The organism is Xanthomonas sp. MUS 060 (genome assembly GCF_000963215.1).
In the GTDB taxonomy this organism is placed as follows: Bacteria; Pseudomonadota; Gammaproteobacteria; order Xanthomonadales; family Xanthomonadaceae; genus Xanthomonas_A.
Genome location: NZ_JZIM01000001.1, coordinates 515,099 through 630,441, shown reverse-complemented (window position 1 = coordinate 630,441; position 115,343 = coordinate 515,099). Strand labels below are relative to the sequence as shown.

At 61.7% G+C, this 115,343-nt stretch carries 90 protein-coding genes and 12 pseudogenes (2 of these 102 running past the window's edge); 90 read left to right on the top strand and 12 right to left on the bottom strand.

All coding sequences use genetic code 11. The annotated features are described in order from the left end of the window. A protein-coding gene (locus tag XANALMUS060_RS21755) for an ROK family protein (RefSeq protein ID WP_235430307.1) crosses the window boundary here: on the top strand, window positions 1-117 show its final stretch. 1,794 nt of this gene lie to the left of the window's left edge; the window shows 117 of its 1,911 coding nt (coding positions 1,795-1,911); its start codon lies beyond the left edge, outside the window; it ends in the stop codon at window positions 115-117. A gap of 78 nt (window positions 118-195) precedes the next feature. Here XANALMUS060_RS21755 and XANALMUS060_RS02830 read toward each other — a convergent pair whose 3' ends face one another. From XANALMUS060_RS02830 to XANALMUS060_RS02820, 3 genes and pseudogenes are all read right to left on the bottom strand, one after another. After that, on the bottom strand, window positions 196-2,241 hold the full coding sequence (locus XANALMUS060_RS02830) for an NADPH-dependent 2,4-dienoyl-CoA reductase (protein WP_045737016.1): 2,046 nt from the start codon (window positions 2,239-2,241) through the stop codon (window positions 196-198). A 180-nt stretch (window positions 2,242-2,421) separates the two neighbouring features. Continuing rightward, complete coding sequence (locus tag XANALMUS060_RS02825) at window positions 2,422-3,447, bottom strand: zinc-binding alcohol dehydrogenase family protein (RefSeq protein ID WP_045737015.1); 1,026 nt, start codon at window positions 3,445-3,447, stop codon at window positions 2,422-2,424. 88 nt (window positions 3,448-3,535) lie between these two features. Further along, window positions 3,536-4,555, bottom strand: a pseudogene (locus XANALMUS060_RS02820) (zinc-binding alcohol dehydrogenase family protein); the annotation flags it as partial. Between the two features lie 651 nt (window positions 4,556-5,206). Between XANALMUS060_RS02820 and XANALMUS060_RS02815 the strand changes: the two are divergent. The 3 genes from XANALMUS060_RS02815 to XANALMUS060_RS02805 all read left to right on the top strand — a co-directional run bounded on the left by XANALMUS060_RS02815 (window position 5,207) and on the right by XANALMUS060_RS02805 (window position 7,942). Next, window positions 5,207-6,307, top strand: a complete 1,101-nt coding sequence (locus XANALMUS060_RS02815; protein ID WP_045737014.1) for an OmpA family protein — start codon at window positions 5,207-5,209, stop codon at window positions 6,305-6,307. Between the two features lie 267 nt (window positions 6,308-6,574). Beyond that, on the top strand, window positions 6,575-7,081 hold the full coding sequence (locus XANALMUS060_RS02810) for a hypothetical protein (RefSeq protein WP_045726919.1): 507 nt from the start codon (window positions 6,575-6,577) through the stop codon (window positions 7,079-7,081). A 111-nt stretch (window positions 7,082-7,192) separates the two neighbouring features. Beyond that, entirely contained in the window at window positions 7,193-7,942 is a 750-nt protein-coding gene (locus XANALMUS060_RS02805; RefSeq protein WP_045726920.1) for a pseudouridine synthase, read from the top strand. Between the two features lie 213 nt (window positions 7,943-8,155). Here the strand turns inward: XANALMUS060_RS02805 and kbl are convergent, their stop codons facing one another. Continuing rightward, entirely contained in the window at window positions 8,156-9,358 is a 1,203-nt protein-coding gene (gene kbl, locus XANALMUS060_RS02800; RefSeq protein WP_045737013.1) for a glycine C-acetyltransferase, read from the bottom strand. Between the two features lie 316 nt (window positions 9,359-9,674). Here kbl and XANALMUS060_RS02795 point away from each other — a divergent pair, with 316 nt between their 5' ends. The 4 genes from XANALMUS060_RS02795 to XANALMUS060_RS02785 all read left to right on the top strand — a co-directional run bounded on the left by XANALMUS060_RS02795 (window position 9,675) and on the right by XANALMUS060_RS02785 (window position 16,329). Then, the gene (locus XANALMUS060_RS02795; RefSeq protein WP_235430305.1) at window positions 9,675-12,509 is read left to right on the top strand and encodes an RHS repeat domain-containing protein; all 2,835 of its coding nucleotides are present in this window, start codon (window positions 9,675-9,677) and stop codon (window positions 12,507-12,509) included. Continuing rightward, window positions 12,506-15,331 (top strand): Ig-like domain-containing protein, encoded by a 2,826-nt coding sequence (locus XANALMUS060_RS18185; RefSeq protein ID WP_161795371.1) that lies wholly within the window; start codon window positions 12,506-12,508, stop codon window positions 15,329-15,331. The genes XANALMUS060_RS02795 and XANALMUS060_RS18185 overlap by 4 nt, the downstream gene beginning before the upstream one ends. A gap of 8 nt (window positions 15,332-15,339) precedes the next feature. Next, a complete protein-coding gene (locus XANALMUS060_RS19535; RefSeq protein WP_152640368.1) occupies window positions 15,340-15,666 on the top strand; it encodes a hypothetical protein in 327 nt (108 codons plus the stop codon). Window positions 15,667-16,080: 414 nt separating this feature from the next. Further along, a complete protein-coding gene (locus XANALMUS060_RS02785; RefSeq protein ID WP_045737011.1) occupies window positions 16,081-16,329 on the top strand; it encodes an RHS repeat domain-containing protein in 249 nt (82 codons plus the stop codon). Window positions 16,330-16,379: 50 nt separating this feature from the next. On the opposite strand, the gene XANALMUS060_RS02780 is transcribed toward XANALMUS060_RS02785, so the two are convergent. Then, window positions 16,380-17,503, bottom strand: a protein-coding gene (locus tag XANALMUS060_RS02780; RefSeq protein ID WP_152640366.1) for an IS3 family transposase whose coding sequence is annotated in 2 segments (ribosomal slippage) — window positions 16,380-17,239 and window positions 17,239-17,503 — 1,125 coding nt in all. Because the reading frame shifts where the segments join, the coding sequence is not laid out codon by codon here. 77 nt (window positions 17,504-17,580) lie between these two features. On the opposite strand from XANALMUS060_RS02780, the pseudogene XANALMUS060_RS02770 reads away from it, so the two are divergent. From XANALMUS060_RS02770 to XANALMUS060_RS02405, 80 genes and pseudogenes are all read left to right on the top strand, one after another. Next, window positions 17,581-18,081, top strand: a pseudogene (locus XANALMUS060_RS02770) (flagellar basal body P-ring protein FlgI); the annotation flags it as partial. Window position 18,082: 1 nt separating this feature from the next. Further along, complete coding sequence (locus XANALMUS060_RS02765) at window positions 18,083-19,273, top strand: glucosaminidase domain-containing protein (RefSeq protein ID WP_045737009.1); 1,191 nt, start codon at window positions 18,083-18,085, stop codon at window positions 19,271-19,273. Between the two features lie 11 nt (window positions 19,274-19,284). Beyond that, on the top strand, window positions 19,285-21,159 hold the full coding sequence (gene flgK, locus XANALMUS060_RS02760; protein WP_045737008.1) for a flagellar hook-associated protein FlgK: 1,875 nt from the start codon (window positions 19,285-19,287) through the stop codon (window positions 21,157-21,159). Next, window positions 21,156-22,361 carry a flagellar hook-associated protein FlgL gene (gene flgL, locus XANALMUS060_RS02755; RefSeq protein WP_045737007.1) on the top strand — a complete coding sequence of 402 codons (1,206 nt, stop codon included), beginning with the start codon at window positions 21,156-21,158 and terminating at the stop codon, window positions 22,359-22,361. The genes flgK and flgL overlap by 4 nt, the downstream gene beginning before the upstream one ends. An 807-nt stretch (window positions 22,362-23,168) precedes the next feature. Continuing rightward, window positions 23,169-24,353, top strand: coding sequence for a flagellin (locus XANALMUS060_RS02750; RefSeq protein ID WP_045737006.1), 1,185 nt, complete (start codon window positions 23,169-23,171; stop codon window positions 24,351-24,353). A gap of 218 nt (window positions 24,354-24,571) precedes the next feature. Next, a complete protein-coding gene (gene fliD, locus XANALMUS060_RS02745) occupies window positions 24,572-25,909 on the top strand; it encodes a flagellar filament capping protein FliD (RefSeq protein WP_082064815.1) in 1,338 nt (445 codons plus the stop codon). A gap of 154 nt (window positions 25,910-26,063) precedes the next feature. Next, complete coding sequence (fliS, locus tag XANALMUS060_RS02740) at window positions 26,064-26,483, top strand: flagellar export chaperone FliS (protein ID WP_045737004.1); 420 nt, start codon at window positions 26,064-26,066, stop codon at window positions 26,481-26,483. Next, window positions 26,480-26,788 carry a hypothetical protein gene (locus XANALMUS060_RS02735; protein ID WP_045737003.1) on the top strand — a complete coding sequence of 103 codons (309 nt, stop codon included), beginning with the start codon at window positions 26,480-26,482 and terminating at the stop codon, window positions 26,786-26,788. Before fliS ends, XANALMUS060_RS02735 begins: the two co-directional genes overlap by 4 nt. Beyond that, on the top strand, window positions 26,785-27,363 hold the full coding sequence (locus XANALMUS060_RS02730) for a PilZ domain-containing protein (protein WP_045737002.1): 579 nt from the start codon (window positions 26,785-26,787) through the stop codon (window positions 27,361-27,363). Before XANALMUS060_RS02735 ends, XANALMUS060_RS02730 begins: the two co-directional genes overlap by 4 nt. A gap of 91 nt (window positions 27,364-27,454) precedes the next feature. Continuing rightward, window positions 27,455-28,087, top strand: a complete 633-nt coding sequence (locus XANALMUS060_RS02725; RefSeq protein WP_045727445.1) for a response regulator transcription factor — start codon at window positions 27,455-27,457, stop codon at window positions 28,085-28,087. 270 nt (window positions 28,088-28,357) lie between these two features. Further along, on the top strand, window positions 28,358-29,758 hold the full coding sequence (rpoN, locus tag XANALMUS060_RS02720) for an RNA polymerase factor sigma-54 (protein WP_045737001.1): 1,401 nt from the start codon (window positions 28,358-28,360) through the stop codon (window positions 29,756-29,758). A gap of 14 nt (window positions 29,759-29,772) precedes the next feature. Beyond that, entirely contained in the window at window positions 29,773-30,156 is a 384-nt protein-coding gene (locus XANALMUS060_RS02715; protein ID WP_045727444.1) for a response regulator transcription factor, read from the top strand. Next, entirely contained in the window at window positions 30,153-31,640 is a 1,488-nt protein-coding gene (locus XANALMUS060_RS02710; RefSeq protein ID WP_045727443.1) for a sigma-54 dependent transcriptional regulator, read from the top strand. Before XANALMUS060_RS02715 ends, XANALMUS060_RS02710 begins: the two co-directional genes overlap by 4 nt. 267 nt (window positions 31,641-31,907) lie before the next feature. Then, window positions 31,908-33,080: a DegT/DnrJ/EryC1/StrS family aminotransferase gene (locus tag XANALMUS060_RS02705; protein ID WP_045727442.1), complete on the top strand. Its 1,173-nt coding sequence runs from the start codon at window positions 31,908-31,910 to the stop codon at window positions 33,078-33,080. Next, window positions 33,077-33,301 carry an acyl carrier protein gene (locus tag XANALMUS060_RS02700; RefSeq protein ID WP_045737000.1) on the top strand — a complete coding sequence of 75 codons (225 nt, stop codon included), beginning with the start codon at window positions 33,077-33,079 and terminating at the stop codon, window positions 33,299-33,301. The genes XANALMUS060_RS02705 and XANALMUS060_RS02700 overlap by 4 nt, the downstream gene beginning before the upstream one ends. Before the next feature lie 3 nt (window positions 33,302-33,304). Further along, a complete protein-coding gene (locus XANALMUS060_RS02695; RefSeq protein WP_045736999.1) occupies window positions 33,305-34,345 on the top strand; it encodes a ketoacyl-ACP synthase III in 1,041 nt (346 codons plus the stop codon). 2 nt (window positions 34,346-34,347) lie between these two features. Continuing rightward, complete coding sequence (locus tag XANALMUS060_RS02690) at window positions 34,348-35,109, top strand: SDR family oxidoreductase (protein ID WP_045736998.1); 762 nt, start codon at window positions 34,348-34,350, stop codon at window positions 35,107-35,109. Window positions 35,110-35,123: 14 nt separating this feature from the next. Then, window positions 35,124-35,885, top strand: a complete 762-nt coding sequence (locus tag XANALMUS060_RS02685) for an SDR family oxidoreductase (protein ID WP_045737109.1) — start codon at window positions 35,124-35,126, stop codon at window positions 35,883-35,885. Continuing rightward, window positions 35,882-36,529: a NeuD/PglB/VioB family sugar acetyltransferase gene (locus XANALMUS060_RS02680; RefSeq protein ID WP_045736997.1), complete on the top strand. Its 648-nt coding sequence runs from the start codon at window positions 35,882-35,884 to the stop codon at window positions 36,527-36,529. The genes XANALMUS060_RS02685 and XANALMUS060_RS02680 overlap by 4 nt, the downstream gene beginning before the upstream one ends. Before the next feature lie 24 nt (window positions 36,530-36,553). Continuing rightward, window positions 36,554-37,693, top strand: coding sequence for an aromatic ring-hydroxylating dioxygenase subunit alpha (locus tag XANALMUS060_RS02675; protein WP_045736996.1), 1,140 nt, complete (start codon window positions 36,554-36,556; stop codon window positions 37,691-37,693). Further along, a complete protein-coding gene (locus XANALMUS060_RS02670) occupies window positions 37,690-38,307 on the top strand; it encodes an acetyltransferase (protein WP_045736995.1) in 618 nt (205 codons plus the stop codon). The genes XANALMUS060_RS02675 and XANALMUS060_RS02670 overlap by 4 nt, the downstream gene beginning before the upstream one ends. Before the next feature lie 29 nt (window positions 38,308-38,336). After that, complete coding sequence (locus XANALMUS060_RS18180) at window positions 38,337-38,837, top strand: hypothetical protein (RefSeq protein WP_200893992.1); 501 nt, start codon at window positions 38,337-38,339, stop codon at window positions 38,835-38,837. A 358-nt stretch (window positions 38,838-39,195) separates the two neighbouring features. Then, window positions 39,196-40,329: an FkbM family methyltransferase gene (locus XANALMUS060_RS02665; protein ID WP_045736994.1), complete on the top strand. Its 1,134-nt coding sequence runs from the start codon at window positions 39,196-39,198 to the stop codon at window positions 40,327-40,329. 258 nt (window positions 40,330-40,587) lie between these two features. Beyond that, complete coding sequence (locus XANALMUS060_RS02660) at window positions 40,588-44,082, top strand: glycosyltransferase (RefSeq protein WP_200893999.1); 3,495 nt, start codon at window positions 40,588-40,590, stop codon at window positions 44,080-44,082. Between the two features lie 241 nt (window positions 44,083-44,323). Continuing rightward, window positions 44,324-44,686 carry a flagellar hook-basal body complex protein FliE gene (gene fliE / locus XANALMUS060_RS02655; protein ID WP_045736992.1) on the top strand — a complete coding sequence of 121 codons (363 nt, stop codon included), beginning with the start codon at window positions 44,324-44,326 and terminating at the stop codon, window positions 44,684-44,686. 11 nt (window positions 44,687-44,697) lie between these two features. Beyond that, window positions 44,698-46,413, top strand: coding sequence for a flagellar basal-body MS-ring/collar protein FliF (gene fliF, locus XANALMUS060_RS02650; RefSeq protein WP_045736991.1), 1,716 nt, complete (start codon window positions 44,698-44,700; stop codon window positions 46,411-46,413). 10 nt (window positions 46,414-46,423) lie between these two features. Beyond that, window positions 46,424-47,413: a flagellar motor switch protein FliG gene (gene fliG, locus XANALMUS060_RS02645; RefSeq protein WP_045736990.1), complete on the top strand. Its 990-nt coding sequence runs from the start codon at window positions 46,424-46,426 to the stop codon at window positions 47,411-47,413. Further along, window positions 47,410-48,027 (top strand): FliH/SctL family protein, encoded by a 618-nt coding sequence (locus XANALMUS060_RS02640; RefSeq protein WP_045736989.1) that lies wholly within the window; start codon window positions 47,410-47,412, stop codon window positions 48,025-48,027. Before fliG ends, XANALMUS060_RS02640 begins: the two co-directional genes overlap by 4 nt. Then, entirely contained in the window at window positions 48,024-49,400 is a 1,377-nt protein-coding gene (locus XANALMUS060_RS02635) for a FliI/YscN family ATPase (RefSeq protein WP_045736988.1), read from the top strand. The genes XANALMUS060_RS02640 and XANALMUS060_RS02635 overlap by 4 nt, the downstream gene beginning before the upstream one ends. Before the next feature lie 3 nt (window positions 49,401-49,403). Beyond that, window positions 49,404-49,871, top strand: coding sequence for a flagellar export protein FliJ (gene fliJ / locus XANALMUS060_RS02630; protein WP_045736987.1), 468 nt, complete (start codon window positions 49,404-49,406; stop codon window positions 49,869-49,871). Further along, complete coding sequence (locus XANALMUS060_RS17425) at window positions 49,868-51,262, top strand: flagellar hook-length control protein FliK (RefSeq protein ID WP_052688080.1); 1,395 nt, start codon at window positions 49,868-49,870, stop codon at window positions 51,260-51,262. The genes fliJ and XANALMUS060_RS17425 overlap by 4 nt, the downstream gene beginning before the upstream one ends. Before the next feature lie 190 nt (window positions 51,263-51,452). Beyond that, complete coding sequence (locus tag XANALMUS060_RS02620; protein WP_045736986.1) at window positions 51,453-51,974, top strand: flagellar basal body-associated FliL family protein; 522 nt, start codon at window positions 51,453-51,455, stop codon at window positions 51,972-51,974. Window positions 51,975-51,983: 9 nt separating this feature from the next. Beyond that, window positions 51,984-52,997, top strand: coding sequence for a flagellar motor switch protein FliM (gene fliM / locus XANALMUS060_RS02615; RefSeq protein WP_152640365.1), 1,014 nt, complete (start codon window positions 51,984-51,986; stop codon window positions 52,995-52,997). Further along, window positions 52,994-53,332: a flagellar motor switch protein FliN gene (gene fliN, locus XANALMUS060_RS02610; protein WP_045727425.1), complete on the top strand. Its 339-nt coding sequence runs from the start codon at window positions 52,994-52,996 to the stop codon at window positions 53,330-53,332. The genes fliM and fliN overlap by 4 nt, the downstream gene beginning before the upstream one ends. Then, the gene (gene fliO / locus XANALMUS060_RS02605) at window positions 53,329-53,745 is read left to right on the top strand and encodes a flagellar biosynthetic protein FliO (RefSeq protein WP_045736984.1); all 417 of its coding nucleotides are present in this window, start codon (window positions 53,329-53,331) and stop codon (window positions 53,743-53,745) included. Before fliN ends, fliO begins: the two co-directional genes overlap by 4 nt. Window positions 53,746-53,747: 2 nt before the next feature. Continuing rightward, window positions 53,748-54,563: a flagellar type III secretion system pore protein FliP gene (fliP, locus tag XANALMUS060_RS02600; protein WP_045736983.1), complete on the top strand. Its 816-nt coding sequence runs from the start codon at window positions 53,748-53,750 to the stop codon at window positions 54,561-54,563. Between the two features lie 4 nt (window positions 54,564-54,567). After that, window positions 54,568-54,837 carry a flagellar biosynthetic protein FliQ gene (locus tag XANALMUS060_RS02595; RefSeq protein WP_045727422.1) on the top strand — a complete coding sequence of 90 codons (270 nt, stop codon included), beginning with the start codon at window positions 54,568-54,570 and terminating at the stop codon, window positions 54,835-54,837. 13 nt (window positions 54,838-54,850) lie between these two features. Then, entirely contained in the window at window positions 54,851-55,642 is a 792-nt protein-coding gene (gene fliR / locus XANALMUS060_RS02590) for a flagellar biosynthetic protein FliR (RefSeq protein ID WP_045736982.1), read from the top strand. 211 nt (window positions 55,643-55,853) lie between these two features. Next, the gene (locus XANALMUS060_RS02585; RefSeq protein WP_045736981.1) at window positions 55,854-58,736 is read left to right on the top strand and encodes a ligand-binding sensor domain-containing diguanylate cyclase; all 2,883 of its coding nucleotides are present in this window, start codon (window positions 55,854-55,856) and stop codon (window positions 58,734-58,736) included. 99 nt (window positions 58,737-58,835) lie between these two features. Further along, a complete protein-coding gene (gene flhB / locus XANALMUS060_RS02580; protein WP_045736980.1) occupies window positions 58,836-59,966 on the top strand; it encodes a flagellar biosynthesis protein FlhB in 1,131 nt (376 codons plus the stop codon). A gap of 17 nt (window positions 59,967-59,983) precedes the next feature. Then, complete coding sequence (flhA, locus tag XANALMUS060_RS02575; RefSeq protein WP_200893998.1) at window positions 59,984-62,047, top strand: flagellar biosynthesis protein FlhA; 2,064 nt, start codon at window positions 59,984-59,986, stop codon at window positions 62,045-62,047. A 168-nt stretch (window positions 62,048-62,215) separates the two neighbouring features. Continuing rightward, a pseudogene (flhF, locus tag XANALMUS060_RS02570) lies at window positions 62,216-63,771 on the top strand (flagellar biosynthesis protein FlhF). Continuing rightward, window positions 63,758-64,642, top strand: a complete 885-nt coding sequence (locus XANALMUS060_RS02565; protein WP_045736978.1) for a P-loop NTPase — start codon at window positions 63,758-63,760, stop codon at window positions 64,640-64,642. Before flhF ends, XANALMUS060_RS02565 begins: the two are co-directional and overlap by 14 nt. Further along, window positions 64,639-65,388, top strand: a complete 750-nt coding sequence (locus XANALMUS060_RS02560; RefSeq protein WP_012915890.1) for an RNA polymerase sigma factor FliA — start codon at window positions 64,639-64,641, stop codon at window positions 65,386-65,388. Before XANALMUS060_RS02565 ends, XANALMUS060_RS02560 begins: the two co-directional genes overlap by 4 nt. An 18-nt stretch (window positions 65,389-65,406) precedes the next feature. Beyond that, window positions 65,407-65,799, top strand: a complete 393-nt coding sequence (gene cheY, locus XANALMUS060_RS02555) for a chemotaxis response regulator CheY (RefSeq protein WP_045729011.1) — start codon at window positions 65,407-65,409, stop codon at window positions 65,797-65,799. Beyond that, entirely contained in the window at window positions 65,799-66,407 is a 609-nt protein-coding gene (locus XANALMUS060_RS02550; RefSeq protein WP_045736977.1) for a protein phosphatase CheZ, read from the top strand. The genes cheY and XANALMUS060_RS02550 overlap by 1 nt, the downstream gene beginning before the upstream one ends. A 4-nt stretch (window positions 66,408-66,411) precedes the next feature. Continuing rightward, window positions 66,412-68,166, top strand: a complete 1,755-nt coding sequence (locus XANALMUS060_RS02545) for a chemotaxis protein CheA (RefSeq protein ID WP_045736976.1) — start codon at window positions 66,412-66,414, stop codon at window positions 68,164-68,166. A 222-nt stretch (window positions 68,167-68,388) separates the two neighbouring features. Continuing rightward, a complete protein-coding gene (locus XANALMUS060_RS02540) occupies window positions 68,389-69,129 on the top strand; it encodes a flagellar motor protein (protein WP_045736975.1) in 741 nt (246 codons plus the stop codon). A gap of 7 nt (window positions 69,130-69,136) precedes the next feature. Beyond that, on the top strand, window positions 69,137-70,081 hold the full coding sequence (motD, locus tag XANALMUS060_RS02535) for a flagellar motor protein MotD (RefSeq protein ID WP_045736974.1): 945 nt from the start codon (window positions 69,137-69,139) through the stop codon (window positions 70,079-70,081). Then, window positions 70,081-70,863 carry a ParA family protein gene (locus XANALMUS060_RS02530; protein ID WP_045736973.1) on the top strand — a complete coding sequence of 261 codons (783 nt, stop codon included), beginning with the start codon at window positions 70,081-70,083 and terminating at the stop codon, window positions 70,861-70,863. The genes motD and XANALMUS060_RS02530 overlap by 1 nt, the downstream gene beginning before the upstream one ends. After that, complete coding sequence (locus XANALMUS060_RS02525; protein WP_045736972.1) at window positions 70,860-71,966, top strand: chemotaxis protein CheW; 1,107 nt, start codon at window positions 70,860-70,862, stop codon at window positions 71,964-71,966. The genes XANALMUS060_RS02530 and XANALMUS060_RS02525 overlap by 4 nt, the downstream gene beginning before the upstream one ends. A gap of 109 nt (window positions 71,967-72,075) precedes the next feature. Next, window positions 72,076-72,384: an STAS domain-containing protein gene (locus XANALMUS060_RS02520; protein ID WP_045727408.1), complete on the top strand. Its 309-nt coding sequence runs from the start codon at window positions 72,076-72,078 to the stop codon at window positions 72,382-72,384. Continuing rightward, window positions 72,381-72,746, top strand: a complete 366-nt coding sequence (locus XANALMUS060_RS02515) for a response regulator (protein WP_012915881.1) — start codon at window positions 72,381-72,383, stop codon at window positions 72,744-72,746. Before XANALMUS060_RS02520 ends, XANALMUS060_RS02515 begins: the two co-directional genes overlap by 4 nt. A gap of 30 nt (window positions 72,747-72,776) precedes the next feature. After that, a complete protein-coding gene (locus XANALMUS060_RS02510) occupies window positions 72,777-74,777 on the top strand; it encodes a chemotaxis protein CheA (RefSeq protein ID WP_045736971.1) in 2,001 nt (666 codons plus the stop codon). Window positions 74,778-75,313: 536 nt separating this feature from the next. Continuing rightward, window positions 75,314-75,853 (top strand): MCP four helix bundle domain-containing protein, encoded by a 540-nt coding sequence (locus XANALMUS060_RS21750; protein WP_235430323.1) that lies wholly within the window; start codon window positions 75,314-75,316, stop codon window positions 75,851-75,853. A gap of 2 nt (window positions 75,854-75,855) precedes the next feature. Next, a complete protein-coding gene (locus XANALMUS060_RS21745) occupies window positions 75,856-76,449 on the top strand; it encodes an MCP four helix bundle domain-containing protein (protein ID WP_235430321.1) in 594 nt (197 codons plus the stop codon). Beyond that, window positions 76,391-76,522, top strand: a pseudogene (locus XANALMUS060_RS22970) (HAMP domain-containing protein); the annotation flags it as partial. The gene XANALMUS060_RS21745 and the pseudogene XANALMUS060_RS22970, both read left to right, overlap by 59 nt. Before the next feature lie 270 nt (window positions 76,523-76,792). Beyond that, window positions 76,793-77,473 (top strand): annotated as a pseudogene (locus XANALMUS060_RS22965) (hypothetical protein); the annotation flags it as partial. A gap of 5 nt (window positions 77,474-77,478) precedes the next feature. Beyond that, window positions 77,479-77,749 (top strand): annotated as a pseudogene (locus tag XANALMUS060_RS22960) (methyl-accepting chemotaxis protein); the annotation flags it as partial. A 64-nt stretch (window positions 77,750-77,813) separates the two neighbouring features. Then, window positions 77,814-78,749 (top strand): annotated as a pseudogene (locus XANALMUS060_RS22955) (methyl-accepting chemotaxis protein); the annotation flags it as partial. A 167-nt stretch (window positions 78,750-78,916) separates the two neighbouring features. Then, window positions 78,917-79,003: pseudogene (locus XANALMUS060_RS19515) on the top strand (methyl-accepting chemotaxis serine transducer); the annotation flags it as partial. Window positions 79,004-79,182: 179 nt separating this feature from the next. Beyond that, a complete protein-coding gene (locus tag XANALMUS060_RS19510) occupies window positions 79,183-79,386 on the top strand; it encodes a hypothetical protein (RefSeq protein WP_152640363.1) in 204 nt (67 codons plus the stop codon). 185 nt (window positions 79,387-79,571) lie between these two features. After that, on the top strand, window positions 79,572-81,803 hold the full coding sequence (locus XANALMUS060_RS02485; protein ID WP_045736968.1) for a methyl-accepting chemotaxis protein: 2,232 nt from the start codon (window positions 79,572-79,574) through the stop codon (window positions 81,801-81,803). 455 nt (window positions 81,804-82,258) lie between these two features. Then, window positions 82,259-84,487, top strand: coding sequence for a methyl-accepting chemotaxis protein (locus tag XANALMUS060_RS02480; protein WP_045736967.1), 2,229 nt, complete (start codon window positions 82,259-82,261; stop codon window positions 84,485-84,487). A gap of 272 nt (window positions 84,488-84,759) precedes the next feature. Next, window positions 84,760-85,524, top strand: coding sequence for a transporter (locus tag XANALMUS060_RS02475; protein ID WP_045736966.1), 765 nt, complete (start codon window positions 84,760-84,762; stop codon window positions 85,522-85,524). Between the two features lie 389 nt (window positions 85,525-85,913). Beyond that, window positions 85,914-86,966 carry an MCP four helix bundle domain-containing protein gene (locus XANALMUS060_RS21730; RefSeq protein WP_052688075.1) on the top strand — a complete coding sequence of 351 codons (1,053 nt, stop codon included), beginning with the start codon at window positions 85,914-85,916 and terminating at the stop codon, window positions 86,964-86,966. Next, on the top strand, window positions 86,890-87,162 hold the full coding sequence (locus XANALMUS060_RS20925) for a methyl-accepting chemotaxis protein (RefSeq protein ID WP_162484717.1): 273 nt from the start codon (window positions 86,890-86,892) through the stop codon (window positions 87,160-87,162). Before XANALMUS060_RS21730 ends, XANALMUS060_RS20925 begins: the two co-directional genes overlap by 77 nt. A 34-nt stretch (window positions 87,163-87,196) precedes the next feature. After that, a pseudogene (locus XANALMUS060_RS02465) lies at window positions 87,197-89,238 on the top strand (methyl-accepting chemotaxis protein); the annotation flags it as partial. Between the two features lie 165 nt (window positions 89,239-89,403). Then, complete coding sequence (locus XANALMUS060_RS21110; protein ID WP_200894000.1) at window positions 89,404-89,619, top strand: hypothetical protein; 216 nt, start codon at window positions 89,404-89,406, stop codon at window positions 89,617-89,619. A gap of 308 nt (window positions 89,620-89,927) precedes the next feature. Next, window positions 89,928-90,284, top strand: coding sequence for a hypothetical protein (locus XANALMUS060_RS21725; protein ID WP_045736965.1), 357 nt, complete (start codon window positions 89,928-89,930; stop codon window positions 90,282-90,284). 541 nt (window positions 90,285-90,825) lie between these two features. Continuing rightward, the gene (locus XANALMUS060_RS02450) at window positions 90,826-93,609 is read left to right on the top strand and encodes a methyl-accepting chemotaxis protein (protein WP_045736963.1); all 2,784 of its coding nucleotides are present in this window, start codon (window positions 90,826-90,828) and stop codon (window positions 93,607-93,609) included. A gap of 447 nt (window positions 93,610-94,056) precedes the next feature. Beyond that, a complete protein-coding gene (locus XANALMUS060_RS02445) occupies window positions 94,057-94,851 on the top strand; it encodes a flagellar brake protein (RefSeq protein WP_045736962.1) in 795 nt (264 codons plus the stop codon). A 108-nt stretch (window positions 94,852-94,959) separates the two neighbouring features. Further along, a complete protein-coding gene (locus XANALMUS060_RS02440) occupies window positions 94,960-95,454 on the top strand; it encodes a chemotaxis protein CheW (RefSeq protein WP_045727403.1) in 495 nt (164 codons plus the stop codon). Between the two features lie 179 nt (window positions 95,455-95,633). Beyond that, window positions 95,634-96,014, top strand: a complete 381-nt coding sequence (locus tag XANALMUS060_RS02435) for a hypothetical protein (protein ID WP_045727402.1) — start codon at window positions 95,634-95,636, stop codon at window positions 96,012-96,014. A 100-nt stretch (window positions 96,015-96,114) separates the two neighbouring features. Next, window positions 96,115-98,475 carry a methyl-accepting chemotaxis protein gene (locus XANALMUS060_RS02430; protein WP_045736961.1) on the top strand — a complete coding sequence of 787 codons (2,361 nt, stop codon included), beginning with the start codon at window positions 96,115-96,117 and terminating at the stop codon, window positions 98,473-98,475. A 363-nt stretch (window positions 98,476-98,838) separates the two neighbouring features. Then, window positions 98,839-99,705 carry a CheR family methyltransferase gene (locus tag XANALMUS060_RS02425; RefSeq protein WP_045727400.1) on the top strand — a complete coding sequence of 289 codons (867 nt, stop codon included), beginning with the start codon at window positions 98,839-98,841 and terminating at the stop codon, window positions 99,703-99,705. Then, window positions 99,702-100,304 carry a chemoreceptor glutamine deamidase CheD gene (gene cheD, locus XANALMUS060_RS02420; RefSeq protein WP_045736960.1) on the top strand — a complete coding sequence of 201 codons (603 nt, stop codon included), beginning with the start codon at window positions 99,702-99,704 and terminating at the stop codon, window positions 100,302-100,304. Before XANALMUS060_RS02425 ends, cheD begins: the two co-directional genes overlap by 4 nt. Further along, the gene (locus XANALMUS060_RS02415; protein ID WP_045736959.1) at window positions 100,301-101,377 is read left to right on the top strand and encodes a chemotaxis response regulator protein-glutamate methylesterase; all 1,077 of its coding nucleotides are present in this window, start codon (window positions 100,301-100,303) and stop codon (window positions 101,375-101,377) included. The genes cheD and XANALMUS060_RS02415 overlap by 4 nt, the downstream gene beginning before the upstream one ends. Window positions 101,378-101,381: 4 nt before the next feature. Then, window positions 101,382-104,031 (top strand): annotated as a pseudogene (locus XANALMUS060_RS02410) (EAL domain-containing protein). A 32-nt stretch (window positions 104,032-104,063) separates the two neighbouring features. Then, window positions 104,064-104,810: pseudogene (locus tag XANALMUS060_RS02405) on the top strand (EAL domain-containing protein); the annotation flags it as partial. Between the two features lie 157 nt (window positions 104,811-104,967). Here the strand turns inward: XANALMUS060_RS02405 and XANALMUS060_RS02400 are convergent. The 4 genes from XANALMUS060_RS02400 to XANALMUS060_RS02385 are packed head-to-tail and all read right to left on the bottom strand — an operon-like array spanning window position 104,968 to window position 109,233. Then, on the bottom strand, window positions 104,968-108,015 hold the full coding sequence (locus tag XANALMUS060_RS02400) for a bifunctional aconitate hydratase 2/2-methylisocitrate dehydratase (protein WP_235430304.1): 3,048 nt from the start codon (window positions 108,013-108,015) through the stop codon (window positions 104,968-104,970). After that, entirely contained in the window at window positions 107,981-108,526 is a 546-nt protein-coding gene (locus tag XANALMUS060_RS18155) for a hypothetical protein (RefSeq protein WP_082064803.1), read from the bottom strand. The genes XANALMUS060_RS02400 and XANALMUS060_RS18155 overlap by 35 nt, the downstream gene beginning before the upstream one ends. Window positions 108,527-108,571: 45 nt before the next feature. Next, the gene (locus tag XANALMUS060_RS02390; RefSeq protein WP_045736957.1) at window positions 108,572-108,979 is read right to left on the bottom strand and encodes a type II toxin-antitoxin system VapC family toxin; all 408 of its coding nucleotides are present in this window, start codon (window positions 108,977-108,979) and stop codon (window positions 108,572-108,574) included. After that, entirely contained in the window at window positions 108,976-109,233 is a 258-nt protein-coding gene (locus tag XANALMUS060_RS02385) for an AbrB/MazE/SpoVT family DNA-binding domain-containing protein (protein WP_045727395.1), read from the bottom strand. The genes XANALMUS060_RS02390 and XANALMUS060_RS02385 overlap by 4 nt, the downstream gene beginning before the upstream one ends. 150 nt (window positions 109,234-109,383) lie before the next feature. Between XANALMUS060_RS02385 and acnA the strand changes: the two genes are divergently transcribed. After that, a complete protein-coding gene (gene acnA / locus XANALMUS060_RS02380; protein ID WP_045736956.1) occupies window positions 109,384-112,143 on the top strand; it encodes an aconitate hydratase AcnA in 2,760 nt (919 codons plus the stop codon). Window positions 112,144-112,342: 199 nt separating this feature from the next. After that, window positions 112,343-113,590 (top strand): annotated as a pseudogene (locus XANALMUS060_RS02375) (aconitase family protein); the annotation flags it as partial. Between the two features lie 249 nt (window positions 113,591-113,839). On the opposite strand, the gene XANALMUS060_RS02370 reads toward XANALMUS060_RS02375, so the two are convergent. The 3 genes from XANALMUS060_RS02370 to XANALMUS060_RS18150 form a co-directional block, all read right to left on the bottom strand. Then, window positions 113,840-114,972, bottom strand: a protein-coding gene (locus XANALMUS060_RS02370; protein ID WP_152640362.1) for an IS3 family transposase whose coding sequence is annotated in 2 segments (ribosomal slippage) — window positions 113,840-114,717 and window positions 114,717-114,972 — 1,134 coding nt in all. Because the reading frame shifts where the segments join, the coding sequence is not laid out codon by codon here. Window positions 114,973-115,032: 60 nt separating this feature from the next. Continuing rightward, entirely contained in the window at window positions 115,033-115,170 is a 138-nt protein-coding gene (locus XANALMUS060_RS20455) for a hypothetical protein (RefSeq protein WP_161795370.1), read from the bottom strand. A 156-nt stretch (window positions 115,171-115,326) separates the two neighbouring features. Then, on the bottom strand, window positions 115,327-115,343 hold the 3' end of the coding sequence (locus XANALMUS060_RS18150) for a thioesterase domain-containing protein (protein WP_255352345.1). It continues 574 nt past the right edge of the window; the window shows 17 of its 591 coding nt (coding positions 575-591); its start codon lies off the right edge, out of view; it ends in the stop codon at window positions 115,327-115,329.

The following is a 115,343-nucleotide window of genomic DNA, read 5'->3' as shown; positions in this document are numbered from 1 at the left end:
CCCAATCGACATGGCCTGGCGCCACCGCTGCCGCAGGTGTGCATTGCGCGCACGGTCGGCGATGCGGTCACGCTCGGTGCGGCGCTTATGCCGCTGCAGCGCGCCTTTTTCGTCTGAGTCGCTTTCGTCTGAGTCGCTGGCCCGGCGCGCCGTGCATTGGCGTGTGGCCGCCATCGCCCGACACAGCGCCGATTGCTACAGGCGCGCCGCCAACCAACTGCCTTGGGCGATGGCACGTTTGGCGTCCAGCTCCGTTGCAAGGTCGGCGCCGCCGATCAGGTGCGGAGTGCATCCGGCGGCTAGCAGCGCTGTCTGCAGCTCACGCCGTGGTTCCTGGCCGGCGCAGACCACGACGGTGCCGACCTTCAGTAACTGCTCGATGTTGTTCACCCGGATCCGCAGGCCGGTGTCGTCCATGCCCAGATACTCGACCCCACCGAGCATGGTCACGCCCTTGGCCTTCAGTGCGGCGCGATGGATCCAGCCAGTGGTCTTGCCTAGCCGCGCACCGGGACGGCCCGGGCTGCGTTGCAACAGCCAGACGCTGCGCACCGGCGGTTCCGGGCTCGGCTTGCACAGTGCGCCGCGTCCCTCGAACTGCGGATCCACGCCCCATTCGGCCATCCAGCGCGCCGGGTCCAGTGCAGTCGATGCACCGGCATGTACGAGGAATGTGCCGACATCGAAACCGATGCCGCCGGCCCCGATGATCGCGACCTTGTCTGCCACCTGCACCTGTCCCCGCAGCACATCCAGATAGCTGACCACATGGGGGTGGTCGGCGCCGGGGAAATCCACCTTGCGCGGCACGATACCGGTGGCCAGCACGACTTCGTTGAAGCCGGCCAGCCGCGCTGCATCGGCGGCGGTGTGCAGACGCAGTTCGACCCCGGTGGTGTCCAGCCTATGGCGAAAGTAGCGCAGGGTCTCGTGGAATTCTTCCTTGCCGGGGATCCGCTTGGCCAGGTTGAACTGGCCGCCGATCTCGGCGGCGCTGTCGAACAGGGTGACGTGGTGTCCGCGTTCGGCGGCCACGGTGGCGCAGGCCAGGCCGGCCGGGCCTGCACCGACCACGGCGATGCGCTTGGGTGTGCGGGCCGGCACGTAGTTCAGTTCGGTTTCGGCGGCTGCACGCGGATTGACCAGGCAACTGGCGGTCTTGTTCTCGAACACGTGGTCCAGGCAAGCCTGGTTGCAGGCGATGCAGGTGTTGATCGCCTGCGCCTGACCGCGTTGGGCCTTGTTGACCCATTCCGGGTCGGCCAGCAGCGGCCGCGCCAGCGAGACCATGTCGGCGCCGCCGCTGGCGAGGATGCGTTCGGCCACGTCGGGCATATTGATACGGTTGGTCGCGATCAGCGGCACGCGCAGGTGCGGCTTGAGCTTGGCGGTGGCCGCGGCGAAGGCGGCGCGCGGTACCGAGGTGGAGATGGTCGGTATGCGTGCCTCGTGCCAGCCAATACCGGAGTTGATCAGGGTCGCGCCGGCCGCCTCGATGGCCTGGGCTTGCGTCACGATCTCCTGCCAATCGCTGCCGTTCTCGACCAGGTCCACCAGCGAGAGTCGATAGATGATGATGAAGTCCGGCCCGCAGGCGGCGCGGATGCGGCGCACGATGTCCACCGCGAAGCGCATGCGCCGGGCCGCGTCGCCGCCCCAGGCATCGTGGCGGCGGTTGCCGCGCGGTGCGAGGAATGTGTTGATCAGATAGCCTTCCGAGCCCATCACTTCGACGCCGTCGTAGCCGGCTTCGCGCGCCAGCCGCGCCGCGTGCGCATAGGCGTGGATCTGGCGCTCGACCCCGCGCTCGGACAGGGCACGCGGGGTGAATGGCGTGATCGGCGCCTTCAGTCGCGATGGTGCTACCGACAGCGGGTGATAGGCATAGCGCCCGGCATGCAGCAATTGCAGGCAGATCTTGGCCCCGTGCGCATGCACCGCAGCCGTCACCTGTCGATGCGGACGCACCTCCCAGGACCAGGACAGCTTGCTGCCAAAGGGCTTCAGCCAGCCAACGATGTTCGGTGCGAAACCGCCGGTGACGATCAGCCCGACACCGCCAGCGGCGCGTTCGGCGAAGTAGGCGGCCAGCTTCGGGAAGTCGCGGGCCCGATCCTCCAGCCCAGTGTGCATGGAACCCATCAGCACCCGGTTACGCAACTGCGTGAAGCCCAGATCGAGCGGGGCGAACAGATGCGGATAGGTGGCGGGGGAGGCGGGATGACCGGAGGTCGATGACATGGCGGAGATACGCTTGCGTATGGCCGGCAGGTTGCCTCGAAATCCCCGCTGCGGCAAGTGGGCGAGAGACGGATGGAGCGGCGGCGCTGTGTCTGCCGTCAGTCCCTATGCGTAGAGTCAGATCATCGGCCGCAATGGTTCTCTGCCGTGGCCAATGCCGCACCTACCGGGTTGCCGTGTTCACTCCCAGCCGGCCAGCGCCAACTTGCCGATGGTGCTCCCCGATTCCAAACGCCGATGTGCTTGACGCAGGTTGGTCGCGTTGATCGGGGTCAGGGTTTCGGTCAGCGTGGTGCGCAACGCACCGGCATCGACCAGGCTGGCCGTGCGCGCCAGAATGCGGTGTTGTTCGATCATGTCCGCCGTGCGAAAGCGTGGGCGCGCGAACATCATTTCCCAATGGATGCCGATGCACTTGGCTTTGTACGGATCGCCGATGTGCAGCGGTCCAGTCGGCTCGACGATCAGCCCGACGTGGCCCTGTGGCGCGATTAGCTCGCCCAACGCCTGCCAATAGCGGTCGGTGTCGGCCAGGTTCAGCGCCGCGTCCACTTGCTCGATGCCCAGCTCCTGCAACTGCGGTGCAAGCGGTTGGCGATGGTCGATCACGTGGTGCGCACCCAGTTGCAGGCACCAATCGCGGGTTTGGGCGCGCGAGGCGGTGGCGATCACATTGAAGCAGGCGTGCCGCGCCAATTGGATCGCGATCGAGCCGACTCCACCAGCGCCGCCGATCACGAGCAGGCATAGGCCGCGATTGCGCGCGTCGTCGAAGTCGAACGGCATGCGTTGGAACAGCAGTTCCCAGACGGTCAGCGTGGTCAGCGGCAGTGCCGCAGCCTGGGCGAAATCCAGCGTGGTCGGTTTGCGCGCGACGATGCGCGCATCGACCAACTGATATTGCGCATTGCTGCCGGCGCGGGTGATGTCGCCAGCGTAGTACACCTCGTCGCCGGGTTCGAAGCCCTCGGCATGTGGGCCGACCGATTCGACCACACCAGCGGCATCGTAGCCCAGCACCTTGGGCTGGGTTTCCAGCAATGGTTTAGGTGCGCGCACCTTGGTGTCCACCGGATTGACCGACACCGCCTCCACCCGGACCAGCAGGTCGAAGCCGGTAGGCGCGGCTGGCATGGGCAGGTCCATGTCTTGCAGTGACTGCGGATCGTCAATCGGCAGGTATCGGGTGAGGGCGACCGCTTTCATTGAAGACTCCTGGGTATTGGGAGAAGGGGGCGATGCCATGGTTCGGGCAGTGGCCGCAGGCAGCAGATTGCGCGCAACGACGCCACTCCCAGCCGGCCAGCGCCAACTTGCCGATGGTGCTCCCCGATTCCAAACGCCGATGTGCTTGACGCAGGTTGGTCGCGTTGATCGGGGTCAGGGTTTCGGTCAGCGTGGTGCGCAACGCACCGGCATCGACCAGGCTGGCCGTGCGCGCCAGAATGCGGTGTTGTTCGATCATGTCCGCCGTGCGAAAGCGTGGGCGCGCGAACATCATTTCCCAATGGATGCCGATGCACTTGGCTTTGTACGGATCGCCGATGTGCAGCGGTCCAGTCGGCTCGACGATCAGCCCGACGTGGCCCTGTGGCGCGATTAGCTCGCCCAACGCCTGCCAATAGCGGTCGGTGTCGGCCAGGTTCAGCGCCGCGTCCACTTGCTCGATGCCCAGCTCCTGCAACTGCGGTGCAAGCGGTTGGCGATGGTCGATCACGTGGTGCGCACCCAGTTGCAGGCACCAATCGCGGGTTTGGGCGCGCGAGGCGGTGGCGATCACATTGAAGCAGGCGTGCCGCGCCAATTGGATCGCGATCGAGCCGACTCCACCAGCGCCGCCGATCACGAGCAGGCATAGGCCGCGATTGCGCGCGTCGTCGAAGTCGAACGGCATGCGTTGGAACAGCAGTTCCCAGACGGTCAGCGTGGTCAGCGGCAGTGCCGCAGCCTGGGCGAAATCCAGCGTGGTCGGTTTGCGCGCGACGATGCGCGCATCGACCAACTGATATTGCGCATTGCTGCCGGCGCGGGTGATGTCGCCAGCGTAGTACACCTCGTCGCCGGGTTCGAAGCCCTCGGCATGTGGGCCGACCGATTCGACCACACCAGCGGCATCGTAGCCCAGCACCTTGGGCTGGGTTTCCAGCAATGGTTTAGGTGCGCGCACCTTGGTGTCCACCGGATTGACCGACACCGCCTCCACCCGGACCAGCAGGTCGAAGCCGGTAGGCGCGGCTGGCATGGGCAGGTCCATGTCTTGCAGTGACTGCGGATCGTCAATCGGCAGGTATCGGGTGAGGGCGACCGCTTTCATTGAAGACTCCTGGGTATTGGGAGAAGGGGGCGATGCCATGGTTCGGGCAGTGGCCGCAGGCAGCAGATTGCGCGCAACGACGCCAGCTTAGGAGACCGACGTCACCACGGGTACGGGGCTGGTCGTCTTTGATCGCTGCATGTGGGCGGGTTGAGCTGCCGACTGACTGTTGGAGATTTTGCCGCAACTATTAAGCCGTGCTCGGCGCCCACGATCAGTTCGCCAACGGGCGTGACACCGGCTTCTCGCGATCATCCCATTGCATGCAAAGGGCTGCCCGCCTGGCGATCAGTAGGGTTGACGGCCCTATTGTCGCTTCCGTCGAAGACAGAACTGGCCAAGCAGCGGCTGTGTCTTGATCCAGAATGGGATATCCATCGTTGTGCGGACCGCTGTCTACCAAGGCAAACGCAAATGTGAAAGTTGCGTTGCATGATTTCATCAAGCTGTATAGGGTGTAGTCGGTGCCATGCGGCAAGCAGTCAGTGGCGTCGGCTTCCACATGTTACGTGCTTGTTAACGCTCTCTTCACCATGCCAAGCATAAGGTGCGCGGCGATGGCATGCGGAAACGGCCGTCTGGATGTGATGAGACATCTGTACTTAACCATGCCTCTATCGTTTTAACTCCCCGAAACAAGGAGCTGTATTAATGAACAAGAAAATTCTCACCGCCGCGTTGTTGGGCGGTCTGGCCGTCGCCCAGGCAGCATCCGCTCAGGAATTCGACGACCGCTGGTACCTGACCGGTGCGGCTGGTTTCAATTTCCAGGACGAACATCGCCATACCAATGATGCCCCGTTCGTCACCCTTGGTCTGGGCAAGTTCATCAACCCGAACTGGTCGCTGGACGGTGAACTGAACTATCAGAACCCGAACTTCAAGGCCAACGAAGACCTGAACTGGAGCCAGTACGGCGTCTCCGTCGACCTGCGTCGCCACTTCATCCAGGAAGGCCGTGGTTGGAACCCGTACGTGCTGTTCGGCGCGGGCTACCAGCGCGCTGAAGAATCGTTCGATACCGGCGGTCCCATCTCCCCCGGCAAGCGCAAGGACGGCAACTTTGCCGCCAAGGTCGGCGCCGGCCTGCAGACCACCTTCGACAAGCACATTGCGGTGCGCGCCGAAGTGGCCTACCGCGCTGACTTCGACGACAAGAGCGTCGCGGCTCCGTCCCGTAACTGGTTCGGCGACACGCTGGCCTCGGTTGGCGTGGTGATCCCGCTTGGGCCTGCCCCGTCCGCCCCGGTCCCGCCGCCGCCGCCGCCGCCGGTCGCTCCGAGCTGCGCGGATAAGGATGACGACGGTGACGGCGTCAACAACTGCGACGACAAGTGCCCTGACTCCAAGCCGGGTCAGACCGTTGGTCCGGACGGTTGCCCGGTGCCGGTGTCGATCGACCTGAAGGGTGTCAACTTCGACTTCAACAAGTCGACTCTGCGTCCGGATGCTATCGCGATCCTGAGCGAGGCCACTGAGATCCTGAAGCGTTACCCCGACCTGAAGGTCGAGGTTGCCGGTCACACCGACTCCATCGGTAGCGACAAGTACAACCAGAAGCTGTCCGAGCGTCGCGCCCGCGTCGTGTACGACTACCTGGTGAAGAACGGCGTTGACGCTTCGCGTCTGATCGGACCGATTGGCTACGGCAAGACCCGCCCGATCGCGCCGAACACCAACCCGGATGGTTCGGACAATCCGGAAGGTCGCGCCAAGAACCGTCGTACCGAGCTGAACGTCCAGAACAACTGATCGGACGCTTCACGTCTCAAGCAAAGCCCGGCCTCGCGCCGGGCTTTGTGTTTGTGTGTGGTCGCCGGATCGAAGAGGTCGCCTCTGCGCTATTGGTGCGCAGACAAACAATACGTCTGCTACCGGACCGTTGTGATCTGGATCTCTTGCGCGTTGCATTTTTTCATCCTTCCCAATTATTTAGCCGATGTAGTGCCGGTATTGATTGAAACTCTGCCGTGGCCTGCCTACACTCGTTGCGTCGTCTCGCCCGAGTGGAAAAAACCGATGCTGCGTATCGTGATGGCTAGTCTGATTGGTCTGGCCCTGGTTCCTGTTGCCCATGCCGCGCCGGATTGCTCCGGCGATCTCCTGCCCAAGCCGCTGGCGTTACCGGCCACGGTTGCAGCGCCGGTGGCCACCGAGTTGTTCAGCCGCGATGTGCAGCTGGGGATGCCCAGCGGGGTGCTGACGCAGTCCTACAGCAGCGATCAGTCGCTGGATCGGGTGCTGCTGCGCCTGCGTGCGGAGAGCTGTCAGAGCGTGGCGAAAGCGATTCCTCCCGGTGGTGCGGTCAATCCGAATGATCCGTCGGCCTACAAGCCGAAGACGGCGTTCGACAACACGCCGTGGCGCTTCGACATGAGTCAGAACGGAAAACGTATGACCGCCGATGAATTCGATGCGTGGATGAAGGCGCGTGGCGTGCATGTGATCAAGGCCCGTCCGGCCGCCGCCCCGGCCGCTGCGGCTGCTGCGCCGGTACCGGTACCAGCACCGGTCGAGGCCAAGTAAGCCCGGCGCGGGTTCGTCTGCGGTCCGGTCGCTGCCCGCGCCCATCCGATGGTGCGAGAGTTGAAACCGCCGCGTTCAAGCCGGTCGCGGGCGCTGACGTCGACGGCGGCGATGCCTCCCGTTGTGGTGGCTGGGCCACGGCATGGTCTAGCGCGCACGCTGTCCAAGTTGGGGCTGTGCTCGCGGACCGAGGCGGTGCGTTGGATTGCCGCCGGTCGCGTTGCGGTCGATGGGCGGGTTGTCACCGACCCTGAATTCCCGATCTTGCGTGGCCGGCATCGCCTTGCCTTGGATGGTGCGCCGCTATCGGCGAGCGAACGCTTGTACCTGATGCTCAACAAGCCGCGTGGGCTTGTGACCACCGCGCAAGACGAGCGTGGCCGCGAGACCGTCTACCGCTGTTTCGATGGTGCCGGCTTGCCATGGCTAGCGCCGGTCGGTCGTCTGGACAAGGCCAGCGAAGGCTTATTGCTCTTCACCAACGATCCGCAATGGGCGGCGCGCGTCACCGATCCGGGAAGTGGTCCGGACAAGACCTACCACGTGCAGGTGGATGTACTGCCGGATGCGGCACTGTTGCAGCGCATGTGTGCGGGCGTTGTCGCCGATGGCGAAGTGCTACGTGCCAAGCAGGTGCGTCTGCTGCGCCAGGGCGAGCGCCACGCCTGGCTGGAGGTGGTGCTGGACGAAGGGCGTAACCGGCAGATCCGGCGCCTGCTCGCCGCCCTGGGTGTGGACGTCGTGCGTCTGGTGCGGGTGGCGATCGGCACGCTGGCGCTGGGCGAACTGAGCAAGGGTGCATGGCGCACACTCAGTGCGGCCGAAGTCAGCGCGTTGGCAGTGACGGACGTGAGCGCGTAAGCCACGCGCTGAATCGCATGGCCAGGAGATCGCCGAAATCGGGGTGCAGCCTGGTCGGGCGATTGAGTCGGGCGAGGTAGGCTCTACACATCGTCGCTTGCCTGCGCAGCGTGTACCCCTTAGCCATCATCCATGCGGTTCTCTGCCGAGGTGTCGCCAGAATCTCTGGCGTGCGTGGCGAGCAAGTACGCTTGGCGTGGCACATGAGGCATGTCAGGTGCCAATGACGTTCAACTCGCGACCGATCCGAGTGAACGCATCGATTGCCTGATCCAGGTGCGCGCGGGTATGCGCGGCGCTGATCTGAGTGCGGATGCGCGCCTGCCCCTTGGGAACGACAGGGAAGAAGAAACCGATTGCGTAGATGCCTTCTTCCAGCAGGCGCTCGGCAAAGCGCTGTGCCAGCGGCGCGTCGTACAGCATCACCGGGCAGATCGGGTGAGTGCCGGGCTTGATGTCGAAACCGGCGGCGGCCATGCGCGCACGGAAGTAGGCGGTGTTCTCGACCAGACGTTCGCGCAGATCGTCGGCTGCGTCCAGCATTTCGAATGCTTTGATGCCGGCAGCCACCACGTGCGGCGGTAGTGAATTGGAGAACAGGTATGGCCGCGAGCGTTGGCGCAAGAGTTCGATCACCTCGGCTCGGCCGGTCGTGAACCCGCCGAGCGCCCCGCCCATGGCCTTGCCCAGAGTGCCGGTGAACAGGTCGATCCTGTCCAGCACGCCCTTGACCTCGGCCGAGCCGCGGCCACTGGATCCGAGGAAGCCGGTTGCGTGGCACTCGTCGATATGTACCAGCGCGTTGTACTGTTTGGCGAGTGCGGTGATCTCGTCCAACGGGGCGATGAAGCCGTCCATCGAGAACACCCCGTCGCTGGTGATCAGCTTGGTCTTGCAGCCGGCTGCATCGGCGGCTTGCAATTGCGCTTCCAGCTCGGCCATGTCGCAGTTGGCGTAGCGGAAGCGTTTTGCCTTGCACAGGCGCACGCCATCGATAATCGAAGCATGGTTGAGCGCGTCGGAGATGATCGCGTCGTGTTCGCCCAGCAGCGGTTCGAACAGGCCGCCGTTGGCGTCGAAGCAGGCGGCGTAGAGGATCGTATCCTCGGTGCCGAAGAACGCGGCGATCTGCGCCTCCAGCCGCTTATGCAGATCCTGGGTGCCGCAGATGAAGCGCACCGAGGCCATGCCGAAGCCGTGGGTGTCCAGCGCGTCCTTGGCGGCAGCGATCAGTGCGGGATGATCGGCTAGGCCCAGATAGTTGTTGGCGCAGAAATTCAGCACGCGGCGGCCGTCGGCCAGCGCAATCTCGGCCGCTTGCGGGCCGACGATGATGCGTTCTGACTTGAACAGCCCCTGCGCGCGGATCGCGTCCAGTTCGTCGGCGTAGTGCTGGGTGAGACGGGAGTCGGTCATGACGGGCACGCACGGCGGAAGATCCGCCGATTTTACCGTGGCGATGCTTTCAAGGAGAGGGTGTCGGGCTGACGACGTGTGGTCCCGACGTGACCCACCCCCGGAAAACGTCGGTCGAGAGCAGCGCGTTTATTTAGATTGACTGACACAGCGTCGCAACTCACTTTTTGGTGTGTGCGGACAGCGCGCCGTAACGGCATTAGAGGTTGCATGAGGATTCTGAGCACTGACCGCGCCCGTCCGGCGACGACGCAGTCGTTTTGTTGGCTACTTTAATTCGTTCGTGAGCCACGCTCGGTGATGCTGCAGGCACCTCTTGCTTGCGTTAGAAAATTGTGCAAGCCTGTCACTCGCAGGACGCCGCAATATCAGACTGCATTACAAAATCGACAGGGAGCTGGTTGATATGGAAGATTCATATGGCAGTCGTGCGGCGTGCAGTGCGCGCGTGGCACTTTTGGCAGGCGTGGCCTGTTGCGCGCTTGCTGATGTGGGCCAGGCGCAGAACGCCATCGAGCCCTATGTGGAGTACGCGAAGCTCGTCAGGGCGACGGAGCAGACTGCTCCGCTGGACGGAGGATTGGCGGGCGATAGCGTCAGTCTGTTCGACGGTCAGACCTCGTTTCGTAACGTCGATATCCAGCTCAAGGGCAATGATGCATTGCCGGTCGAACTGGCGCGCCGGCTCATCATCAAACCCAGGCCGCTGGGTGACTTTTCCAAGGAGTACGCTGGCCTCGGCAACTGGGACATCGACGTGCCTTACATCAGCGGTACGTTTGATGTGGCCTACAAATGGAATACGGATTCGCTCAATCGGCCGAAAGCACGTTGCTCGGCGGTGTTCTATCCAACTGTTCGTTCCGGACTGAATCTCCACGACGTCTGGCACGGCAATACCGTGCATCTGCCAGGCCGCGGCGATCACGAAATGCTGGTGCTCGATGATTCGCCGTTGGCTCCCTCCGACGGGCAGTCGCATCTATGGACCACATCGGCGCTGGACGCATTCGCCTGCAAGGGTTCGACGGCGAACGGGTATGCGGGCGAAGGTTTCGTCATGACCACCGCGGCTGGAATCAAATACACCTTCGATGTCGCCATAGAACGTAGTGCCGGCGCAATCGAAAAGGGTGACGCTCGCTTCCCGCGCATCACGGTCTACTTGCTGGCCAGCCGGATCGAGGATCGATTCGGCAACTACGTGAATTACAGCTACAACGGTAACGGTCATCCGCTTTCTATCGTGGCGAGCGATGGGCGCGCGATTTCGCTGACCTACGCTGGCGAACTCCTGACCAGTGCGTCGGTCAACGGCAGAACCTGGACATACCAATACAACGACAATGCCGAACTCGTCACCGTGCTGCAGCCGGATCAGTCGCGCTGGCAGTACCGCTACGGAGGTGATCGACTCGTTACGTATCCAGCGTGGGATGCCGCCATCGGACCCAATTGCGGTGGGCCGGACGTGGCAGACGGGCAGTACTCGGTCACAGTGACACACCCATCATCTGCGATAGCGACTTTTTCGTTCGTCCATGCACGGCACTATCGTAGCGGCGTGCGTCTCAGTAATTGCCAGCCGCTCCCACCGGGTCCAGAAGGGGACGTCAATTATCAGCTCCTGCTCTCCAATTTCCACGACGTTTTCAGTCTTGCTTCTAAAACCATCAGTGGTCCAGGCATCGCACAAGCGATGACCTGGAAGTACGGCTACGCACAAATATATTATCCGCTTTGGGGGACGCGGCAGCCGGTGGCGGGTATCTGCCCGGCCGATACCTGCCCAAGGTCGAAGACGGTTTCGGTCCTGCAACCAGACGGCCATTATGAAACCTACGAATTTGGTGTGCTTTGGGGGCTCAATGAGGGCCGTCTGCTTGCGGTGAGGACACTTGCCGCCGACGGAAAGACTGTCCTGCGCGAGGAGCGCAGCGACTTCCTCGGAGAGGATGAGGTGGCGGGGCATGCGTTTCCTAGCAAGTACGGCACCATGTTGGGGGGCGACGAACCCTCTGCTGCATATGTTCGGCCGCTGGTTCGGAAAACCATCGTGCAGGATGGCGTGTCCTTCGTGTGGCGTGTCGCTACCGGGTGCGGTAGCGGTCCTTATTGCCTGGATCGATTCGCACGTTCCACCCGGGTGGAACGGAGCAGCTCGCTGGGCTACAGCAGGAGCGAAGACACCGCGTATTACGATCAGACCAACACCTGGGTTCTGGGCAAGACGGCGTCGGTCACGCAGACAGCGCCGCGCCGCGTTTCGATCTACAGCGCGTCCTACAGCACAAACGCCTTGCCTTCGGAGGAATACGTTTTCGGTGCGTTGAAGCACACCCTGCTCTGGAATCCGGACGGTAACTTGGCGTCGTTCACCGATGCCAACGGTGCCACGACGCGTTTGTCGAATTGGAAGCGCGGTGTGCCGCAACGGATCCAGCATCCTGCGACCGCCGACGAACCGGACGGCACACTGGAAACGGCCAGCGTCGACGACAACGGTTGGATCCGCGCATCGACCGATGCCAACGGCGGCACCAGTACGTTTGACTACGACGCGATGGGGCGGATGACCCTACGGACCTATCAGGACACCGATAGCGTCGCGTGGAACACCACCAGTCAGATTCTGGAGCAAGTGACGAACGATGAATTCGGCATTGCCGCTGGACACTGGCGACAGACCGTCAGCACCGGCAATCGCCGCATGCAGACCTATCTGGATGCAATGTGGCGACCATTATTGACGCTTGAGTACGATGCGTCTGATCAAGCAAGCACACAACGCTTCCAACGTTCCGGCTACGACACCGCCGGCAGAACGGTGTTCACCTCCTATCCGTCTGGCGCCAGCGATGCGACCAGCGGAACATGGACCGAGTACGACGCACTCGGCCGTCCGCTCTCGGTTTCGCAGGATTCGGAACTGGGCCTATTGGTGACGCGCACCGTGTATCTGGATGGGTTCAAACGGCAGACCACCGACCCCAAGGGCCGGCAGCAGACGACCGAATGGTTCCAGGCCTATGATGCCCCCAGCTATGACCTGCCGGTGCGTGTCGACCAGCCGGAAGGCGTCTCCACCAGCATCGCTAGAGACGAGTTTGGCAAGCCCAGCGAAATCAATCGTGGAGGGCCTGCGCGATGAGTCAGCTATTTCGAAGCATTGCCTGCATACGCGTGTGCGTTGGAGCTGGCCGTTGGCTTGGGATATTGCTGGGGCTAGTAGTAGCTCCAGCCTCGGCGCAAACCTATATCAGCATGGAGTCGCCGGAGAACAACAAAAGTTATACCGCACCGGCATCGGTTACTGTCGTTGCCGAAGCGCTGGACATCGTCCCCGTCGGCGACGTCACCCTGTACCAGAACGGCGCAGTGATCGCGCGCAGTTCCGGTACTGGGCAGATTTCCAAGACCGTCTCCAATCTTGGGCCAGGGGATTATCAATTCCGTGCCAGCGCTGTCCGCAGCGACAAGCGCACCACACAGACGACACCGGTGCGGACTATTCATGTCGTGGCTCCCGGCAACCTACCTCCTACCGTACAACTGCGTCAGCCGACTGGTGCCCCCTTCATCGGTCCGGCGACCGTCGGGCTGAGCGCAGATGCCAGTGACCCCGACGGTACCGTGGTGCGCGTGGAGTACTTCGTCAACGGCCAATCGGTGGGCGCCTCGGCCTCGTCGCCGTATGCGGTGACGTGGGGCAACGTTGCGGCAGGGACGTACAGCGTGACCGCCGTGGCGACCGACAACAACGGCAAGACCGGCAATTCGTCGGCGATGTCGCTCTCCATCGCGCAATCGGTCATCCACGGCTGGATCGACGGACCCGTGGGGCGCGGTGACGGCAGCTATGTGGTCGGTGGCTGGGCATGCTCAAGCGGCTGGCAGCAGCCAATCGACGTGCATATGTACGTCGGAGGCCCCGCTGGAACCGGCACGTTTGCCGGCGCGATCACCGCCAATCTGGCGAGCGAGCCTGCGGTTGCCTCGGTCTGCCAAACGAGCGGGACGGCCTATCGCTTTTTCATTCCCATCAGCGATGCGGTCAGGGCCTCGCACCCTGACCAGCCGATCTATATTCATGGCCTCTCGCCGGTCGGTGGTCCGAACGATTTGCTGGGCAACTCGGGTAAGTTCACGGTCCCGCGGATGCCGCCGCCGCTGTCGCAGTCACGCCGCTACGTGTACGACGCGCAGCAACGCTTATGCAAGACCATCGAGCCTGAAACGGGGGCGACCGTGCTGGGCTACGACGATGCCGGTCAGGTCATCTGGTCGGCCGCGGGGTTGAACTTGCCCGACGCCACCACCTGCGATCGCGATGTGGCCTACAGCAGTGGGCGTCGCGTGGATCGCAGCTACGACGCACAGGGGCGGCTGAAGCAGCTACGGTTTCCCGACCGCAACGGCGACCAGGACTGGCAGTACGCGGCGGATGGTCTTCCGGTGCAGGTGGCGACCCTCAACAACGCCGGCGCTAACCAGGTGGTCAATCGCTACACCTACAACAAGCGGCGTTTGTTGACCGGCGAGTCGATCGAACAGTCCGGCTGGTACAACTGGGCAGTGGGATACGGCTACGACGCCAATGGACAGCTTGCCAGCCAGACTTATCCGAGCGGGTTGAGCGTGACCTATGCGCCCAATGCCCTGGGGCAAGCGACGGCGGTGCGCGATACCGCGGGCGTCACCTACGCCAGTGGATTGCACTACGCGCCGAACGGTGCGCTGCAGCAATTCGTCTATGGCAACGGCGTGCTGCACACGCTGGAGTTGAACGCGCGGCAGATGCCGCTGCGTGTGCGCGATGCCAATGTCAGCGCCTACGAATATCGGTACGACGAAGTCGGCAATGTCACCGCGATCTACGACCAGCAACAAGGCGACAACTTCAACCGCACAATGAGCTACGACGGGTTGAACCGCTTGACGGCGGCGACCTCGCCCAGCTTCGGCGGTGGACAGACCTACCGTTATACCTACGATGGGCTGGACAACATGACCTCGGCCAAGCTGGCCGGTGTCCGCCAGCACAACTACTGGTACGACGCCAACCAGCGGTTGACCAATGTACTGGACGACAGCGGCGCGACGATCATCGGGCTCACCTACGACCTGCAAGGTAACCTGCAGCAGAAGAACACCCAGGTCTATGCGTTCGACTACGGCAACCGGTTGCGCGAGGTGCAGGGCCAGGAGAACTACCGCTACGACGCGCAGGGCCTGCGGGTGAACGCACTGGACGGGTCAGGCACCAGGTTGAACGCGTTCTACGACAAGGCCGGGCAGTTGTTGCACGAGGAGCGTCGGGGTCGTGGGGTGGCGGAGTACGTGTACCTTGCCGGCAGCCTGCTGGCCACGCGCCTCGACGGCGTGGTGACCTATCAGCACACCGACGCGCTGGGCAGTCCAGTGGCGACGACCGATGGGGCCGGGCAGGTGGTGGACCGCACCCAGTACGAACCGTATGGCGCGGCGATCGGCAAGAGCGTGGACGGAATCGGGTATACCGGGCATGTGATGGATGCCGGCACGGGGCTGGTGTACATGCAGCAGCGGTATTACGATCCGGTCATTCCGCGGTTCTTGTCGGTTGATCCGGTGACTGCGGATTCGGTGAGCGGGGCGAATTTCAATCGATATTGGTACGCCTCCAACAACCCTTACCGGTTCACCGATCCGGATGGGCGCTGCACCGGCTCAAGAATTACAAATACTGACAACACTTGCGCTTCAACGGGGGAGTTCACAACGCAGGCGAAATCAGCACAATCAGTAGGAGTTCGCTCTGTCTCATCAATTTTTTCCCATTCCTCTGTTTCGTCTCCAGATGCGGCAGCACCTCCAGTTCCAAGTCAGATGCCTGGGCAGACCACGGCCGCCGCGCGTCGGTTTCTACGGTCGTCCGTAGGTGGAGCGGTGGGAAGAGAGGCTGTTCGTAGGAATCAGAAAATATCAACCTGATTCAGATATTGCCTGAATCTGGATTTCAGCCTTCATTTTCAGCAGGGTATGACGCATCACAGGGCGGAAACTATGTTTCTTATAGTCTTGATGTATCAGGTTATAAGAAAAACTTAGGAAACCCTGCGGAGTTGAGAGGCGTGGGGCTGGATACCTTGCTTGCTCATGAGATTGGACATACGCCTATAGGCGCAGCGGCTTTGGGATATGAAAATCGTCCATTCGACTCATCAAAGGCCGGAGAAATTAATGTAGTAAGATACCTTGAAAATCCCTATCGACACGAAATAGGGTTACCGATGCGAGAGAGTTACAGCGGCATCCCTATTCCTTGAGGAAGCTTGGTCATGGTTAGATCAATATTAATGATGCTTGCTTTGGGCTCCTGTCAATCAGAAAAATTGATGCCTTCTAGTGCGTTCGTTTCTAATTTTGATATTGTCTTGAATAGCGGGCCGGGAGGCCGATTTCCATCGGGGGGCTGCATGAAGTTAGCGGTGCGCCTTGATGATCATGGATTTCCCAATCAGGTGATTGTTATTCGATCGTCTCTGCAATATTCGATTGATCGGGCTGTATTGAAGGAGCTGCATGCTTATCACTTTGACGCGACAGGGCTGGCAACAGGAAAGGAGTGGCAAGTATTTTTCAGTTGGTCTGAGGATGGTCGGAGAACAAGATTATCTAACAAGTGTGAAAATTTTTAATAATTGCTTATTCGAAAAATTGGGTTAGATGGGACTGCGTGCGTGGCCGCGACCCAGGTGGTCAATCGCTACACCTACAACAAGCGGCGTTTGCTGACCGGGGAGTCGATCGAACAGTCCGGCTGGTACAACTGGGCAGTGGGATACGGCTACGACGCCAATGGACAGCTTGCCAGCCAGACCTATCCGAGCGGGTTGAGCGTGACCTATGCGCCCAATGCCCTGGGGCAAGCGTCGGCGGTGCGCGATACCGCGGGCGTCACCTACGCCAGTGTGACCTGCCCCCACTAAACCGTACCAGTTGAAGCTGTAAAGTCCGTCATCCTGACCTCCTCCCCGCGTTAGGCCCTCGCAGAACTGGAAAATTCGGCTTTGGGTGGGGAAGTGAATTGGGCGGCAAACTCGGCCGGCGGGACGTCGCCGATCGAGGAATGCGTCCGGAAATGATTGTAATCGACCCTCCAGTTTTCGATCTTCTGGCGGGCGTCATCGAGCGACAGGAACCAATGCGTGTTGAGGCACTCATCCCGGAAGCTGCCATTAAACGACTCGATGAACGGGTTGTCGGTCGGTTTTCCGGGCCGGGAATAATCCATGACCACGCCGTTGTCGTAGGCCCAGCGGTCCATCACCATCGAAATAAACTCGCTCCCATTGTCGGTCTGGATGCGCTGCGGCAGATCGCGTTGGTGACGCAAGCGTTCCATCACAGCCACCACGTCTTCGCCTTTGAGGTTCTGATTCACTTCGATGACCAAGCTCTCCTTGGTGAAGTTGTCCACGACAGTCAGGGCCCGGAAGCGGCGCCCGTCGAACAAGGCGTCAGCAACAAAGTCCATGCTCCAAACCTGATTGGGGCCGGTCAGCACCGTGCGTTCCAGGCGATGTGCCGCAGCCTTGCGTCTGCGTGGACGTTTGCGCCGCAGGTTAAGGCCAGCTTGGCAGTACAGCCGATACACACGCTTGTGGTTGGCTGTCCAGCCTTCCCGGCGCAAAAGAACGAAAATCCGCCAGAAACCATAGCGGACCCGGACGGCCGCAATCTCTTCGATCCGTCGAAGCAGTGGCGCATCATCATTATCCCGAGGCTGGTAATACCAAGCCGATCGACTCTGCTTGACGACCGCGCAGGCTCGACGAACCCCAACGCGATACCGGTCGACCAGATGGCCCACGAGCGTCTTGCGCTGCGTGGGCCTCAAAGCTTTTTTGACAGCACGTCCTGCAACATCACCTTGTCCAGGCTCAGATCGGCCACTAGCTGCTTGAGCTTGCGGTTCTCTTCCTCAAGCTGGCGTAGCCGGCGCAGTTCGGCCACGCCGAGCCCGCCAAACTTCTTGCGCCACGCATAGAACGTGGCCTGGCTAATGCCCATCTTGCGGCAGATCTCCTCGACCGTCGTGCCAGTCTCGGCCTGTCTCAGGGCGAACGCGATCTGCTCTTCGGTGAACTTTGACTTCTTCATGGCGACGGGCCTCCTTAGGCCTAAGTGTCGCCGAATTTTCTGGTTCTGGCCGGCCCAAATTATAGGGGGGAGGTCAGCGGATGGTCGCGGCGCTGGAAAATACCTTCGGCCCCGGCAGCGCACACGCGGTGGACGGCTCCACCGTGGCAGTACGCTCGCCCACCGATCAAAGCGCAAGGATCGGCCTGCTGGCGCGGATCGAAAACGTGGAGCTATCGCCCGGTTCGGCGCCGGCCAAGGTCGTCGTCAACGCGCGCACAGGCACCGTGGTGATCGGCTCTCAAGTACGGGTCAGCCCGGCGGCGATCTCGCACGGCTCGCTGACCGTCACCATTAGCGAAGGCACGGAAGTCAGCCAACCAAACGCGCTGAGCAATGGCCAGACCGTGGCGGTACCGAAGTCGACCATCACCGCAACCAACGAAGGCAGCCGCATGTTCAAGTTCGAGGGCGGCACCTCGCTTGATCAAATCGTGCGCGCAGTCAACGAAGTCGGCGCCGCGCCAGGCGATTTAATTGCAATTCTTGAAGCGCTCAAGCAGGCCGGTGCCCTGAGTGCGGAGCTGGAGGTGATCTGACATGCGCATTTCGGCCTCTCCCCTCGACCTGCACGCGAGCACCCAGAACGATCCCGCCAAGATCGACAAGGTGTCGCGCCAGCTGGAAGGACAGTTTGCGAACATGCTGGTCAAGAGCATGCGCGACGCCAGTTTCGGCGATTCCCTGTTTCCGGGCGAGAACCAGACCTTTCGCGACATGTACGACAAGCAGTTGGCGAAAGGCTTGACCGACGGTAAAGGGCTGGGCCTGTCTGCACTGATCGCCAAACAACTCGGTGGCGGCCAACCTAGCGCAGCGCCGGCCACCAATACCGCGCTCGGCGCGGCCAAAGCGGCAAAGGCTTATTCGCTGGTATCGGACCAGGGCAGCCGCGCCATTCCCCTCGCCGCAGCGGCCGATGGGGCTGAAAGCGCTCCGTTGAGCGGCATGGAGGTGGCGGGAACACCACGGCACCAGGTCGAACAAGTGCTGGACATGATCGCCGGTCGCACCAGCAACGCCCAGCAGCAGTCGCCCGGCGTCAACCAGCTCGATGGCAGTGCCGGCCTGTCCTGGGATAGCACCGATGATCGCTGGTCGAACGTCCAGAAGCCTGCCGATAGCGCCACCGTGATCGATCCAAGCGCCGCCGCCGCGGCCAACGCAGCGGCGGCAAGCCTCGGCGAGCGCACGCCGGAAGGTTTCGTCGCCAAAATCTGGAACCATGCGCAAAAAGCCGCGCACGAGCTGGGAGTGGATGCGCGGGCACTGGTCGCGCAGGCTGCACTGGAAACCGGTTGGGGTCGCCATGGCATGGCGCACAACAACAGCCCCAGTTCGAACAACATGTTCGGGATCAAAGCCACCGGCTGGAGTGGAGACCGCATCACCGCCAAGACTCACGAGTATGTCGACGGGGTCAAGCAGTCGCAGACCGCGGACTTCCGCGCCTATGCGTCCCCGGCAGACAGCTTCGCCGACTACGTGCAAATGTTGAAGACCAACCCGCGCTACCAACAGGCGTTGAAGGCTGGCACCGACATCCGTGGTTTCGCACAGGGCCTGCAACGCGCCGGTTATGCCACCGATCCGTCCTACGCGTCCAAGATCGCCGCCATCGCAGCAGGGCCGATCATCGGCCGCGCTGTCGCGGCGATCGGCAACGCGGCAGCCAACGGCATTGGCATGATCGCCAGCAGTGTCGATCCCTCCAGCATCATGCGACGCTGAGGTAGCCATCCATGTCCGTCATGTCCACCGGTACCGGCGCCCTGCTCGCTTTCCAGCGCGCACTGCAAACCGTCAGTCACAATGTCGCCAACGCCAATACCGATGGCTATAGCCGGCAACGCACCAGCTTTGCCACCAACGTGCCGAATCAGTTCGGCAATTACTACGTCGGCAATGGCACCCATATCAGCGATATCTCGCGCGTTGCCGACCAGTTGGCGATCTCGCGCCTGTTCGACAGTACCGGCGAGGCAGCCCGGCTGAAGCAGTTGTCGGACATGTCCAGTCGCGTCGATAGCGTGTTTTCCGACAAGGCCACCGGCATCGCCGGGCCGTTGTCGAACTTCTTCGACGCCACCAGCAGTTTGTCCTCCAGCGCCCCCACCACCGCCAACCGGCAGAGTCTGCTGGACAGTGGCAATGCGCTGGTCACCCGGTTCAAGCAACTCAACGGCCAGATCGACTCGCTCAACAACGAAGTCAACGGTGGGTTGGTGTCGGGTACCACCGAAGCCAACAACCTGGCCACCGAGATCGCCAAGATCAACGGCCAGATCGGCAGCAATGCCACCGATGCCCCACCGGATCTGCTGGATCACCGCGATCAGTTAATCAGCCAACTGGTCAGCTATACCGGCGGCAGTGTGGTCCAGCAAGACGGCGGGGCGATGAACGTCTACACCGCTGGCGGCCAGGCGATGGTGGTCGGGACCACCGCGTCGGTCCTGGTCACGACACAGGATCCCTACCAACCGCAGCGGCTGCAGATCGCGCTGAAGACGCCAGGCGGCTCGACCCCGCTGAGCAGCCAGGCGCTCGGCGGACAGATCGGTGGCTACCTGGAATTCCGCAGTTCGGTGCTGGATCCGACCACGGCCGAGTTGGGCCGCATCGCCACCGGTCTGGCCAGCAGTTACAACCAGCAGCACAAAGCCGGCATGGACCTATACGGCCAGATGGGCGGCAATTTCTTCAACCTGCCACCACCGACCGTCAACGGCAACAGCGCCAACACCGGCAATGCGGCGTTCACCACCAACGTCAGCGATGTGAGCAAGCTCGACGGGCAGAATCTACTGCTCACCTATAACGGCAGTACTTGGAGCGCCAGCCGCGCCGATACGGGGGCCAGTGTCGCCATGACCGGCAGCGGCACGGGCGCCGATCCGTTCATGGTGAATGGCGTGTCCCTGCAGGTCTCAGGTACCGCCGCAGCCGGGGACAAATTCCTGGTGCAGCCCACCGCCAGCGTCATCAACAACTTGTCCGTCGCCATCACCGATCCGTCGCGGATCGCGGCGGCCACGCCGATCAAGGCCACGGTCAGCTTGAACAACCAGGGAACCGGTATCGTCAGCAAGGTGCAGGCGGTGGATGCAACCAACGCCAACCTGTTGACACCGTCCAACATCGCGTTCGTCGATGCCACCCATTACACCATCGATGGGACCGGGCCATTTGCCTATACCGCCGGGCAGACCATCAGCGCCAACGGCTGGAGCCTGACGCTGGACGGCAAACCCTCCCCAGGCGACAGCTTCGCGGTCAGCTCCACTGGCCCAGGCTCCAGCGACAACGGCAACGCCCAATTGCTCTCGCACTTGGACAACGCCAAGGCGTTCAATAGCGGCACCATCACCCTCAACGGCGCGGTTGCAGGACTGAGCACCACCATCGGTTCGGCAGCACGTCAGGCGCAATATTCATCCGATGCGCAGAATGTGATCCAGAGTAATGCGAAGGATGCACGCGATTCGCTTTCCGGAGTCAATCTCGACGAGGAAGCGGCCAACATGCTCCAGCTGCAACAGGCCTATGAAGCGGCCTCGCATATCATTTCCACTGCGGACACGATGTTTCAATCTATTTTGAGTGCGATCCGATGAGTACGCGCATCTCCAGCGGCATGATCTTCAACCAGTCGCTCAACACCATGATCGACAAACAGGCCAAGATCGCGCACCTGCAGACGCAGTTGTCCACCGGACAGCGCCTGGTCACCGCCGCCGACGACCCGGTCGCCTTTGGCACCGCGGTCACCATGGATCGCGCGGACGCCGCGCTGGCCCAGTTCGGCCAGAACGCCAACATCGTGCAGAACCGACTCAACCTGCAGGAGAACACGCTATCTCAGGCCGGGAGCCTGATGGCGCGAGTCAACGATCTGACCGTGCAGGCCAACAGCGGCGCCCTGAACACCTCCGACCGCAAGGCGATCGCCTCGGAACTCAAGACACTGCACGACAGCCTGCTCAGCCTGTCCAACAGCACCGATGGATCCGGTCGCTACCTGTTCGGTGGCACAGCAGACGGCAATCCACCGTTTTCCATGGTGAACGGTCAGGCTGTCTACAATGGCAATCAAACCCAGCGCACCGTGGAAGTGGCGCCGGACACCAAGGTCAGCGACACCCTGCCCGGCAGCGAGATCTTCATGCGCATCCGTACCGGCGACGGCACCGTCGATGCGCACGCCGCCGCCAACAACACCGGTACCGGGCTGCTGCTGGACTTCAGTCGCGACGGCAGTAGTCCAGGCTGGAACGGGAGCAGCTATAGCGTCGTATTCACCGACCCCACCACCTACCAGGTGAAAGACAGCAGCGGTACCGTGATCAATAGCGGCACCTATACAGCCGGCGAAACCCTCAACTTTGCCGGCCTGAACATGCACCTGGACGGCGCACCCGCCGCTGGCGACAGTTTCCAGATCGGCGCATCGACCAACAAAGATGTGTTTTCCACCATCGATGACCTGGTCAACACGCTGAACACCGATCCGGTCACAGCGTCCGGCAAGGCAGCGTTGCAGAACGCACTGCAATCGTCGATGCGCGACATCAGTCAGGTTACCTCGAAGATGAGCGATGCACGCGCTTCTGGCGGCGCACAGCTGGCGGCAATCGACAATGCGGGCGATCTACGCTCTGCCAACGATGTCTCGTTGAAAACCTCACTGTCCTCGGTACGCGACCTGGACTACGCCGACGCCATCTCCAAGTACCAGTTGGAACAATCGGCGCTGAAAGCGGCGCAGACCATCTTCACCCAGATGCAGTCGATGTCGCTGTTCAGTATGATCCGCTGAAGCACGCCCATCATCCTGGTATTACACACATCCTCGCCAACGGCTCGGCAAGGGTGACGTTAACAGAGGATGGGACAAACACGCGGCAGCAACGCCATTGGACATCGATCCAGCGTTCCAAGCCGAGATCGTCTCGCAGGGCGTAGCGACGTGCCATGGCAGGATGAGGCGAAAAGGGGCAGGCAACAAGCATCGCCTATCCGAGCAATTGATGGCAGGCCCTAGGCAATGATGGCCGTTTAACGGCCAGGGCAATTCAAGCACCATTCATGGTCAATCTCGACGCCCATGCAGTTGCGCTATAGGGCTTGTCCCAATCGAGCGGATCAGCCTCGATATACTGGCCCTGCGGAAGCAGGCCAGGCCGACCACTAAAAATAGCCGCAGACACGCGGCGTGACGCACATCACTTGACTGCAGTTCTGTGCCGACAACCCGTCTACATTTTTTGACAATGCTCAAAATCACTTTTCAGGCGATTTAACTCACGCACGGAAAAGGACCAACGCCGTCGCAATCCATCCCCGCCTTTAATCGTTATAAAAAGATCGTCATTGCAAACGGCGTCACAAACAAGCCGTTCCGATCCCTAAAGTTTGCCAAAGCGCTGCCGAAACAAGCTCTTCGCCGCGTGCCTGCATTGCTGCTACATCATGGATCACGATATTTTCCGCAGCAAATCGCTAAAGCTTGTCGTCACGCAGCCGTTATTTATCTCAGCAGCGGCAACGGCCAATTGATGGCCCCCCTGCGGAGGCTCCAGGCACCGTTGGGTTGCCGGATAAATCGCTTAGAGGAGATATCAAAATGGCACAAGTAATCAACACCAATATTATGTCGCTGAACGCTCAGCGCAACCTCAACACCAACAGCGCCAACCTGGCGACGACGATTCAACAGCTGTCGACGAGTAAGAGAATCAACAGCTCCAAAGACGACGCCGCCGGTCAGAAGATCGTCGAGGGTTTCACCACCCAGATCCGCGGCCTGGACGTTGCCACGCGTAACGCCAACGACGCCATCTCGCTGTCGCAGACGGCCGAAGGTGCGATGGCCGAAATCGGCAACAATCTGCAGCGTATCCGTGAACTGGCGGTGCAGTCGTCCAACGCCACCAACTCTACCAGCGACCGTCAGGCGCTCAATGCGGAAGTCACTCAGCTGACCTCTGAAATCGACCGCGTCGCCAACCAGACCGACTTCAACGGCACCAAGCTGCTGAATGGCTCGTTCACCGGCGCCCTGTTCCAGGTCGGCGCCAACGCCGGTCAGACCATCGGTATCAGCTCGATCGTTGACGCCAACATCAATGTGCTGGGCAAGACCGGCTTCGCAGCCACCCAGACCGGTTCGGCCGCACTCGCCTCGGGCACAGCGACCGCCAGCGGCAGCTTCTCTGGCATGGTGGTCAACGGCATCGCCATCGATGCGGTCAACGTGGCCTCTGGCGACGCAGGTTCTGATGTGTCCACCAAGATCGTCGCCGCGATCAACAACAAGATGGACCAGACCGGCGTCTACGCCTCGGTCAACACCAGCGGCCAGCTACAGCTGGACTCGATCAAGGGTGGCCAGGACTTCACCTTCACCGCTGGCAGCGCTACTGGCGCAACCGGCATCACGTTCAGCAACGCCGGCATCGCAGCTTCCGCTACTGCAGCTGCAGGCACCACGAGCGTCGTGCAGAATCTGGACATCACCAGCTTCCAAGGTGCGCAGAAGGCCCTGAGCATCGTCGACAACGCGCTGAACGCAGTCAACTCCTCGCGCGCCGACATGGGTGCGATCCAGAACCGCTTTACCTCCACCATCGCCAACCTGAGCTCGACTTCGGAAAACCTGTCTGCATCGCGCAGCCGCATCCAGGACACCGACTACGCTAAGGCAACCGCCGATCTGACCCGCGAGCAGATTCTGCAGCAGGCCGGTACCGCGATGCTGGCGCAGGCCAAGTCGGCTCCGCAGAGCGTGCTGAGCTTGCTGCAAGGCTAAGCATAGGCATAGCGGATCACATCAAGCCCACCCGCAAGGGTGGGCTTTTTGTTATCCATGTATAGCTAGGCACAGGATTTGCCTTCAAACCCTGGCATCACAATTTGTAGACAATAGACTCAAGCATCGAGGCCGACTGCCGATAGTTCTCCCAAGCGCTGGACATTCCTGTGCCAGTCACCGTAAGGAAGGCCACCATGGCTGCTACTTCTTCAATCATGTCGTCCATCGGCTCTGGCCTGGATATCCCGACCTTCGTCGCCAATCTGGTCGCCCAGGAACGCGCCCCACAGGAAGATCGGATCAACAAAGACGGCACCGCCTCGACCGCCCAACTCTCGGCACTGGGGACAATCAAGGGAGCGATGTCCAATCTGCAGACCGCGATCAACTCCGTCTCCTCCAGCGCCGACACAGGTGCGTTCAGCGCCACTGTGGCCGATGGTGCCGGATATACCGCCAGCGTCACCTCAAACAGCACTGCGGGCAATTACAACGTGGAAGTGGTCAGCTTGGCGCAAGCGCAAAAGCTAACTTCTGCTGCATATGCCAGCACTACGGCGGTCGGTAACGGCACATTGACGATCGCCTACGGCACTAGCTCGCTCAATGTCACCATCGCCCCAGGCAGCACACTCAGCGATATCGCCGCAGCGATCAATAAGGCAGCCGGAGGCAACGGTGTGACCGCAAGCGTGGTCAACGCGGACGATGGCAACCATCTTGTCCTCAATGCGGTGAATACCGGCACGAAGGGTGCATTGACCGTCACCGCATCCGGTGGCGACGGCGGCCTGGCCGCATTCGCCTATCCAAGTAATAGCAGCACTGGCGGCAGTAGCAGCACCAGCGGCATGACCCAAAATACCGCCGCAACCGATGCGGTCGTGCGTGTGGACGGTTTCACACGCACCTCTAGCAGTAATTCCATCGCCGATCTAGCGCCTGGCGTCGTCCTGAACCTGACCAAGGCCACGCCGGGCAGCACATTCAAACTCAGCATCGCCAACGACAACAGTAAGCTGAAAGCTAACCTGACCGCCCTCGTCAGTGCCTACAACGCAACCAATACCGTACTGAACTCCTCCAGCGACTACAATGCAACCACCAAGACAGCGTCCCCGCTGACCGGCGACGCGATGGTGCGCGGTCTGCAGCAATCATTACGCAAACAGGTCAGCGATAATATCGTCAACCTCAGCGCGTTAGGTGTCAGCATCGACAAGGACGGCGTGATGAGCTTCGACAGCGGCAAGTTCGACAACGCAATGGCCAGTAATCCTGCTTCGGCCAAGGGTATGCTAGGTGCTAATGGCAGCTTCACTACAGGGATGAACACCCTACTCAACGGCAATCTGGACGGTACCAACGGAACACTGACCCAGCGCACCAACGCGCTCAACAAGCACATCAGTAACCTGACCGATCAACTCAGCGACCTGGACAAACGCATGTCGACACTGACCGACCAGTACAACGCCAGATTCAGCGCAATGAATACGCTCGTTGCACAAATGCAGAGCGTGATGGATGGTCTTTCCAAGCAATTTGGATAATGAAAACAGCGTCAAAACAACTCAAGTCCAAGCGTGTTTCAGCCGATATATTTTAGTATCGACAGTCATTCCGGACTGGCAGCACGCAACCACTGCAGGATTTTTCCTCCACTGGTGGTAGTGCAATGAAATAAAGCACTTGAGAGGTTTTCACATGTATGGTTCAAATCGCCAATGCGCCGAGCAGTACCGCAAGATGAGCATCTCCACCAGCATTACCGATGCGAACCCGCACAAACTAGTGGCGATGTTGTTCGATGGTGTCTGTCAGCGTATCCGCCAAGCGCAGGCATCCATGGCCCAGGGCGACCAAGCGCGCAAGGGCAAGGCAATCGGCCAAGCCTGCGATATCGTTAGTCATCTCAACGGCTCGCTCGATCACGAAGCCGGTGGTGAGATCGCCAACAACCTCTCGGCCCTGTACGACTACGTGATGCGCCAACTAACCGCAGCTAATCTTCACAACGACGAAAGCGCGCTGATCGAATCGCTGGAATTGCTCAGCGAGATCCGCGCAGCTTGGAACGCCATTCCCACGCAGCAACGGGAAGTGGCCACGGCCGCCGTGGCATGAGCACTCCAACCATCAGTTTCGACTCGCTGCATGCCCAACTGACCCAGTTGCAGCAGGTACTGAAGACAGACGAACATGCTCTTGCCGAGCGCATCATCACCGATCACGCCCAGCAACTGCAGCAATATCTGCAACAAGACGGTGCCGATATCTCGCGTGAAACATTGCAGAAGCTGCTGCAAAAGCAACAAGCGCTGACCACGCAAATGCTTCAGTTGCGCGACGAGGCCGCCGTTTGGTTGCGCGCCAATCGCTATTTCAACAATGCCACCCGCGTATATGCGCAAGCTGGATTACTGAGATGAACGGCGCGTCAGACGGCACCTTGCAGCATCGTGCCGAGACCGAGCTGTTCCACGACACGCTGAGCTGCGAACTGACACTGCCTGCCGACTTTGTGCCTGGTCACGGCATTGGCCGCCTGAGCGCAGCCGAAACACTGCTGAGAGGACTCGCCCAGGTCGAGGATCTACGTGCCGAAGATGGTAGCGACGAGCGCGGCGATGCCTCCCTGCACTTACAACGCATGGACGCCAAGCTCGACCTGATGCTGGTACTGCTAGGACGGCTGGCCCGGCAACACGAAGACATACTGCCATTGCGCCCAGTGCGCTGGTCACGGCGCGGCATCCGGCTGGAATTGAGCAAGCACTCTGGCGCCCTCCCCGCGGCGGCAGGCCTACTACGGCTACAACCCTCCGACTGGCTGCCCGATCACCTGGAACTGCCGGTGCGGGTTCTTGACGAAGCCAATGACGCGGGCCGCTTCCATCTCTGGCTACAATTCGAGACACAACCGCCAAGCATGGAAGAAGCGATGGAACGTCATCTGTTTCGCCTGCACCGCCGACAGATCGCCAGCAGCAGGCGCGCCCGCTGAGCACACATCCCCCTGTCCCGTGTCCAAGGCGAGGTTGGCGGCAGCCGCCGACTGGGCTAATGTGCGATTCTGAAAAGAAGGATCTTGCACCGTGCGAGTCATCATTGTCGACGATCACACCCTTGTACGCGCCGGCCTTAGCCGGTTGCTACAGACGTTTGCGGACGTCGATGTGGTCGCCGAGGCCAGCAATGCCCAGCAGGCGCTGGACCTGACCGTCCTGCATCGCCCCGATCTGGTGCTGATGGATCTCTCCCTGCCCGGACGTAGCGGACTGGATGCGCTCACCGATGTCTTGCAAAGCGCACCCAAAACCCGCGTGGTGATGATGTCCATGCACGATGACCCGGTGCATGTGCGCGATGCGCTGGACCGTGGCGCCACCGGCTTCGTCGTCAAGGATGCCGCGCCATTGGAGTTGGAGCTGGCGCTACGCGCGGCCAGTGCGAACCAGATGTTCTTGAGCCCGCAGATCTCCTCCAAAATGATCGCGCCGATGCTCGGGCGCGAACGCCCCGTCGGCATTGCCGCGCTTTCGCCACGGCAACGCGAGATATTGCGTCAGATCGGCCGCGGTCAAAGCAACAAAGAAATCGCATCGGACCTGGGCATCAGCGTCAAGACCGTGGAAACCCATCGCGCCCGGATGATGGAATCGCTAGGCTGCAGGCGTGCCAACGACTTGGTGTTGCTGGCCGCACGCCACCAGAACGAGCTGATCTGAACGATCGTGACGTCATTCCATCACCTTGCGTTGGCATGACGTTTGCCTGTACCGAACGAACAGACAAAACCAAGTCGCAGCTCTCCGCCCAGCTTGTCCTGACACCGTCGACAGTCCGACGTTCCTGACATGCCCGTCAGGATTTTCCCTACAGACCGTCAGGAATTTGACTACCCAGCTCAGAAACCCCCTGATTCTGTTACCGTCGGGCGGCAAGCACTATGCATTCCACAGGCGCTGAAGGTTTTGCGTCGAACCGAGGAAGTTCGCATGAAGCCGACCGTTTCCGCCCAACTGGGCCAACAACTGCATCTAACACCGCAACTCTTGCAGTCGATCCGACTGCTGCAGCTCGATGGTTTGCAATTGGAAATGGAGATCCGGCGCGCGCTGGAAAACAATCCGCTGCTGGAACTGGAAGAACCCGAGGCTGTGGCCGAACCGGAAACCACAGTCGAAGCCGTCCTACAAACCGCCGCATTCGACGAATTACCGGAATCCTCGATGTGGGATGTCCCGGCCGCCGGCTGGAACGACGGCGAGTACGACCGCCTTAAGCATATCGCCGCTGGCGAGTCCACCGACCCGCACCTACGCGTCCTGCAACGGCTGGCGCTGGAATTGCCCCCGCGCGAGATTGAAGCGGCTGCGTTCTGGCTGGAGCACTGCGACGATGCCGGTTACCTCAACGACGCGCTGGACACGCTGACCCTGCTGGCGTGTACACGCCTGGACCTATCGGCCGCACAGATAGAGACGGTGCGCCAGCGCCTGCTGCACGGCGATCCTGTCGGACTGGCGGCACGCGATCTACGCGAGTGCCTGTACGTACAACTGCACGACCTGCCCGGCCCAGTCCCCGGCCGCCATCTGGCCGCGCGCATCCTCGATGGCGACCTGCATCTGCTGGCCAGCCACGACTACGCACTGCTTGCACGCAAACTCGACGCCGAAACCGAGGACGTCCGCGAGGCGATCCGGCTCATCCTGTCGCTGCAACCGCGCCCCGGCGACAGCCTGCAACCGCAGGATCTGGGCCATGTCATCCCCGATGTGGTCGCCTGGCAGGCCGATGGTAACTGGCGCGTGGCGCTGAACCCGGCAACCACCCATCGTGTCAATATCAACCCCATGCACGAGCGTGCCCTTGCCCAAGCCGGCGAAGCGGCGCAGCCACTGCGCGAAATGCTGCAAGAGGCACGCTGGCTGACCCGTGGCCTGTCGATGCGCTACGAGACTCTGCTGCGCACCACGCGCAGCATCGTCGAACGTCAATCCGCGTTTCTGAACAAGGGCGAAGAAGCCATGGCGCCTTTGACCCTGAAAGAAGTGGCCGATGCAATCGGCATGCACGAGTCCACCATCTCGCGCATCACCACCGGCAAGTATCTGCAAACCCCGCGCGGCACCTTCGAGCTGAAGCACTTCTTCGCCGTGCGCCTGGAAGGCGCGGCGGTGTCCGGCCAGGCGGTGCGCGCGATGGTGCGCCGGCTGATCGAATCCGAGCCTAGCAGCCGGCCGCTAGCCGACGAGGCGATCGCTGCGCTACTGTCACGCCAGGGGATCAACGTGGCCAGGCGCACCGTGGCCAAGTATCGTGAACAATTGGATATCGCTCCGGCACGCGAGCGCCGCCGCGGCAGCAAGCCACTACTGGCCCGCACGGGCTAAGGAAACTACCGCACATGAACAAATTGTCCGTGCTTCTGGTCGACGACCACGAAGGCTTCATCAACGCCGCGATGCGCCACTTCCGCAAGCTGGATTGGATGGACGTGATCGGCAGCGCCGCCAATGGCCTGGAAGCCATCGAGCGTTCCGAGTCGCTACGCCCGCAAGTGGTCCTGATGGATCTGGCGATGCCGGAAATGGGTGGACTGCAGGCCACCCGCCTGATCAAGACCCAGGACCAGGCGCCATATATAGTCATCGCCAGCCATTTCGACGATGCCGAACACCGCGAGCATGCCATGCGTGCCGGGGCCGACAACTTCGTCAGCAAGCTGTCCTATATCCAGGAAGTCATGCCGATCCTGGAGGGGCTACGTACCGAAGGAGTACCGACATGAGCGAATCGCGGATCCTGGTGATCGATGACGACGCCCCGCGCGCCGAGCGCACTGTCAGCCTGCTCGAGTTCATGGATCTCAACCCACGCTGGGTCACCGATGTAGCGGACGTCCAGCCGGGTCGCCACCGCCAGAGCGAGTGGATGGCAATCCTGGTCGGCGGACTGGAGGATAAGTCGCAGGCCGATGCGTTTTTTGGTTGGGTCGCGCGCAGCCCGTTGCCACCGCCGGTGCTACTGCTCAACGACGACGCCCAGGCGTTCGCGCAACGGCATGGCCTGCACGAGGCCAATGTGTGGCAACTGGAGGCCCCGCTGCGCCATGCGCAACTGGAGACCCTGCTGCGCCGCGCCAGCCTCAAACGCCTGGATGCCGAGCACCAGGCCGGTGCCGCACAAGACAATGGGCCAACCGGCAATAGCGAAGCGGTCATCATGTTGCGGCGGCTGATCGACCAAGTGGCTGCCTTTGACACCACCGTCTTGGTACTCGGCGAGTCCGGTACCGGCAAGGAAGTCGTCGCCCGCGCGATCCACCAGAAATCGCCACGCTGCGACGGCCCGTTCGTCGCGATCAACTGCGGCGCGATCCCGCCAGACCTACTGGAAAGCGAGCTGTTCGGCCACGAAAAAGGATCCTTCACCGGCGCACTGAGCGCGCGCAAGGGTCGCTTCGAGATGGCAGAAGGCGGCACGCTGTTGCTGGACGAAATCGGCGACATGAGTCTGCCGATGCAGGTCAAACTGCTGCGCGTCCTGCAGGAGCGCAGCTTCGAGCGTGTCGGCGGCAACGTCACTATCCGCTGCAATGTGCGGGTGATTGCGGCAACCCACCGCAACTTGGAAGAACGCATCGCCGGCAACCAGTTCCGCGAAGACCTCTTCTACCGCCTCAACGTATTCCCGATTGAGATGCCGGCGCTACGCGAACGCAGCGACGACCTGCCCGCGCTGGTCAACACGATCGCCGCGCAACTGGCACGTACTGGACGCGGCGAAGTACGCTTTTCCGAAGAGGCGTTGCAAGCATTGCGCAACTACGAGTGGCCAGGCAACGTGCGCGAGTTGACCAATCTGGTCGAACGCTTGGCCGTGTTGCACCCGGATAGTCTCGTGCGTGTGCAAGACTTGCCGGCGCGTTACCGTGGCGATTTCACCTCCTCAATCGACGTCTCTGCGCCACCGTCGCCAATCGCGACAACGGAGCCAAGGCGGCTCCCCAACGTGGTCGACCTGCGTACCGGCGGCAAACTGTATGGGGAGCAATCGCAGGCGACGCAGGTGGCTGCAACGCTGCCGGAGAGCGGACTGGATCTGCGCGGACACATGGCCAACATCGAGTTAGCGCTCATCAACGAGGCGCTGGAGCGCACTCAAGGTGTGGTCGCGCACGCAGCGCAATTGCTGGGCCTTCGCCGCACCACATTGGTCGAAAAACTGCGCAAGTACGGCATTGATCGCGATCAGGCCGAAATGGCCAGCTAAGACGGCCTGCAAAAACGACCGAAGCGACCCGCCGCGGCACATTACCCTCTCATCGCTATCGTCGTCCTCTGGTAGCCTGCAAAGAGGAACCGTATACATTCGCAGACGCTGACTTCGACACCACACGCAAGCACTACGCCGGTGGCGACAACGCGACTCGAAGATAGTGGACAGGCATCATTGGCATGTGGCTTGCTTCACATTGCAGTGAACCGATCGCATACATCCGTGCCCTTGGATTCTCCACCCCTCGCCAGGCAGGCCACTATGCCCATCCCCGTCACCAGTCCGCTGCTGCCGCCCCTGGAAGAGTTCGTCCCGTATCTGGAAAAGATTTGGCGCAGTCGCATCCTGACCAACGGAGGCGACATGCACCAGGCACTGGAAAAGGCGCTGGCGGATTACCTGGGTGTCAGCCATCTAGCGCTGCTGACCAACGGCACACTCGCCTTGCTCACCGCGCTGCAGGCGTTACGCATCACCGGAGAGGTCATCACCACACCCTACTCGTTCGTCGCCACCGCACATGCCCTATTGTGGAGAGGGATCAAACCGGTGTTCGTGGACATCGACCCGCTGACGATGAACCTGGATCCGCTCAAGATCGAGGCGGCGATCACCCCGCAGACCACGGCGATCATGCCGGTGCATTGCTACGGCACGCCCTGCGACACCGCCGCGATCGAGCGCATCGCCGACACCTACAACCTCAAGATTATCTACGACGCGGCGCATGCGTTCGGGGTCAAGGACGCGGGAGGCTCGTTGCTGCGTCACGGCGACCTGAGCGTGCTCAGCTTCCATGCCACCAAGGTATTCAACACCTTCGAAGGCGGCGCCATCGTGTGCCCGGATGCGAAAACCTACCAGCGCATCAGCCGGCTCAAGAACTTCGGTTTCGTCGATGAGACTACCGTGGTCGCCACCGGCATCAACGGCAAGATGAGCGAAATCAACGCCGCATTCGGACTGCTGCAACTGCAGCACATCGACGCCGCGCTGGCGCAGCGCGGCGCGATCGATGCGCATTACCGGCGACGGCTGGCGCAGGTGCCTGGAGTGCGCTGCCTGCCACCGCGCGCGCCAGGGCTGGCCAATTACGCATCGTTCCCGATTCTCGTCGATGAAGCGTTCCCATTGAATCGCGACACCCTGCATCGCTTGATGCGCAGCCACGACATTCTGGCGCGGCGCTACTTCTACCCGCTGATCAGCGATTTCCCCATGTACCGTGACCTGCCCTCCGCAGACCCGGCCGGACTGCCTGTTGCCCGGCAGATGTCCGAACGCGTGTTGTGCCTGCCGATCTATCCCGGTCTGACTCAGGAACAGGTCGATGCGATCTCCGATCTGATCGCCACAGCGGGCGACAGCGCATCCGCGTCAACCACCTCCAATTGCACCCCTTCCTCCTTCGCACATCCCGTGGAAATAGCATGAACCAAGCAACATTTATCGAAAACTTCCTGTCGGCGACGGATTTCCAGAATCCAGTTGAGGTCAGCTTGGAAACCGTGTTGCGCGCGTTGCCCGAATGGGATTCGCTGGCGGCCTTGGGGGTCATCGTGATGTTCGATATGGAATACGGCAAGACCATCACCGGCGAGCACCTGACTGCGGCCATCACCATAGGCGACCTCTATCAGCTGACCGAGGCATAGTCCATGCCGACTTCCACGCTGCACAATGTGCGTTTTGCCGGCATGGCGACCTGCGTCCCGAAGCGCATCGTCTCCAACCTGACCGATTGCCGGCCGCAGATCCGCTCCGAGCGCGAGCGGCTGGTGCGCAACATCGGCATCGAAACCCGGCGCATGGCCGCCGATTGGCAGTGCTTTTCCGACTTGGCATTCGATGCGACACAGGTGCTGCTGGAACAACTGCAGTGGCAGCGCGAGGAAATCGATGCGCTGATCGTGGTCACGCAGTCGCCGGACTATCCGGTTCCGGCGACCGCGATCATCCTGCAAGACCGCCTCGGTCTATCGCATACGACGGTCGCGTTCGACGTCAACCTGGGCTGCTCGGCATATCCGTTCGGCATCAATCTACTGGGTTCGATGATCGCCTCCGGTGGAGTCAAGAAGGGCCTGCTGCTGGTCGGCGACCGCAGCGCCACCTTCGACGATCCGATCTTTTCCGATTCCGGCACCGCGACCGCACTGGAATTCAGTGCCGATGCACCGCCCATGCACTTCGATCTCAACAGCGACGGTAGCGGCTACCGCGCGATCATCCTGCCGGTCGGCGGACATCGCGAACCGGTCGGGATACAGCATCTGATGCCCTACCGTGCCGACGAGAACGACTACTGGCACCGTGGCGTGGACCTGCAACTGGACGGCGTGGCGGTCCTGAGTTTTTCCACCCAACGGGTGCCGCCGGCGGTGCAGAAGCTGCTCGACTACAGCGGCGTGTCCAAGGATCAGATCGACTACTTCGTGTTTCACCAGGCCAACCGGATAATCAACGAGACCATTCGCAAGAAGCTCGGTCTGCCGGCGGACAAAGTCCCCTCCACCCTGCACGACTTCGGCAACACCAGTGGCGCTTCGCTTCCGGTCACGATGACCGCCCGGATCAACAAGCAACTGGAATCCGGGCGCAAGCGCGTGCTGCTATGCGGCTTCGGCATCGGCCTATCGTGGGGCACCTGCCTGGTGGACATCGAGGGAGCCGTGTTTCCCGATTTGATCGAGTCGTGACGATGGCGCCTGTCGCAAGCACAGACGCCTTCGCACTCCAGGGCAAGACCATCCTGGTGACCGGCGCCTCCTCCGGCATCGGTGCCGCCGTCGCCACGCTATGTGCAAGGCTGGGAGCGACGCTGGTACTGAATGGACGCGACGAGGCACGGCTGCACGCGGTGGCTTCCACCCTGCACGGTGGCGACCATCGCACAGTCGCCGGTGACCTGACCGAGGACGCCACTCGCACCCGGTTGCTGGACGCCGCAACGCATTACCAGGGCCTCGCCTCCTGCGCCGGCATCGCCGCGCTGGTGCCGTTCCGGATGGCGGCGGAAAAACACCTGCAACAGATGCTGGCAGTGAACTATCTGGCGCCGATCCTGCTGACCCAGCAATTGCTGGCCAAACGCCGCCTGCACGAAGGCGCGGCGCTGGTGTACGTGTCCGCCTTGACCGCACGCGCGGCACCACAGGCCAGCGCAGGTTACGGCGCATCCAAAGCGGCGCTGGAAGCCGCGGTGCGCTCGTTGGCGCTGGAAAACGCCAGACATCGCATTCGCGCCAACTGCATCGCCCCAGGCTACGTGGACACGCCGATGCTGAGCAAGTTGGGCAGCACCGCCGACATGGACGACAAGATCGGGCTGACTCCGTTGGGACGGATCGACCCGAACGATATCGCCAATGGCGCCGTCTACCTGCTGTCCGACGCCAGCCGCTGGATCACCCGCAGCACCTTGACCATCGACGGCGGGATCTCCCTGCCAATCCGCCTATGATCGTGGAGAACCCCATGTCCGTTGCGGATGCGACATCCGTCTTGTTACGCGAGCTCTACGGGGTACACGGCAAGACGGTGCTGGTGACTGGCGCGTCCAAGGGCATTGGCGAAGCCGTGGCCAGGGCCTGCGCCAACGCCGGTGCGCGCCTGCTCATCGCTGGGCGCGATACAGCGCGACTGCAAGCCGTCTTGGACGCATTACCCGGCGAGGACCACCGCCTCTTCGCTGGCGACCTGAGCGATGCGGCCACAGTGCAACGTCTGGCGGCCGAAAGCGGCCCGCTCGACGGCGTGGTGCATAGCGCCGGCATCCGCGGCCTGTCGCCGATGAAACTGGTCAGCGAGAGCTTCCTCACCGAAGTGACGACGATCAACTACATCGCGCCGACGATGCTCACCCGACATCTGCTCGCGCGCCAGTCGCTGCGTCCCGGTGGTTCCATCGTCTTCCTCTCCTCCATTGCCGCGCTCACCGGCACCGTCGGCGTCGGACCCTACGCCGGTTCCAAGGCCGCGCTGATCGGCATGTTGCGGCCGCTGGCGCTGGAACTGGCGCGACGCAAGATCCGTGCGAATGCGCTGTGCCCTGGCCTGGTCGAGACCTCGTTGATCAGCGAAGACAAGGCCTGGTTCGAGGAAAGCCGCAAGCGCTATCCGCTCGGCATCGGCGAGCCCGACGACGTCGCCCTGGCCTGCCTGTACTTCCTCTCCGACGCCAGCAGCAAAGTGACCGGGCAGGCTTTCAGCATGGACGGCGGCGTGGAGTTCGCATGAATAACGGCCCTCCACAACACGTGCTGATCATCGGTGCCGGCGGCTTCGGTCGCGGCATCGCGGCGATGGCACGCCATGACGACCCGGCCTACGGACACGCCTGGGACATCAAGGGCTTCCTCGATAGCCGCAGCGCGTTGGCGGCGACCAGCCCCTGGCCGATCGTCGGCGATCCGGACAGCTACACGCCCGTCCCCGGCGACCTGTTCGTCTGCGCGCTCGGCGACCCGGCCGCCCGCCGCCGCTACAGCCAGCCCCTGCTGGCGCGCGGCGCGGACTTCATGGTGCTGCGCCCGCGCCTACGCGAGGCCTCGCCTACCCCGATCGGACGTGGCAGCCTGTTCGAGGTCGGTGTGGGGATCGGTGCGGACAGCCGCATCGGCGAGTTCGTCACCATCCTCGCCACCACCATCATCGGCCACGACGTGCGCATCGGCGACTATGTGCAGATCGGCAACTTCGTGTTCGTCGGTGGCGGCGTCACCATCGGCAACGACGTGGTCATCCACCCGCATTCCACCCTGATCCCCGGGATCACGGTCGGCGATGGCGCGGTGATCGGCGCTGGCAGCGTAGTGGTGAAGGATGTCCCGCCACAGGTGACCGTGGCCGGCAATCCCGCGCGCATCATCTTCCAACGTTGATACTGGCGAACAGGATCCTCGCGCATGTCCCGTCACGCACTCGACGCCACGCACTACACCAGCCCGGACACCTTGCGCCTGGAGCAACAACGGCTGTTCGGTCGGCTATGGATCTTCGTTGGCTTCGCCTCGCTGGTGCGCGAGCGCAACCAATTCTTCGCCCGTCAGATCGCGGGCGTGCCGGTGCTGGTGCAACGCACCGACGCCGGTATCCGCGCCTTCCTCAACCAATGCCCGCACCGGCAATCGGCGATCCAGAGCGAACCCCACGGCAAACGCCCCTTGGTGTGCCCGTACCATGCCTGGTCGTTCGGCGCCGAGGGCGAGTTGCGTGGACTGCCCAATTCCGGCCTGTACCAATTCACCGCGGAAGAAAAAGCCGGCATCTGCCTGACCAAGCTGCACCTGCGGCAGGTCGGTGAGTTGCTGTTCGTGAACCTGGCAGAGCAGCCGTTGCCGCTGGAGGAGCAATTTGCCCCCGAGTTTCTGGAGGAACTGCGCGCCGCATCATCGCACCTGGATTCGCAGATCATCTACAGCTGCCATCGCGTGCGCTACAACTGGAAGCTCAACATGGAGAACGTCAAGGACTACAACCATCTACCATTCATCCACCCAAAGACCTTCAATCCGCTGATGAACGCCACTCCGAATTCATCCGCTCAGGTTGAACGACCGGCGGAGGTGCCGTCCGTGGTCGAGCAGTTGCTGCAAGCAGGCCACGCCCCTGCAATCGATGCGCTGAGCTTCCCGGCCAAAGCCGCGATGGCCGAGCACGACAACTGGTACCGCCCACTATGCGAGCGCTATGGCGAGGATTCGGCGTTCTACAACTGGTTCGTCTATCCGAACGTCAACTTCTACAGCGTGCGCGGCGACTCCTTCGTACTGCAGCAGTACGACCCGGTCTCGCCCCATGAGAGCGACTACCATCTGTGGGTGACCACCGCGCGCCGCAGGAGCGAGCGTACCGATTTCACTGCGCTGCTGAGTACGTTGATCCGCATCGAACATCAGATCATCGCCGAGGACACCGCCGTGTTGGAACGCCTGCAAGCGCGTCTCGGACCCCATTCCCCACCCACCATGCACGGCGACTACGAAACCGAACTGGTCCGCCAGCACCTGTGGTACCGCAGCAACGTGCTGGAGGCGCAGGCATGAAAACATTGCTGCTGCTCGGCGAAGGCGACGCGCTGGAGCAGGCACGACGCACCGCGCAAGCGTGCGGTTTTGTCCATGTCAGCCTGACGCTGCACTCCACCGACCGCTACAACTTCGACCTGGGCGAACTGCACGCCAGCCACGCCGCAGCGGAGACCGACGTGTTCGTCGCACTCGACGAACGTGCGGTCAATCAGTCGCGGCACAAGCTGCTGGCCGACGTGCGACTGGCCGGCTACCGCACCATCGATCTGGTATGGCCGCAGTCGCATATCGATGCCGACGTGCGGCTGATGGGCAATGTGTACGTGGGGCCTGGCTGCAATCTCGCGGCGGGCAGCAGTCTCGGCCAGGGCGCGTGGCTGGAACGGCAGGTGATCGTCGAACAGGATGTCCGAATCGGTGCCTGCGCCACCCTGCATGCCGGCGTCCATCTTGGGCGCGGCACCCAGATCGGCCAAGGCAGCACCCTGGGCAGCGCCAGCATGACCCACAGCGGCAGCAAGATCGGCCGGCACTGCGAATGGCTGTTGCCTGGGATGCTGCCGGAGGTATTGCCCGACCGTTGTTTCTACGATGCGCTGATGCCGAGCGGCGCTCGTATCCTGATGTAGGTGCACATTCGCTCGCACCGGCGAGCAAGATGAAGCTTGCAGATCAAATGCATTTCAATGCGAACCAAGTGGGAAATGCAAGAAATACAAGCTCCGAGTTATCGCTCTTAAGCGACATGAATTTTCCATCATCATCGATAGACAATCTCAACCAAAAAGGAAATTGTATGCAAGCATTTAAAATTGGCAAAAACTTCAAGGCAGTTTCCCCGCAGGGAATTTTACAACTTGTATCTCCCGCCAATAATGTTAACGGCTTAATCGTCAGCACTGCAATACTGACTACCTCTCCAGGCGGATATGTCAACCTTTACGCATCGGAAACCGCTCCAACTGCTCCAGGCGATCTTAATACGCGCATTATTTTTTGCGCAAATAGCGACACACCTAATGACAAAAAGGGAATTGCAATTATGCCCTATCCTTTATTTATTCCCGCAGGTCTTGGCTTATGGGCAACAAGTGGACTTTATGCAAGCTCAGCAACCTCAACAGGCGGACTCTCCATTACCTGGGATCTACTCTCATAATTCTATCTTGATGCGATTCCGGCCATCAAACTTCTTGATTTGAGGGACAGGATCTGGTCACCTTACTTGAACAGATCCTGCCGGATGCGCAACCGCGTACGAAGGTGCGCTATAGGGGGCTGACGAAGAATGCCGGGCAGTTGAAAGCGCTGATGGAAGGTGCGTCCGAATTGTGAAAATAATGAGTTTTTCAGAGAATTTCGGCTTGAACGCGGCTTTGGAAAGCCGCTGGGTCCGATTCCAATCGCTATGAACGAGACTGAACGTCGCTACCGTCATTTTCCCAGTGACTTGTTCAGAGGGTCTCTGACGACCATCGCAGCAATCTCCACATAACACCCATCTCCCGAGTGCATCCATGACCAACACCTCAACCACGCCTCGCGACGAAACAGACCTGATTGCACATTGCACAGACGCCGGCGGCGCAATCTTCATGGCCCCCAGTTCCACTCTCGGCGGGATTTATGCAACGCACGCAGCGGCTACGCTGGTCGAGCGCGCTCCGGGCATCAGGATCATTGCCCTGGACGATGTGTTGTATGAGGGGCATATCGCCGACATGGGTTTCAGCGATATCCGGCCGACCAACGCGTTCCGGAACGACCCGCAACTTGCGACGCTGCCCACCATCAACTGCGCATTCATGCCGACCGCATGGCTGTACTTCGCGCAACTGCAAGACGCAGGCAGCGGGCGCCGGATCGATCTTCCGGAGCTGTTGTACGCGCTGGATATCCCACTGGTGTATCAGACTGGGCGTTTGACCCGCGAGCAGACACTGGCGCACCGCGCGCAATTCGCCGCGCTGCGCGAACGCTTCGGCGATCCCCTGAGCATGCGCACGCTCGACGCCGTGCTGCAGATGCGGATGACTGGCGACCGGCGGCCGTTACTGGACGTGCTGTGCCCGATGGAGCAGGAATACTTCTCCGTTTACTCCACCAACGCACATCCGCTGCGAATCGGTGCGGACGAGCACTACGTGGACATCGGCGCCTACCGCGGCGACACGGTGAAGAAATTCCGCGCCGCCTCGCGCCATCGCTACGCCTCGATCCACGCGTTCGAGCCGGACCCGGCCAACTTCGCCGCGTTGCAACGCGACCTCGCCGACGATGGCGGGCGCACCGTGCTGCACAATGCCGCCGTCTCCGATGTCGCCGGAACCCTGGCCTTCCATGCCGAAGGCACCATGGGCAGCCGACTCGATGCCAACGGCACGGTGATGGTCCCCAGCGTGCGCCTGGACGAGCTGATCGAACACGTCACGATGATGAAAATGGATGTGGAGGGATTCGAGCCGCAGGTGCTGCGCGGCGCCGCCGGGCTGATCCAGCGCTGCCGCCCGCGCATGGCCATCACCTGCTACCACAACGCACTGGACCTGCTGGAGATCGTCGCCGTCCTCGACCACATCCTGCCGGATGCGAAACTGCGCTTGCGCCAGTATGCGATGTATTTCTTCGATACCGTCCTCTACGTGGAATAACCGCGCGGCGCGTTTGCGCATTGTGCAGATAGAAAACCGCACACCGCTCTGCGACGCAGGATGCTTCCCTCCAGCATCGACCAAAATAAGCACGCTCGACACCGCCGCGCCTGGTCAGCGGCATGCCGCCGCCGCGACGGCGTGCTGAGACCGGCATACATGTTGCATCGGGCTTGGGATCGGGCGCGATGCGCTCCATGCCATTTCCTTCGAGACGGCCCAGCATTCATGAGTCCCCTCCCCCTGGTCAGCGTGGTCATGCCGGCCTACAAGGCCCGCTACTTCGAGAAGACGCTCGACAGCGTACTCGCCCAGACCTACCCGTCGCTGGAGCTGGTGATCTGCGACGACAACCCCGATGGCATGATCCAGGCCATCGTGGAGCGCCGTCGCATCGACGCACGCCTGCCGATCCGCTACCACCGCAACCCGAGCCGCTACGGCGAGTTGGGTAGCACCGTGCGCGGCATCGCGCTGGCCGAGGGCGAATACCTGAAGTTCCTCCACGACGACGATGTGCTGGAAGCGGACTGCATCGCGGCGCTGGTCGCCGCCATGCAAAGCCACCCCGGTGTGGTGCTGGCCTCGTCGCGACGCCAGCGTATCGGCAGCGACGATGCGCCGCTGGAAGACATCCCCGCGACCGCTTTCCCATTCGCCGAGGATGTGCGGCTGGATGGCCCACAACTGCTGTCCTTCCTCGCCGACCACACCATCAACTTCATCGGCGAGCCCAGTTGCGTGCTGTGCCGGCGCCGCGATCTGCTGGAGTTCGGCGATCAGTTGATGTCGCTGGATGGCCGGGTAACGCATTGGGTTGGCGACCTGTCGATGTACGCCAAACTCCTGCATCGCGGCGATCTGGCCCTGCTGGCAAGGCCACTGACCCGCTTCCGCGTGTCGCAGGAACAATACAGTCAGACAGGCCGCGACCAACCCGGGATCGGCGATCAAGGCCACGACGATTTCCGCCGCGGCGTGCGCGCAATGGGCTGGTATCGCGGGGATGGCGACGCGCGTCTGGTCGGAGTGACGCCCTTGGCCGGCGGCAGCACCACACCGGTGGACCTGATACAGGCCATCCAAGCCGCCTATGCACGTCAACGCATACAAGCAGCCTTAGGCGACTGGCAAGCGCGCCGGCAACCGACGCCCGTCCAACGCACGCTCATCGACGCACGCATGGCCGCACTGGGCGGCCCGGCGCGGCTGACAGTGCTGATCGATGCGCGCACAGCCGACATCACCGCCGTGGAGACGACGCTGCACAGCCTGCTGCTGGAAGGGGCCGCGTTCGTCCATCTGCGCGTCCTCGTCCTCAGCGAGGGCGCCACCACGCCATGGTCGGACCCGAGAGTGCAATCGCTAGCGCCACTGGCGGCCAACGCCGATGCCGCCGCGATGAACGCCGCGGTAGAGGCGGCCAACACCAGCGACTGGTGCCTGCGCGTGACGGCCGGGACCCGCTTCTGCGCCGGAGGCCTGCTGCGCCTGCTGCTGGAACTTGCCCAGCATCCGCAGTGCAGCGCGCTGTATGCGGACGAATGGCTGGCGTTGGACGCACACACCCTGGCGCCGGTGCTGCGCCCGGATCCAGACCTGGACCTGTTGCTGGGCAACCCGCTCGCCACCGCTGGCCATTGGATCTTCCGCCTCGCTCTGGTCCGCGAACTGGGCGGCTTCGATCCCAACTACGATGGCGCCAGCGAACTGGAATTGATCCTGCGCCTGTTCCTGCGCGATGCCGGCGCCAGCATCGCGCACCTGCCCGAACCGCTACTGATCGCCACGCCGGCTGTGGCCGATAATGGCGCTGAGGCACGCCAACGGGCGATCTTGGCGCACTTGCAGGCACGCGGCTATACCGACGGCAGGGTCGATGCACTGCCAGGCGGACTGTGGCGGATCGACTACGGCCACACCCAACATGCCTTGGTCTCGATCGTCCTGCTGGGACAGGACAATCTACCGGCACTGCAAAGCGTGGTGGTCAGCCTGCTCGAACACACCACCTATCCGGCCTACGAACTGCTGCTGGTCGACAATTTCAGCATCGCCCCCGCCGTGACCGAGTGGATGCAAGCCGTGGCGGAGTTGGGCAACGGCCACATCCGCGTGTTCGCGCTGGAACAGCGCGTCAGCCAGGCCGAGGCGCGCAATCTGGCCGCGACGCAGGCCCAGGGCGAATACCTGTTGTTCCTGGACGCCGACAGCAATCTGCTCCAGGGCAGTTGGCTGCACGCACTGATGAACCACGCACAGCGTCCGGAAGTCGGCATCGTCGGCGCCAAGGGCGTTTCCAGCGATGGCGCGATCACCCACGCCGGGCTACTGCCGGGCCTGCTGCGCGACGCCGGCCATGCGTTTGCCGGCGAAGCGATGGCACAGCCTGGCTATATGGGGCGGCTGCAGGTGGCGCATCGCTACAGCGCCGTCTCCGACCGTTGCCTATTGATCCGGCGCGCACTGTTCGAGCAGTTATCGGGCTTCGACGTCGCCGCGTTCGGCGCGGGCGGCGCCGATGTGGATCTGTGCCTGCGTGCGGCGGCACAGGGCCAATGGACACTGTGGACCCCCGACGCGCTGCTGCTGCAACCCGTCGCCACAACACGTGTGGACGCCGCCACCGACGCCCTGTTGCAACGCTGGCTGCCGGCAATGGCGCACGACCCCGCCCATTCGCCCAGCCTGAGCCTGGACCAAACTGGCGGCTTCAAATTGGGCGAATCCGATTTTTCCTGGCAACCACTGTCGTGGAAGCCCCTGCAACGCGTGCTGGCGTATCCCGGCGATGCGTTCGGCAGTGGTCATTACCGCGTGATCCAACCGTTCCAGGCGCTGACCGCAGCCGGACAGATCGATGGCGTTTACTACGCACGGCTGCTCGATCCAGTGGAGAGCGAACGCATTGGCGTCGACGCAATGATCGTGCAGCGCCGGGTGGGTGAAGCGGAACTGGCGCAAATGGAACGCCTGCGCCGCTTCTCCAGCGCATTCAAAGTCTACGAGCTGGACGACTACCTCCCCAATCTGCCATTGAAAAGCGCACACCGCGCACAGATGCCCAAAGATGTGCTGCATTCGTTGCGCCGCGCCGCCAACTTGGTGGACCGCGTGGTGGTATCCACGCCGACCCTCGCCGATGCCCTGGCCGGCCTGCACACGGACATCCGCGTGGTGCGCAATCGCCTGGACCCGCACATGTGGGGCGGACTGAACGCACGAGCCCGCATGCCCGCGGACAAGCCACGGGTCGGCTGGGCCGGTGGCGCCAGCCATACCGGCGATCTCGAACTGATCGCCGACGTGGTCAAGGCATTGGCCGGCGAAGTGCATTGGGTCTTCATGGGCATGTGCCCGGAGCGACTGCGGCCGCATGTGGCCGAGGTACACGCTGGCGTGGACTTCGCGCGCTATCCGCAGGCCCTGGCCGCGCTCGGCCTGGACCTTGCCCTGGCACCGCTGGAAGACAACCTGTTCAACCGCTGCAAAAGCAACCTGCGCCTGCTCGAATACGGCGCTTGCGGCTACCCGGTGGTGGCCAGCGACCTGCCGCCCTACCGGGACGGTGGACTCCCCGTGACCTTGGTGAAGAATCGTTTCCGCGATTGGATCACGGCAATCCGCGCGCATCTTGCCGATGCCGATGCGCGGGCCGCGACAGGCACCGCACTGCACGCTGCGGTACAACGCGACTGGATGCTACAAGGCACCAACCTGGACGAGTGGCGCGCGACCTGGCTGCCGAACTGAGCCCTAGCAGCCCACTGGCGCCCCCGTTCACCAGTGAAATCCAACGCTGTCGCCACGTCCGCCGACGGCAGCGTCAATCGCCGGGCCGTCAATCGCCTGGCATGTCGGGCGTTGGCAGCGCACGCAACTGCGTCAGGAAGCCGACGCGGCACATGTCACTTCCGACAGGCGACCTTGCCCGCAGTTTCGGCACGTTGTTTGCATTGGTGGATGAGCCGCCTTCCGGCATGGACTTTCACGTATGAGCGACTCCATCAGCTCCATTCTTTCGCAAATCCGCAGCTACCAGGGCCAAGTCGGCCAGGCAGCCCCGGCGCGGGTGGGCGATACGGCGCGCAGCAATGCGATCGAAGGCCTGACCGGGAACCAGGGCGTCCAGGGTCCGAGCTTCAGCGAGACCCTGCGCAGTGCGATCAGTAGCGTCAACGAGACTCAGCAGAACTCCAGCAATCTTGCCAAGGCATTCGAATTAGGCGATCCCAACGCGGGTCTGGCCAAAGTCATGCTGGCCGCACAGCAGTCCCAGGTGGCGTTCCGCGCCACCGTGGAAGTCCGCAACCGACTCGTCCAGGCGTACCAGGACGTGATGAACATGCCGCTGTAAGGTAGAAGACGATGGCGCTTGCGCTCAGCAAAGAAACAATCAACAGCGAAAAAGCAGGCGCTTGGTTCGATCGCCTGCAAAGCCTGCAGATCACCCGACGCATCGGCTTGATGGCGATGATCGCGGTGGCCGTGGCTGCCGGTCTGTTCGTATTCTTCTGGTCGCAGAAACCGGACTACACCCCGCTGTACACCGGCCTGGACGAGAAAGGCACGGCCGAGGCCACCGACCTGCTGCGCACTGCGCAGATCCCATTCAAGCTCGACCCCACTTCCGGCGCGATCACCGTGCCGCAGGAAAAGCTCTACGACGCCCGACTGAAGCTGGCCGGCTCCGGCCTGACCGACAAAAGCGGCAACATGGGCTTCGAAGTGATGGAAAAAGACCCCGGCTTCGGGGTCAGCCAATTCGTGGAGAACGCGCGCTACCAGCACGCGTTGGAGACCGAGCTGTCACGGACCATCGCCAGCCTTCGCCCGGTGCGCGAAGCACGGGTACACCTGGCCATCCCCAAGCCGAGCGCGTTCACCCGTCAACGCGAAGCCGCTAGCGCCTCGGTGGTGCTGGAACTGCGTGGCGGCAATACCCTGGAACGTAACCAGGTCGATGCGATCGTCAACATGGTGGCCTCCAGCATTCCGGATCTCTCGCCGAGCCGGGTGACTGTGGTCGACCAGAGTGGACGCATGCTGACCATCGCCGATCCTAACAGCGACGCAGCACTCAACGCCGCCCAGTTCGATCAGATCCGCCGCCAGGAAAGCTCCTTCAACCAACGTATTCGCGAATTACTGGAACCAATGACCGGCCCCGGCCGAGTCAATCCGGAAGTCAGCGTGGACATGGACTTCTCCGTGACCGAAGAAGCGCGAGAGCTGTACAACGGCGATCCGCCGAAGCTGCGCAGCGAACAGGTCAGCGACAGCAACACCAGCAAGGGCGGTCCGCAAGGCGTACCCGGCGCGACCAGTAATTCGCCCGGCACCGGCGCGCAAGCTCAGCCCGCCGCCGCCGCCGGCACCCCGGCTGCCGCGGCGGCGGCGGCGGCGAACCAGCAGGCCGCCAACCCGACCGAGAGCTCCAAGAGCGCGACCCGCAATTACGAGCTGGACCGCACCCTGCAACATACGCGGCAACCCGCAGGCCGGATCAAGCGGGTGTCGGTCGCGGTGCTGGTGGACAATGTGCCGCGCCCGGGTCCCAAGGGCAAGATGGTCGAACAGGCGCTCAGCGCCGCCGAACTGACCCGTATCGAAGGCCTGGTCAAGCAGGCGGTCGGCTTCAACGCCGAGCGTGGTGACACGGTGTCGGTGATGAACGCCCCGTTCGTGCACGAGGCCCCGGAGGCAACAGACAAGCCGAGTTGGTGGCAGGATCCGCGGGTGATGAATGGATTGCGTCTGCTGGTCGGCGCCGCCGTGGTGCTGGCGCTACTGTTCGGCGTGCTGCGCCCGGCGTTGCGCCAGATCGCCGGCCCGGCCCCCGAGGCCGGCGGCAAGGACAAGACAACGCCGCAGGACGCCAAGTTGTCGATGCTGGAAGACGGCAACAACCCGCTGCTGCAGTCGCTGGGCGAAGACACCGCCAGCATCGCCGGCGGCGGTAATCCCGCCATCGCCCTGCCCGACGCTTACGAAGAACGTCTGCGTCTGGCACGCGAAGCGGTCAAACAGGATTCCAAGCGCGTGGCGCAAGTCGTGAAGGGATGGGTGGCCAGTGAAGCCTGAGGCGAGCCCAATGAATGGCACCCAGCGCGCCGCAGTACTGCTGCTATCGCTCGGCGAGGCCGATGCGGCGGAAGTGCTCAAGCACATGGACCCCAAAGAGGTGCAGAAGATCGGCATCGCCATGGCCACCTTGACCGGCATCTCGCGCGATCAGGTCGAGAAGGTGATGGAGGAATTCAACGCCGAACTCGGCAGCAAAACATCACTGGGCGTGGGTGCCGACGACTACATCCGCAACGTGCTGGTGCAGGCATTAGGCGCCGACAAGGCCGGCAGCCTGATCGACCGCATCCTGCTCGGGCGTAACACCACCGGTCTGGACACGCTGAAGTGGATGGACCCACGCGCGGTCGCCGATCTGGTACGCAACGAACATCCACAGATCATTTCCATCGTGATGGCGCATCTGGATAGCGATCAGGCCGCAGAGGCACTGAAGTTACTCCCCGAACGCACCCGCGCCGACGTGCTGATGCGCATCGCGACCCTCGATGGGATTCCGCCGAATGCGCTCAACGAACTCAACGAGATCATGGAGCGGCAGTTCTCCGGTAACCAGAACTTGAAATCGTCCAACGTCGGCGGCGTCAAAGTCGCCGCCAATATCCTCAACTTCATGGAAAGCGGCTCGGACCAAGGCGTACTGGCGGCGATCAGCAAGATCGACGCCGACCTGGGCAGCCGCATCCAGGATCTGATGTTCGTGTTCGACAACCTGGTCGAACTGGAAGACCGCGCACTACAGACCATGTTGCGCGAGGTCAGCGGCGACCGCCTCGGCCTGGCCCTGCGCGGTGCCGACATCAAGGTGCGCGAAAAAATCACCAAGAACATGTCCCAGCGTGCCGCCGAAATCCTGCTGGAAGACATGGAAGCACGCGGCCCGGTGCGCCTATCCGACGTGGAAGCGGCGCAGAAGGAAATTCTTGCCATCGTGCGGCGCCTGGCCGATGAGGGTGTGATCGCCCTCGGCGGCAGCGGTGCGGAGGCCATGGTATGAACAACAACGTCGTGCGCTGGCTGGCACCGGAACTGGATGCACCTGCGCCGCCTGCGGTATTGGAAGAGACACTGCCAGAGGTACCCGTGCTGCGACCGCCGAGCCTGGAAGAAATCCAGGCAATCGAGGCGGCCGCCCAACACGAAGGTTTCGAGCGCGGCCACGCCGAAGGCCTGGCGCAGGGACAATCGGAAATCCGCCGCCTCACCGCACAGATCGAGGGCATTCTGGATAATTTCTCGCGTCCACTGGCGCGGCTGGAAAACGAAGTCGTCGGGGCACTCGGCGAACTGGCGGTGCGGATTGCCGGCAGCCTGGTCGGCCGCGCCTACCAGACCGACCCGGGATTGCTCTCGGAACTGGTCGGCGAAGCACTGGACGCGGTCGGCGGCACGCACCGCGACGTCGAGGTGCGCCTGCATCCGGACGACATCGCCGCACTGACCCCGCTGCTGACATTCATGGACGTCGGCATCCGGCTGGTGCCCGACCTAAGCCTGAGCCGCGGCGATCTGCGCGTACACGCCGAGTCGGTGCGGATTGACGGCACTCTCGATGCGCGTCTGCGCGCGGCGCTGGAAACGATCATGCGCAAATCAGGAGCCGGGCTGTGAGCGCGCTATTCGGCACGCATCCGGGCGACTGGCTGGAAGCACGCAACCTGCGTGTCGCCACACGCCTGGGCAATCTCGACCTGGACCCGGCCAACGGCCGTGGGCTGATCCGCGAGGGCATCCTGCGCCGCGCAGTGGGCCTGACGCTGGAAGCGGTTGGCTGCGAAGCGCCGATGGGCGCCATCTGCAGGGTCGAGGTCGATGGCGGCTGGGTCGATGCCGAAGTGGTCGGCTTCTCCGGCGACCGCACCTCCCTGATGCCCAGCGCCGAGACCCATGGCTTGTTGCCCAACGCACGGGTGGTGCCACTGCATCGCCGTGGCGGCGTGGAAGTCGGCGAAGGCCTGCTCGGCCGGGTCATCGACTCCGACGGCTTGCCGCTGGACGGCAAGGGTCCGATCCGCGCCGAAGGCTCCGTGGGAATGGCCGGTGTGTCGATCAATCCACTGGCCCGCGAACCGATCACCACCCCGCTGGACGTAGGCGTGCGCGCGATCAACGCACTGTTGCCCATCGGCCGCGGCCAACGTGTCGGCCTGTTTGCCGGCTCCGGCGTCGGCAAGTCCACGCTGCTCGGCATGATGACCCGCTATACCGCTGCCGACATCATCGTCGTCGGGCTGATCGGCGAACGTGGCCGCGAAGTGCGCGATTTTGTCGAAACCACCCTCGGTGAGGAAGGCCTGCGTCGCGCCGTGGTCGTCGCCGCACCGGCGGACCGGCCACCGCTGGCGCGCCTGCATGGCGCTTACCGCGCCACCGCCATCGCCGAATGGTTCCGCGACCAGGGGCTGAACGTCCTGCTGCTGATGGATTCGCTGACCCGCTTCGCCCAGGCGCAGCGCGAAATCGGCCTATCGGTCGGCGAGCCACCGACCACGCGTGGCTATCCGCCCTCGGTCTTCGCCAAGCTACCGGCACTGGTCGAACGCGCCGGCAATGGCGCCAAGGGCCGTGGCTCGATCACCGCCTTCTACACCGTGCTGACCGAAGGCGACGACCCGCAGGACCCGATCGCCGACGCCGCCCGCGCCATTCTCGACGGCCACATTCTGCTCTCCCGACGCGTCGCCGATAGCGGCCTGTATCCGGCCATCGACATCGAATCCTCGGTCAGCCGCGTGGTCCAGGACATCGCCGACGAACCATGGCGGTTGCGCATCCGCGCACTCAAACGGCTGGTCTCGGCGTATTCGTCCAACCGCGACCTGATCACCATCGGCGCCTACCAGCGCGGCAACGATCCGGCCGTGGACGAAGCACTGGAACGCTGGCCGGAGATCATGGAGTTCCTCGGGCAAGACGTCGCCAGAGCTGCAGACCTTCCCCATAGCCAAGACGCACTGAAGCGGCTGGTTGAACGTGAGAACTAACCCATGATGCAGTCAAAGCGTCTCGCCCCCTTGCTCCACCGCGCCCAGCAACACCAGGACGAGGTGGCGCGCGATTTGGCCGAACGCCAGCGCGTACTGGCGACCCACGAATCGCGACTGGAGGAATTGCGCCGCTATGCCGAGGAATACGCCAACAGTCAGATGTCGGCCACCAACCTGGCACAGTTAGCCAACCGCCGTGCATTCTTGGACCGCTTGGAAAGTGCCGTACAACAGCAATGCCAGACCGTGGACCGCAACCGCGAGAAAGTGGAAATAGAACGTACCCGGCTGCTGCTGGCCAGCCGCGACAAACAAGTGCTGGAGCAGCTCGCCGCCAGTTATCACGCGCAGGAACGCAAAGTCGACGACCGTCGCAGCCAGCGCGAAATGGACGACCTGGGCGCGCGTCGCGTGCGCATTGCCGCAGCGACAGCGCAGCACGAGCACAGCAACGGAGACGGACAATGAACAACGCACTTTCCGCGCTGGGCGGCAGCAGCCGTTCCAGTCAACTCGGCAATACCAGCAGCGAGACGCAAAGCAACGACGGCAGCGGCGACAAGGATTTTGACAAGCTGCTCAGTGGCGACACGCCGCGTGACGCATCCGCGCCAACAACACGGCCGACCACACAACAGACCACACAACAGACCACGAAGCAGAACAGCGAGCAGACCACGGAGCAGGCCACGGAGCAGGCCAAAAAAGCACCATCGTCGGCACCAAGCCAAGCCGACGCCGGCAAACGTCCCGCAACGACCAACGACAACAGCAACGATCCGGCACCCAGCGCACAGGCAGGTGACAAGGTTGCACAGGAAAGCGACAAAAGCAGCGCCGATGTCAAAGCACCGACCAAGGGCAAGGCTGCAGCCAAGCTGGGCGACGAAAAGAAGGACGATAGCACCTGGCCGCCGGCTGGCCTGGCCGGAATCGGCTTGGGCTTGTTGCCGACGATTGGTGCAGCCGTACTGCCGGCCGCCAATACCACCCCTCTAGGCGCTGCCGCCGGACTGGCGATCGGCGTGGCCGGAACCGCCACCAAGGAAATCGGCGCCCTACTCGGCGGCGACACCTTAGCTGCTGGCGTATCCCAGGGCATGGGCGCCATCGCAACGGCTGCAACGACCGCGAGCGGCACCGATCCCACGACCACCTCGGCGACCAGCGCAACCGCCAATGCTGGGGGCAGCGCCGCCAATAGCTTCGGCGCAATGCTGGCCGAAGTCGCCAGCAACGCCAAGACGACTGGCAGCGAAAACGCGAGCCCAATGGCGAACTTGGCGGCGATCACCGCGGTGATCGAGGACAAGCATACCGACAGCAGCAACGTCGCCCCCGGCGATAGCACACCGATCAATCTGCTCGCATCCACTGGGATCCAAACCCCAGCAAGGGCCATGGACGCGGCCACACCGTTCACTGGCTCGCCAACCCCGACCCCCAACCTGCACAGCATGCACTTCGACGAAGAACTGGGGGCACGCATCAGTTGGTTGGCCGACCAGACAGTCGGGCATGCGCACATCAAACTCAATCCAGCCGAACTCGGTCCGATCGAGGTGCGCTTGCACTTGGCCGGCGACCAGGTCAACGCCAGCTTCACCAGTGCTCAAGCCAACGTCCGCCAGGCAGTGGAAAACAGCCTGCCACGGCTACGGGAGATGCTGGGTCAACACGGATTTCAGCTCGGCCAGGCCGATGTTGGCCAGCAGCCACACCAGCAACAGGCCGGAACGCAGAGCATGCCGCAGCAGTATGCCAACGGCAGCGGCGAAGTGGCCGAAGAGCGGATCGGCAACGTCGAAATTCCGACGATGATGCTGCGCCAGCGTGGCCTGTTGGACGCCTACGCATAATCAACACGGCCCACGCGGTCGCACTGAGCAGGGCGAGGCATCGCACGGGAAAGCTTGAACCCCATAGAACTCAAGCTTTCCCAGATGACGCGCGGGGGAAGATCATCCGTCAAATGTCCGGCGTCTTGCAGGCATCATTTCGGCACACCGATTGCATCCACAGAGAGAGCCTCTCTTTTAGGAACGATCCGTGTCAGCCCCCGACAAATCGAATAAAGACGCCAAGGACGCCCCCGAGGGCGGCAAGTCGAAGAAGAAACTGCTGATCGTCGTCATCGCAGCGGTGCTGTTGCTCGGCGGCGGTGGCGCTGGCGCATTTTTCTTCCTGAAGAAAAAGCCGGAAGCAGGCCACGAGAAGGCCGAAGCCAAGCACGCCGAGATCCCCAAGCCAGCGCAATACTTCGCGATGGAGCCGGCATTCGTGATCAATCTCAACGGGGGCCCCGAGGATGGCCCGCACTACCTGCAACTGGAAGTGCAACTGGTGACCCGTGACCCGGAAGAACTCAAACTGATCACCGAGAACGCACCGGCAATCCGCGCGCACCTGCTGATGTTGTTCTCGCAGGTCAAGGCACAGGACATCACCGATATCGCCGGCCGTAAAAAGCTAAAAGAAAGCGCGCTGGCCGAGGCGCAGAAGCTGATGACCACCGAGACCGGCAAAAAGTGCGTGGAAGAATTGCTTTTCACCAGCTTCGTGACTCAGTAATAAGGCGCCATCACCATGAGCGACCTCCTTTCTCAAGATGAAATCGATGCCCTGTTGCATGGGGTCGATGCCGGCGTGGTGGATACCGAGCCTGCGCCTACGGAACCGGGAGAAGCGCGCCAGTACGACTTCTCCAGTCAGGATCGGATCATCCGTGGGCGCATGCCCACGCTGGAGATGGTCAACGAGCGTTTTGCACGGCTGTGCCGGATTGGCCTGTTCAACCTGATCAGGCGCTCGGCCGACCTATCGGTGCGCGGCATCGATCTGATCAAGTTCAACGACTACATGCATTCGCTGTACGTCCCCAGCAACCTGAATCTGATTAAATTCAAACCGCTACGCGGTACCGGCTTGATCGTGTTCGAACCGACCCTGGTGTTCACCGTGGTCGACAACTTCTTCGGTGGCGATGGCCGCTACCCCACCCGCATCGAAGGCCGCGAGTTCACCCCGACCGAGATGCGGGTGATCCAACTGATGCTCAAGCAAACCTTCGCCGACCTGCACGAAGCCTGGGCACCAGTGATGAACGTGGAGTTCGAATACCTCAACTCCGAGGTCAACCCGCACTTCGCGAACATCGTCACCCCACGCGAGTACGTAGTGGTCAGCCGCTTCCACGTCGAACTGGAAGGCGGCGGCGGGGAAATACACGTGACCCTGCCGTATTCGATGCTCGAGCCCATCCGTGAACTGCTCGACGCCGGCATCCAGAGTGACCGCGTGGACCGCGACGAAAGCTGGAACATCATGCTGCGCGAGCAGTTGTACGGATCGGAAGTCACTATTTCCAGTGTGCTGGCACAGAAGGAAATGAGCTTGCGCGACCTGACCCGGCTGAGGATCGGCGACATCCTGCCGATCGACTTACCCAAGCAAGTACCGCTTTGCGTAGAGAACATCCCGGTGTTCACCGGGGAATTCGGCGTCTCCCAAGGTCAAAACGCGGTCAAGATCACCTCCACCCATCCCCCCGGCGCGCTGCGCCGCCGCACTGCTTTCCAGGAAGACGCACCATGAGTGAGAACGAGACTAACCAGGCCGAACCGGCACAGTTCGACAACCTCCAGCAGGAGACCGTGGCCGAGACCAACGACCTGAATCTGGACGTGATCCTCGACGTCCCGATCACCCTGTCGCTGGAAGTCGGCCGCAGCCGGATCCCGATCCGCAACCTGCTGCAACTCAACCAGGGCTCGGTGGTGGAACTGGAGCGCGGTGCCGGGGAACCGCTGGACGTGTACGTCAACGGCACCCTGATCGCGCACGGCGAAGTGGTGACGATCAACGACCGCTTCGGCGTGCGCTTGACTGATGTGGTCAGCCCCAGCGAACGCATCCGGAGACTGCGGTGAGCACATTGCTCGCGGTCGCCACGCAGGCAGCCAAGAGCACCTCGGCAATCGGCAGCGCGGCGCCATCACCGCCCAGCCTGCTCGGTGGGGTGTTCGCGCTGCTACTCGTCCTGGGCCTGATTCTGGCGATGGCATGGGTACTCAAGCGCATGCCCGGCAGCGGCTTCCGTCCAACCGATGGCTTGCGCGTCGTTGCCAGCCTGGCGGTCGGGGCCAAGGAACGCGTGGTGGTGATCGATGTCAACGGCGAGCAACTGCTGCTCGGGGTCTCGCCTGGTGGAGTCAGCACCTTGCATCGCCTGCCCGAGCCGCTACCGCAGGCATCGGTCCCCTCTTTGCCCACCCTTAAACAACTCAAGCAACTTCCCGATTTCGCCCAGTTGCTGGCGCAGAAGCTGCGCAAGGAAAAATAATCATGTCGCTTCGTTGGAACCGCAACGCGCGCCGCCTGTGCCTGTTACTGCTCCTGCTGACGTTGAGCCTGCTGCCGGCACTGGTCTGGGCGCAGGCGGCGCACACCGTGGCAGCGACCGCACAGAACAGCGCCCCCACCCTGCCCTCGTTGCCGGACGTCAACGTCGGCAAAATCGGCGCGCAGTCGGTCAGCCTGCCGCTGCAGACGCTGATGTTGATGACCGCCATCACCCTGCTGCCATCGATGCTGCTGGTGCTGACCGCGTTCACCCGTATCACCATCGTGCTAGGCCTGTTGCGCCAAGCGATGGGCACCGGACAAACCCCATCCAACCAGGTATTAATGGGTCTGGCGCTGTTCCTGACCGCCTTGGTGATGATGCCAGTGTGGGAAAAAGCCTGGGGCCATGGCATGAGCCCGTACCTCAACGGCCAGATCGATTTTCAGACCGCCTGGACGCTGACCACTCAGCCGCTGCGCGCCTTCATGCTGGCCCAGATCCGCGAGAGCGATCTGATGACCTTCGCTGGCATGGCCGGCAACGGAACCTATAGCAGTCCGGACGCGATCCCGTTCCCGGTGTTGGTGGCCTCCTTCGTCACCAGCGAACTGAAAACCGCTTTCGAAATCGGCTTTCTGATCTTCATTCCGTTCGTGATCATCGATCTGGTGGTCGCCAGCGTACTGATGTCGATGGGCATGATGATGATGTCGCCGATGTTGATCTCGGCACCGTTCAAGATCCTGCTGTTCGTGCTGGTCGACGGTTGGGTACTGACCGTCGGCACGCTCGCTGCCAGCTTCAACGGAGTGTGAGCCGATGAGTCCCGAACTGGCTCTGACCGAACTGCGTGGCGGCCTGGTCACCGTGTTATGGGTCGCCGGCCCATTACTGCTGGCGATGCTGGTGGTCGGCGTGGTGATCGGCGTGTTTCAGGCCGCAACGCAGCTCAACGAGCCGACCATCGCCTTCATCGCCAAGGTCATCGCCCTGACCGCGATGCTGTTCGCTACCGGTAGCATGCTGCTGGCGCATCTGGTGGAATACACCACGATGCTGTTTCAGCGTATTCCGCATCTGATCGGCTAGCGGCTGTACCGGGATGGACGCGGCCACACAAATGGTCATCGACGGCTCGCGTGCATTCGCGATGGTCGGCGCAATCCTATGGACCATGCTACGCATCGGCGCAATGCTGATGGTGATGCCACTGGTCGGCACCCGCGCGATTCCAGCACGCATCCGGGTGATCCTGGCGGCCACCCTGTCCATGGCCTTGGCACCGCTGTTACCGCCAGTGCCGAACTGGAATGGCTTCGACGCCGCGGTCGTCCTCGGCGTGGCACGCGAATTGGCCGTCGGCGCCAGCATGGGCTTCATGTTGCGGATGATCTTCGAGGCCGGCGCAATGGCGGGCGAAATGATCTCGCAGAGTACGGGACTGGGCTTCGCACAAATGGCCGATCCACTGCGCGGAGTCAATTCCGGCGTGATCGGGCAATGGTTCTACTTGGCGTTCGGCCTACTGTTCTTCACCGCCAATGGGCATCTGGCGGTCGTGGCGCTACTCGTGGATAGCTACAAAGCACTGCCAATCGGCAATGCCTTGCCGGACGCGCAGGCCATGATCGCGGTCGCACCGGACTTCTTCATGAGCATGATGCGCGGTGCGGTCAGCTTGGCGCTGCCAGTGATCGTGGCGATGTTGGCGGTCAACCTGGCCTTCGGCGCATTGGCCAAGGCAGCGCCGGCGCTGAATCCGATCCAGATCGGTCTGCCAGTGGCGATGGTGCTGGGATTAGCGCTGCTGGCAGTGCTGGTCAGCGAAATGGGGCCACCGGTGCAACGGCTGTTCGACGCCGCCTTCGATGCCGCGCGCCAGCTCACTGCGTAGATACCTCAAGTTAAAGGACACAGCGGCCGATACCGATGACGTGTATCGGTGCGATACCGCGTTGGCAGGTAGCACGGCCATCCTCGCAGGTCGCTCTACTCGAGGTTTTCTCCACCACCTGTGATCCGGCCTGCCATGCACTCCTCATCTCTAGCGCACGCTCGTACACGATATCCGCGCGCCATGCAGCGGCAAGGCAACTGATCCGCACATGCACACCCTGTCACGCCTGCGCCTGCTATGGCTGTGCCTGCTGCTGGGATCCGGATTAAGCGATGCCGCGCACGCCCAGACGATCCCGCTGCGGCGCTACGGACAGGATCAAGGCCTGCTGGGCTTGGCTGGCACCTGCTTGTTACAGCGCCACGGCGGCAGCATGTGGGTCTGCACGGAAAGCGGGCTGTACAGTTTCCACGGCCACGATTTCCAGCAAGTGCCACTGCAAGGCCAGCTCGGTCTCTATGTCATCGATGCAATTGAAGATGCCCAACAGCACGTCTGGGTCACTACCTTCGACGCGGTGTTCGTCAGCGACGGCACACAATTGCGCCGACTGACACCAGAGCAAACCGGGCCACTGCTGAAGAATCGCTTGCGTCTGGCAAACACCAGTTGGGGCACGATCGTCCTCAATGGAAAGCAAGTTCTACGCGCGGTCACCGACCAGAACGGTGATTGGCAGTTACGCCCGCTGTTCAACACAGCCACCTTGGCACGCCTACCGCAACTGGCCGAGGTCCACGATGTACAAGGCGAGGCCGACAGCCTGTGGCTGGGCTGCGCCAAGGCGCTATGCCGGGTCCACGCAGACGGCAGCGTCACGCTCTACGGGCAATCACACGGGTTACCGCCCGCACAATGGCGCAGCATCGTCCACGATCGAAATGGCAACTTGTGGGTGCTGGGCGATCGCAACGTCATGCGATTACCAGCCGGAGCCAGCCAGTTTCAGGAGCAAACCCCACCCACGCTAGATGGCCCGGAACGCGTCATGATGCGCACGCAAATCCTGCTCGATCCGCAGGGGCGTGTGCTGGTGCCCACCGGGCAAGGTCTAACGCGCTGGGAAGACGGTCACTGGCGCAATTTCGACCTCCGCAATGGTCTGCCCGACAGCAGCATCGTCGCCCTGTCATTCGACCAGGCCGGCGACCTGTGGATGAGCATGGATGGCGAAGGCGTGCTGCGTTGGAACGGCTATGGCTGGATCGAGAACTGGGACACCTCGCAGGGCATGAGCAAAGCGCCGACCTGGAGCATTCAACGCAGCCGCAGCGGCGAACTACTGCTCGGCAACGAAGGCGGCATGAACCACCAGCTCAGTAACGGACGGTTCCAACCCTGGCTCGAAGACGCCGGCACGCAGGTCGTCAGCATCGGTCGGGCAGCGGACGGATCGCTATGGTGTATCGATTCGCCTGGACAGTTACGCCATTACGACCCTCAAGGACAATTGCTGCGCGTCTACCCCCGTGTTGGTCACACCGCCAACCGACTCTACCTGGACACCGCAGGCCGGATCTGGATCCTGACGTTGGACGGCATCTACATGCTCGATTCCGCACACTCCGATGCAGTTCCGCAACGCATACAGGCACTGCCGGGCGGGGAATATTCCGACATCCAGCAACGCAAAGACGGCAGCATCCTGATCGCGGGCGTGGCTGGGCTATTCCAGTTACGCGGCACCGTCTGGACGCCAATCAAGCTATTGCTCGATGGTAAGCCCACTGACGCACAACTGAGCAAGCTGCTCGTCCAGGACGACGGCAGCGTCTGGGCGACGCTGTACGCACCTGGCCTGCATCAAGGCCGGTTCGACGGCGGCACCCTGACGTTGTCGCAGAAAACCGCTCATTTACAGACGCTGCAGGTCTATGCCATTCGACGCACGCGCAATGGCTGGGTGTGGATCGGCCACAATCAGGGCATCGATGTCTTCAACGGACACGCCTGGTCGCGCTTGACCCAAACCCAAGGATTACTCTGGAACGACATCTCCGATTCAGCCCTCTTCGAGGATGCCGATGGGTCGATGTGGATCGGGACCAGCCGGGGCGTCAGCCATATACTGGACCCTCGACGCCTGTTCGACGCGCAGAGACCGCGCTTGACGCTCAACAAGTTCAGCCGTGACGACAAACCAATCACCGCTGGAACACGCCTATCCTGGAGCGAGGAGCCGCTGCACATCGAATTGGGCTCGCCAGACCTCTACGACGATCGCAACAGGATCTCGATCCGCTATCGTTTCCAGGGCGAAAACGCGCGTTGGATCCACACTCCCAACCTCGAGATCGAACAACCACCGTTGGAACCCGGTGACTATGTTCTGGAAGTCCAATTGTTCGATGCCTACCGGCATACCGCCTCGGCACCACTACGGGTGGCGTTCTCGGTGGCGCCAGTCTGGTGGTGCAGTCAACCAATGCTGGGACTCTATCTACTGCTCGGCGGAGCACTTGTGGTGGCGGCACTGCATTGGCGCGAACGCCGCATGCGCCAGCACCAACGCGAACTGGCCGAGTTGGTTGCACGTCGCACCGAGGAATTGGAGCGCGACAAACACGAATTGGAGCTCGCCCGCTCAGCGCTGCTGGTAAAAGCCTCCCACGACGCCCTCACCGGCCTGCTCAACCGTGCCGGCATCCTCGAAACTCTGACCGCGCAGATGCGCTACAGCGATGCCACATGTAACCCGCTGGCGGTGGCGATGATCGATCTGGACCACTTCAAACGGATCAACGATAACCACGGTCATCTGGTCGGCGACGCGGTACTGATCGAAGTCGCGCAGCGCCTGAGCACCAACCTGCGTGACGACGATCGGATCGGGCGCTACGGCGGCGAGGAACTGCTGAGCGTCCTGCCAGGGTTGCCGCCGCCCTCGCACGAACGGCTGGAGTCCCTACGCAGGGTGATCGGCGAACAACCGCTGCACCTGGACGAACATCAATTGTCGATTACCGCATCGATCGGCGTGGCCTGGTATCGCCCGGGAGAGAGCCTGGAGCAGATGCTGGCCCGTGCCGACAAGGCGCTTTATCAAGCCAAGCGCCTCGGCCGTGACCGGGTGGAACTGCAGCCAGCCTAGCCCGCCAACGCGTATTGGCAACAACAGCTATGGTGGGCATCGGCATCGCGGCATGGGCCTTGCAATGGGCAGTGGCACTCCCCCGCCACGCACAAGCCCATGTCCGAAAACGAAGAAGGCGCAGAACGCACAGAACAACCGACCGAAAAGCGTCTGCGCGAAGCCCGTGAACAGGGCAATATCCCGCGCTCGCGCGAACTGGCCACAGCGGCGGTATTCAGCTCCAGCATCTTCGCGTTGATGGGCATGTCCGGTTCGATGAGCGCCGGTGCGTTGGCATGGATGAAACACGCACTGCAGCCGGCACCGCATCTACGCGACACTCCGCAGGCCCTGTTCGGCTATTTCGGTGACCTGCTGATCGGGCTGTTTTGGGTGGTCCTGCCACTGATCGGCATCTGTGCGGCCGCTGGCTTCATCGCACCGCTGCTCATGGGCAGCCTACGTTTCTCTGGCCAAGCGCTCATCCCCAAATTCGACCGGCTCAATCCAATGACGGGACTCTCCCGCCTATACGGCAGCGAAAGCCTGGTCGAACTGCTCAAGTCGCTGCTGCGCATGGGCTTCGTCGGTGGTGCCTCGTTCCTGTGCATTTGGAAAGGCTTGGACGGCCTGCGCGGCCTGCTGCAGCAGCCCCTCGAACAAGCCATCGGCCATGGCCTGGGCTTCACCCTGAGCTTGCTGCTGTACACCGCCGGTGCGCTGGCGCTACTGGCTGCGATCGACGCTCCTTATCAGAAGTGGCATTTCATCCAAAAGTTAAAGATGACCCGCGAAGAAGTCCGTCGAGAAATGAAGGAAAACGACGGCAATCCCGAGGTCAAGGGGCGCATCCGCCAGATGCAGATGCAGCTGTCCCAGCGGCGCATGATGGAAGCCGTCCCCAAGGCCGACGTGGTCGTGGTCAACCCGACCCACTACGCGGTGGCGCTGAAATACGAGAGCGGACGCATGCGCGCACCCACCGTGCTCGCCAAGGGCGTGGACGAGATCGCCTTCCGCATCCGCGAAGTCGGCGAGCAGCACCGCATCGCAGTGGTATCTGCGCCACCGTTGGCACGCGCCTTGTATAGGGAAGGCCAGCTCGGCAAGGAAATTCCCGTGAGACTGTATTCGGCGGTCGCCCAGATCCTCTCCTACGTCTACCAGTTGCGTGCCTGGCGCAGCGGCCCGATGCCGCCGATGCCGCCGTTGAACGTGGATGAGTTCGCCCCGGAGAACACGCCATGAGCCAGCCCGCCGCGCAGATGAACACGCGCAAGATGATGGACATGATCAAGCACGGGCTCGGCGCCCCGCTGATCGTGTTGGTGATGCTGGCGATGGTCGTGGTACCGCTGGCCGCTCCTGTGCTGGACGCGATGTTCACCTTCAACATCGCGATTTCGCTGATGGTGCTGCTGGCCGTGGTGTACGTGAAACGGCCTTTGGAATTCAGCATCTTCCCCATCGTGCTGCTGATGACCACGATGCTGCGCCTGGCACTGAACGTGGCCTCGACCCGCGTCATCCTGATCAACGGCCAGAACGGACACAGCGCCGCCGGCAAGGTGATCGAAGCCTTCGGCGAGTTCGTGATCGGTGGCAACTACGCGGTCGGCATCGTGGTGTTCGCGATTCTGACCATCATCAACTTCGTGGTCATCACCAAAGGCGCCGGGCGTGTGTCGGAAGTGACCGCGCGCTTCATCCTCGATGCCATGCCCGGTAAACAGATGGCGATCGACGCCGATCTCAATGCCGGCCTGCTCACCCGCGAAGAAGCCAAAGCACGACGCGAGGAAGTCCGCGAGGAAGCGGATTTCTACGGCTCGATGGACGGTGCTAGCAAATTCATCCGCGGCGACGCGATCGCCGGCATCTTGATCCTGTTCATCAACTTGATCGGCGGCATGGCGGTTGGCGTCCTCCAGCACGGCATGCCGGTGGGTCAGGCCGCCTCGACCTATACCTTGCTGTCGATCGGCGACGGCCTGGTCGCGCAGTTGCCAGCGCTATTGGTGTCCTCGGCGGTGGCCATGCTGGTCACCCGCGCATCTCGCTCCCAGGACATGGGCGCTTCGATGATGGGCCAGGTGTTCGGCCAACACAAAGCGTTGGCCGTGGCTGCGGCGATCATGGGCTTGGTCGGCCTGATTCCGGGCATGCCCAACGTCGCTTTTCTGACGCTGGCGCTGATCCTGGGCCTGTTGGCCTGGAAAATGTGGAAGCGCAGCCTGCAACCGTCACCAGCGGCAGCCGATGCGGCGCAGCCGGCTGCCGCTGCCGTAGCACAAGCCAATGCAGAATTGGGCTGGGACGAACTACGGCCGATCGATCCGCTAGGCCTGGAAGTCGGCTACCGACTGATCCCCCTGGTGGACAAGACCCAGGGCGGCGAATTGATGGCGCGGATCAAAGGCGTGCGGCGCAAGCTGACCCAGGACATCGGCTTTCTGGTGCCGCCCGTGCACATCCGCGACAACCTCGAATTGCAAGCCAATGCCTATCGCCTGCTGGTCCACGGCGTGCCGGTGGCCACCGCAGACATCCACCCGGACCGCGAACTGGCATTGGACCCAGGCGGTGCGCTCGGCAAGATCGAGGGCATCCCTGGCAAGGACCCGGCATTCGGCCTGGATGCGGTGTGGATCCAACCGCATCAGCGCGCACAGGCCGAAACCATGGGCTATACCGTGGTCGACCCGGCCACCGTGATCGCAACCCATCTCTCGCACCTGATCCGCGAGCACGCCCCGGAACTGCTTGGGCATGAAGAAGTCCAGCAATTACTGGCCACCCTGGCCAAGAGCGCGCCCAAGCTGGTCGAGGACCTCACCCCCAAGGCGCTGCCGTTGTCGGTGGTGGTACGCGTATTGCAGAACCTGTTGATCGAAAAAATCCCGGTACGGCAGCTACGCAAAATCGTCGAGGCACTGGTGGAAAACGCCCCACAAAGCCAGGAACCGGCAGTGCTCACCGCCGCGGTACGCAACGCCCTGGGCCGTTTCATCGTCCAGGAGATCGCCGGGATGGCATCGGAACTGCCGGTATTCACCCTGGCACCGCAATTGGAACGTGTCTTGCAAGACTCCAGTCAGGGCAACGGTGCAGCGCTGGAACCCGGACTGGCCGAACGCTTGCACCAGAGTCTGGCCGATTGCGTGAGCAAGCAAGAAGCACGCAATGAGCCAGCAGTGGTGCTGGTACCGGCGCAGGTTCGCGCGTCACTGGCACGGTTGGTCCGCCACAGCGTCCCCTCGCTGTCGGTGCTGTCCTACAGCGAAGTGCCGGAAGACAAGCGGTTGAAGTTGGTGGGAACGATCAGTTGAAAGACCCGATCCGGGGACTTCGGACTCGGAAAAGTGTAAAGGCATGAATCGGACAGGACATATGAATATCTGCACACCCGCATACCACCGCTCGGAACGACAACAGCGTCTGTGCCGATTTTTCAGTCCCGCGCTCCCCCTCACGCGTCACGGCGCCAAGGTGTCCCCATGAAAATCAAACGCTTCGTCGCTCCAGACATGCGTACCGCGTTCCGTATGGTGCGCGATGAGCAGGGTCCGGATGCGGTGATCCTGTCCAACCGGCGAACCGACGAAGGTATCGAGATCGTCGCCGCCAGCAACTACGACGAGACACTGGTACAACGCGCTCTGGACGCAGTGCGTCCAGAGGAAACGCCACGTCCGGCCACCACAGCGGCGACGCCACGGCCCGCACGTCAAAAAGCTGCAGGGCCCAACTCGGCGATGGCGATGATGGCCGCGATCAGCGAGCGCCGCAGCAATGCCAGCGCCGCCACGTCGGCGCGGCCGCTTGGCAAGCTCGGCACTGCGACATCGACACTCACGCCACCGGCCGCCGTCCAGGAACCGGCCACTGCCCAGAGCAGCATCCCCGACGATGTGTTCCGCAACGCGCCGATCAACGTCTCGCTGCCAACACCATTTCCCGCTGCCAGTACAACCCTCGCCGCTGCGCCCACCGCCGCGGATACAGCCTGGCACGAAGAGACATCCCCGCCGTGGCACTGGCGCCAGCGAGCACGCCCAAGCTGGTCGCCGAGGCCCCGAGCAAGAGCGCCGAAATTCCGGCAGCCACCACGCTCACCGCAGTTCCCAACTTCCCGGCGCCGCAGAACGACGAACAATTGACGCAACTGCGCGACGAACTGGCGCTGATGCGGCAGATGATCGAACGTGAAATGAATCGACTCACCGACGAGCGCCTGCGCGGCTCGCCGGTACGCGCCCAGGCGCTGGAATTGATGGACGACTACGGCTTCGACGGCGGCATCACCCGCGACGTTGTCATGCAAATTCCCGCCGACCTGGAACTGCACCGCGGCCGCGGACTGATGCTGGGCCTGTTGTCCAAACGCTTGCCGATCGCGGCGTTGGATCCGCTCGAGCAAGGCGGCGTGATCGCCCTGATCGGCCCCACCGGCGCCGGCAAGACCACGACCATCGCCAAGCTGGCCTCTCTCTTCCTGGAGCGCAACGCCGCCCGCGACGTGGCCCTGGTCACCACTGACACCGTCCGCGTCGGTGGCCGCGAACAACTCCATAGTTATGGCCGACAGCTCGGGATCGCCGTTCACGAGGCCGACAGCGATGCCTCGCTACAGCAGCTGCTAAAGCGTCTGGCCGACTACAAATTGGTGCTGATCGACACCGCCGGCATGGGCCAGCGCGACCGCGCACTGGCCGCGCAACTGCACTGGCTGCGCGCCTCACGCGTCGTCCGCTCTTTGCTCGTGCTTCCCACCAACGCCCATTTTTCCGACCTGGACGAAGTCGTGCGCCGGTTCGCCAGCGCCGATCCACAGGGCGTCATCCTGACCAAGCTGGACGAAACCGGACGGTTTGGCAGTGCCTTATCGGTGGTCGTTGACCATCGCCTTCCCATCACCTGGGTGACCGATGGACAGCGTGTGCCGGACGACCTACACCGCGCCAACGCCGCCAGCCTGGTATTGCGCCTTGAAGATTTGCGGCGCGCTGCCGATAAGCCCTGTACTCCGGAGCAGAACCATGCCGTCGCGTGATTACGCCAATCTGACCAATGCGTTTCCCCTATCGGCGACGCGCAACGAACCGCTGGGTCCGGTGCGCACGATCGCTGTGACCGGTGGCAAGGGTGGCGTCGGCAAGACCAACATTTCGGTCAATCTGTCGATGGCGCTGGCCGACATGGGCAAGCGCACGCTGCTTCTGGACGCCGACCTCGGCCTGGCCAACGTCGATGTATTACTGGGGTTGACGCCTAGATTCACTGTGGCCGATCTGGTCGCCGGGCGTTGCACGCTGGAAGAAGCCCTGATCGACATGCCCAACGGGTTGATGGTGGTGCCCGCCGCCTCCGGCCGCCGTTACATGGCCGAACTGCCCCCCGCTCAACACGTCGGCCTGGTCAATGTGTTCTCCGAGTTGCAACGCGACCTGGACATCATGGTGATCGACACGGCCGCTGGCATCACCGACAGCGTACTGACCTTCTGCCAGGCCGCGCAGGACGCCGTCGTGGTGGTCTGCGATGAGCCTGCCTCGATCACCGACGCCTACGCCCTGATCAAAGTCCTTGCACGCGAGCGTGGCATGGACCGGCTGCAGATCGTCGCCAACATGGTCCGCGACGCCAACGAAGGCCGCCTGCTATACGAAAAGCTCAGCCGTGTCTGCGAGAAGTTCCTCGGTGACGTGTCGCTGAACTATCTGGGTTGCGTACCGCAGGACGACTGGCTGCGACTTTCAGTGCAACGCCAGCAACCGGTGGTCAAAGCCTACCCCTCCAGCCCCTCGGCCCAAGCGATCTCCGATATTGCACGGCGCACTTCACGCTGGCAGGCACCGACCGTTCCGAGCGGCAACGTCGAGTTCTTCGTCGAACGCATCATTCAGCGTGGAGTCGCCGCATGAACGCCGCCGCCCACTATCGCGCCGTGCAGCGCAACAGTTCCAATGACTACATCGCGCAACACTCGGACCTGGTGCGACGCATCGCCCATCACCTGGCGGCCAGGCTGCCGGCCAGCGTCGAGATCGACGACCTGATCCAGGCCGGGATGATCGGGCTGATCGAGGCTTCGCGCAGCTACGATGCCGACCAGGGCGCCTCGTTCGAGACCTACGCCTCGATCCGCATCCGCGGCTCGATGATCGACGAGATCCGCCGTGGCGATTGGGTGCCCCGCTCGGTGCACCGACGCGCGCGTGACGCCGCCTCGGCGATCCGCAAGATTGAACAAAATACCGGTCGCGCCGCTGCCGCCAATGAAGTGGCCGCCGCGATGGAAATGCCACTGCCCGAATACATGCGGTTGATGGAAGATGCCGCACGCGGACAAGTACTGAGCCTGGAATCGCGTATCGAGGATCATGGCGAACTGGACACCATCGCCAAGGGCGGCCCCAATCCGCAGCAGATGCTCGAACGCAGCGAATTCGGCCGCGAACTTGGCAAAGCGATCGCGCAATTGCCCGAACGCGAACAATTAGTGCTGTCCCTGTACTACGAGCAGGAATTGAATCTCAAGGAAATCGGCGCGGTCCTCGGAGTCAGCGAGTCGCGCGTGTGCCAGATCCACGGTCAGGCCACGGTACGGTTGCGCGGACGCCTGAAGGCATTCGAAGCCGCCGACGCAGGCCTGGAAGACGAAGAATAAGAACCTAGGGAGTTAGCGGTGAATAAAAACATGAGGATTTTGATCGTGGACGATTTTTCGACGATGCGGCGCATCGTCAAGAACCTGCTCGGCGATCTTGGCTTCACCAACACCGCCGAAGCCGAAGACGGCAACAGCGCGCTGGCCGCATTGCGCTCGGCCCCGTTCGAGTTCGTGGTCACAGACTGGAACATGCCCGGCATGACCGGCATCGATTTGCTGCGCAACATCCGCGGCGACGACAAGCTCAAGCATTTACCGGTACTGATGGTCACAGCCGAGGCCAAGCGCGAGCAAATCATCGAAGCCGCGCAGTGCGGTGTGAACGGCTACATCATCAAACCGTTCACCGCGCAAACACTGCAAGAAAAACTGGGCAAGATCTTCGAACGCCTTGGAGCAACTGCCTGATGGAAGTGACAGCTGAACGCACTGCCCTGATCGAACGCCTCCAAGGTGCGCTGGACGCACTGGAGAGCGGTGACGAAGCCGGCTGGCGCAGAGAGATCGATACCCTCGCCGCTTGGCGCACACGCCCCATGATGCAGGGCCTGAGCCGACTTGCGCGCGATCTGGGCCAAGCGCTGGGCGAACTGCCAGTAGTGCCCAGCGACGCCGGCGAACTGGATGACGCCTGTTCGCGGCTGGACCATGTGGTGGCAATGACCGAACAGGCCAGTCACCGCACCTTGGATCTAGCAGAGCAATGCCGTGGACTCGCCGATCAATTGCGTGCCGGCGGCCTGAGCGAGGACCAGGGCGAGATCCTGGACAAGATCCGCCACAACCTCACCGAAATGGCCCTGGCGCAGAGCTTCCAGGACCTGACCGGGCAGATCATCCGCCGCGTCGCCGGAATCGTGCGCCGTGTGCACGAAGGGTTCGGCGCGCTGGGATTACCGCCAAAGGAAGAAAAAAAGGCCGATGGCAGCCTGGCTGGCCCGGCATTGCCCGGCTTGGATCGCCACGGCGTGTCGCAAAACGACGCCGACGACCTGTTGTCCGGATTGGGGTTGTAATCGTATGAGCGCCGTATCAGACGACATCGCTGCCGACTTCATCATCGAGGCCCAGGAAATCCTGGACCGCCTAGGCGAACAGTTGGTGTCGCTGGAGCAGGCGCCTGATGACAGCAGCCAGCTCAACGCCGTGTTCCGAGGCTTCCATACCCTCAAGGGCGGCGCCGGTTTCTTGTCGATCAACGCCATGGTCGAGTTGTGCCATGCCGCCGAAGAGACCCTGGGCATGGCCCGCGCTGGCCAGGCCACACTGGAAGCGCGTCATTTCGACGCCGCACAACAATCGCTGGACTACCTGCAATCGATGCTCGATGCGTTCGGTAGCGGCAACGAGCCACCACGCGCCCCGGCACAATTGATCGCGCAATTCGCCGCAGGTGAAGAGGAAGCCGCAACGCCATCCCCCGCTGCAACAGCCAGCAAGAGCAGTATGCCGGTTGGAGGAAATGGCGCCGATTCGGACCTGATCAGCGACGACGAATTCGAAGCCCTACTCGACAATCTACACGGCGGTGCCGCGCCTGCGGCCAAACCACAACTTGCGCCAGCACCAAGTCCCAAGTCCAACGCGCCAGCAGCGGCAGCCAAGCCGGGCGTCGCGGCAAAGGCGAGCGAACCCGAACAAACCGTGCGCGTGGACACCAAACGCCTTGACGCCATCGTCAACATGATCGGCGAGTTGGTGTTATCGCGCAATCGACTCAAGACACTGCGTGCGCGCTTGCGCGACGAAGAGCTGGATCGTGCAGTCAGCACGTTGGATATCGCCACCGCGCGGCTGCAATCGGCGGTCATGCGCACACGCATGCAACCGGTGGGCAAGGTGTTCTCGCGCTTCCCGAAGGTCGCGCGCGACGTTGCCCGTTCTTTGCAGAAAGAAGTGGAATTGGAACTGATCGGTGCCGACACCGAACTGGACCGTAATCTGGTCGAGGCATTGGCCGATCCGCTGGTCCATTTGGTGCGCAACGCGATCGACCATGGCATCGAGGCGCCCGCGCTACGCGAAGCCACCGGCAAGCCGCGTGGCGGCCATGTGCGCCTGTCTGCACAACAAGAAGGCGACTACGTCACCATCGAAGTGCAAGACGACGGTGCCGGCATCGATCCGGAGCGGTTGCGTGCCAAGGCGCGCGAAAAGGGCTTGATCGATCCGGAAGCCGCTGTACGACTGAGCACCGAGGAATGCCTGCATCTGGTGTTCCTGCCTGGCTTCTCGACCAAATCCGAAGTCACCGACATTTCCGGCCGTGGCGTCGGCATGGATGTGGTGCAGTCGCGCATCCGAGAACTCAGCGGACAAATCCAGATCCAATCCGAATTGGGCCGCGGCAGCCGCTTCCTGATCCGCGTGCCACTGACCCTGGCGATCTTGCCAACCCTGCTGGTGCAGGCCGGCGATAGTGTCTATGCACTGCCCTTGGCGCGCGTGGTCGAAGTACTGCATGCGCCACGCCGCTCGCTGGGCTGGTTCGACGGCCGCGCCGTACTCGACCGGCAATCGCATACGCTGCCATTGGTGGATCTGCGCCAGTGGCTCAACGTCGATGCCCCACAACTGCCACTACTGACCATCGTGGTGCTGCAAGCTGGCGAATCGCGTATGGGTCTGGTGGTGGACCAGGTTCGCGGTCGCGAGGAGGTGGTCATCAAACCGCTACCGCGCGCCCTGCGCGGCCTGCCAGGGTATGCCGGCGCCACCCTGATCGGCGATGGCCGTCTGGCATTGATCCTGGATGTGGATGGCCTGAAAAGCTAAGGGTTCGGGACGGCAACAGTGCCTCCCTTATCCAAACCATTGTCAAACGCGTTGATGAAACAAACCGCAACACGTTGAAGAAGCGATCGCAACGTCCTGCCCAGGATATTTGCACTTTTTACCTCGAATACTTGTATTTGTGCGCTGTCACATTTCGTTTCGTGCACGTCTCCAATCCCGGCTACCCATTAAGTCCCCCGCTCCCTTGCCGATACCTCCTGCATGGACAAACTCAGTCTCATCGGCCTGCTGCTGGCGATCATCTCGCTGATCGGCGGCAGCATCCTCAAAGGCGCCGGGATTTCGGCGTTGTGGTCGCCGGCTGCGTTCGTCATCGTGATCGTGGGGACCTTTGCGGCAATTCTTGTGCAAACACCACCGGTGGTGTTCCGGCGCGCGTTCAAAATTGCGAAGTGGATCCTGCTGCCGCCACCGAGCGACCGTCAGGCGGTACTGCAACAGATCGTGGAGTGGAGCAATATTGCACGACGCCAGGGCTTGCTCGGCCTGGAGCAGGAACTGCCGCAGCAGCAGGATCCATTCGTCCGCAAGGGACTACAGATGCTGGTGGACGGCGTCGAACCCGACGCCATCCGGCACATGCTGGAGATCGACCTGGAAGGCCAGGCCCACCGCGATCTAGCCGCCGCCAAGGTGTTCGAGGGCATGGGCATCTACGCTCCGACTCTGGGCATCATCGGCGCAGTGCTGGGGCTGATCGCCGTCATGAAAAATCTCGCTGACCCGAGCAAGCTCGGCCTGGGTATCGCCGCCGCCTTCACCGCCACCATCTACGGTATTGCTTCGGCCAACCTGCTGTTCCTGCCGATGGCCAGCAAACTCAAGAGCGTGATCAAGCACAGCAGCGGCGAACAGGAAATGCTCATCGAAGGGTTGATCGCCATTGCCAAGGGCGAAAATCCGCGCAACATCGAATCGAAACTGGCCGGATTCCTGCATTGAGTCCGACATGGCCCGCAAACATTCCCACGACGAGCACACCAATCACGAGGCATGGGCCATCCCATACGCCGACCTGATGACGTTGCTGCTTGCTTTCTTCGTGGTGATGTACGCGTTATCCACGGTTAACGCGGCCAAATACCGAGTCATGGCAAACGCGATGAACGCAGCCTTCGGTGGCACCGAGCAGACCATGCATCCGGTGCAGGTGGGCGAACAACCGATGCAAGGCCAGGGCAACACGCGACCGACACCAATCCGATCCAGCCCGGCGCTGTCCATTGTCGATCCGAACCGGCTGCCGGCAACGTCGCTGCCACGCCCAGCCGATGCGCTACGTGACGAACAGCAACTGCGACGCGCACAACAACAGCTCGACCGCATTGCCGAGCGCCTTGACGCCGCACTGTCACCCCTGATCCAGAAAAAACTGATCAACGTACACCGCTCCGGGTTGTGGATCGAAGTGGAGATCAACAGCGACATCCTGTTCGGCTCCGGCTCTGCAACGTTGGATCAGAGCGCACATGCGACCTTGGCACAGCTAGCGCAGGTATTGGCGAGCGTCCCTAACGGCGTGCGCGTGGAGGGCTATACCGACAACACACCGATCGCCACCACACAGTTCCCATCCAACTGGGAACTCTCGGCGGCGCGCGCGGCCAGTGTGGTGCATCTGTTCGCCGACCAGGGCCTGCAACCCTCTCGACTATCGATGATCGGCTATGGCCAATTCCGCCCGCATACCAGCAACGATACCGCAAGCGGACGCAATGCCAACCGACGCGTGGTGCTGGTCATTTTGGCCGATTCCGGTGATAGCGCGAATAACGCGCCATCGACACTAGAGCGTTTCAGCGCCGGTGCAGCGCCGACCACCTCGACAACCCCCGCCACGGCAGCGCCGGCAGCCCCCTGGGCAGTCCCTGCTGACATTGAAGGAGTGAACTGATGCGTATCTGGGCGATTGCCAACCAAAAAGGTGGCGTGGGTAAAACGACAAGCACGCTGGCACTGGGCCGTGGCCTGTCCATGCTCGGCCATCGCGTGTTGATGCTAGATCTCGATCCGCACGCGTCGCTGACCAGAGCGTTCGATGTGCCCCAGGAACCGCAACCGGCTGGCGTGGTGGATCTGTTCTCCACTCCATCCAGTGAACTCTCCACGCTTGCCCACACCACCGCGATCGAACGCCTGAGCTTCGTCTGCGGGCAGACCGCGCTGGCCACGCTGGAGCGACGCAGCGCCAACCAGCCGGGATTAGGTCTGGCGTTACAGCAAGCCATGGCCCGACATGCCGGACAGCACGATTACATTTTGCTCGACTGCCCTCCGACCCTGGGCCTGTTGATGATCAACGCACTGGCCGCTGCCGATCGCGTGATCATTCCCACGCAAGCCGAGCCGCTCGCACTGCACGGCTTGGCCAGCATGGTCCGCACCGTGGACATGGTCGAGCGTTCGCGTCGCCGTCCCCTACCCGCATCGATCCTGCCGACGCTGTTCGACAAGCGTACCCGCGCCGGCAACGAAACCCTGCGACAGATGCAAGACAGCTATGGCGAACGGGTATGGGAAGACGCGATTCCGGTAGACACCAAGATCTGTAACGTCAAGGCACTGACCATCGCTGGCGTTGGCGGCGACTATCCCGGTCGCGGCCTGGCCGCTTATCGGCGCGCGCTGGAATGGCTGCTGCTCAACGACGCGACGCTGATGGAACAAGCCGCATGAGTACTCCAAACATCATCGACGACTATCTGGAAGGTCTGTTGCACGACACGACCAGCGAAGCGCAGAACGTCACATCACCGCTCTCAGCGGCTCCTGCTCATACGACAACACCCATGCCAGCCGGTCCGACCCCCGAACAAATCGCTGCCGCAGTCCTGGCCGAAGCCGATGCAGATCCCGCACTGGCCGGCATCATGTCGCAACAAGCGCCGACGCCTGCGCCGGCCGGCCCAACTCCGGAGCAAATCGCCGCCGCAGTCCTGGCCGAAGCCGATTCAGATCCCGCACTGGCCGGCATCATGTCGCAACAAGCGCCAACGCCAACACCGACCGGCCCAACCCCGGAGCAAATCGCCGCCGCAGTCCTGGCCGAAGCCGATGCAGATCCCGCACTGGCCGGCATCATGTCGCAGCAGGCACCCAACGCCGACCGCCAGGCCGATCTAGACGCAATCGCAGCGATGGAACGACAACGTTCCACTGCCGCGCGCGATCTTGCCGCCGAAGACGATGCCGCCAGCACGCGCGCCGTCAAGCGCCCAGCGATGGCGGTGCCACCGGAGCGTCGCGCCGAAGCCGAACGCGCAAAACCCGGCGCAACGCGGCTCACGCCCAACCTACAAGCTTTCATGGCACCGTCCCTGCCACAGGGCTCGGCCACCGCCCCCGAGCGCGTGACCGAACGTAGCACGCGTTGGCTACGTCTACGCTGCGGCGAACAGGCCTACGCACTGGAGCTACTGAAAGTGCAAGAAGTCGTACTACCGGTGCCGCTACTGGCACTGCGTGGTACGGCACCATCGATGCTAGGCATCATGAACCTGCGCGGCCAGGTGGTGCCGGTCCTGGATCTGGGACTGCACCTGGGATCGGCACCAATCGAGATGGACATGCAGACGCGGGTCGTGGTGCTGGAAGAAAGTGGCGAAACTCTGGGCCTGCGCGTATCCGCTGTCGAAGACGTCGCCAGCCTGACCGATCATGAGATCGAACCACCGGACAATGCCCGTATCTGCCGCATTTCCAACCATCTTTTCCGCGGCGTCGCGCGACTGACGCAGCACCCGATGATCCTGCTCGATGCTGAACAATTGTTGCATTGAGCGAAAAAATAAATAGAAACTGCAGACTACACCGCATTTTCGATATGCCGCCTAAAGCTTTTCAAGCGACGGCCGTTACCTTCGATAGAACCATTCGTGCGGAGTAATGATGAGCACAGTCCCACTTGGCGAGGATCTGGGCATCGAGATCAGCGCCGACCTGAAACAACGCCTCACCACGTTCCTGACGTCGGACGAGGTGTTGCGGCTGGATGCCAGCCAAGTCCGCCGCATCCACACTGCTTCCGTGCAGGTTCTGTGCGCGTTCGTGGATGCACGCCGCAAAGAAGGCAAACGCACTGAATTCGAGGCCTGCACCGCGACCTTCAGCGACGCGGCACGCCTATTAGGGGTCAGCGAATCGCTGGGCCTTCCTGCCACCTCTGAAAATTTGAAATCTGTGGAGAACGCTGCATGAGCGCACGTATCTTGGTAGTGGACGATTCGGCGTCGATGCGCCAAATGGTCTCGTTTGCCCTCACCTCGGCCGGCTACGCTGTCGAAGAAGCAGAGGACGGCCAGGTCGCCTTGGGTCGCGCAAAGGGCCAGCGCTTCAACGCGGTGGTCACCGACGTGAACATGCCGAACATGGACGGTATCAGCTTGATCCGCGAATTGCGCCAGCTACCGGACTACAAGTTCACCCCAATGCTGATGCTGACCACCGAATCGGCGGCAGAAAAAAAATCCGAAGGCAAAGCCGCCGGTGCCACTGGCTGGCTGGTCAAGCCGTTCAACCCCGAACAACTGATCGCCACCGTCCAGAAAGTTCTGGGCTGATTTTCTCTCTCTTTTTCGGATCCCCTCCCTATGAGCATGGACCTGCAACGCTTCCACGCCACCTTCTTCGAGGAAAGCCGCGAAGGGCTGGACGCGATGGAGGCCGGATTGCTGTCGTTAGAAGAAGGCAATCGCGACCCCGAAACCATCAATTCGGTGTTTCGTGCCGCGCACTCGATCAAGGGTGGTGCCGCCACGTTCGGCTTCGAAGCAATGGCCGGACTCACCCACGTCCTAGAAACGCTGCTCGATGAGCTGCGCGCCGGCAAGCGCGAAGTCGAAGCGAACGCGATCGACGCCATCCTTGGATCGGTAGACGTACTGCGTGCGCTGCTACGCGAAGCCGAACACGGAGTTGCAGCCGATCCGGCTGCAGTCAAGGCCGTCCACGACCGCCTGCAGCGCGCATTGGACGGCAAAGACGCCGCACCGACCACCGCGACACCGGCCGCAAATCAGGCCGCCGAACCGGAAGCCTGGCAGATCGGCTTCACCCCGTCGCCGTCGCTGTTCATGAGCGGCAACGATCCGTTACGTATCATCCGCGAACTCGAGCATCTCGGCCCGTTGCAGGTTGCATGCCGTGAAGGCCGCCTGCCCGGCTTCGTCGATCTCGATCCGCTGGAAGCCTACATGGCATGGGATCTTGGCCTGGTCGGCAAAATCCCGCGCAGTGCGATCGAAAACACCTTTGCCTGGGTGATCGACGATTGCGAACTGGATATCCGCGCCGTGCCACCGCCGAGTCTGGCCAACGCACCGGCGCCTGTGCTGACTCCGGCACCGGCTGCGGCCACCGCAACGCCGGCGGCGACGGTTGCCGCCAATGCGCCCGCCGGCAACGCGGCCGCCGCGCAGGAAGCGGAAAGCTCGATCCGCGTCAGCGTCGATAAGGTCGATGCGTTGATCAATTTGGTCGGTGAATTGGTCATCACCCAGGCCATGCTCAAGCAGGTTTCCAGTGGTTTGGATCCGGCCGCCGCCGAGCGCTTGTTTGCCGGCCTGGATCTGCTCGAACGCAATACCCGCGACCTGCAGGAAGCGGTCATCGGCGTGCGCATGCTACCGGTGGATGCGGTATTCCGCCGTTTCCCGCGTCTGGTCCGCGACCTCTCCACGCGCCTGGGCAAACAGGTACGCCTGCGCACCATCGGCGAAGGCACCGAGCTGGACAAGGGCCTGATCGAAAAGATCGCCGATCCGCTGGTGCACCTGGTGCGCAACTCGATCGACCACGGCCTGGAAATGCCGGAAGCGCGCCGCGCTGCCGGCAAGGACGAGACCGGTACCATCACCCTGGCGGCGTCACACCAGGGTGGGCATATCGTCATCGAAGTCAGCGACGACGGCGCCGGCCTCAACCGCAACCGCATCCTGGCCAAGGCCACCGAGCGCGGCCTGACCGTGCCGGATAATCCGACCGACGCGCAGGTCTGGGATCTGATTTTCGCTCCTGGTTTCTCCACCGCCGATGCGGTCACCGACCTGTCCGGACGTGGCGTGGGCATGGACGTGGTCCGGCGTAATATCCAGGGCCTGGGCGGCGAAGTGCAATTGGAAAGCGAATTCGGTCGCGGCACCCGCGTGCTGATCCGCTTGCCGCTGACGTTGGCGATTCTGGACGGCATGACCGTATCGGTCGCCGGCGAAACCCTGATCCTGCCGCTTGCCTACGTCATCGAAGCGCTACAACCGCAGGCCGACGACATCCGCAGCATGGCCGGCGAAGGCCGGGTGCTTCGGGTCCGCGGCGAATACCTGCCGATCCTATCGCTCAGCGACTCCTATGGCTTTGGTGGAAACCCGCAGAGCGAACCATTGGTCGTGGTCGTGGAAGCCGATGGACAGAAGTTGGCACTGGAAGTGGACGAACTGGTCGGTCAACAGCAGGTGGTTGTCAAGAATATCGAGAACAACTACCGCCGCATCAGCGGAATCTCCGGTGCGACGATTCTCGGCGACGGCCGCGTGGCGTTGATCGTGGATATCGGTGGTCTGGTCCGCTCGCTGCGAGTGCAACAAGCGGCCTGAGTCAACGCTTTTCCAGGCCCAATCGCCTGCCGAGCGCCCCATGCAGCACACCGCACGCCCCGGCAAAACTGCCGGGGCTTTTGCTTGTATGGCCCTCCATCACGACTAACACCCCCCATCGCGGCCGCCAAGGTGCCCGAACAAACGCGGCACCGCGCGACGACAGCAACACTCAAGATTTCGCCGGAGCCGCCGATATTCGGTTCGCCGCGAATTTTGTCTACGAAATGAACCGCGCCGTCGGCGCTTCAGATGGGATCGACCTGCACGACGAACGCTCCATTCGCTGAAGCAAAGCGCTGTATCCCATCACCTCCGCACACGTGGCGAGGCCCACTCGAACACAGTGCGCAACCTTGCAAGGTGTCGTTCGATTCATCCTGCATTGAACGACCAGCATCCAGCCAGCCCCCTGGCGAGCACGTAGAAACCTACGTCATTCGCCATCTATTTTCTCAAGAAGGCATCCAATGAATTCGTTTCTACAACGCTACAACGTCGGCCATCGGCTCGGGGGAGCTTTCGGTGTGCTGATCATGCTCTCGTGCCTGCTGGTCGTAGGAGGGGTATTTTCCATATTCAATGCACGCAAGCAGTTGGACAGCATCGTCAAGGTGAATGTGGAGAAAACCCGGATCAGCAATGGCATGGTCGATGCAAATTCCGGCATCCTCATCTCCATGGGCACCTTGGCGATGGTGACAAGGCCAGAACTCAATCCGCTGGCATTGGCCGATATCAAGAAAAATCGCCAGCGCTATAACGATCTGCGCAAAGAGCTGGATAGTTTCCCAGCAGACAGCCAACGCGTGGTGAAGCTGCGCGCGGACATCGATGCCGCACAAGATGCTGCGCGTGAGATAGACGAGAAGGTCATCGCGCTTGGCATGGCAGACCGCAATATGGAAGCACAAACCCTGCTGAGCGAACGCGCACGCCCCGCCATCCTGGTATGGCAGGCGAAGATCCGCGAAATTGCACAATTGCAGGAAGCGCAGATGAAAGTCGCCTACGCCAACCGTTTCTACAACGCTACAACGTCGGCCATCGGCTCGGGGGAGCTTTCGGTGTGCTGATCATGCTCTCGTGCCTGCTGGTCGTAGGAGGGGTATTTTCCATATTCAATGCACGCAAGCAGTTGGACAGCATCGTCAAGGTGAATGTGGAGAAAACCCGGATCAGCAATGGCATGGTCGATGCAAATTCCGGCATCCTCATCTCCATGGGCACCTTGGCGATGGTGACAAGGCCAGAACTCAATCCGCTGGCATTGGCCGATATCAAGAAAAATCGCCAGCGCTATAACGATCTGCGCAAAGAGCTGGATAGTTTCCCAGCAGACAGCCAACGCGTGGTGAAGCTGCGCGCGGACATCGATGCCGCACAAGATGCTGCGCGTGAGATAGACGAGAAGGTCATCGCGCTTGGCATGGCAGACCGCAATATGGAAGCACAAACCCTGCTGAGCGAACGCGCACGCCCCGCCATCCTGGTATGGCAGGCGAAGATCCGCGAAATTGCACAATTGCAGGAAGCGCAGATGAAAGTCGCCTACGCCAACGCGAGCGAGTCAGGCGATGGCCAATGGTCGCAACATGCTCATTGCCGGTGGCGTGGCGGTACTGGTCATCAGCAGTCTGCTGGCCTGGGCGATCACCCGCAGCCTCACTGAACCGCTCAACCGCGCCACCCGCGCCGCCGAGGCCATCGCCAACGGCCGCCTGGACAACCACGTCGCCACCGACGCACGCGATGAACCCGGCCGCCTGTTGGTCGCCATGGACGTCATGCAGCAACAGTTGCAGCGTTTCTCCAGCGAAACCGCGCGCATGATCGAACTGCATGCCGACAAGGATATGAGCCATCGCATGCCCATCGATTTCCCCGGCGTCTACGGCGAGCTGAGCAAGGGCATCAACACCATGATGTTCGAGCATCTCGATGCCATTGTCGATGCCATCGCCGTGCTCAACGAATATGCCAACTTGGTCGCCATGGACGTCATGCAGCAACAGTTGCAGCGTTTCTCCAGCGAAACCGCGCGCATGATCGAACTGCATGCCGACAAGGATATGAGCCATCGCATGCCCATCGATTTCCCCGGCGTCTACGGCGAGCTGAGCAAGGGCATCAACACCATGATGTTCGAGCATCTCGATGCCATTGTCGATGCCATCGCCGTGCTCAACGAATATGCCAACGGCAACCTGCGCCGCGACGCACGTCGCCTGCCCGGCAGCCGGGCGGTACTGCACGAATCCATGGATGCGGCCAAGGCCAGCCTGCTGGCGATCAACACCGAAATCAAGACGCACGTCGCCTGCCCGGCAGCCGGGCGGTACTGCACGAATCCATGGATGCGGCCAAGGCCAGCCTGCTGGCGATCAACACCGAAATCAAGCGAACGGCTGGCCGCCGCCGCCGCCGCTGGCGACTTCAGTGCCCGTGGCAAGGCCGAGCAGTTCCAGCACGATTTCCGGCTGATGGTGCAGGACCTCAATGCCATGATGCAGGTCAGCGACAGTAACCTGGGCAAACTCTCGGCACTGCTGCAGTCCATCGCCGCTGGCGATCTCACCGCACGCATGCACGGCGACTTCCAGGGTGTATTCGCCCAGATGCGCGACGACGCCAATACCACCGCCGACCAATTGACCGATATCGTCGGCCGCATCCAGACCGCCGCGACGAGCATCAAGACCTCAATGCCATGATGCAGGTCAGCGACAGTAACCTGGGCAAACTCTCGGCACTGCTGCAGTCCATCGCCGCTGGCGATCTCACCGCACGCATGCACGGCGACTTCCAGGGTGTATTCGCCCAGATGCGCGACGACGCCAATACCACCGCCGACCAATTGACCGATATCGTCGGCCGCATCCAGACCGCCGCGACGAGCATCAATGCCTGCTGCCTCCAGCGAAATCGCCACCGGCAACGACGACCTATCGCGCCGCACCGAGCAGCAGGCCGCCAGCCTGGAGGAAACCGCCGCCTCGATGGAAGAACTGACCTCCACCGTCAAGCAGAATGCCGGGCAACGACGACCTATCGCGCCGCACCGAGCAGCAGGCCGCCAGCCTGGAGGAAACCGCCGCCTCGATGGAAGAACTGACCTCCACCGTCAAGCAGAATGCCGAAAACGCGCGTCAGGCCAATCAGCTTGCCATCGGTGCCGCCTCGGTTGCCTCGCAAGGCGGCGCCGTGGTCGGTCAAGTGGTCCAGACCATGAACGGCATCGAGACCTCCTCGAAGAAAATCGCCGACATCATCAGCGTCATCGACGGCATCGCCTTCCAAACCAATATCCTGGCCTTGAATGCGGCCGTGGAAGCGGCGCGTGCCGGCGAACAAGGCCGCGGTTTCGCCGTGGTCGCCAGCGAAGTGCGTACCCTCGCCCAGCGTTCGGCCAGTGCGGCCAAGGAGATCAAGGACCTGATCGACGATTCGGTCGGCCGCGTCACCGAAGGCTCGGCGTTGGTCGACCAGGCCGGCAAGACCATGGAGGAGATCGTCGCCTCGGTGAAGCGGGTCACCGACATCATGAGCGAAATCTCCGCTGCCTCGCAGGAACAATCCGCTGGCATCGAGCAGGTCAACCAGACCGTGAATCAGATGGACGAAGCTCGGTGAAGCGGGTCACCGACATCATGAGCGAAATCTCCGCTGCCTCGCAGGAACAATCCGCTGGCATCGAGCAGGTCAACCAGACCGTGAATCAGATGGACGAAGCCACACACCCAGCAGAACGCCGCACTGGTCGAGGAAGCCACCGCCGCCGCACGTTCCATGGAAGAACAGGCAGGAGAGCTCACCAATACCGTGGCACTGTTCAAGATCGACAGCACCTCAGCAAAACATGTTCGAGTGGCGGCTCAGCCAAACCCGGCACAACGTCATCGCACAACACAACGTTCTACTTCCAGACAGACGGCATCCAGCGCAGTTGCCACCGATTGGCAAGAATTCTGAATACATCGATGCGAGCGCCGTGCTGTCCGCACAGATTCACGGAACACATGATGACGATGCAGGCTATCGCGATCGATAGCCCGCATCTGCATGAAAGCCTGCTACGTGAAAGCGGCGCCATGAATTCAAACATCAAATATTCATCACACGAATATCACATTATTAAAGTGGTCGAGGAAGCCACCGCCGCCGCACGTTCCATGGAAGAACAGGCAGGAGAGCTCACCAATACCGTGGCACTGTTCAAGATCGACAGCACCTCAGCAAAACATGTTCGAGTGGCGGCTCAGCCAAACCCGGCACAACGTCATCGCACAACACAACGTTCTACTTCCAGACAGACGGCATCCAGCGCAGTTGCCACCGATTGGCAAGAATTCTGAATACATCGATGCGAGCGCCGTGCTGTCCGCACAGATTCACGGAACACATGATGACGATGCAGGCTATCGCGATCGATAGCCCGCATCTGCATGAAAGCCTGCTACGTGAAAGCGGCGCCATGAATTCAAACATCAAATATTCATCACACGAATATCACATTATTAAAGAAAAAAATCGCAGTGATCAAGAAAGTCAATGCGATGCCGCTAGGAGAGTGATGCGATTTGCGCGCATCAACTTCAATGAAGATTGACACTTAAACATGTTCAGGCATCGATCAAACACCCATCCACCGCATGAACACCCCGCCCTCTTGACCACATAAGCCAAGCCGCATCGACGTAGCAACACCTTGCGATCACTCGCCGTGATGCTTGGAACACAACGCCGATAGGCCATGCATGCGCACCGAACTCTCCCCGAAATAGGAACTCCACAATGAAGCTTAAAAACTTCAGCCTTTCCGCACTGCTCGCACTGAGCTTTGCGGCCATCGTTCTGGTAATGCTGGTCATTGGCACGATCAACCTAAGTAGCCTGTCGACCATCAACCATGCTACCGACATGAATGACTTGAGTTACAAGATCTTGTCGACCGGCGAAATTATGCAGATCAACGCGCTCAATATCGAAACAGGTTCGCGTGGCTACCTGCTATCGGGTGACAAGTCGCACATTCAGTCGTTCGAGCCCAGCCGCGAGGTTTTCGAGAAGAAATTCGACGAAGCCACGAAGCTCAGCGTCGACAACCCTAACCAGCAGGCACGCCTGGAACAACTGGGAAAGTCGTTCAAGCAACTCATCGAGGTTGAGAAAGAGATCATCGCGGTGCGCGACAGCACCAACGATAAAGAAAAAATCGCCAGCCTGTTCGCCGAGGCCCGCGACCGCCAGGCAATGACCACGATCCGCAAGATGCTTGCAGATTTCATCGCCGAAGAACAAGACCTTCTCGTCAAGCGCAGCTCGACATTGGTCTCCGTGCGTGCGGAGAGCAAGTGGGCCATCATGCTCGGCAGTTTGTTCGTGATCGTGGCCTCGATCGGCCTAGCGGTCATGATCCGTCGCCGGCTGCTGAACCGGCTTGGTGCCGCGATCGTGGTCGCCGATGCCATCGCTGGTGGCAAGCTCGACAACCCGATCGATACGCAGACCAAGGACGAAGCCGGCGTGCTGCTGGTCAGCATGCACAAGATGCAGAGCCAGTTGCAGGCCGTCATCACGGCACAGACCGAGATGGCCAAGCGGCATGACGCCGGTCAGACCAGCTACCGCATGGAAGAAAGCGCCTTCCCGGGCGATTACGGTCGCATGGTGCGCGACAGCAATGCACTGGTCGCCTCGCATATCGCGGTCACGTTGCGCCTGGCGCAGATCATGGGCCGCTACGCCATCGGCGACCTGTCCGAGGACATGGATCGGCTGCCCGGCGAAAAGGCCGTGCTCAGCGAGACCATGGACAAGGTCAAGCAGAACCTGACCGCCATGAACCGCGAAATCAAACAGCTCGCCGATGCTGCCGCCGCAGGCGACTTCAGCGTGCGTGGCGAAGCCGAGCGCTTCCAGTACGACTTCCGCGCCATGGTCGAGAGCCTCAACCAGTTGATGGCCACCGCCGATGGCAACCTCAACGCGCTGTCCAAACTATTGAAGTCCATCGCCGCCGGCGACCTCACCACGCGGATGCACGGCGAATTCCACGGTGTGTTCGCCACCATGCGCGACGATGCCAACGCCACTGTCGAGCAGTTGACCGGCATCGTCAGTCGCATCCAGAGCGCCGCTGTCAGCATCAACTCTGCCGCCAGCGAAATCGCCTCCGGTAACGATGACCTGTCGCGCCGCACCGAGCAGCAGGCCGCCAGCCTGGAGGAAACCGCTGCTTCGATGGAAGAACTGACTTCCACCGTCAAACAGAACGCCGAAAACGCGCGCCAGGCCAATCAGCTCGCCGCGGGCGCTGCCAACGTCGCCTCTCAAGGCGGCGCAGTGGTCGGCCAGGTCGTGCAGACCATGAGCGGCATCGAGGCCTCCTCGAAGAAAATCGCCGACATCATCAGTGTCATCGACGGTATCGCGTTCCAGACCAATATCCTGGCCTTGAATGCAGCCGTGGAAGCGGCGCGTGCCGGCGAACAGGGCCGCGGTTTCGCCGTGGTCGCCAGCGAAGTGCGTACCCTCGCCCAGCGTTCGGCCAATGCGGCCAAGGAAATCAAGGGACTGATCGACGACTCGGTTGGTCGCGTCGCCGAAGGCTCGGCCCTGGTCGATCAGGCCGGCAAGACCATGCAGGAAATCGTCGCCTCGGTGCAGCGCGTCACCGACATCATGGGCGAGATCTCCTCTGCGTCGCAGGAACAGTCTGCCGGTATCGAGCAGGTCAACCAGACCGTGACCCAGATGGACGAAGCCACCCAGCAAAATGCCGCGCTGGTCGAGGAAGCCACCGCCGCCGCACGCTCGATGGAAGAGCAGGCCGGGCAACTCAGCAATGCGGTGGCGCTGTTCAAGATCGACAACGCCGTGGCCGCACAGTCCCAGCATGCCAGCGTCGCGACACTCCCCCGCACCACCAAGCCCATCGCAAAGGCTGCCATTCGTAAACCGCATCAAACCGCCAAACAGCAGGTCGCCATCGCCACCAACGACAGCGCCTGGCAGGAGTTCTGATCCACAGGCCTACCTTCGCAAAAGGCCCCTGCAAGCGAGTCCAACCCCGGGAGAGCAATCTCCCGGGGTTTTTTGTTCGCCAAACGTCGCATTGCATGCGCTCATCGGCAAGCGCACCGCGATAGATCACACGCGGAAAGTGCATCGCTTCCCAGTATCGCACTTTGCTAGTCAAGACATCCCTGGCGACGTCGATATGATAGTCACTTTAAATAATTCGTATACATACATATCAAAAATTTAAATTTTTGATAGGTTCTACATTATTTTCTGCGCGCAATAAAGCCAAAGAAAGAATTTTTAATAGTCAAAACCTATCGAAACAATATTAACTATTGATTTTAGGATATCAATAGTTTGCCGCTATATATTTCAGGGCGCTATCTGCTCGCATGCCTCACCACGCGACATGCCGCTCCAACCTCCGAACGTTCTCTAACTTCCGAGACTCCACGATGAACATCAAGAATCTCAGTCTTTCCGCCCAACTCGCGCTCAGTTTCTGCACCATCGTTCTGGTGACGGTGATCATCGGCACGATCAGTTTGAGCAGTCTTTCTTCGCTCAACACCGCTGCCGACATGAACGATCACACGTACAAAGTGCTGGCGACCGGGGAGATGATGAGGACCAACGCCCTCAACGTGGAAACCGGAGCGCGGGGTTACTTGCTATCGGGCGACAAGCAGCACCTGCAGCCCTTCACCAACGGCCTGGCCGGTTTCGAACAGAGCTTCAAGGATGCCAAGCACCTGACTTCGGACAACCCAAAACAGCAGGCGCGTCTGGAACAGCTGCATACGTCTTTTGAAGCGTTGATCGCTGCGGAGAGGCAGATCATCGACTTGCGCGAGCGCTCCACCGATACGGGGCAGATCACATCCGTGTTCCGTGAAGCCCGTGACCGCCAGGCCATGGAATCGATCCGTAACCTGCTCGGTGCGTTTTCCGATGAAGAACGCCGCTTGCTGGAAAAGCGCAGCGAGACCCTGGTGACTGTGCGCGCGCAGAACAAGTGGTCCGTCCTGTTGGGCAATCTGCTGGTGATCGTGGCCTCAATCGTCATGGCCATCCTGATCCGTCGGCAATTGCTCAAGCGGCTCGGCACCGCGATCGGTGTGGCCGATGCCATCGCCAGGGGCAAGCTCGACAATACGATCGATCTGCGCCGCAAAGACGAAGCCGGCATCCTGCTGCTCAGCATGGACAAGATGCAGAGCCAGTTGCAGGCCGTCCTCGCCGCGCAGGCCGAGATGGCCCAGCGTCACGATGCCGGACAGATCAGCTATCGCATGGACGAGCAAGCCTTCCCGGGCGATTACGGTCGCATGGTCCACGACAGCAATGCGCTGGTCGCCTCTCACATCACAGTCAAGATGCGTCTGGCGCAGATCATGGGCCGCTACGCCATCGGCGACCTGTCCGAGGACATGGATCGCCTGCCCGGCGAGAAGGCGGTCATTAGCGACACCATGGACAAGGTCAAGCAGAACCTGACCGCCATGAATCATGAGATCAAGCACCTGGCCGGCGCCGCCGCCGCGGGCGATTTCAGCGTGCGCGGCGAGGCAGAGCGCTTCCAGTACGATTTCCGCGCCATGGTCGAGAGCCTCAACCAATTAATGGCCACCGCCGACGGCAACCTGCAGGCACTGTCCCAATTGCTGAAATCCATCGCCGCTGGTGATCTCACCGCACGTATGCACGGCGATTTCCAGGGCGTGTTCGCCACCATGCGCGACGACGCCAATGCGACCACCGAACAGTTGGCCTCCATTGTCGGTCGCATCCAGACTGCGGCGGTCAGCATCAACTCCGCCGCGAGTGAAATCGCCACCGGTAACGACGATCTATCGCGCCGCACCGAACAGCAGGCCGCCAGCCTGGAAGAAACCGCCGCTTCGATGGAAGAGTTGACCTCCACCGTCAAGCAGAACGCCGAACACGCCCGGCAGGCCAATCAGCTCGCCGCGGGTGCTGCCAGCGTCGCGTCCCAGGGCGGCGCCGTGGTCGGCCAGGTGGTGCAGACGATGACCGGCATCGAAGCCTCGTCCAAGAAAATCGCCGACATCATCAGCGTCATCGATGGCATCGCTTTCCAGACCAATATCCTGGCCTTGAATGCAGCCGTGGAAGCGGCGCGTGCCGGTGAACAAGGCCGCGGTTTCGCCGTGGTCGCCAGCGAAGTGCGTACCCTCGCCCAGCGTTCGGCCAACGCCGCCAAGGAGATCAAGGACCTGATCGACGACTCGGTCAGCCGCGTCACCGAAGGCTCGGCGCTGGTCGATCAAGCGGGCAAGACCATGCAGGAAATCGTCGCCTCGGTGCAGCGCGTCACCGACATCATGGGCGAAATCTCCTCTGCGTCGCAGGAACAGTCTGCCGGCATCGAGCAGGTCAATCAGACCGTGACGCAGATGGACGAGAGCACACAGCAAAACGCCGCCCTGGTCGAGGAAGCCACCGCTGCGGCACGCTCCATGGAAGATCAGGCAGTCCAGTTGAGTCAGGCCGTGGCGCTGTTCAAACTCGATAACGCAACGACTGCCACTACCGCCCGCCCGGCAAACGTCCAATATCTCGCTCCCACCACCGTCACCGCCAAGCGCAAGCCTGCGACAACCAGCGCAGCCCCAATTCGCACCACCGCGCATGCGGACAACGCCCAGTGGCAGGAGTTCTGAGCGGAGATTGCAAGGTGCGTCGCGAGGAGGCGACGCACCAGTTTTCTTCTGCAACAACCACCTTGCCAGGAAATCGGCAAGCGCACGCATCGCGCAAGGCATGCGGGCTCAACCTGGATGTGTGGCATCAGGTTGATCGAGCAAGCAGGTTGAGCTTGGATCTAGAAAAGACACCACAACGATGCTGGGTAATCTCAGCACTCACGCTTCCTGATACAGGAGGCCATCTCTCAAGTTATCGGTGTTCGGCTCAGAACACCAAAAGGATCGCAATGAAATCCGTTGCTTCTATCGGGTGCCTTATCTTGTCCTGCGTCGCCAACATGGCCTACGCCGAACAAGCACCGATCGTCACCGATCGCCCAGATTTCGTCGAATCCAGCCTCACCGCCGGAGATCGCCGCCTGCAAGTGGAAACCGGCATCGCTTGGGAAAAGGCTGGCGCAGAGGATGGCTACACGACACCGACCTTGTTCCGCTATGGCATCGGTCAAACCTGGGAATTGCGCCTGGAAACCGACGGCTGGCAGTACATTGATGTGCCGATTGGCGGTGATGTCTTTGGACTCTCCGACATCTCGTTGGGGCTGAAGCATCACTTGGCTGGCACCGATGCCGACAACGTGTCTTTGGCCTGGCTGCTGCATGTCGATCTGCCCAGCGGCACACGCAAGCTGCGTGGTAGCAGCGCCCGACCCTCGTTGCGCCTGGTCGCCGAATGGACGCTCAGCGACAGCATTTCGGTCGGGGCAATGCCCGGTGTGATCCGCGAAGAAGATGAACACGGACACCAGTACACGGCTGGCATTTTCGGCGTGGTGCTAGGTAAGGCTTGGAACGAACGCTACCGTTCGTTCGTGGAATTGGCATTTCCACAGATCGCTCACAGCGACGACGGCGGTACCGTCGCAATGCTCGATGTCGGATCGGCCTGGTTGGTCACACAGGACGTGCAACTGGACCTGCTGTACAGCCACGGTCTCAACGACCGCTCACCAGATCACACATTGAGTGCAGGTGTGTCGTTCCGTTTCTGAGTTGGCAATGTAGATGAAAATTGCATCTGTGTAGGTGAGCTGGCTACAGATGCAACAACCGCAACGCGCCCAACAGCCGCAACGCGCACCAGCCCAAGCAGGAGCCCACTATATCGATTGCGCTAGCGATCAGCATTGCCGCCGTCGCGAACGACATCACACGATGTCAGGAATTACCTTACGACCAAAGCAGCATCGGATTACACGACCTTCCGCCGATACTTGATCACAAGAGCAGAAGCCAGCGTCGAACAAAAACGACATTGCGTTCTTCTTCATTGCCTGACTGGCAAGCGTCACCGCCTAAGTCATACATCTGTCGAAACCTGCAAGGACGCAGCAGAACCTGGGCACACCCCAGGCATTTCAGTTAAAAGAAGAGGTCGATCATGAGTTCGTTCCTGCAACGCTACAACGTCGGCCATCGGCTCGGAGGTGCTTTCGGCCTACTGATCCTATTGTCGTGCCTGCTAGTCGCGGGGGGATTGCTGTCCATGTCGAATGCCCGGCGCGAATTGGACAACATCGTGAAGGTGAATTTCGAAAAATCCCGGATCAGCAACGGCATGCTCGATGCCAATTCCAGCATCCTAGTCGCCCTGGGCACGTTGGCGATGGTCACCAGGGAAGAGCTGAATGCGCCGGCATTGGCCGCGATCAAGGAAAACCGCCAGCGCTATAACGATCTGCGCAAAGAACTCGATACCTTCCCCGCAGACAACGAACGCGTGGTGAAGCTACGCGCGGATATCGATGCCGGACGCGACGCGTCGCGTGCAATGAATAATCAGGTCATCGAGCTCTCTCTCGCAGACCGAAATGCCGAAGCGCAGACCTTATTGAGCGAGCGCGCGCGACCAACCACTCAGGCATGGCAGTCGAAGATCCGCGAAAACGCACAATTGCAGGAAGCGCAGATGAAAGTCGCCTACGCCAACAAATCCCGGATCAGCAACGGCATGCTCGATGCCAATTCCAGCATCCTAGTCGCCCTGGGCACGTTGGCGATGGTCACCAGGGAAGAGCTGAATGCGCCGGCATTGGCCGCGATCAAGGAAAACCGCCAGCGCTATAACGATCTGCGCAAAGAACTCGATACCTTCCCCGCAGACAACGAACGCGTGGTGAAGCTACGCGCGGATATCGATGCCGGACGCGACGCGTCGCGTGCAATGAATAATCAGGTCATCGAGCTCTCTCTCGCAGACCGAAATGCCGAAGCGCAGACCTTATTGAGCGAGCGCGCGCGACCAACCACTCAGGCATGGCAGTCGAAGATCCGCGAAAACGCACAATTGCAGGAAGCGCAGATGAAAGTCGCCTACGCCAACGCGGGCGAGTCAGGCGATGGCCAATGGTCGCAACATGCTCATTGCCGGTGGCGTGGCGGTACTGGTCATCAGCAGTCTGCTGGCCTGGGCGATCACCCGCAGCCTCACTGAACCGCTCAACCGCGCCACCCGCGCCGCCGAGGCCATCGCCAACGGCCGCCTGGACAACCACGTCGCCACCGACGCACGCGATGAACCCGGCCGGTCAGGCGATGGCCAATGGTCGCAACATGCTCATTGCCGGTGGCGTGGCGGTACTGGTCATCAGCAGTCTGCTGGCCTGGGCGATCACCCGCAGCCTCACTGAACCGCTCAACCGCGCCACCCGCGCCGCCGAGGCCATCGCCAACGGCCGCCTGGACAACCACGTCGCCACCGACGCACGCGATGAACCCGGCCGCCTGCCTGTTGGTCGCCATGGACGTCATGCAGCAACAGTTGCAGCGTTTCTCCAGCGAAACCGCGCGCATGATCGAACTGCATGCCGACAAGGATATGAGTCATCGCATGCCCATCGATTTCCCCGGCGTCTACGGCGAGCTGAGCAAGGGCATCAACACCATGATGTTCGAGCATCTCGATGCCATCGTCGATGCCATCGCCGTGCTCAACGAATATGCCAACTTGGTCGCCATGGACGTCATGCAGCAACAGTTGCAGCGTTTCTCCAGCGAAACCGCGCGCATGATCGAACTGCATGCCGACAAGGATATGAGTCATCGCATGCCCATCGATTTCCCCGGCGTCTACGGCGAGCTGAGCAAGGGCATCAACACCATGATGTTCGAGCATCTCGATGCCATCGTCGATGCCATCGCCGTGCTCAACGAATATGCCAACGGCGACCTGCGCCGCGACGCACGTCGCCTGCCCGGCAGCCGGGCGGTACTGCACGAATCCATGGATGCGGCCAAGGCCAGCCTGCTGGCGATCAACACCGAAATCAAACGGCTGGCCGCCGCCGCCGCCGCTGGCGACTTCAGTGCCCGTGGCAAGGCCGAGCAGTTCCAGCACGATTTCCGGCTGATGGTGCAGGACCTCAATGCCATGATGCAGGTCAGCGACAGTAACCTGGGCAAACTCTCGGCACTGCTGCAGTCCATCGCCGCTGGCGATCTCACCGCACGTATGCACGGCGACTTCCAGGGCGTATTCGCTCAGATGCGCGACGACGCCAATACCACCGCCGACCAATTGACCAATATCGTCGGCCGCATCCAGACCGCCGCGACGAGTATCAAGACCTCAATGCCATGATGCAGGTCAGCGACAGTAACCTGGGCAAACTCTCGGCACTGCTGCAGTCCATCGCCGCTGGCGATCTCACCGCACGTATGCACGGCGACTTCCAGGGCGTATTCGCTCAGATGCGCGACGACGCCAATACCACCGCCGACCAATTGACCAATATCGTCGGCCGCATCCAGACCGCCGCGACGAGTATCAATGCTTGCTGCCTCCAGCGAAATCGCCACCGGCAACGACGACCTATCGCGCCGCACCGAGCAGCAGGCCGCCAGCCTGGAGGAAACCGCCGCCTCGATGGAAGAACTGACCTCCACCGTCAAACAGAATGCCGAAAACGCGCGTCAGGCCAACCAGCTTGCCATCGGTGCCGCCTCGGTTGCCTCGCAAGGCGGTGCCGTGGTCGGTCAAGTGGTTCAGACCATGAACGGCATCGAGACCTCCTCGAAGAAAATCGCCGACATCATCAGCGTCATCGACGGCATCGCGTTCCAGACCAATATCCTGGCCCTGAATGCGGCGGTGGAAGCGGCGCGTGCCGGCGAACAAGGCCGCGGTTTCGCCGTGGTCGCCAGCGAAGTACGTACCCTCGCCCAGCGTTCGGCCAGTGCCGCCAAGGAGATCAAGGACCTGATCGACGATTCGGTCGGCCGCAAACGCGCGTCAGGCCAACCAGCTTGCCATCGGTGCCGCCTCGGTTGCCTCGCAAGGCGGTGCCGTGGTCGGTCAAGTGGTTCAGACCATGAACGGCATCGAGACCTCCTCGAAGAAAATCGCCGACATCATCAGCGTCATCGACGGCATCGCGTTCCAGACCAATATCCTGGCCCTGAATGCGGCGGTGGAAGCGGCGCGTGCCGGCGAACAAGGCCGCGGTTTCGCCGTGGTCGCCAGCGAAGTACGTACCCTCGCCCAGCGTTCGGCCAGTGCCGCCAAGGAGATCAAGGACCTGATCGACGATTCGGTCGGCCGCGTCACCGAAGGCTCGGCGTTGGTCGACCAGGCCGGCAAGACCATGGAGGAGATCGTCGCCTCGGTGAAGCGGGTCACCGACATCATGAGCGAAATCTCCGCTGCCTCGCAGGAACAATCCGCTGGCATCGAGCAGGTCAACCAGACCGTGAACCAAATGGACGAAGCTCGGTGAAGCGGGTCACCGACATCATGAGCGAAATCTCCGCTGCCTCGCAGGAACAATCCGCTGGCATCGAGCAGGTCAACCAGACCGTGAACCAAATGGACGAAGCCACCCACCCAGCAGAACGCCGCACTGGTCGAGGAAGCCACCGCCGCCGCACGTTCCATGGAAGAACAGGCAGGAGAGCTCACCAATACCGTGGCACTGTTCAAGATCGACAGCACCGGAGCGGCTACCGCCCCACGCCGACCGAGCGGCGTCGCGTCAAAGGCGATGACGCAGGCAGCCAAGCCCCCATACAAGACGCCTGCCCGTGTCGCACATCGGCCCACCAAGCAGGTTGCACTCGCAGGTGAAGACAAGCAGTGGCAGGAGTTCTGATCCAGTTGGTCGTCATGCCGACGACGGCATGACGCTCCACCTGGCAATACGGCGATTACGACAACAGCGTCCTTCCACCAGGACAACCACCACAGTATTTCCCCATACTGTGGTGGATGACACCAGCATCACATGTCGGTAGAACGTCCGTTTTACGCAACGCAGCACCAGCTCTCGGCTAGAAACTGCGGCGATGGGATTCTCGGCACTGTTAACCCGCGCAAGGGGGCTATGCTCGCGCCGCCATACTTCCGAGCAACCATACGCCTTCGCATGCTCTCGCGACACGCCCATCGCTCACTGCGCGCATGCGCATCGACTGCGGCACGCCATCCCTAACGCGGATTAACTCCGCCGCCGTCACAGGTTCAGAATTTGTCCAGTTTGCCGTTAGGGAGACCGCGGATAACGCTGACTTGGTCGAGGAAGCCACCGCCGCCGCACGTTCCATGGAAGAACAGGCAGGAGAGCTCACCAATACCGTGGCACTGTTCAAGATCGACAGCACCGGAGCGGCTACCGCCCCACGCCGACCGAGCGGCGTCGCGTCAAAGGCGATGACGCAGGCAGCCAAGCCCCCATACAAGACGCCTGCCCGTGTCGCACATCGGCCCACCAAGCAGGTTGCACTCGCAGGTGAAGACAAGCAGTGGCAGGAGTTCTGATCCAGTTGGTCGTCATGCCGACGACGGCATGACGCTCCACCTGGCAATACGGCGATTACGACAACAGCGTCCTTCCACCAGGACAACCACCACAGTATTTCCCCATACTGTGGTGGATGACACCAGCATCACATGTCGGTAGAACGTCCGTTTTACGCAACGCAGCACCAGCTCTCGGCTAGAAACTGCGGCGATGGGATTCTCGGCACTGTTAACCCGCGCAAGGGGGCTATGCTCGCGCCGCCATACTTCCGAGCAACCATACGCCTTCGCATGCTCTCGCGACACGCCCATCGCTCACTGCGCGCATGCGCATCGACTGCGGCACGCCATCCCTAACGCGGATTAACTCCGCCGCCGTCACAGGTTCAGAATTTGTCCAGTTTGCCGTTAGGGAGACCGCGGATAACGCTGACTGCGGCTGGAATGCCCTCGTAACCTGCTTGGATATGCCGATGAACCGGCTCCAGTCCTTGTACGGTGCTTGTGATCTGAGGCTTATCGCATGTGTTTTTTCGTAAAAGCCAAGAGATCTCTTGCAATGACGACGTCACGCCTCACCACGATTACGACATTGATCGGCTCGGACCGCCATCCGCTATTACGGACCTGGCAAGACCTTCCTATCGCCCGCAAACTGAGTCTGGTCGGCATTCTGGCGCTGATCGGCCTGGCGATTCCATTGATTCTCTACACCAGCACTCTCAACGAGAACGTACAGGTCAGCCGCGATGAACTGCGCAGCTATGCTCCGCTGCGGCAGATGCTGGGGTTGCTGGATGCACTGCAAGCCGAGCAGACCAAGAGCGGTGCCGATGCGAGCAAAGCCGCACAAAGTACGGATGAATCCTTACGCGAACTGCAGCATACCCTGGCAGAGATGGAGGGATTCGAGCAAACGAGCAAGGAGCTGAAGCTCCTGGAGCAAACGTTGCAGACGCGACGCAACGATACCATCGCCGAGTCTAAACAAGCAGCCGATGCCTTGGATGCCCTGCGCGACGAAAGCAGATTGGTCTATACACCTTATGTGGAAAGCTATCACTTGGTGGTCGCCAGCTTGATCGATGCGCCCAACACCAGCGAGACACTCACGCGTCTGGAAGCACTAGAAGATCCTTCCAAGGCAAGCGGCGACGCCTCCTTGCTAAAGGCACAAATCGGAGAACTCGAGCACGACCACGCAAGGTTCCAACATGAACTGAAGAAAGCGATCGGCCTACTCGAACAGCCGAATCCGGCGCTAGCGCAGGCTGAGGCGAAAGAAGCGCAAGTGGCCGAGCAGGCCTTACCCAAACTCGAAGAAGCGCTCAACAGCAAGACAGCCGATGCCGACCAGCAGTGGAACCAAGCATTGCATGGCTGGGACGAAGCCATGCGTGCATTAAGCATCACCTCCTTGCAAGCCTTACAAGAACAGTCGCAACGGCATCTGGATGCATCGCGTCAAGCGATGTGGGGTGCGATTGCCGGTTTGAGCCTGCTGACCCTGCTGATTGCAGCGGTATGGATAAAAACCTTGAGTGCGCTAACGCGGAATGTACGACGTGCCGCAACTGTCGCCGCAGATATCGCCGAAGGTCGCATGGACGCCGAAATCACGATTCCTAGCCGAGACGAAAGCGGACAACTGCTCGCCTACATGCAACGCATGCAACAGCAGTTGCGTGATGTTCTTGCCGCACAGGCAGAAATGGCCAAGCGCCACGATGCTGGGCAGATCAGCTACCGCATGGACGCCCATGCCTTCCCAGGCGATTACGGCCGCATGGTCCACGACAGCAACGCGCTGGTAGGCGCGCATGTCACGGTCAAAACCTTGAGTGCGCTAACGCGGAATGTACGACGTGCCGCAACTGTCGCCGCAGATATCGCCGAAGGTCGCATGGACGCCGAAATCACGATTCCTAGCCGAGACGAAAGCGGACAACTGCTCGCCTACATGCAACGCATGCAACAGCAGTTGCGTGATGTTCTTGCCGCACAGGCAGAAATGGCCAAGCGCCACGATGCTGGGCAGATCAGCTACCGCATGGACGCCCATGCCTTCCCAGGCGATTACGGCCGCATGGTCCACGACAGCAACGCGCTGGTAGGCGCGCATGTCACGGTCAAAATGCGCATGGCGCAAATCATGGGTCGCTACGCTATCGGCGATCTGTCAGAAGACATGGACCGCCTCCCAGGTGAAAAAGCGGTACTCACCGATACCATGGATAAGGTCAAGCAGAACCTGAACGCCATGAATCAGGAGATCAAGCATCTGGCTGGCGCCGCAGCCGCTGGCGATTTCAGCGTGCGTGGCGAAGCAGAACGCTTCCAGTACGACTTCCGCGCCATGGTCGAGAGCCTCAACCAGTTGATGGGCACCGCCGACGGCAACCTGCAGGCGCTGTCGAAATTACTGAAAGCGATCGCAGCCGGCGATCTCACCGCACGCATGCACGGCGAGTTCCAGGGTGTGTTCGCCGCCATGCGCGACGATGCCAATGCCACCACCGCACAGTTGGCGGCCATGGTCGGCCGCATTCAGAACGCGGCGCTCAGCATCAACGCTGCCTCCACTGAAATCGCCACCGGTAACGACGACCTGTCCCACCGCACCGAGCAGCAGGCTGCAAGCCTGGAGGAAACCGCCGCTTCGATGGAAGAACTGACTTCCACCGTCAAACAGAACGCGGAAAACGCGCGGCAAGCCAATCAGTTGGCAGTCGGTGCCACCTCGGTCGCCTCGCAAGGTGGTGCGGTGGTCAGCAAGGTGGTGCAGACCATGAGCGGCATCGAAGCCTCGTCCAAGAAAATCGCCGACATCATCAGTGTCATCGACGGCATCGCCTTCCAGACCAATATCCTGGCCTTGAATGCGGCGGTGGAAGCCGCGCGTGCCGGCGAACAAGGCCGCGGTTTCGCCGTTGTGGCCAGCGAAGTGCGCACCTTGGCCCAGCGCTCGGCCAATGCGGCCAAGGAGATCAAGGGACTGATCGACGACTCAGTCGGCCGCGTCGCCGAGGGCTCCACGCTAGTCGAGCAGGCCGGCAAGACCATGCAGGAGATCGTCGCCTCGGTACAACGCGTCACCGACATCATGGGCGAAATTGCCGCCGCCTCGCAGGAACAATCTGCCGGCATCGAACAGGTGAACCGGACCGTTGCGCAGATGGACGAGAGCACGCAACAGAACGCCGCCCTGGTGGAGGAAGCAACAGCCGCCGCACGCTCCATGGAAGAACAGGCTGGCCAGTTGAGCCAGGCTGTGTCGCTGTTCAAGATTACGGCGACTCCGGCCAGGCCACAGATGCGTGCCACTGCCGAAGCAATGTGCTAACTCGGCTGAAGGCAAGCGCAACCACGACCCTGCTTACACCGTGTCGTGTGCATGCTAGCACCGCCAATCACGCAGATGATCGACTACATAGACCGGGCCATCCCATCGGATGCCCGGCTCGTGGAGACAGACAGCGCCATTAGGTGCGATGGAAAGCTAAGCAGCCAACGCAGCATCGGCCGCAACCTACCAAATGCTCACGCCCCGCCAGCACTACCCATATAACGCGCTCGATCTACAAAAACGCCATACTCAGCCGATAACATCCCTATGGCAGTCAAAAATGCGCCGTCCCACCCTACTAGAGCACGCACTTCCCACCATGGCCGAAGGTAATTCCAGCGATGCCCCCCTCCCGTCTTCGCCGGAAGAGGAGGAGACGGACGATCGCTTCATGCTCACCAAAAAATGCGCCGTCCCACCCTACTAGAGCACGCACTTCCCACCATGGCCGAAGGTAATTCCAGCGATGCCCCCCTCCCGTCTTCGCCGGAAGAGGAGGAGACGGACGATCGCTTCATGCTCACCAACAAGCGACAGATTCGCCAGTTGCTGCACTCCTTGATCAACCAACGATCACAGGTCAGCGCACACCTGAGCGGCCGCGACCAGTCTTTCTCGACCGCACTGCTGGCTCTGGACGAGGACAGCTTATTGCTGGATCTCAGCGTCAACGATGCCTGCAACCAAGCAGCCGAACAGGCGCAATACCTGTTGTGCTTCGCTCAGTTGGACAAAGTGCGTGTGCGTTTTCGCGTCCAGAACCAGGAACGGGTCGAGGTGGATGGCATCGGCGGATTCCGCGCCCCACTGCCCGACTCGCTCTATTACCTGCAACGCCGCGAGCATTTCCGCCTTGAAACACCGGTGACCGAATCACCGATGTGCATCCTGCGCCTGGACGAAGCCAACCCGGAAACTGAACTGTTACTGCGCGTGCTGGACATCAGCAACGGCGGTCTTGCGGTCGCGCTCTCCATGACCATTGCACCGAATCAATCGCTACCGGAGTTGCAACAGAGCTACAAGGGCTGCGAGTTGCAATTACCCGACACCCCTGCGATCCGACTGACCCTGGAAGTCTGCAATATGTACACCTCCAAGCTGGCCAACGGGCAGGAAACGCTAAGGCTCGGGGTGCGCTTTGTCGACCTGCCGCGCGGCGCGGATGCGGCGATCCAACGGTACATTTTCCGCATCGAGCGCCAACGCAACGCCCGCAAGAGCGGCACGCTGCCCTGAATGGGCGGCACAGCATCGCTAAAGTTCTGGTGCAGCACGCCGATCTACGGATAAGTCACGATTCCATTTCCCCGCCCACCGCAATCCCGTGCGCACCAGGAGCACACGATGAACGAAAAAAATACCTCCAACTCCGGCGCCACAGGCGGCGAATTTCTCAGCTTCACGCTCGGTGAAGAGCACTACGGCGTTGATATTCTGAAAGTACAGGAAATCCGCGGTTACGATTCGGTCACCCGGGTCCCCGATGCGCCGGAGTACATCAAGGGCGTTATCAACCTGCGCGGCACCATCGTCCCGGTGATCGACCTGCGGCTGAAGCTGCGACTCAAGGAAGCGCGCTACGATGCCTTCACCGTCATGATCGTGCTCAACGTCGTGGACCGTGTGGTCGGTATCGTCGTGGATAGCGTCTCGGACGTGATTCCACTGAACGAAGAACAGATCCGTCCGACTCCAGAGTTCGGTGCAGCGGTAGACACCCGCTTCATCTCCGGCATCGGCACTCAAGACGACCGGATGTTGATCCTGCTGGACATCGAAACCCTACTGGACAGCGCCGAATTCGGCCAGCACATACAGCATATCGAGGAAGCTGCCTGATCCATCAAGCAGCCGTTCCAGCCTCCCCCACTCCGACCCGCCGCAATGGCGGGTTTTCATTTGAAGTGCGAACTGCATATCATTTGAGTGAATCAAGTTCATAGAAAAGTGGCCGATAGCTGAAGAGTGGCTGACTCATATCACCATTACTTCATCCATCGCCCTCAAGGAATCGTTCTATGAAATCGAACCTGCCGCTGCTTTTGGTCCTTCTACTCGCCGCCAGCCCCAGCGCCTTCGCCCAATCTCAGCAGATGATTCCGCCGGAAATGGCGACCAAGTTCGTCGGCAAGGACGGCATGGTCTGCGGCAAGGTCGAGAAGGCCAAATATGCGCAGAATTCCGAGGGCGAACCCACTTTTCTGTACATGGGCGGCATGTTTCCACGTCACACCTTTTCCGCACGGATCGCTGGCGCTGATCGCAGCAAGTTCAGCTTTCCGCCGGAAGCCTTGGAAGGCAAGGATGTGTGCGTGATCGGCAAGATCGAACGCGACAGCTCGCGCGCGGAAATCCAAGTCAGCGCTCCCTCTAGCCTGAAGTTGGCAACCATCAAATAACCACTGCGCATCACCGTGCTGGTGCCTTTGGCCATCCAGCACGGTGTGCTATCGCTGTCTTTACCTTCGCAGTGGCTGTCAACACAAGGGAAACGCGCTAATGCAGTGGATAAAAAATCTCAAGCTGATGCCAAAATTGATGCTGGCATTCGGCATCGTACTGGCCCTGATGCTGATTCAGGGACTGACAGCCTACAGTGGACTGAACTCGCTCAATCATCAGACCAAGAACCTTTCCAGTTCGGTAGTGCCCAGCGTGCGTATCGGTGGCGAAATGCGCGCAATCCTCGGCGATTACCGTAGCGCTGCGTATCAAAGTCTGATCCGCAGCAGCGACGCGGTAAAGAAAGAATCCCAGACGCGTAAAATCGCTCTGAAAAAGCAGATGGACGAGATCATCGCCCAGTATCCGAAAAAAATCAGCACAGCGCAGGAAAGAGTAGCCTACGAGCGCCTGGTGAAGGACTGGAAAAAGGCAATCGCGTCCTATGGTTCCGTGGACGAAATGTTGCAGCTCGACCTGCGCGATGACGCAATCGACACCTTCACCAGCGAAACCAGCCTTCTGGACAATAAGGTGACCGATGACCTGATCGCGTTGATCGCCGAGAACGACCGCCAGTCCAAAGTCGCGGCAGACAATGCCGGCAGCACCTATGGCAAGGCGTCGGCAATGCTGCTGGTGTGCCTGCTGATTGGCATCGGCAGTGCGGTCTCCCTGGCGTTCCTGTTCGGAAAGCTACTGGCCAACAGCGTGCGTGGTGCGGTCAAGGTGGCCAACGAAGTCGCTGGCGGCAAGCTCGACGGACATATCGACGCCAGCAGTCAGGACGAAGTCGGCGAACTGATGCAAGCACTCCAGCGTATGCAGCATGACCTGCGCGCGCGCATCGAACACGATGCCGCGGCATCCGCCGAGAACCTGCGCATCCGCACCGCTCTGGACAACTCCTCTACTGGCGTGTTCATCGCCGACCTGGACTACAGCATCGTCTACGCCAATCCGTCGATGCAGAGCATCACCGACAAGTACGCTGACGAGATCCGCTCGGTCGCGCCGGCGTTCGACTCCAAACTGCCACTGGTTGGCTCCTCGGTCTCGGTGATCGAGTATGGCAACCAGGTCGATCCCAGAACCGCGGCGGAGATCGAACACAAAGGCGTGGTCGAACGCGAGATGGCCTATGGCGATGCACGCATTGCCCAGATCATCACCTCCATCCGCGATGGACACGGCAACCATATCGGCTATGTGTGCGAATCGCGTGATCGCACGCTCGAGGCGCAAGTCGAACGGGAAGTAGCGACGATCGTGCAGGCCGCAGGCGCCGGCGACCTGTCCGGGCGTATCACCATCGACGGCAAGCAGGGCTTCTTCTTGATGTTGGCCGAGCAACTCAACGGTCTACTGCAGGCCAACGGCGATAGCATCGGCGAAGTATCCAAGCTGCTGACTGCACTATCGCAGGGCGATCTGACCATCCGCATGCAAGGCGAGTTCCACGGGGTGTTCGCCACGATGCGCGACGACGCCAACGCCACCGCCGAACAGTTATCGAGCATCATCAGCGGCATCCAACATGTGGCGAACGCGATCAACGGCGCCGCCGGGGAAATCGCAACTGGCAACAACGACCTGTCGCGCCGCACCGAGCAACAGGCGTCGGACCTGGAAGAAACCGCCGCCTCCATGGAAGAGCTGACCTCTACCGTCAAGCAGAATGCCGAGCATGCGCGCCAGGCCAACCAATTGGCGGTCGGCGCTGCCTCGGTTGCGTCGCAGGGCGGCGAGGTGGTCGGACAGGTCGTGAGCACGATGAGCGGCATCGAGACGTCCTCGAAGAAGATCGCCGACATCATCGGCGTCATCGACAGCATCGCCTTCCAGACCAATATCCTGGCGCTCAACGCCGCAGTGGAAGCGGCCCGGGCCGGCGAACAGGGCCGCGGCTTCGCGGTCGTCGCTAGCGAAGTGCGCACCCTGGCGCAGCGCTCGGCCAGCGCCGCCAAGGAAATCAAAGGCTTGATCGATGCCTCGGTGAGCCAAGTCTCGAATGGTTCGGCGCTGGTGCGCCAAGCCGGTCAGACCATGAACGAAATCGTGGCCTCGGTGCAGCGGGTCACCGACATCATGAGCGAGATCGCCTCTGCCTCGCAGGAACAGTCTGCCGGGATCGATCAGGTCAGCCAGACTGTCAGCCAGATGGACGAAGCCACCCAGCAGAACGCGGCGCTGGTGGAAGAAGCCAAGGCTGCCGCGCACTCGATGGAAGAACAGGCAGGCCAACTGATCGAATCGGTCTCGATTTTCCGAGTGGCACGATCGACGCCAGACATGCATCGCCCGTCCTCACCACAACACGTGGCAAGGACACACACAAAAATGCAGTCCAAAAAGAAGCCTGGAGCAACCGCACCAAGCAAGCTAGCCAAGGTCGCGCGCTCCTCGATGCCTGAATAATTCATAAAATTCAGACTGGGAAAAACGTTAATCACGGCTCCACCCATCACCGTCATCCCGATCCCCGGCCCCAGCGTCTGGGATCTTTGCCATTTGGCTTCACCGCATTCGCCAAGCGCGACCGGCATGTCACGCGCGAGGTGGACGAGCACTGATGGCTGAAGGATCACACCCAAAATCTTCTCATCTGAGACACTGCGTTCCTCATATCACCCACCACACTGCAATCGCCTCTGGAAGAGCAGCAATGGCAGGCGCTAGGATCGATACGTACCAGGTGATGGGCAACACACTGCCTGGGAGACGGGTCAATTTTTTCGAGTCCTCGCCGATATATCTGTAGACCGACTACCGCTGAGACCTATGGCCACTCCGATCTCTGCTCCGCCGCCCCCCGGTTTCGATAACCGCGACTTCGAATTCAGTGATCGTGATTTCAAGCGTGTCTGCGACCTGATCTACCAGAAGGCAGGCATTGCCTTGGCTCCAGCCAAGCGCGACATGGTGTATGGCCGGCTTTCGCGACGCCTGCGCACGCTGGGGCTGCGCTCGTTCCGCGACTACCTGGACTGGCTCGAACGCGAAGGCGGCGATGAATGGGAGGCATTCACCAATGCGCTGACCACCAACCTGACCTCGTTCTTCCGCGAACCACACCATTTCGAACGGCTGAACGAGGAACTGAAAAAACATGCCGCTTCGGCACCGCTGAAGATTTGGTCCTGCGCCGCATCCACCGGCGAAGAACCCTATTCGCTGGCGATCACTGCTTGCGAGGCATTCGGAACGCTGACCCCTCCGGTACGGATCCTGGCCACCGATGTAGACACCCAGGTGCTGGCGACCGCCTCGCGCGGCGTCTATGCGCTCGAGCGTATCGCGAGCCTGGACCCGGCGATCAAGCGCAAGTATTTCCAGCGTGGCAGCGGCGCCAACGAAGGCCAATGCCGGGTGATCCCTGCCCTGCGCGATCTGCTCGAATTCCGCCAATTGAATCTGCTGGAACCGCGCTACGACGTCGCAGGGCCGTATCTTGCTCTGTTTTGCCGCAACGTGATGATCTACTTCGACAAGCCGACTCAGCGCGGCATCTTGTCGCGACTGACACCGCATCTGGACGCCGCCGGCATGCTCTACACCGGCCATTCGGAGAATTATCTACACGCCGCAGACCTGATCCAACCCTGCGGTCGCACCCTGTATCGCGCGGGCAATAAGGCTCACACATGAGTACCGCCACCATGTCTATGGACCAGGTGATGCGGTATCACGATACCCGCTTCAAGACGACGGCAGCCAAACTGTTGCCGACGCAATATCTCGTCGTGGACGATGACACCGCGCTGACAACCATCCTGGGATCCTGCGTTGCGGCGTGCATCCGTGATCCCGTGCTCAAAATCGGCGGCATGAACCACTTCATGTTGCCGGACGGCCAGAGCGGCGATGGCGCTCCGGCACGTTACGGCAGCTACGCCATGGAAATGCTGATCAACGACCTGCTCAAGCGCGGTGCCGCCCGCAGCCGGCTGGAAGCCAAGGTGTTCGGCGGTGGCAATGTGCTCAAGGGATTCACCAATAATCCGGTGGGTACCCGTAACTCGGATTTCGTACTGAACTACCTCAAAGCCGAACACATACCGGTGATCGCCGAGGATCTACGTGGCATCCATCCGCGTAAAATCTGGTTCTTTCCTGCCACCGGTCGCGTTGTCGTACAGCGTCTGCCACACGCACACGAAGAAGCAGAAGTCGCCGCCGCCGAATCGGCCGTGCGCGCCCGTCTCGCCAAAGCTCCTGTCACCGGAGCCGTGGAGTTGTTCGAATGAATTTAGAAGCCCCTTGCCGTGTGCTGATCGTCGACGACTCCGCCGTCGTGCGACAAATCCTCACGGAAATTCTCTCGCGCGCCCCTGGCATCGAAGTGGTCGGTTCAGCTGCCGACCCATTGCTGGCACGCGAAAAAATCAAACGCCTGAATCCGGACGTGATCACGCTGGACGTGGAAATGCCACGAATGGATGGGCTGGCGTTCCTGGAAAACCTGATGCGGTTGCGGCCCACACCCGTGGTGATGATCTCCTCGCTCACCGAGCACGGTGCCGACACCACATTGCAGGCGCTCTCCCTGGGTGCGGTGGACTTTGTCTCCAAGCCAAAACTCGACGTGGCACGCGGCCTGGAAGAGTACGCCGAGGAGATCATCGGCAAAGTCAAAGCCGCGTCCAAGGCCAAGGTGCGTGCGCTGGACCGCGCAAACATACCGAAACCAGCCGGTACTGCGGCGGTGACGCCCACCACCCCGTCGTCACTGAAGTTCCGTACCACCGACCGATTGATCGCCATCGGTGCGTCCGCCGGTGGCACCGAAGCGCTACGCGTGGTTCTGGAAGGCATGCCCGCCGACGCACCCGCCGTGGTGATGACTCAACACTTGCCTGCCGGCTTCAGCACCGCCTTCGCCGATCGCCTCAACCGTCATTCGGCCATGGCGGTACGTGAAGCCAGCGAAGGCGAAGCGATTTTGCCCGGACATGCCTATTTGCCCCCCGGTGGCAAGCATCTGCAAGTGATCCGCGATGGTGCACGTTGGCGCTGCAAAATCGACGACGGCCCGCCAGTCAACCGGCATAAACCTGCAGTGGACGTGCTGTTCCAGTCGGTGGCGCGCAACGCCGGCGCCAATGCGATTGGCGCGATCCTCACCGGCATGGGCGACGATGGCGCACGCGGACTGCTCGAAATGCTACAGGCAGGCGCCAGCACCCTTGTCCAAGACGAGGCGACCAGCGTCGTCTGGGGCATGCCCGGCGCCGCCTTCCGACTTGGCGCTGCGCAGGAAGTGCTGCCATTGCACAAGATCGCAGAGCGACTGATCGCGCTGTCCGTACAGGCGCGCTAGTACCATGCCGCACCGCCGCGTCACTAAACCGATCGCGTCCGACACCAGCGCGGACGCGACGATCCAGACGCATGTAGCGTCCAGCCACGAGCTGGCGCCGTTGCATTCCACGCAGCGCACGGGCGATGGCATCGTGGTCGTCGATGCGCAGTCGCGCATTGTCGCCTTCAACCACATTGCCGAAACTCTGTGGAATTTGTCTCAGGCACAGGCGCTGGGGCGCGAATTCGGCGAACTGATCGACGAGGAAATTCGTACCGATTTCCTTACCAGCTGCCTGCGTGGCGGCAACGATTACAGGCTGCCGCTGCAAAGCGACAAGGGCGTGCAGCACTGGATATCGATCAGCGCCTCGCCTGTGCCGCAGGAAGGTGCACCGCTGCAGGTACTGCAAGTGCGCGACATCAGCGCCGAAAACGAGCGCAACACCAAGATGCGCTTGCTCTCGCTGGCACTGGAACGTAGCGACAGCGCCATTATCCTGTGCGACAAAGACTTGCATATTCTTTATGTGAATGCAGGTTTCAGCCGCGTATTTGGCTATGACACAAAAGAAATCCTGGGGAAACTTCCCAGCGAAGTACTGCCTGGCCCTAGCAGTGATATGCAGGTGGTGTCGCAGACCCGCGAACGCATGCGCGCAGGATTCGGCCACCAGGTCGATTTGTTGGTCTATCGCAAGGACAACACACCGTTGTGGACCACGATGGTGGCCAATCCGATCACCGAGGAAAACGGCACTGTCCAGCACTATATGGTGTCCTTCACCGACATCACGCACAGCAAGATGCACGAGGTACTGCACAAAAACGTGCTCGATGCGATGGTCCGCGAACAGCCACTGGCCGATGTCGCAACGCTGATCTGCAGAGAGTTCGAGCGCATCGCTCCGCAGCTATTGACCTCGATCTTCAGCGTAGACAGCAACAGCAATCTGCATCTACTGGTCTCACCGAGCATGCCAGAGCTATTGCAGAAAAAGGTAGGAAACGTCCCCATCGGCCCTAATGTCGGCGCTTCCGGCGCCGCGATGTGGCGCGGCAAACAAGTCATTGTGAAGGATGCACAGCGCGATGAGTTGTTCGCCGACTACCGCTCGCTGACGAAGGAATTGCATCTTGGCACCTGCGTCGCCACCCCGATCAAATCCAGCGGCGGGCGTGTGCTGGGTAGCTTTGCACTGTACTACCGCGAGGTCTGCGAGCCACTGCCCTGGCACATGCGTCTGATCGAACTGTGCGTACATTTATGCGCGCTGGCAATGGAACGCGAACAGACTAAGGAACGCGTGCATCAGTTGGCCTTCTACGATGCGCTGACCAACCTGCCCAATCGAGTAATGTTCAGCGCACGCGCCGAACAAGCATTGGCCGATGCCGAATACCACGGCTCCCCGGTCGCGATCCTGTTCGTGGATATCGACCGCTTCAAACGCGTCAACGAGACCCAGGGGCATCACGCTGGCGACGGACTGCTGCGCGATATCGCGCAACGGTTGACCGAAGAAATGGGAGTCACCGACCTGCTCAGTCGTCAGTCCGGCGACGAATTCGTGCTGATGTTGCCGCAATGCGGAGCCGAACAGGCCGCTGGCACCGCAGAACGCCTATTGCTGGCACTGGCCGAGCCGGTGGTGGTCGGTCATGTCACCCTGCATCCGAGTGCAAGCATCGGCGTGGCGATGTTTCCCGAGGATGGCGACGACATCGAAACACTGTTGAAGCATCGGCGTGGCGATGTTTCCCGAGGATGGCGACGACATCGAAACACTGTTGCGCCACGCCGATCTGGCCATGTACCAAGCCAAGGACGAAGGCGGCGGCAGTTTCCGCTACTTCAGCTCCGACATGAACCGCATGGCGCAAGAACGCGTGGCCTTGGAGACCGCGCTGCGCGATGCCTTACGCCATAACGAACTGCAACTGCATTATCAGCCGCAGGTGTTCAGCCAGGCACCGCACGCGCTGTATGGGGTGGAAGCGCTGTTGCGCTGGGAACATCCCAATCTCGGCAATATCTCGCCGGCACGGTTCGTGCCAATGGCCGAGGAATGCGGCCTGATCGAGGAGCTCGGCCAATGGGCGTTGCGCGAAGCCTGCCGTCAGATGGCCGACTGGCGTTTGCGCGGGATTGCGGTGCCGCGCGTGGCGGTGAACCTGTCCGCCAATAATTTCGCCGATCCGCAATTACCTGCGCGAGTAGACCAAATGCTGAGCACCTATGGCCTGGTCGCCGACGACCTGGCCTTGGAAATGACCGAAAGCGTCATGCTGTCCAACACCGCCGCGGTCCTGGCCAATCTGCGGCAATTGCAGAGCAGCGGCGTATTGCTGTCGCTGGACGACTTCGGCACGGGTTATTCCAGCCTCAGCCATCTGCACCAATTACCGATTAACGAACTCAAGCTGGACATGAGCTTCGTGCGCGACCTGGAGCACAGCCCGACCTCCCGTGCCCTGACCACCTCGGTATTGCGCATCGGCGAAACCCTGGGCATGCACACCGTGGCCGAGGGCGTAGAGACCGACGCGCAGCGCAGCCTCCTAGCGGAACTGGGCTGTGGCGTGTTGCAAGGCTTTCTATTCTCGCGTGCGCTGCCCGCAAGCGCGCTGGAACAGTGGCTGCAGGCGCAAGCTGGCACACCGACGCAATAAGCACGCAGCGTCGAACCTCGCCATGAGCATGGCGGAACGAACTGCAACTGCATTATCAGCCGCAGGTGTTCAGCCAGGCACCGCACGCGCTGTATGGGGTGGAAGCGCTGTTGCGCTGGGAACATCCCAATCTCGGCAATATCTCGCCGGCACGGTTCGTGCCAATGGCCGAGGAATGCGGCCTGATCGAGGAGCTCGGCCAATGGGCGTTGCGCGAAGCCTGCCGTCAGATGGCCGACTGGCGTTTGCGCGGGATTGCGGTGCCGCGCGTGGCGGTGAACCTGTCCGCCAATAATTTCGCCGATCCGCAATTACCTGCGCGAGTAGACCAAATGCTGAGCACCTATGGCCTGGTCGCCGACGACCTGGCCTTGGAAATGACCGAAAGCGTCATGCTGTCCAACACCGCCGCGGTCCTGGCCAATCTGCGGCAATTGCAGAGCAGCGGCGTATTGCTGTCGCTGGACGACTTCGGCACGGGTTATTCCAGCCTCAGCCATCTGCACCAATTACCGATTAACGAACTCAAGCTGGACATGAGCTTCGTGCGCGACCTGGAGCACAGCCCGACCTCCCGTGCCCTGACCACCTCGGTATTGCGCATCGGCGAAACCCTGGGCATGCACACCGTGGCCGAGGGCGTAGAGACCGACGCGCAGCGCAGCCTCCTAGCGGAACTGGGCTGTGGCGTGTTGCAAGGCTTTCTATTCTCGCGTGCGCTGCCCGCAAGCGCGCTGGAACAGTGGCTGCAGGCGCAAGCTGGCACACCGACGCAATAAGCACGCAGCGTCGAACCTCGCCATGAGCATGGCGGGATGCACGAATGGGGCCACGATCGAGATCAGAACGCGCAAGCGGCGCATTTATGCAGATGATGGCTTAAGAAAAAGCCCGGCATTGCCGGGCTTTTTCGTGACCGCATGACAGCACCTTATCTCAGGCGGTGACCGTATCGGCCACCTCCTGGTAGTCCTGGATCTGATCGAAGTTCATGTAGCGATAGATCTGCTCGCCACTGGTCTTGATCACCCCGACATCGGCCATGTACTCCTGCTTGGTCGGGATACGGCCCAAGCGCGAGCAGATCGCCGCCAGTTCGGCCGACCCCAGGTACACGTTGGTATTGCGGCCAAGCCGGTTGGGGAAATTGCGGGTGGAGGTGGAGAACACGGTCGCGCCCTCGCGTGCCTGCGCCTGGTTGCCCATGCACAACGAGCAACCCGGCATTTCCATGCGCGCACCGGCTGCGCCGAAGGTGCCGTAGTGGCCCTCCTTGGTCAGTTCGGAGGCATCCATCTTGGTCGGCGGCGCAACCCACAGACGGGTCGGGATATCACGCTTGCCTTCCAGCAACTTGGCCGCCGCGCGGAAATGGCCGATGTTGGTCATGCACGAGCCGATGAACACCTCGTCGATGGTCGCACCAGCGACCTCTGAAAGCGTCTTGACGTCGTCCGGATCGTTCGGACAGGCCACGATCGGCTCGTGGATGTCGGCCAGGTCGATCTCGATCACCGCCGCGTACTCGGCATCGGCATCGGGTTCGAGCAACTGCGGATCGGCCAACCATTCCTGCATCTTCTTGATCCGCCGCGCCAGCGAACGCGCATCGGCGTAGCCCTCGGCGATCATCCACTTCAACAGGGTGATGTTGCTGGTCAGGTACTCGATGATCGGGGCCTTGTTCAAGCGCACCGTGCAACCGGCGGCCGAACGCTCGGCGGAGGCGTCGGACAACTCGAACGCCTGCTCCACTTTCAGGTCGGGCAAGCCCTCGATCTCCAGAATGCGACCGGAGAAAATGTTCTTCTTGCCCTGCTTGGCCACGGTCAGCAGGCCCTGCTTGATCGCGTACAACGGGATCGCGTTGACCAGATCGCGCAGGGTCACGCCCGGCTGCATCTGCCCCTTGAAGCGCACCAGCACGCTCTCGGGCATGTCCAGCGGCATCACCCCGGTGGCGGCGGCGAACGCCACCAGACCGGAGCCGGCCGGGAACGAGATGCCGATCGGGAAGCGGGTGTGCGAATCGCCGCCGGTGCCCACCGTATCGGGCAGCAGCATGCGGTTGAGCCAGCTATGGATCACGCCGTCGCCCGGACGCAGCGACACGCCGCCACGGGTGGAGATGAACTCCGGCAAGGTGTGGTGGGTTTTGACATCCACCGGCTTGGGATACGCCGCGGTGTGGCAGAACGACTGCATCACCAGGTCGGCGGAAAAGCCCAGGCAGGCCAGGTCCTTCAGTTCGTCGCGGGTCATCGGGCCGGTGGTGTCCTGCGAGCCCACCGAGGTCATCTTCGGTTCGCAATAGGTGCCCGGGCGCATGCCCTGCCCGTCGGCCAGGCCGCAGGCGCGGCCAACCATCTTCTGCGCCAGCGAGAAGCCCTTGCCGGTATCCGGCGGGTTCATCGGCAGGCGGAACAGCTCCGACGGCGGCAGGCCGAGGAACTCGCGCGCCTTGGCGGTCAGGCCGCGACCGACGATCAGCGGAATGCGGCCACCGGCGCGTACTTCGTCGAACAGCACATCCGACTTCATCGCGAACTCGGCGATCACCTGCCCGTTCTTCAGCGCTTTGCCATCGTAGGGGCGCAGTTCGACCACGTCGCCGTGCTCCATCTGCGAGACGTCCAGTTCGATCGGCAGCGCGCCGGCGTCTTCCATGGTGTTGTAGAAGATCGGCGCGATCTTCGAACCCAGGCACACGCCACCGAAGCGCTTGTTGGGGATGTACGGGATATCCTCGCCGGTCCACCACAGCACCGAGTTGGTCGCCGACTTGCGCGAGGAACCGGTGCCGACCACGTCGCCGACATAGGCGACCAGATGGCCCTTGGCCTTGAGATCGGCGATGGCCTGGATCGGGCCGCGCTTGCCGTCTTCTTCCGGCTCGAACGGTGCGCCGTCGCGCTTGTTCTTCAGCATCGCCAGCGCGTGCAGCGGGATGTCCGGGCGCGTGGTGGCGTCCGGCGCCGGCGACAGGTCATCGGTATTGGTCTCGCCGGGCACCTTGAACACGGTCATGCGGTTGAGCCAGCTATGGATCACGCCGTCGCCCGGACGCAGCGACACGCCGCCACGGGTGGAGATGAACTCCGGCAAGGTGTGGTGGGTTTTGACATCCACCGGCTTGGGATACGCCGCGGTGTGGCAGAACGACTGCATCACCAGGTCGGCGGAAAAGCCCAGGCAGGCCAGGTCCTTCAGTTCGTCGCGGGTCATCGGGCCGGTGGTGTCCTGCGAGCCCACCGAGGTCATCTTCGGTTCGCAATAGGTGCCCGGGCGCATGCCCTGCCCGTCGGCCAGGCCGCAGGCGCGGCCAACCATCTTCTGCGCCAGCGAGAAGCCCTTGCCGGTATCCGGCGGGTTCATCGGCAGGCGGAACAGCTCCGACGGCGGCAGGCCGAGGAACTCGCGCGCCTTGGCGGTCAGGCCGCGACCGACGATCAGCGGAATGCGGCCACCGGCGCGTACTTCGTCGAACAGCACATCCGACTTCATCGCGAACTCGGCGATCACCTGCCCGTTCTTCAGCGCTTTGCCATCGTAGGGGCGCAGTTCGACCACGTCGCCGTGCTCCATCTGCGAGACGTCCAGTTCGATCGGCAGCGCGCCGGCGTCTTCCATGGTGTTGTAGAAGATCGGCGCGATCTTCGAACCCAGGCACACGCCACCGAAGCGCTTGTTGGGGATGTACGGGATATCCTCGCCGGTCCACCACAGCACCGAGTTGGTCGCCGACTTGCGCGAGGAACCGGTGCCGACCACGTCGCCGACATAGGCGACCAGATGGCCCTTGGCCTTGAGATCGGCGATGGCCTGGATCGGGCCGCGCTTGCCGTCTTCTTCCGGCTCGAACGGTGCGCCGTCGCGCTTGTTCTTCAGCATCGCCAGCGCGTGCAGCGGGATGTCCGGGCGCGTGGTGGCGTCCGGCGCCGGCGACAGGTCATCGGTATTGGTCTCGCCGGGCACCTTGAACACGGTGATGGATGGTGAGGCTATGCGGCACTTCCGGCTTGCTGGTGAACCACTCGCCCTGCGCCCAACTCTGCAGCACCGCCTTGGCGTGGGGGTTACCGGCCTCGGCTTTTTCCTGCACATCATGGAAGGCGTCGAAGATCAGCAAGGTGTGCTTGAGACCCTCAGCCGCCGTCGCGCCCAGTTCCGGGTTGTCCAGCAGTTCGATCAACGGATGGACGTTGTAGCCGCCCAGCATGGTGCCCAGCAGCTCGGTCGCGCGGGTCGGCGAGATCAGCGGTGTCTTCTCGGTCCCGAAGGCGACCGCAGCCAGATACGAGGCCTTGACCTTGGCGGCATCATCGACGCCAGCGGGTACGCGCTGACTCAACAGTTCGACCAGGAACTGCTCCTCGCCCGCAGGCGGATGCTTCAACAATTCGATGACCTGCGCGGTCTGCGTCGCGCTCAGCGGCAGCGGCGGGATACCGAGCGCGGCGCGCTCTGCGACGTGGTGGCGATAGGCTTCCAACATGCGGGTTCTCCGGAAAAAGACGAAAGATGGGGCGGCGGCGCTACATCAGGCCGCAGGTTTGGGGACGATGATCTTCAGGCCCTTGAAATAATCGCGGAAAAAGCCATCGTCGCGGGTAATCAAGGCATCGCACTGGAGCATGGCATGGGCACCGATCAGGAAGTCGGCCACCACCCGTTCGCGCTGGCCACCGCGAGCACGGAATCGGCGTTGCATCTCGCCGGCGCGCAACGCCGACTTGGATTCCAGGGCATTGAAACGGATGCTCATGTCCTCCAGCACCGACAGCGCCTCGGCACCATCGCGCAGCGCCGCGCAGACCTCGGCCAAGACGATACCGCAGACCACCACCGGGCCGGTACTCAAGCACTGGCGCAGACAGGCTTCGGCGGCATCGGCCTGCGGGCTGTCGGCCAGCAGGTCCACCAGCACCGAGGAGTCGATCGCGATCACGCCGTGGCGTCCGACTCGAATGGATCGCCCGGGGCACGACCGCGGATCGCCCGCATCGCCTCATCGGTGCTGGCGAAGCCGTCGAGCTTGAAGCGACCGCGCGCACGCGAGATCGCATCGTCCACGCTCTTGCGCAGGACGATGCGGCCGCCGTCCAGCTCCACTTTCAGCACCGTGCCCTTGCTCAAACCCAAAGCATCGCGCACGGCCTTGGGCAAGGTGATCTGTCCGCGCTCGGCGACGATGGCTTCCATGGCGGCTCCGTTTCAAGTACGTACAAATTTTACATACTAAATTACACATACTCAAGCATGTAGGCGATCCCCGGCCGCAAGCCAACGTGTACACTGAATCAGTCAGACTGCGGTACGTCCCTACAGCCTCGATGCCATAGGAGTTCGATCATGCACGACACCTTTTCCAGCCGCGCCTCGTTGGAGGTTAACGGCAAGCGCTACACATACTTCAGTCTGTCGCGGCTAGGCCAGCGCTTCGACATCGCCCGCCTGCCCTACTCGCTGAAGATCCTGCTAGAGAACCTGCTGCGCCACGAGGACGGCGGCGCGACCGTGAGCAAGGAACACATCGAAGCGGTGGCACGCTGGAATCCCACCGCCGAACCAGACACCGAGATTGCGTTCATGCCGGCCCGCGTAGTGTTGCAGGACTTCACCGGCGTGCCCTGCGTGGTGGATCTGGCGGCGATGCGCGACGCGGTGGTCAAACTCGGCGGGCGAGCCGAGCAGATCAATCCGCTGATCCCTTCGGAACTGGTGATCGACCACTCGGTGCAGGTCGATGTGTTCGGCAAACCCGACGCCCTCGACCTCAACGGCAAGATCGAGTTCCAGCGCAACAAAGAACGCTACGGCTTCCTGCGCTGGGGCCAGAAAGCATTCGACAACTTCAAAGTGGTGCCACCGAATACCGGCATCGTGCATCAGGTCAATCTCGAACACCTGGCCCGGGTGGTGATGACCGGCGAACGCGACGGCGAGGCAATCGCCTATCCGGACACCGTGTTCGGTACCGACAGCCACACCACCATGATCAACGGCATCGGTGTCCTCGGCTGGGGCGTGGGCGGGATCGAAGCGGAAGCGGCGATGCTCGGCCAACCCTCCTCGATGCTGATTCCGCAGGTGGTGGGGTTCAAGCTCAGCGGCAAGCTGCGCGAAGGCGTCACCGCCACCGACCTGGTGCTGACGGTCACGCAAATGCTGCGCGCACATGGCGTGGTCGGCAAGTTCGTCGAGTTCTTTGGCGATGGCTTGCAACACCTGCCGCTGGCCGACCGCGCCACCATCGGCAACATGGCCCCCGAATACGGCGCGACCTGCGGCATCTTCCCGATCGACGCCGAGTCGTTGACTTACCTGCGCCTGTCCGGACGCAATGCCGAGCAAATCGCCCTGGTCGAAGCCTATGCCAAAGCGCAGGGCCTGTGGCACGACGCCGAGAGTCCGCACGCCCACTACAGCGCCACGCTGAAGCTGGACATGGGCCAGGTCAAACCGTCGCTGGCCGGCCCCAAGCGACCGCAGGACCGCGTGCTTTTGGAGGACATGCAGCGCAACTTCCGCGACAACCTGGTGCCATTCGCCCAAACGCGTGCCAAGCGCCGCGGCGACACCATGCAGGAAGACCGGCTCAAGAACGAAGGCGGCGATGGCACCGCCGTCGGCACCCAAACAGCGCAGGCGCAGAATGCCGACACCAGCGGCGCCGGCTGGCAGCTACGCGATGGTGCAGTGGTGATCGCCGCGATCACCTCCTGCACCAACACCTCCAACCCAGCGGTGATGCTCGGCGCCGGCCTGCTCGCGCGCAATGCCGTGGCCAAAGGGCTGAAGGCGCAACCGTGGGTCAAGACCTCGCTCGGCCCAGGCTCGTTGGTGGTCACCGACTATCTGAAAAAAGCCGGCGTCATGCACGACCTGGAGACGCTCGGCTTCTACGTGGTCGGCTATGGCTGCACCACCTGCATCGGCAACTCCGGCCCGCTGCCGGAAGACGTGTCGGCAGCCATCGCCAAGGACGACTTGGTCGTGACCTCGGTACTATCGGGCAACCGCAACTTCGAAGGCCGCGTGCATCCGGAAGTGAAAATGAACTACCTGGCCTCGCCGCCACTGGTGGTCGCCTATGCCATCGCCGGCACCACCGACATCGATCTCACCCGCGAGCCGCTGGGCACCGGTCGCGACGGCCATCCGGTCTACCTGCGCGATATCTGGCCAAGCAACAAGGTCATCGGCGACACCATCGCCGCCACCGTCGGCCCGGAGATGTTCGAGCAGAACTATGCCGACGTGTTCAAGGGCGACAGCCGCTGGAACACCATCGCCTCGCCCGATGGCGAGCTGTACGCCTGGGACCAGGCATCGACCTACATCAAGAACCCACCCTACTTCGACGGCATGACCATGCAGGTCGGCCGCATTGAGGACGTGCATGGCGCGCGCATCCTGGCGCTATTCGGCGACTCGATCACCACCGACCATATTTCCCCAGCCGGTAACATCAAGAAAGATTCACCGGCAGGCCGTTACCTGCAAGAACGCGGGGTGCAACCGGCGGACTTCAACAGCTACGGCAGCCGCCGAGGCAATGACGAAGTGATGGTCCGCGGCACCTTCGCCAACATCCGTATCAAGAACCTGATGTTCGGCGGCGAAGAAGGCGGCAATACGCTGTACCACCCACCCGGCGGCGGACAACCGCAGAAGCAGTCGATCTACGACGCGGCGATGCAGTACAAAGCCGATGGTGTGCCGCTGGTGGTGATCGGCGGCAAAGAATACGGCACCGGCTCCTCGCGCGACTGGGCGGCCAAGGGCACCCACCTGCTCGGGGTCAAGGCGGTGATCGCCGAGAGCTTCGAGCGGATCCACCGCTCCAACCTGGTCGGCATGGGCGTCCTGCCGCTGCAGTTCCTGGATGGACAGAACGCGCAGGCGCTGGGCCTGGACGGCTCTGAGATCCTGCACATCACCGACCTGCAGGACGGCAGCAGCAAGCGCGCCACCGTCACCGCGACCGCCTCCAACGGCAGCACGCAGACCTTCACGGTAGCGGTGATGCTACTGACACCGAAGGAAGTCGAATACTTCCGCCACGGTGGCCTCTTGCAATACGTGCTGCGACAACTGACCCGTCGCTGATCCTCGCTGGATCCAACACGCCCCATGAAAACAGGCAGAAGGGAGTGGATCCAAAGTTGGCAGTACCGAACTGCAGCGGTGAAATTAGGACACCTGCAGCCCTTATCGGGCTGCAGGTGTTGTGCTTCAGGTTTGAATCAATCCCTGCTTGCCGCGCTCATGCAGACTGAGAGTCTTCGGGGCACCGCCTATATACCACAAAGCCGGCGTCATGCACGACCTGGAGACGCTCGGCTTCTACGTGGTCGGCTATGGCTGCACCACCTGCATCGGCAACTCCGGCCCGCTGCCGGAAGACGTGTCGGCAGCCATCGCCAAGGACGACTTGGTCGTGACCTCGGTACTATCGGGCAACCGCAACTTCGAAGGCCGCGTGCATCCGGAAGTGAAAATGAACTACCTGGCCTCGCCGCCACTGGTGGTCGCCTATGCCATCGCCGGCACCACCGACATCGATCTCACCCGCGAGCCGCTGGGCACCGGTCGCGACGGCCATCCGGTCTACCTGCGCGATATCTGGCCAAGCAACAAGGTCATCGGCGACACCATCGCCGCCACCGTCGGCCCGGAGATGTTCGAGCAGAACTATGCCGACGTGTTCAAGGGCGACAGCCGCTGGAACACCATCGCCTCGCCCGATGGCGAGCTGTACGCCTGGGACCAGGCATCGACCTACATCAAGAACCCACCCTACTTCGACGGCATGACCATGCAGGTCGGCCGCATTGAGGACGTGCATGGCGCGCGCATCCTGGCGCTATTCGGCGACTCGATCACCACCGACCATATTTCCCCAGCCGGTAACATCAAGAAAGATTCACCGGCAGGCCGTTACCTGCAAGAACGCGGGGTGCAACCGGCGGACTTCAACAGCTACGGCAGCCGCCGAGGCAATGACGAAGTGATGGTCCGCGGCACCTTCGCCAACATCCGTATCAAGAACCTGATGTTCGGCGGCGAAGAAGGCGGCAATACGCTGTACCACCCACCCGGCGGCGGACAACCGCAGAAGCAGTCGATCTACGACGCGGCGATGCAGTACAAAGCCGATGGTGTGCCGCTGGTGGTGATCGGCGGCAAAGAATACGGCACCGGCTCCTCGCGCGACTGGGCGGCCAAGGGCACCCACCTGCTCGGGGTCAAGGCGGTGATCGCCGAGAGCTTCGAGCGGATCCACCGCTCCAACCTGGTCGGCATGGGCGTCCTGCCGCTGCAGTTCCTGGATGGACAGAACGCGCAGGCGCTGGGCCTGGACGGCTCTGAGATCCTGCACATCACCGACCTGCAGGACGGCAGCAGCAAGCGCGCCACCGTCACCGCGACCGCCTCCAACGGCAGCACGCAGACCTTCACGGTAGCGGTGATGCTACTGACACCGAAGGAAGTCGAATACTTCCGCCACGGTGGCCTCTTGCAATACGTGCTGCGACAACTGACCCGTCGCTGATCCTCGCTGGATCCAACACGCCCCATGAAAACAGGCAGAAGGGAGTGGATCCAAAGTTGGCAGTACCGAACTGCAGCGGTGAAATTAGGACACCTGCAGCCCTTATCGGGCTGCAGGTGTTGTGCTTCAGGTTTGAATCAATCCCTGCTTGCCGCGCTCATGCAGACTGAGAGTCTTCGGGGCACCGCCTATATACCACCCAGACTTTCTTGACAAAAAGCGACCTGCCCCCACGAGGCGTACCAGTAGTTACTGATAAAGCCCGGGGTTGAAGGGTACTGCGTTGTTGGCTTGTTGTGCGCGGTAATTTGTAGCGAATTGTGCCGGTGGGATTCGGCCACAACGACTATGCGGCCTGATTTCGTTGTAGTGGCGTCGCCAGTGGGTCACCACATCTCGCGCTTGTGGCAACGACGTGAACCACTGCTCATTGAGGCACTCGTCGCGGAACTTGCCGTTGAAGCTTTCAATGTAGGCGTTCTGCGTGGGTGCCCCCGGTTCGATCAGGATGTGTTCGATGCCGTGCCGTTGCGCCCAGGCGATGAAGGCGCGACTGGTGAACTCGGGACCGTTGTCGGTCCGCACGGCACGTGGGTAGCCGCGGAAGCAGGCCGCCTGGTCCAGCAGACGCACCACATAGGCACCGCTGATGCCATGGTCAACCGCAATGTCCACGTTCTGGCGGGTGAAGTCATCGACCACGGTCAGGCACTTGATGCGGCGGCCATTGGCCAGCGCATCGAAGACGAAGTCCATGCTCCAGGTCGCGTTCGGCCTGCAGGGCGCCACCAGTTTCTGGCGTTCATTGAACGGACGCTTGGCCTTGCGGCCCTTGCATATCTTCAACTTGGCTTGGTCGTACAAGCGGTAAACCTTCTTGTGGTTCACGAGCGGAAACTCCGGGCGCAGGAGATTGTGCAGGCGGCGATAGCCGAAGCGGCGGTAGGTCTGTGCCAGTTCGACCAGACGGGCCGACAGCGCTTGCGTGGCCGGCGCCGGCTCAGGTTCATGGCGGAAGGCATCACGCGACAGCCCCGCAAGGCAGCAAGCCCGGCGCTCGCTGATCGCCGTCAGCTCACGCATGCACCGGATTGCCTCGCGCTTGCGTTGCGGGGCTAGCGTTTTACTCCGAAGCCGACCCTCAGCGCTTCGATGTCCAGATGCGCTTCGGCCAGCAGCCGTTTGAGCCGCTGGTTCTCCGTCTCCAGGTCCTTCAGGCGCCTGGCGTCTTCGGCCTCCATGCCGCCGTATTTGGCCCGCCATTGGTAGAAGCTGGCCGGGCTGAAGCCGGGCTGACGTGACAACTCGGCAACGGCCATGCCCGCGTCGGCTTGCTTGATGAATCCGATGATCTGCTCGGTAGTGAATCTGCTTTTCTTCATGTCCGTCCTCTTGGATGACGGACTTTACAGCTTCAACTGGTACGGTTTAGTGGGGGCAGGTCAACCCCCATAGTGCACACGCGTCCGGGTGATCTCCCGCATCCACAGACCGATGGCGCTGCAATTGCGCGTCTTGGCCTTGTAGAAGAACACCGAGCGCGACATTGCCACCACACGCAGCGCATGTCGCTCGCTCACCCAAAACGCTCCTTCAGCCGGCCTACCCAGTCGCGCTTCTGGGCAGGCATCAGAGCTTTTTTGTGACCACCTCCTGCAGCATCGCCTTGTCCAGGCCCAGGTCGGCAACCAACTGTTTGAGCTTGCGATTTTCCTCTTCCAGCAGCCGCAAACGCCTCAGCTCAGTGGGTCAG

Excerpts from the sequence above, each read along its gene's own strand:
- XANALMUS060_RS02665 (WP_045736994.1), top strand. The coding sequence starts at position 39,196 with ATGACCAACACCTCAACCACGCCTCGCGACGAAACAGACCTGATTGCA.
- XANALMUS060_RS02430 (WP_045736961.1), top strand. The coding sequence starts at position 96,115 with ATGCAGTGGATAAAAAATCTCAAGCTGATGCCAAAATTGATGCTGGCA.
- fliD (WP_082064815.1), top strand. The coding sequence starts at position 24,572 with ATGTCGTCCATCGGCTCTGGCCTGGATATCCCGACCTTCGTCGCCAAT.
- XANALMUS060_RS02670 (WP_045736995.1), top strand. The coding sequence starts at position 37,690 with ATGAAAACATTGCTGCTGCTCGGCGAAGGCGACGCGCTGGAGCAGGCA.
- XANALMUS060_RS02525 (WP_045736972.1), top strand. The coding sequence starts at position 70,860 with ATGAGTACTCCAAACATCATCGACGACTATCTGGAAGGTCTGTTGCAC.
- cheD (WP_045736960.1), top strand. The coding sequence starts at position 99,702 with ATGAGTACCGCCACCATGTCTATGGACCAGGTGATGCGGTATCACGAT.
- XANALMUS060_RS02540 (WP_045736975.1), top strand. The coding sequence starts at position 68,389 with ATGGACAAACTCAGTCTCATCGGCCTGCTGCTGGCGATCATCTCGCTG.
- XANALMUS060_RS02385 (WP_045727395.1), bottom strand. The coding sequence starts at position 109,233 with ATGGAAGCCATCGTCGCCGAGCGCGGACAGATCACCTTGCCCAAGGCC.
- XANALMUS060_RS02675 (WP_045736996.1), top strand. The coding sequence starts at position 36,554 with ATGTCCCGTCACGCACTCGACGCCACGCACTACACCAGCCCGGACACC.
- XANALMUS060_RS02450 (WP_045736963.1), top strand. The coding sequence starts at position 90,826 with ATGACGACGTCACGCCTCACCACGATTACGACATTGATCGGCTCGGAC.
- XANALMUS060_RS02680 (WP_045736997.1), top strand. The coding sequence starts at position 35,882 with ATGAATAACGGCCCTCCACAACACGTGCTGATCATCGGTGCCGGCGGC.
- XANALMUS060_RS02510 (WP_045736971.1), top strand. The coding sequence starts at position 72,777 with ATGAGCATGGACCTGCAACGCTTCCACGCCACCTTCTTCGAGGAAAGC.
- XANALMUS060_RS21730 (WP_052688075.1), top strand. The coding sequence starts at position 85,914 with ATGAGTTCGTTCCTGCAACGCTACAACGTCGGCCATCGGCTCGGAGGT.
- fliG (WP_045736990.1), top strand. The coding sequence starts at position 46,424 with ATGAATGGCACCCAGCGCGCCGCAGTACTGCTGCTATCGCTCGGCGAG.
- XANALMUS060_RS02415 (WP_045736959.1), top strand. The coding sequence starts at position 100,301 with ATGAATTTAGAAGCCCCTTGCCGTGTGCTGATCGTCGACGACTCCGCC.
- XANALMUS060_RS02640 (WP_045736989.1), top strand. The coding sequence starts at position 47,410 with ATGAACAACAACGTCGTGCGCTGGCTGGCACCGGAACTGGATGCACCT.
- XANALMUS060_RS18180 (WP_200893992.1), top strand. The coding sequence starts at position 38,337 with ATGAAGCTTGCAGATCAAATGCATTTCAATGCGAACCAAGTGGGAAAT.
- flhA (WP_200893998.1), top strand. The coding sequence starts at position 59,984 with ATGAACACGCGCAAGATGATGGACATGATCAAGCACGGGCTCGGCGCC.
- flgK (WP_045737008.1), top strand. The coding sequence starts at position 19,285 with ATGTCCGTCATGTCCACCGGTACCGGCGCCCTGCTCGCTTTCCAGCGC.
- XANALMUS060_RS02695 (WP_045736999.1), top strand. The coding sequence starts at position 33,305 with ATGCCGACTTCCACGCTGCACAATGTGCGTTTTGCCGGCATGGCGACC.
- XANALMUS060_RS02545 (WP_045736976.1), top strand. The coding sequence starts at position 66,412 with ATGAGCGCCGTATCAGACGACATCGCTGCCGACTTCATCATCGAGGCC.
- XANALMUS060_RS02825 (WP_045737015.1), bottom strand. The coding sequence starts at position 3,447 with ATGAAAGCGGTCGCCCTCACCCGATACCTGCCGATTGACGATCCGCAG.
- XANALMUS060_RS02515 (WP_012915881.1), top strand. The coding sequence starts at position 72,381 with ATGAGCGCACGTATCTTGGTAGTGGACGATTCGGCGTCGATGCGCCAA.
- fliR (WP_045736982.1), top strand. The coding sequence starts at position 54,851 with ATGGACGCGGCCACACAAATGGTCATCGACGGCTCGCGTGCATTCGCG.
- XANALMUS060_RS02445 (WP_045736962.1), top strand. The coding sequence starts at position 94,057 with ATGGCCGAAGGTAATTCCAGCGATGCCCCCCTCCCGTCTTCGCCGGAA.
- XANALMUS060_RS02750 (WP_045737006.1), top strand. The coding sequence starts at position 23,169 with ATGGCACAAGTAATCAACACCAATATTATGTCGCTGAACGCTCAGCGC.
- XANALMUS060_RS18155 (WP_082064803.1), bottom strand. The coding sequence starts at position 108,526 with ATGTTGGAAGCCTATCGCCACCACGTCGCAGAGCGCGCCGCGCTCGGT.
- XANALMUS060_RS02710 (WP_045727443.1), top strand. The coding sequence starts at position 30,153 with ATGAGCGAATCGCGGATCCTGGTGATCGATGACGACGCCCCGCGCGCC.
- XANALMUS060_RS02560 (WP_012915890.1), top strand. The coding sequence starts at position 64,639 with ATGAACGCCGCCGCCCACTATCGCGCCGTGCAGCGCAACAGTTCCAAT.
- XANALMUS060_RS02485 (WP_045736968.1), top strand. The coding sequence starts at position 79,572 with ATGAAGCTTAAAAACTTCAGCCTTTCCGCACTGCTCGCACTGAGCTTT.
- XANALMUS060_RS02475 (WP_045736966.1), top strand. The coding sequence starts at position 84,760 with ATGAAATCCGTTGCTTCTATCGGGTGCCTTATCTTGTCCTGCGTCGCC.
- rpoN (WP_045737001.1), top strand. The coding sequence starts at position 28,358 with ATGAAGCCGACCGTTTCCGCCCAACTGGGCCAACAACTGCATCTAACA.
- XANALMUS060_RS02440 (WP_045727403.1), top strand. The coding sequence starts at position 94,960 with ATGAACGAAAAAAATACCTCCAACTCCGGCGCCACAGGCGGCGAATTT.
- XANALMUS060_RS02435 (WP_045727402.1), top strand. The coding sequence starts at position 95,634 with ATGAAATCGAACCTGCCGCTGCTTTTGGTCCTTCTACTCGCCGCCAGC.
- XANALMUS060_RS02735 (WP_045737003.1), top strand. The coding sequence starts at position 26,480 with ATGAGCACTCCAACCATCAGTTTCGACTCGCTGCATGCCCAACTGACC.
- XANALMUS060_RS02520 (WP_045727408.1), top strand. The coding sequence starts at position 72,076 with ATGAGCACAGTCCCACTTGGCGAGGATCTGGGCATCGAGATCAGCGCC.
- XANALMUS060_RS20925 (WP_162484717.1), top strand. The coding sequence starts at position 86,890 with ATGCTCATTGCCGGTGGCGTGGCGGTACTGGTCATCAGCAGTCTGCTG.
- XANALMUS060_RS02595 (WP_045727422.1), top strand. The coding sequence starts at position 54,568 with ATGAGTCCCGAACTGGCTCTGACCGAACTGCGTGGCGGCCTGGTCACC.
- XANALMUS060_RS02685 (WP_045737109.1), top strand. The coding sequence starts at position 35,124 with ATGTCCGTTGCGGATGCGACATCCGTCTTGTTACGCGAGCTCTACGGG.
- XANALMUS060_RS02805 (WP_045726920.1), top strand. The coding sequence starts at position 7,193 with ATGCCTCCCGTTGTGGTGGCTGGGCCACGGCATGGTCTAGCGCGCACG.
- fliN (WP_045727425.1), top strand. The coding sequence starts at position 52,994 with ATGAGTGAGAACGAGACTAACCAGGCCGAACCGGCACAGTTCGACAAC.
- XANALMUS060_RS02730 (WP_045737002.1), top strand. The coding sequence starts at position 26,785 with ATGAACGGCGCGTCAGACGGCACCTTGCAGCATCGTGCCGAGACCGAG.
- XANALMUS060_RS21110 (WP_200894000.1), top strand. The coding sequence starts at position 89,404 with ATGGAAGAACAGGCAGGAGAGCTCACCAATACCGTGGCACTGTTCAAG.
- XANALMUS060_RS02480 (WP_045736967.1), top strand. The coding sequence starts at position 82,259 with ATGAACATCAAGAATCTCAGTCTTTCCGCCCAACTCGCGCTCAGTTTC.
- flgL (WP_045737007.1), top strand. The coding sequence starts at position 21,156 with ATGAGTACGCGCATCTCCAGCGGCATGATCTTCAACCAGTCGCTCAAC.
- fliF (WP_045736991.1), top strand. The coding sequence starts at position 44,698 with ATGGCGCTTGCGCTCAGCAAAGAAACAATCAACAGCGAAAAAGCAGGC.
- XANALMUS060_RS02765 (WP_045737009.1), top strand. The coding sequence starts at position 18,083 with ATGCGCATTTCGGCCTCTCCCCTCGACCTGCACGCGAGCACCCAGAAC.
- XANALMUS060_RS02660 (WP_200893999.1), top strand. The coding sequence starts at position 40,588 with ATGCCGGCCTACAAGGCCCGCTACTTCGAGAAGACGCTCGACAGCGTA.
- XANALMUS060_RS02715 (WP_045727444.1), top strand. The coding sequence starts at position 29,773 with ATGAACAAATTGTCCGTGCTTCTGGTCGACGACCACGAAGGCTTCATC.
- XANALMUS060_RS02565 (WP_045736978.1), top strand. The coding sequence starts at position 63,758 with ATGCCGTCGCGTGATTACGCCAATCTGACCAATGCGTTTCCCCTATCG.
- fliJ (WP_045736987.1), top strand. The coding sequence starts at position 49,404 with ATGATGCAGTCAAAGCGTCTCGCCCCCTTGCTCCACCGCGCCCAGCAA.
- XANALMUS060_RS02550 (WP_045736977.1), top strand. The coding sequence starts at position 65,799 with ATGGAAGTGACAGCTGAACGCACTGCCCTGATCGAACGCCTCCAAGGT.
- flhB (WP_045736980.1), top strand. The coding sequence starts at position 58,836 with ATGTCCGAAAACGAAGAAGGCGCAGAACGCACAGAACAACCGACCGAA.
- XANALMUS060_RS02425 (WP_045727400.1), top strand. The coding sequence starts at position 98,839 with ATGGCCACTCCGATCTCTGCTCCGCCGCCCCCCGGTTTCGATAACCGC.
- XANALMUS060_RS19510 (WP_152640363.1), top strand. The coding sequence starts at position 79,183 with ATGACGATGCAGGCTATCGCGATCGATAGCCCGCATCTGCATGAAAGC.
- XANALMUS060_RS21750 (WP_235430323.1), top strand. The coding sequence starts at position 75,314 with ATGCTCTCGTGCCTGCTGGTCGTAGGAGGGGTATTTTCCATATTCAAT.
- fliE (WP_045736992.1), top strand. The coding sequence starts at position 44,324 with ATGAGCGACTCCATCAGCTCCATTCTTTCGCAAATCCGCAGCTACCAG.
- XANALMUS060_RS02585 (WP_045736981.1), top strand. The coding sequence starts at position 55,854 with ATGCACACCCTGTCACGCCTGCGCCTGCTATGGCTGTGCCTGCTGCTG.
- fliS (WP_045737004.1), top strand. The coding sequence starts at position 26,064 with ATGTATGGTTCAAATCGCCAATGCGCCGAGCAGTACCGCAAGATGAGC.
- XANALMUS060_RS02530 (WP_045736973.1), top strand. The coding sequence starts at position 70,081 with ATGCGTATCTGGGCGATTGCCAACCAAAAAGGTGGCGTGGGTAAAACG.
- XANALMUS060_RS21725 (WP_045736965.1), top strand. The coding sequence starts at position 89,928 with ATGCGCATCGACTGCGGCACGCCATCCCTAACGCGGATTAACTCCGCC.
- XANALMUS060_RS18185 (WP_161795371.1), top strand. The coding sequence starts at position 12,506 with ATGAGTCAGCTATTTCGAAGCATTGCCTGCATACGCGTGTGCGTTGGA.
- fliP (WP_045736983.1), top strand. The coding sequence starts at position 53,748 with ATGTCGCTTCGTTGGAACCGCAACGCGCGCCGCCTGTGCCTGTTACTG.
- XANALMUS060_RS02705 (WP_045727442.1), top strand. The coding sequence starts at position 31,908 with ATGCCCATCCCCGTCACCAGTCCGCTGCTGCCGCCCCTGGAAGAGTTC.
- XANALMUS060_RS21745 (WP_235430321.1), top strand. The coding sequence starts at position 75,856 with ATGCTCTCGTGCCTGCTGGTCGTAGGAGGGGTATTTTCCATATTCAAT.
- XANALMUS060_RS02690 (WP_045736998.1), top strand. The coding sequence starts at position 34,348 with ATGGCGCCTGTCGCAAGCACAGACGCCTTCGCACTCCAGGGCAAGACC.
- kbl (WP_045737013.1), bottom strand. The coding sequence starts at position 9,358 with ATGACCGACTCCCGTCTCACCCAGCACTACGCCGACGAACTGGACGCG.
- acnA (WP_045736956.1), top strand. The coding sequence starts at position 109,384 with ATGCACGACACCTTTTCCAGCCGCGCCTCGTTGGAGGTTAACGGCAAG.
- XANALMUS060_RS02830 (WP_045737016.1), bottom strand. The coding sequence starts at position 2,241 with ATGTCATCGACCTCCGGTCATCCCGCCTCCCCCGCCACCTATCCGCAT.
- motD (WP_045736974.1), top strand. The coding sequence starts at position 69,137 with ATGGCCCGCAAACATTCCCACGACGAGCACACCAATCACGAGGCATGG.
- XANALMUS060_RS02700 (WP_045737000.1), top strand. The coding sequence starts at position 33,077 with ATGAACCAAGCAACATTTATCGAAAACTTCCTGTCGGCGACGGATTTC.
- XANALMUS060_RS17425 (WP_052688080.1), top strand. The coding sequence starts at position 49,868 with ATGAACAACGCACTTTCCGCGCTGGGCGGCAGCAGCCGTTCCAGTCAA.
- XANALMUS060_RS02810 (WP_045726919.1), top strand. The coding sequence starts at position 6,575 with ATGCTGCGTATCGTGATGGCTAGTCTGATTGGTCTGGCCCTGGTTCCT.
- XANALMUS060_RS02815 (WP_045737014.1), top strand. The coding sequence starts at position 5,207 with ATGAACAAGAAAATTCTCACCGCCGCGTTGTTGGGCGGTCTGGCCGTC.